A 115,343-nucleotide genomic window follows, 5' to 3' on the forward strand; every position below is an offset into this window, starting at 1 on the left:
GGCCAAGACCTTCTTCCAGCACGCCGCGCTGGTGGGTTACGGCGTGGTGATCGCGTTGGCCACCGCCATCTGCTTCACCCTGGCCGAGCCGATCGCGCGTTTCCTGGGGCAGACCGGCATCAACGTGATGACGCGGTTGATGGGCCTGATCCTGGCGGCCCTCTCCGTTGAGGTGATGGCCACGGGGCTGGTGAAGCTGTTCCCGGCCTTATTGGGCTGACGGGTACAAACCCAGCGTCTGCGCCTGCAGACGCGAGAGGCCCAGCAGCGCGTCGGTGAAGGGCGTGGCCACGCCGGTGATCTGGCCAAGTTCGCGCACCACGGTGACCAGCGCGTCGAGCTCCACCGGCTTCTTCGCCTGCACGTCCTGCAGCATCGAGGTCTTGAACGCGCCCAGCTTGAGCGTGACGGCGTGGCGGTCTTCGGGGCGCTGGTCGATCGGGATGCCGATCCTTGCACCAATCTCTTTGGCTTCGAGCATCACGCTGCTGATGAAACCCCGCACGAGCTCGTCGCCCAGAATGCGGTCGGTGGTGGCCCCCGTGAGCGCGCTCACCGGGTTCACCGTCATGTTGCCCCAGAGCTTGTACCAAACGTCTTTCTGGATCTGCGGCGACACCGTGGCGTTGAGCCCGGCGCGCTGCAACAGCGCGGCCAGCGCGGCCACCCTTTCGCTGGCCTCGCCCGAGGGCTCGCCGATGATCAGGCCGTTGCCGAAGTGGTGGCGGATGACACCGGGCGCATCCACCGAACAACTGGCGTGCACCACACCGCCCATGACGTTGCGCGCGGGAATGGTGCGGTCAATGGCGCCGCCGGGGTCGACCGACTGAAGCCGGGCGCCGGCGCGCTCGCCGCCGAAGCCGTTGAAGAACCACCAGGGCACGCCGTTCATGGCGGTGAGCACCACCGTGTGGCGACCGATCAGGGGTGCGATGCTGCGCGCCACCTCGGCCAGTGCGGGCGCTTTCACGGCCACGATCACGAGGTCCTGCACGCCCAGGGCGACCGCGCTGCTGGACGCCTTCACCGGTGCGCCGATGAGGCGCCCGTTCTCGTGCAGTTGAAGGCCATCGCGTTGGAGAGCCGCGAGCGTGTCGCCGCGGGCCAGCGCACTGACCGTGCAGCCAGCGTGCGAGAGCAGCACACCCAGCCAGCCGCCGATGGCGCCAGCGCCGACGATGGCCACGTTCTGGAAATCCGGTTGTGTCAATCGATCACTCCAGGTAGCTGCTGTCCAGGCGGTTCACCCGCCGCACCAGCGCATCGAACACGTCACGGCCTGCGCCGTGGTCGGGGCTGAACTGCAGCGCGTCGCGTGTGCATTGGGCCGCGATCGACTCGGGCACGGGAATGGCGGCAGCGGCACCGCCCATGGAGAAGGTCGCCAGCTGGATTTCACAGGCGCGCTGCAGCGTCCACAGGATGGCAAAGGTCTGCGGCACCGTGGCACCCCAGGCCAGCAGGCCATGGTTGCGCAGGATCACGGCCGGTTTGTCACCGATGCTCTTGAGCAGGCGCGGCGCTTCTTCGGCGTGAATGGTGATGCCCTCGAAGTCGTGGTAGGCCACCATGCCATGCAGCTGCGCGGTGTAGAAGTTGGTCTGCTGCAAGCCGTCCTTCAGGCAGGCCACGGCCACGCCGGCGGTTGTGTGGGTGTGCATCACGCAGTGCGCGCCGGGCAGGCTGTCGTGGATGGCCGCGTGCACGGTGAAACCGGCCGGATTGACGCGGTGGGTCGAGCCGTCGAGCACGTCACCCTTCAGATTGATCTTCACGAGGTTGCTCGCAGTCACTTCGCTGTAATGCAAGCCAAAGGGATTGATCAAAAACTGCTTTTCACTTCCAGCCACCGAATCGGGCAAGCGCAGCGTGATGTGGTTGTAGATCATCTCGGTCCAGCCCAGCATGGCGAAGACGCGGTAGCAGGCGGCGAGCTCCAGGCGCGCGGCCCATTCATCGGGGTGCATGCCGGAGGGCAGCACGGTCGTGGATCGCAGCGTGGCGTTCATGGTGGTCTCCTGTCGGTGTTGTCGGCTCAGTACACGCTGCCTTTGGTGGGTGCGGGCATGGCGGGCGCGTCGGCCTTGAAGCGCGCGGCCAGCGCACTGGTCTGGCGCGCGAGGATCTGGGTGTCCAGTCCCACGGCCACGAACACCGCGCCAAGCGCGAGGTAGTGGCGCGCCTGGGCTTCGTCCGCGGTGAGGATGCCGGGCGCCTTGCCGGCGCGCAGGATGCCGCGGATGGCGTGTTCGATGGCCGCCTGCACCTCGGGGTGGCCCGGGTTGCCCACATGGCCGAGCGAGGCGGAGAGGTCGGCCGGTCCGATGAACACACCGTCCACCCCCGGCGTGGCGGCGATCGCATCGAGCTGGGCCAAGGCCTCGCGCGTCTCGGCCTGCACCAGCAGGCAGACCTGGGCGTTGGCCTCTTTGGCGTAGTTCGGGTAGCGACCCCAGCGCGAGGCGCGTGCGCCGGCCATGCCGCGCACACCACCCTGGCCGCTCACGTCATCGGCCTGCGGATAGCGGCAGGCGCGCACGAGCTGGGCCGCCTGTTCGGGCGTGTCGACCATGGGCACCAGCAGGGTCTGCAGGCCGATGTCGAGGTACTGCTTGATGAGCGCCGCGTCGCCCACCGGCACGCGTGCAATGGCGTGCGAGCCTGGGTAGGCCGCGATGGCCTGGGCCTGGGCCAGCAGGTCTTTCAGGCTGTTGGGCGAGTGTTCACCATCGATCAGCAGCCAGTCGAAGTCGGCGCCGGCGCAGATTTCCGCGCTGTAGGGGTTGGCCAGGCCGAGCCAGAGGCCGATCTGCACACGGCGCGCGGCAAGGGCTTGTTTGAAGGCGTTGGTGGGTGTTTGCATGGTGAGAGGAAATTCAGACGAATTGGAATGTCAGGCAACCCAGCGGGCCGTAGTCGGCCTCGAACAGGTCGCCCACCTTCGCAGCCACCGGCCGCGTGAAAGAACCAGCCAGCACGATCTGGCCAGCCCGCAGCGATTCGCCCCAGGGCGCGAGCTTGTGCGCCAACCAGGCGATGCCCACGGCGGGGTGGCCCTGCACGCCAGCGGCCAGGCCCGTTTCTTCCACCACGCCGTTCTGCTTGAGTACGGCGCCGCACCAGGGCAGGTTGGTGGTGAGCGCGTCGGCGCGGTAACGCTCGTCGCCTGCACCGAGCACGATGCCGGCGTTGGCCGCGTTGTCGCTGATGGTGTCGAACACCTTGCGCATGGTTTTGGTGTGGCGATCGAACTGCTCGATGCGCGCGTCGATGATCTCGATGGCGGGGGTCACGTACTCGGTCGCGGCCAGCACGTCGGCCACCGTCACGTCCGTGCCTTTGAGCGGGGCCTTGAGCACGAAGGCGAGCTCCACCTCCACACGCGGTGCGATGAAGCGGCTGGCGGGAATCTCCAACACCTGACCGGCCTGCGCGGTGAACAACATGCTCTGCAGCAGGGTGCCGAAGTCGGGCTCGTCAATCTGGCTGGCCATCTGCATGGCGCGGCTGGTCAGGCCAATCTTGTGGCCGATGACCTTGTTGCCGCCGGCGATCTGCTGCGCGACCCAGGTGCGGCCGATGCGATAACCGTCCTCGATGGTCATGCCGGGGAAACGCTTGGAGAAGTGTTCCAGTGGCACGCGGGCCTTCTCCGCCTGCTCGAGCTCGGCGGCCAGTTGCTGGATGAGGGTGTCGTCGAGCATGGGATCAGGTCCGATTGAACAGGGGGTGGATGGAACTGTTTTTGGCGTCGAACACCTCGTGTCCCTCGTCCACCTGCACGGTGATTCCGATCGGGCGGGCGGCGAGTTGCGCAGCGAAGTTCTTCTTGACGCAGGCCTGCAACGCGTCGCCCACGCGCTGGTGCGTGTTGGTGCTGCGGCCCTTTGCCATGCGAACGTTCATGTAGACGAAGGCGTAGTCGCTGCCGAGGCCTGCGGCAACGCCCGCCGCACCACCGTCGGCCACCGCGCTGTGCGCGGCGGGGTAGGCGAGCACGCGCGTGCCGCCGGTGGGGAAGACCTGCTGGCCGGCCTCGTCGCGCACCGCGAGCATGGCGTCGCACAGGGTGCGGCACAGCCGGCTCATGTCGATGCCGCCTTGTGCTTCGGGTTGGTCGAGATTGGGGGTGTAGAGGATGACGAGGTGGGGCATGTTGGTCAGAGTCTGGAGACAGTTTGAAAACCCTGGGCGGCCGAGGCCTGCGCGGCGGGAATGGCGCTCCCGATCTGCGGCGTGACGGGGAAGATGGCGTTGATCTGGCCGGTGCCGGAGGCGCCGAAGTAGGGTGTGACGACCTCGGCCAGGCCGGTGTAGTCGCTCCAGCCGAGCGCGCCGAGCATCATGGCGGTGTCGTGCATGAAGCCTTCACCGTGGCCTTTGGCGGCGTACTCGGGCAGCATCTCGCAGAAGGCCTTCCACTCGCCCTGTTCCCACATCTGCACCACGCGGCGGTCCAGCGTTTCGAGGAAGGGGCTCCAGATCTTGAAGGCGTAGTCGGGCGCAAGCCCGTTTTGCGCGAAACGGTGGCTCAAGCTGCCGCTGGCCAGGAAGGCGACGGTGCCGTCGTAGTGGTCTTCCACGGCCTTGCGCATGGCCCAGCCCAGGCGCGCGCTGTCGTTGAGGTAGTGGGCCTGGCACAGCGCAGAGACCGAGATGGCCTTGAAGTGCTGGTCGGCGTTCATGTAGCGCATGGGCACCAGCGTGCCGTACTCCGGGCCGAGGGTGGTGGCATCGTGAGCCAGGGTTTCGACGCCGTGCTCGTTGCACACCTGGGCCAGCAGTTGTCCGAGTGCGGGGTTGCCCGGGATCTCGAACGGCATGTTGCTGATGAAGTGCGGCAGTTCGTTGCTGGTGTAGCGGCCTTCAAAGTGCGGTGCGCAGTTGAGGTGATAACTTGCGTTGACGAGCCAGTGGGTGTCGAAGACAACGATGGTGTCCACGCCGAGTTCGCGGCAGCGGCGGCTGATTTCCTTGTGACCGTCGATGGCGTCCTGTCTCGTTCCTTTTCTGGGGCCGTCCAGTTCGCTGAGGTACATCGAGGGGACGTGGGTGACTTTGGCGACCAGTGCTAGTTTTCCCATGTCTTGCTCCTCTGTTGGTTGTTGTTTGCTCCGTGGCATGCGAACGGACGAGCGCCAACGTGCCACTTCAGATCGAGAAGGTCGGGCGCTCTGCGCAGCGAAATCAAGGAGGAGGGCCGGGCGTAGCCCGGACCGGGGGACATTCGCGGAGCAGAGCGCCCGGCCTTCTCGATCCCGCCAACCCGGCAAAGCGAAGGCATTTCAAACACCCCAATGCGGAATGTGATGCGACCCCAGAGACACCGCCACGTTCTTCGGCTCCAGGAACACCTCATAACTCCAGGTCCCACCCTCACGCCCGGTGCCACTCGCTTTGGTGCCGCCAAACGGTTGACGAAGGTCCCGCACGTTCTGCGAGTTGACGAAACACATCCCCGCCTCCACAGCAGCCGCCACCCGGTGCGCACGCCCGAGATTCTCCGTCCACACATAGCTGGAGAGACCGTACTGAATGTCGTTGGCCAGCTCGATCGCATGCGCCTCGTCGCGAAACGGAATGAGACAGGCCACCGGTCCGAAGATTTCCTCTTGTGCAATCCGCATGCGGTTGTCCACATCGGCGAACACGGTGGGCCACACGTAGTTGCCTTTGGCCACGCGCGATGACAGCTCCGAAGCGTACGAGGGCCGGTCCAACCCGCCACACAACATCGTCGCGCCTTCTTTGGGGCCGAGCTCGATGTAGCCGCGCACCTTCGCCAGATGCGCCTGGCTGATCATCGGACCGACGATGGTTTTTTCATCCAGCGGGTCGCCCACGGTAATGCGCTTGGCGCGTTCGACAAACTTCTGCGCGAAGTCGGCGTAGATGCTTTGCTCCACCAGGATGCGGCTGCCCGCCGTGCAGCGCTCGCCGTTGTTGCTGAAGATCATGAACACCGCGGCGTCCAGCGCGCGGTCCAGGTCGGCGTCATCGAAGATCACGAACGGGCTCTTGCCACCGAGCTCCATGCTGAACTTCTTCAGGCCCGCGCTCTGCACGATGCGGTTGCCCGTGGCAGTCGACCCGGTGAAGGAAATCGCGCGCACGTCCGGGTGTGCGCACAGCGGCTCGCCCGCTTCCTTGCCATAGCCATGCACCACGTTCAAGACGCCGGGCGGAATGCCGGCTTCCAGCGCCAACTCGCCCAGGCGCGCGGCCGTGAGGGGACTGAGCTCGCTCATCTTCAGCACCGCCGTGTTGCCGAAGGCGAGACACGGTGCGACCTTCCAGGTGGCGGTCATGAAAGGCACGTTCCACGGGCTGATGAGCGCGCACACGCCGACCGGGTGGAACAGCGTGTAGTTCAGGTGCGTGGGCGTGGGGTAGGTGTGACCGTCCACGCGCGTGCACATCTCGGCGAAGTAGTGGAAGTTGTCCGCCGCGCGCGGAATCAGTTGTTTGCCGGTTTGCGAAATCACCTGCCCGCTGTCGTTGGTCTCGGTTTGCGCAATCTCGGGCACATGCGCTGCGATGAGTTCGCCCAGCTTGCGCATGAGCTTCGCGCGCTCAGTGGCGGGCAACCCAGCCCACGTCGGGAACGCGTCTTTGGCCGCCTGCACCGCCGCGTTGATCTCGTCTGCGCCACCAGCGCTGACCTCGGCAAGCACCTCCTGGGTGGCGGGGTTGATCGTCTCGAAAGTGGTGCCGCTGGCCACGGACTGGCCGTTGATGAGGTGCTGGATCGTCGTCATGCGGACTCAAGGGGTGAGGTGATGGTGTTGACCAGGTCGCCGATGCCTTCGATGGACGTGACGATCACGTCGCCGGGCTGGCAGTCGACCACGCCGTCGGGCGTGCCGGTGAGGATCAGGTCGCCGGGTTGCAGGGTCATGAAGGCGCTGAAGTACTCGATCAGCGTGGGCACATCGAAGATCATGTCGCGCGTGTTGCCTTGCTGCGTGACCTGGCCATTGACAGTGGTCTGCAGCGCGAGGTTCATGGGGTCGGGAACATCGGTCGCATCCACCAGCCAGGGGCCGATGGGCGTGCAGGTGTCGCGGTTCTTCACGCGCAGGTTGGGGCGGTACCAGTTCTCCAGGTAGTCGCGGATCGCGTAGTCGTTGGCCACGGTGTAACCGGCCACGAAATCCAGCGCGTCGGCTTTTTTCACGCGCCTGGCCGTGCGCCCGATCACCACCGCGAGTTCGCATTCGTAATGCATGTGCTGCACGCCCGCCGGGCGCAGCGTGAAGCCGCGGTGGCCGGTGAGGCCGGCTTCGCCCTTCAAGAAGGCCAATGGTTCTTCCGGCGCCTTGAACGCGAGTTCTTTCGCGTGGTCGGCGTAGTTCAGACCCAGCGCGAGGATGGTGCGTGGACGGGTGGGCGGATTGGGTGTGAGCGGCGGCAACCACACCACCTCGTCGAAGGCCACGCGGCAGCCTTTCAACGCGGGGGTGAGCAGCTCCAGCTGGCCGTCGACCTCCACGGCGTTATGGACCGCGCCGGCCCAGGCGATGCGGGCGTGTTTCATGCCTTCACCTCCGCCTGGAAACTGTGCACGGCTGGCTTGAAGCCGGTGGCACTGATCTCCACCGTGTCACCTGCGTGCACCAGCGGGCGCGTGCCGTCCGGCAGGCAGTCGCTGCCCAGCATCAACACGTCACCAGCGCGCAGCGACATGAATTCGTCCACGTCGGCCAGCAGCGTGGCGGCGTCGCGCACCAGCTCGGCCAGCGCCGTGGTCTGGCGGTGCACGCCGTTGATGCGCAGCTCGAGTTGCAGGGTTGACAGGCCATCGAGTCCGCCCAGGCGCTGCAGCGGCACGCATTCGGGGCCGACACCGAGGAAGCCGTCCACGCACTGAAACTTCACTGGCGGGCGGTAGTAGCTCTCAAACGCGATCGCCACGTCGTTGAACAACACGGCGCCGGCCACGCCCGCGTCGCCCATCACCAGCCCGAGCGCCGCGGCCACCACCACCGGTGCGCCAGCGGGCAGAAAGACGCTGTGGCCCGAGGCGGTGAAGGTGTTGGCGGTCTTGATGTAGAGCACCGGCGCGGTCGGTGCGGCCTTGTACGGCGGCTCGGCCATGCGCGGTGCCCACAGGGCGTGCTCGCGCTGGAAGTTGAGCAGCGTGCCGTAAACCGTGCCCTCGGGCATCCAGTGGGTGTTCATTCGACGTCCTCCTCCAGTGTCTCGACCTCGCCCGGCTGCTCCAGGGCAATCACCTCGTCGAGCAGGGCATACAGCTGCGCCAGCCGCGCCTTGCCCAGGCGCTCCTCCATCCACGCGTAGTGCGACTCGATGGTGCTCGATAGGCGCTTGACCAGCTTGAGCCCGGCGGGCGTGGCGCGCACCACCGTGCGGCGGGCATCCTGCGGACAGCGGCTGCGCGCGATCAGGCCGTCGCGCTCCATGCGGGTGAGCACACCGGTGAGGCTCGGGCCGAGCAGAAAGGCCTCGCGCGCCACACGGCCAGTTTCCACGCCACCCGGGAGGCGGGCGTGTTCACCCAGCACGCGCAACACGCGCCATTGCTGGTCGCTCAAGCCATGCTCCCGCAGGCTGGGCCGGGTGTGCAGCATCACCGCCTCGCGGGCCTCGAGCAGCAGGCGCGGCAGGTTGCGGTGGATGAAGGGGGTGGACTCGTTCATTTAGTTAACATGTTAAATGAATGCGCCTGTTACACGTTTGAGGGTTTACCCGGCCGTGGGCCGCGCGGAGAATGCGCGCATGAACGCACTCACCTCGCTGCTTGAAACCGACGTCCCCCTGATCCAGGCGCCCATGGCCGGCGTGCAGGGGGCTGCACTCGCCGTGGCGGTGAGCAATGCCGGCGCTCTGGGCTCGCTGCCCTGCGCCATGCTCACGCCCGAGGCGCTGGAGCGCGAGCTGACCGCGCTGGCCGCCGGCACCACGCGCCCCTACAACGTCAACTTCTTCTGCCACACCCCGCCGGTGGCCGACGAGGCGCGCGAAGCGGCTTGGCGCGCCTGGCTCGCGACCTACTACCGCGAGGCCGGGCTGGACATCGACGCCGTGCCGGCCGGCCCGGGGCGCGTGCCCTTCAACCGCGCGGCGGCCGACCTGCTGGAGCGCTTCAAACCCAAGGTGGTGAGTTTCCATTTCGGCCTGCCCGATCTGGACCTGCTGGACCGCGTGAAAAGCTGGGGCAGCGTGGTGTTGTCGTCCGCCACCACGGTGGAGGAGGCGCGCTGGCTGGAGGCCTTTGGCGCCGACGCCATCATTGCCCAGGGGGTGGAGGCCGGCGGGCACCGCGGCATGTTCCTCACCGACGACCTCACCACGCAGGTCGGCACCTTCGCGCTGCTGCCGCAGATCGTGGCCGCGGTGAACGTGCCGGTGATTGCCGCCGGTGGCATCGCCGACGCCGCCGGCGTGGCCGCGGCCATGGCGCTGGGCGCCTCGGGCGTGCAGGTGGGCACGGCCTTCCTGTGCTGCACGGAGGCCACCACCAGTGCGCTGCACCGAGCCGCACTGCAAAGCGAAGCGGCGCATCACACGGCCTTGACCCACCTCTTCACCGGCCGCCCGGCGCGCGGCATCGTCAACCGCGTGATGCGCGAACTCGGACCGATGAACCCGGTGGCGCCGGCCTTCCCGCTGGCCGGCGCGGCCATGGCGCCGCTGCGTGCGCACTGGGAGGCCAAGGGCAGCGGTGATTTTTCACCACTGTGGTCGGGGCAGAACGCGAGCGGCTGCCGCGAACTGCCGGCGGCCGAGATCACGCGAGCGCTGATCGAGGGCTTCAAGCGCCCTTGAAAGGTCTCCCGCAACGCAGCCGCAGCCTCATGCCGGGCGACTCCCTGCGAAATTGGCATCGGATCGGTCGACTAAGATCACGCTCCTGGAGAATTGCCAGGTTTGCTAGTGGAAGAACAGCGTTTGCGATGAACAGCACCTACGAATCGAAAAAAATCGACAGCCTGTTGCTTCTTCTTGTCGCCATCTCCAGTGTTGCAACACTGGCATGGATGCTGAATTACAGCCGATATGGAATAGATTTCACGGACGAAGGCCTCTATCTCATCTGGGCAGCCAACCCGCACCAGTACGACGCTTCAGTCACCCAATTCGGGTTCATCCACCATCCCCTCTACCTTTTCCTGAACGGCAACATTGCCCACATGAGGCAGTTCAATGTCGGCATCACGTTTGGACTGGCATTCCTGCTGTGCCTCGCGGTGTTCGAGGTCACCCGCAGCGGCAACATTCCGCGATTTTCAAGCGTGGTGTCATCACTCGGGCTGGCCACCGCGTCGCTGGTGGTATTCAGCCTTTGGTTGGTGACGCCCAGCTACAACAGCCTCAATCTTCACGCCTTGCTGATTTCCGCCGTAGGTATCGTCTGGAGTTCCTCCTCCACGTCCCGCTTGCGATTCGCTGGGCTGATCGTTCTGGGCATCGGCGGATGGCTCAGCTTCATGGCGAAACCCAGCACGGCGATGGCCCTGGGCATGCTAGTTGTCATCTACTGGGCTACGAACGGAAAGCTACGCCTCAAGGATCTGGTCCTACCCATTGCCGTGGCGGGCGCCTTGCTTCTGTTGACTGCGTGGGTCATTGATGGCTCAGTACTGAAGTTCAAGGATCGCATTTCAACAGGCCTTGAAGTCGCAAGGCTACTGGGCGGGGGCCACTCCATCGAAAAACTATTCCGCTTGGACGAGTTTTCTCTCAATGACTTTGAACATCATTTGTTCGCGGTGGCGGCGGTCATGCCGTTGACCGTTGCGCTGGCCTTGGGCTCGGCCAAAACGCCGCTCAGACTGATGGGCATCTTCGCGTGCACATTGCCAGTTTTCTACGTTGGCGTCGTCATTTCGGAAACAGGTTCGCACGCATCGCCGCTTGGGTCGAATCCGGGGCTTCTCTTTCTTTCGCTCTCCATTGCTTCGGCGCTCTACGTGGCCTTTGCTGCACTCGCCCGACAGCACACCTTTCGGCTCTCCCCGGACCGACTGGCTCTTGCACTGCTGCTTCTCACCCTGCCCTACTGCTATGCATTCGGAACCAATGGAAACTATTGGTGGTCCGGAGCCTTCGCCGGCTTCTTCTGGCTCCTTCCGGGTCTGGTCCTGGTCAATTCTCTCGAAGTCGGACACGATCCATCCCGTTTTGTCGCCTTGCTGGCGATCACCACTACGGCACTCACGATGCTGATTCTGGACATGGGCATGCAGACGCCCTACAGGCAACCACAGCCCCTGACGCTGAATGACCAGGTCGTCGAGGTGGGTCAACGGGGCTCCAACCTGGTGCTTTCGGAGTCATATGTGAACTACCTCCAGGCGGCCAAGGGGTCGGCCGGGACGGCGGGCCTGGCTCCCGGCACGCCCATGATCGACCTGAGCGGCCAGTCGCCGGGAATCCTGTATGCGCTGGGCGCCGAGAGCCTGGGGCAGGCCTGGATGATCGGAGGCTATCCCGGCAGCGCAAACCTGGCCAGCTTCGTGCTGAAGGCCGTGCCATGCGAGAAGCTCGGTGCCGCGTGGATTCTGGCTGAGCCCGACGGGCCACGCAGTTTGCCGGGTGCGGTCCTGGCCACGTTTGGCGCATCGTTGGCAACGGACTATGTGCAGGTAGGCTCCTGGGCCACCGCAGCGGGTGCCGGCGGCTACACCCAACCCAGGGAGCAGACACTGTGGAAGCCAGCGCGCGACAAAGGCCTGGCCGCCGCAGCCTGCCGCGCCGCTCGCACGGGAACGGCGCAATGAAGAAGGTCGCCATTCTCCAGTCCAACTACATCCCTTGGAAAGGCTACTTCGATCTGATCGCGTCGGTAGATGAGTTCATCCTGTACGACGATATGCAGTACACGCGACGTGACTGGCGCAACCGCAACCAGATCAAGACGCCACAGGGCTTGCAATGGCTCACCGTGCCCGTCAAGGTCAAGGGCAAGTACCACCAGAAGATTCGCGAAACAGAGATCGACGGAACCGATTGGGCCCAGGAGCACTGGAAATCGCTGGCGCAGAACTACCGCCGTGCGCCCCACTTCGAGGCCATCGCCGACTGGCTGGAGCCCGTGTACCTCGACCCGGACAACCACCTTTCCCAATTGAACAGGCGGTTGATCGAGGCCATCTGCGGCTATCTGGGCATCAGAACCACCTTGCACAATTCGTGGGACTACGAACTGGTCGAAGGGAAGACCGAGCGCCTGGCAAGCCTGTGCAAGCAGGCACAGGGACAGGAATATGTATCGGGCCCTTCGGCGAAGGACTACATTGACGAACAGGTGTTTGAGGATCTGGGCATCCGGGTGACCTGGTTCGAGTACGCCGGTTATGCCGAATACCCTCAACTCTGGGGACCTTTCTCCCACCACGTAACCATTCTCGATTTGCTCTTCAACTGCGGCAGGGACGCGCATCGCTACATGAGGTACGTCAAGGCATGAAGCTTTCCATCGTTGCGACCCTCTACAAGTCGGCGCCGCACCTGGCGGAATTTCACGCCCGCGCCGCGGAATCGGCCATGCGCCTCGTGGGCGAGGACTACGAAATCGTGTTGGTCAACGACGGTTCGCCTGACGACAGCCTGGAGCTCGCGATCGAGCTGACACGAACCGACGCCCGCGTCACCGTGGTGGACCTCTCGCGCAACTTCGGGCATCACAAAGCGATGATGACTGGCTTGGCGCACTCCAAGGGTGAGCGAATTTTCTTGATCGACAGTGACCTTGAAGAAGAGCCAGAGTGGCTTAACGCATTCACGCAGCAGATGGAGGAAGAGAACTGTGACGTGGTGCAAGGAATTCAGGAGCGCAGAAAAGGGAACTGGTTCGAACGTTGGAGCGGCCAGTGGTTCTATCGCCTCTTCAAGGCGCTTACTGGCCTTGCGTTGCCCGAAAATATTGTCACCGCGCGCCTGATGAGCCGACGATATGTGGATGCGTTATTGCGCCATCAAGAGCGCGAAGTGTTCATGGCGGGCTTGTGGCACATCACTGGATTTGATCAGCGGCATCACATTATTAAGAAACACTGCACCAGTGAGACCACATACACACTGCGCAGAAAAATGTCTCTGCTCGTCAACTCGGTGACTTCATTTAGCAACGCACCATTAGTAGGCATTTTCTACATAGGCGTTTCGATCTCGTTGTTCGCTTTGGCCTATATCGCTTACCTAGTCACGCACTGGCTCTTTCTTACAAAGCCGATGAGCGGATGGACTTCAGTCATGGCTTCTATTTGGCTGCTTGGTGGAATGGTCATCTCATTTATTGGCGTGGTGGGCATATACCTATCCAAGATATTCTCGGAAACTAAGCAGCGCCCCTATACCATCGTGAGGCAAATTTATGGACAACAGCAAGACTAAGCTGCTTGATGAGGTTGCGACCTACTACGCTGAAAAACTTGCGAAGCATGGGGATACACCGCGCGGGGTGGACTGGAATGGCGAAGAAAGCCAGATGGTCAGGTTTGAACAGTTATGCAAAATCATTGACTTGAAAACCCCTAACTTTTCCCTGAATGACTTGGGTTGCGGCTACGGCGCGCTATTTGATTTTCTATCTGACAAGTACCCCTTATGCTCATACTTGGGGGTTGACGTGTCAGTGGAGATGACCCTGGCCGCCCAGTTACGCAACGCGACATCTCACAAGGCACGATTCATTACAGCGTCAAGACCTGACGTTATCAGTGACTATGGAGTAGCAAGCGGTATTTTCAATGTACGGCTCAAGAGAACTAACGCCGAGTGGCACGACTATCTGCAGGCCACATTGGACGAAATTGACAGAACCAGCCGTCTAGGATTTTCGTTCAACTGTCTAACGTCGTATTCTGACGCCGACAAGAAACGCGACTATCTCTACTACGCCGATCCCTGCCAGTTATTCGACCTTTGTAAGCGTCGCTATTCTCGCCAAGTAGCTTTGCTTCATGACTACGGACTATACGAATTTACTATTCTGGTTAGGAAAGCGACATGAGCAAATCAGTCGTGATATTTGGTTCTGGTGATATTGCACAATTGGCGTATCATTATTTCAGTACTGACTCAGCATATGAAGTCGTAGCTTTCACTGTCGATGCAAGCTACATCAAGGAGCTCGAATTTTGTGGATTACCTGTTGTTGCCTTTGAAGATGTCCTCAATCGATATCCAGCCGAGAGCTATGATTTTTTTGTTGCACTAAGTTATACAAAGCTCAATGCCGTCCGCAAAGAGAAATTCCTTGCTGCGAAAGAAAAAGGCTATAAGCTAGTAAGCTTTATAAGCTCTCGTGCATCAGTACTCAATGACGGACAAATTGGAGAAAACTGCTTTATTTTTGAAAACAATACTATTCAGCCATTCGTCAAAATCGGAAATAACGTGACACTGTGGAGTGGAAACCACATCGGCCACCACTCAGTGATCCACGATCATACCTTCATTGCGTCGCATGTAGTTGTCTCCGGTGGCGTTGAAATTGGAGAGCAATGTTTTATCGGGGTGAACGCTACATTGCGCGACCACATCAAAGTCGGAGACCGGTGCGTTGTAGGTGCTGGGGCGCTATTGCTGGCAGACGCAGCGCCCGAAGGTGTTTACATCGGTGCTGCAACCGACCGCTCAAAAGTCCCCAGCACAAGGCTACGAAGCTTATGAAAATGAAAACTATGAAATGGCGGAAGCTGGGTTTAATTTTTTCTGCAAACGGCCAAGAGTCATGGATGAGCAGCCATGCTGCAGTGCCATTCGCGGAGCATATTTTTGATGATTTGTATCGCATCTTTTTTACAACTCGCGACTCAAAGCAGCGATCGCATCTGGGATATATAGATATTAATCTCAGGTCTCCGCTAAATATTATTAATATTTCATCTGAACCCGTAATAAAACCAGGCTCCATGGGGGAATTTGATGACAGCGGAGCTATGGGCTGTTGGATAACGAAGAATGGAAGAGATCGGTATCTATACTATCAAGGTTGGAATTTGGGAGTCACTATCCCTTTCCGCAACTCGATTGGACTTGCGATTAGCCATGACGGGGAAGATTTTGCTCGATATTGTCCAGGACCGATTCTCGACAGGACTATGTTCGAACCACAATTTTGTGCGACGCCTTGCGTTCTTATTGACGAAGGAGTTTGGAAGATGTGGTACCTGTCTTGCACCAAATGGATTTTGGAGGACAACAAGCCTAAACACAAGTATCACCTAAAGTATGCCGAATCGACGGATGGGATAGTCTGGCGTCGTAATGGGCATGTTGCGATTGATTATTCGAGCCCCGAAGAGTACGCAATATCTCGCCCATCAGTCATTAAGGATATTGATTGCTGGAGAATGTGGTACTCCTATCGTGGCGACCGCTACCGGATTGGATATGCAGAATCTCAAGATGGGAAAAACTGGATTCGTATGGATAGCTTATCCGGTATCGATTTTTCAACGGAAGGTTGGGATTCAGAGATGATTGAGTATCCTTTTGTGTTTGATCACTCTGGCCACCGTTACATGCTCTACAACGGTAACGAGTACGGCAAAACGGGTTTTGGCTTGGCGGTGCTCGATGAATCTTGAGTCTTTTCGTTTACCTTCCGGAAAAGCTTTAAGGCAGCTTCTCAGTTATGCATTGATTGGCATTATAATCAATTCAATTGGTTATTCAGCTTATCTTTTGCTGACCCATTTGTGGGGCGCTCCGAAGCTAACGATGACGCTTCTTTATTTTATAGGGGCGGCAATTGGATTTCTTTCTAATCGACGATTTACCTTTAGACATGACGGTCATATCGGCGCTGCAGGCGTCCGGTACGTCGCCGTACAACTTTCAGGTTACCTGCTGAACTTGGCACTTCTACTTCTGATTGTGGACTGGTTAGGACTTGCTCACCAGATTGCTCAAGCAATAGCAATTGTTGTGGTAGCTGCCTTTTTGTTCGTAGTGTTGCGAATTTTCGTATTTGCACCGCACTTATGTCGCAATGGCGTAACAGATCCAAGAAGGCACGCCTGATGTGCGAGCACGTTTTTCTTCAATTTCGTCTCCCCAACCGGCTTTATCTGTCCTGAATCCATGATCCTAGAAACCGCAGTTGCCCGTGCTGATTTCCACTTAGATGCCCATGAACATTGAACATTTTGGCCACGACGAAGCGCGCCTCATGGGCAACAGTGCTACAGACCCGATTGAGCCGCCTGGAAGCGCTCTGCCTACGTTGCTCATCCTAGCCAACGCAGCCCGTGACAGCCCACTCGGGCCTGTCCAACTGCGGTTTCTGGGATGATCGTTTGCCCCTCTTGCGGTGCCGAGAGCATCCATGCCGAAAAGGGCTGCGCCCAATGCGGCTTCGTGCCGACGCGGGTCGACGGCTTCCTGGCCTGGGCACCCGACCTGGCCAAACACAACGACGGGTTCCACACGGAAAGCTTTGAAGGCCTGGCGCGGGTAGAGGCAGGCAACTTCTGGTTCAGAGCCAGAAACGCCATCATCATCTGGGCGCTTCGCAAGTACTTCCCGGCGTTTCGTTCGCTGCTAGAAGTGGGTTGTGGCACGGGCTTTGTGTTGTCGGGCATTGCACAGGCGTTTCCTGGAAAAAGGATCGCTGGCAGCGAGATATACACGGCGGGGCTGGCCTTTGCCACACAGCGACTACCCACCGTTGAACTGGTCCAGATGGATGCCCGCAAGCTCCCTTATGTGACAGAGTTCGATGTGGTTGCCGCCTTCGACGTGATCGAGCACATCCTCGAAGACGAACTCGTGCTGCAGAACTTCCACCGCGCCATCAAGCCCGGTGGAGGCTGCCTGATCACGGTGCCGCAACATCAATGGCTGTGGAGCCCTGTCGACGAGGAGGCTTGCCACCGGCGCCGGTATTCGGCCAGGGAGTTGCATGCGAAGGTGCAGGCAGCGGGCTTCCGGATCGTCCGAAGCACGTCGTTTGTCACCCTGCTTCTGCCTCTGATGCTGGCTTCCAGGCTCGCGGCTCGCCGCTCGGGCACGTCCGGCGGCAGCGAAGCACTGCAACTCAACCCCGTCGTCGATCGCGTGCTGGACGCCATCATGCGCATGGAACACCTGGTCATCAAGACAGGTGTTTCTCTGCCGGTTGGCGGCTCTCGGCTCGTGGTGCTGCAAAAAATCCCAGCCGCATGAAAAAAACAACCACCAACATGATCCCCTTCAACCGGCCCCACATGACCGGCAAGGAGCTGTACAACATCGCCGAGGCCCATTTCAATGGGCGCTTGGCCGGCGACGGCCCTTTCACCAAACGCTGTCACGCGTGGATCGAGAGGCGCACAGGTTGCCACAAGGCATTGCTGACACATTCTTGCACTGCTGCCCTGGAAATGGCCGCGCTGATGCTCGACATTCAGCCGGGAGACGAGGTGATCATGCCCGCCTTCACCTTCGTGTCCACTGCCAATGCTTTTGTGCTGCGCGGCGGCGTCCCCGTGTTCGTTGACATCCGAGAAGACACCTTGAATCTCGATGAGCGTCTCATCGAGGCTGCCATCACGTCACGCACGCGCGCGATCGCTCCCGTTCACTATGCTGGCGTCGCCTGTGAGATGGACACCGTGATGGACATCGCCATCCGGCACGGATTGAAGGTGGTGGAGGATGCCGCGCAGGGTGTGATGTCCGCCTACAAAGGCCGTGCGCTCGGGAGCATCGGGGACTTTGGAGCCTTCAGCTTCCACGAGACCAAAAACGTAATCTCTGGTGAGGGCGGAGCGCTGCTGGTGAACGATCCGACACAAGCGCTGCGGGCGGAGATCATTCGCGAAAAAGGGACGGACCGCACCCGATTCTTTCGCGGCGAGTTGGACAAGTACACGTGGCAGGAGGTGGGATCATCGTTTCTGCCAGGTGAACTGATCGCAGCGTTTCTGTGGGCACAATTGGAAGAGGCCCAGTCCATTACCGACGACCGGATGGCGAGTTGGAACCGGTACCACGCTGCCCTGGGCCCCCTGGAAGCCCAGGGCAGGCTCCGCAGGCCGGTGGTGCCGGAAACCTGTCAGCACAACGCCCACATGTACTACGTCCTGCTGTCTCCGGAGATTGATCGGCAGGCGGTGTTGACGGCGTTGAAAGAAAACGACATTTCATCGGTGTTCCACTACGTGCCCCTCCACTCGTCGCCCGCCGGGCTGCGGTACGGGCGGGTACACGGTTCGATGGAGTTCACCGATACCCAGTCGGCTCGACTGATCCGTCTGCCGCTCTGGGTAGGCCTAACAGCGGAACAACAAGATCGAATCGTGAAGGTGCTGACAAGCGTCGTTACCTGAGTCGCCCACCCGCCCAAAGCGCACTTTGCGTCGATCCTTCACGTCTGCTCCCGCTGCGCGTTGAGCCAGCGCTTGACCCGCACCCCGTTGCCCACCTGCTCCAGGTCGTGCTCGATGCCGGCGAGTTCGGCCTCCAGGGCACGCGCGTGATCGATCCGGTTCTGCAGCAGCGTGTTGGCGTTGGGTGAGAGTCCATCGGGCAGATCGAACTCGTCGGCCAGCGCGTTCTGGCGGCCGGCTCGCTCGCGCTCCAGCTCGGCCACCTGGGCTTTCAGGAGCAGCGTGAGTGAAGCCAGGCGCTCGTCGGAGAGTTTGTGCACCGCTGCGGGGTCGGCCAGTTCGACGCGGCTCTGGATCTGCAACAAGGTGACGAGGTCTCGCTTTTCATAGGCTGCATTGGCCTCGCTCATCAGCGCCGTCTTGCGCAGGCGGGCCTGCGGGTCGGTTTCGCGGTCGGGGTGCAGGGCGCTGGCCAGCTGGCGGAACAGACGGCGCAGCAGCGTGTCGGCGTCATGCTGCTCGGTCTGACGCAGCGCAGCACCGGGTTTTTTGCGCTCGCGCTTGGCCTGCGCGGCCTCGCGCTTTTTGTCTTGGACTTCTTCCTGCGAGCGGCGCAGGCGCGCCATGCCGGCGCGCAGCAGTTGTTCGGCGCTGAGGTCCTGGCCTTCGTCGTCCAGCGGTTCGCCCAGCACCGACTCCAAGCGCGCACGCAGCGCATCGGCCGCCTCCCGCTTGAGCTGAGCGAGCGTGCGCGGGCTGTGGCGGTCGTGCAGTTCGCGCATGCCCTCGCTTCCCGGCCCACCGGCTTCGGCCAACGTGCGCGCGAGCTGGCATAGCACGGCGCGGGCCGTGTCGCATTGGCCTTGGCTGAGTTCCTTGCCTTGCAGGAAACCCTCCAACGCCAGCGCCACTTCACGCTGACCCCGCGCCAGTTGGCGGCGCAGCGGGTCGATGGCGCCATGCAGCTCCTGGCGGTGCAGCTGGCCCAGGGCGTCGAGCTCGGCGAGCTGGCTCTTCAGTTTGTCGATGCGGGTGAGCTGCAGGTTGTAGGCGCGGGCCGCAGCGGACAGGGGTTGTTCGCTGGGCGGCAGCACGAGCAGGGAGGCTGCAACGGGGGTCTTGGTCATGGACTCTCGACTATATTGCCCTGCACCATGGCCAAAGACAAAACCCAATACACCTGCAACGAATGCGGCGGCTCCAGCCCCAAGTGGCTGGGCAAATGCCCGCACTGCAACGCCTGGAACACGTTGGTGGAATCGGTGGCCGAATCCACCGCGCCGTCGAAAAACCGCTTTGCCTCGCTCGCGAAGACCGCCGAGGTCACCACCCTGGCCGACATCGACGCCACCGACGTGCAACGCACGCCCACGGGCCAAGACGAACTCGACCGCGTGCTGGGTGGCGGCATCGTGGAAGGCGGTGTGGTGCTGATCGGTGGCGACCCCGGCATCGGCAAGTCGACCCTGCTGCTGCAGGCGCTGGACTCGCTGCAGCGCGCAGGCCTGAAGACGCTCTACGTGACGGGCGAAGAGAGCGGCGCGCAGGTGGCGCTGCGCTCGCGCCGACTCGGGCTCGATGGCTCGCAGGTGAGCGTGCTGGCCGAAATCCAGTTGGAGAAAATCCTGGCCACGCTGGACCATGTGAGGCCAGGCATCGCCGTGATCGATTCGATCCAGACCGTGTACTCCGAACAGCTCACCTCGGCGCCCGGTTCGGTGGCGCAGGTGCGCGAGTGCGCGGCGCACCTGACACGCGCGGCCAAGGCCAGCGGCACGGCGATCGTGCTGGTCGGCCACGTGACCAAAGAAGGCGCGCTGGCCGGGCCGCGCGTGCTGGAGCACATGGTGGACACGGTGCTGTACTTTGAAGGCGACACGCACAGCAGCTTCCGCCTGATCCGCGCGATCAAGAACCGCTTTGGCGCGGTCAACGAGATCGGCGTGTTCGCCATGACCGAGAAAGGCCTGAAGGGTGTGAGCAACCCGAGCGCGATTTTTCTCTCGCAACACAGCGAGCCTGTGCCGGGCAGTTGCGTGATGGTGACGCTGGAAGGCACGCGGCCCATGTTGGTGGAAATCCAGGCGCTGGTGGACAGCGGCGGGCCTTCTCCCCGGCGTTTGAGCGTGGGCCTGGACCGCGACCGCCTCGCCATGCTGCTCGCGGTGCTGCACCGCCACGCCGGCGTGGCCTGCATGGACCAGGACGTGTTCGTCAACGCCGTGGGCGGCGTGCGCATCAGCGAACCGGCGGCCGATCTGGCGGTGATGCTGGCCATCACCTCCAGCCTGCGCGGCCGGCCGCTGCCCAAGGGCTTCATCGCCTTTGGAGAAGTCGGCCTGGCCGGCGAAGTCCGCCCGGCCCCGCGCGGCCAGGAGCGACTGAAGGAAGCGGCCAAGCTGGGCTTCAGTGTGGCGGTGGTGCCCAAGGCCAACTTGCCGAAGAAAAACGACAAGGCGTTTGAGGGCCTCACGGTGCACGGCGTGGACCGCATCGAAGAGGCCATGGAGCTGGCCCGCAGCCTCGCCTGAACCCGCGCGGCCTGCGTACAAACCGCAGCGGCGCGCCCGCCGCGTCGAAGGACAATCGCCCCATGCAATTCAAGAAATTCCTCGTTCCCCTGGGCTGTGCGGCCCTGTTGGTGGTGGCGCACCGCGCCTCCGGCTGGCCCGGCGTGGCCGCCGTCGGCGGTGGCCTGCTCATGTGGCTGCTGCTGCACGTCACCCGCCTCATGACGGTGCTCAAGCGCGCCGCCCACCGCCCGATCGGCCACGTGGACAGCGCGGTGATGCTCAACGCCAAGCTCAAACCCGGCGTCACGCTGATGCACGTCATCGCCATGACGCGCGCGCTGGGTGAGCGCATCTCGGATGAAGGCGCCGAGCCCGAGGTGTACCGCTGGACCGACGCCGGCCTGTCGACGGTGCAAGCCGAGTTCAACAACGGCAAGCTGGTGCGCTGGCAACTGACACGGCCCGACCCCGAGGCGTCACCCCCGGCACCCAACCCGACCAGCCCGGCGCCGTAAAATCGCCGGTTTGGCGGCCATTCCTGTCGGTTGGGCGCCCCTCACGAACAACCCAAAGGACCCCATGAACCCCATCGTTCCCTCGATGTCCGACCGCGACGGCAAGATCTGGATGGACGGCCAGATGGTGGACTGGCGCGACGCCAAGATCCATGTGCTGACCCACACGCTGCACTACGGCTGTGGCGCTTTCGAGGGGGTGCGGGCTTACAACGCGGTCGGCGGCACGGCGATCTTCCGCCTGGAAGAGCACACCGAGCGTCTGTTCAACAGCGCCAAGATCCTGCGCATGAAGCTGCCCTTCACCATGGAAGAAGCCATGGAAGCGCAAAAAGCCGTGGTGCGCGAGAACAAGCTGGAGAGCTGCTACATCCGCCCGCTGACCTGGATCGGGGACAAGAAGCTGGGCGTGTCCCCCAAGGGCAACACCATCCACCTGATGGTGGCGGCGTGGGCCTGGGGCGCGTACCTGGGCGAAGAAGGCCTGAAGCGCGGCATCCGCGTGAAGACCAGCAGCTACACCCGCCACCACGTCAACATCACCATGACGCAGGCCAAGGCGGTGAGCAACTACACCAACAGCATCCTGGCCAACATGGAAGTCACCGACGAGGGCTACGACGAAGCGCTGCTGCTTGACGCCTCCGGCTTCGTGAGCGAAGGCGCCGGCGAGAACATCTTCGTCGTCAAGAACGGCGTGATCTACACGCCCGACCTCTCGGCCGGCGCGCTCAACGGCATCACACGCAACACGGTGTTCCACATCGCCAAGGACCTGGGCCTGGAGATCATCCAGAAGCGCATCACCCGCGACGAGGTCTACATCGCCGACGAGGCTTTCTTCACCGGCACCGCCGCTGAGGTGACCCCCATCCGCGAACTCGACCGCATCGAACTGGGCAAAGGCGACTACGTGGGCAGCCGCGGCCCGATCACCGAAAAGATCCAGAGCGCGTTCTTCGACATCGTCAACGGCCGCAACCCCAAGTACGCCCACTGGCTCACCAAGGTCTGACCCCATGAGCTCCCCCAAGATCATCTCGGCCGTCGAACTCAAGGCCACCGACCTCAATGCCCAGGGCGGCGTGTTCTGCCCGAACAAGCTGGCCGACATGAAGCTCTGGAACAGCCACCCCAGGGTGTATCTGGATGTGAGTCACACCGGCGAGGCAAAATGTCCTTATTGCGGAACGGTGTACCGCCTCAAATCCGGCGAGACGGTTTCACACGGACACTGATCCGGAACGGGATTCCGCCGAAAGTGGCGGTTTGGTGAAGATAATGCGTGGTTCACGGCGGCCTCCGGGCTGCCCCAAGATAGCCACCTATAGGGAAGTTTCATGATTCTGGTCACTGGCGGCGCCGGCTTCATTGGCGGCAATTTCGTGCTCGACTGGCTGGCCCAGATGGCCGAGCCCGTTGTCAATCTCGACAAGCTCACCTACGCTGGTAACATGGAAAACTTGGCCAGCCTGCAGGGCGACGTGCGCCATGTGTTCGTACAGGGCGACATCGGCGATGGCGCCCTGGTGGCCCGGCTGCTGGCCGAGCACCGGCCCCGCGCGGTGATCAACTTCGCCGCCGAGAGCCACGTTGACCGCTCCATTCACGGCGCCGAAGACTTCATCCAGACCAACATCGTCGGCACCTTCCGCCTGCTCGAAGCGGTGCGCGCGCACTGGTCGGCTCTGCCGGCTGAAGAAAAATCTGCCTTCCGCATGCTGCACGTGAGTACCGACGAGGTCTACGGCAGCCTGGCGCCCGACGCGCCGGCCTTCACCGAAACGCACGGCTTCGAGCCCAACAGCCCTTACTCGGCCAGCAAGGCAGCCAGCGACCACTTGGTGCGCGCCTGGCACCACACCCACGGCCTGCCGGTGCTCACCACCAACTGCAGCAACAACTACGGCCCGTTCCATTTCCCTGAGAAACTCATCCCGCTGATGATCGTCAACGCACTCGCCGGCAAGCCCCTGCCGGTGTACGGCGACGGCATGCAGGTGCGCGACTGGCTCTATGTGAAAGACCACTGCAGCGCGATCCGCCGCGTGCTGGAAGGCGGGCTGGTGGGCGAGACCTACAACGTCGGCGGCTGGAACGAAAAGCCCAACCTGGACATCGTGCGCACCGTCTGCGCCCTGCTCGACGAGCTGCGCCCGCGCACCGACGGCCAGCCCTACGCCAGCCAGATCAGCTATGTGAAAGACCGCCCCGGCCACGACCGTCGCTACGCCATCGACGCGCGCAAGATCGAACGCGAACTGGGCTGGAAGCCTGCTGAGACCTTCGAGAGCGGCATCCGCAAGACCGTGCAGTGGTACCTGGACCACCCCGAGTGGGTGGCGAACGTGCAGAGCGGTTCTTATCGGCAGTGGGTGCAGGCGCAGTACGAGGCCGCGATCACCGCCTGAACCACGTTGCCGCTACCGCACTGTGCGGGCCCCTAGGCATTCGCCGTATAGAGAAAAACTTCATATCCATGGACCAACACAGCCCCGCACGCGCAGACGAATTCGAAGACTCCATCGATCTTTTCGATGTTGTACTGACCTTGGCTGAGAACATCAAGCTCCTGTTGCTGGGACCTTTGATTGCAGGAGCGCTGGTGTACGGTCTGACATTCCTTCTACCGCAGAAGTTTCAGAGTACCGCAGTATTGCGATCGGAAGCAGAAGTCGCCTCCTACATGACCACCGCCGCGGTTCTTGACGCGTCACTGGCCAATCTTGGCTTTTTGAAGGATCTGTCTGAGGAAGAAGCGGAGGAAGCCCGCATTGACTTGACCCAGCGCATCACAACCCAAGTAGGTCGCAACGACAAACTTGTGACCCTCCATGTGATCGCAGACTCACCGGGAGTGGCCCAAAGTATCGCCAACGAAATACTCAAAAATACCTTCGCCGGTCTCAGACCGAAAGGTGCCGAGTTGAAGCGATTGGAAACTCAAAAGACCGCACTGGAGCAGCAAATCAGCGAACTCTTGACAACAAGCAAGAAGGCGCAAAAGCTTTTGGACGAATCCTCCCCCGCGGGCGACAACGGTCTTTTGGCTGAATCCATATCCAGCCTTTCTGAAGGTGGGATCCGAATGCAGGAAACGTTGCTTAAGGTAGAAAAAAAGATCGAGGGTTTGACCACTGAGGACTTGCTGCAGTCCCCGACCTTGCCCAAAAGACCTGCGGCACCAAGGAAGGGCCTGACCGCAATTCTTAGCGCGGTCGGGATAGGATTCCTCTTACTGGTGTTCGTTCTCGTGAGGCATTTCTGGATAACTGCCAACACGTTGGAGCCGCAGCGGCACCGTCTGGATGCCTTGAAGCGCACGTACGGACTTGGTCGATGAGTCTCATCCTGCTCTTGGGGCGAAATGGGCAGCTCGGTTGGGAGCTCCAGCGAAGTTTGGCGCCGCTGGGTGAACTGGTCGCGTTGGACCGGCGCAGCACAGGGAGTGACGGTGGCTGCGGTGATCTCAACAATCTGGAGGGTTTGCGCGAAACCGTGCTGCGACTGCGCCCCGACGTGATCGTGAACGCGGCGGCCCACACCGCCGTGGACAAGGCCGAGAGCGAGCCTGAGCAAGCGCGCGCCGCCAATGCACTGGCGCCGGGCGCGCTGGCACAAGCCGCCAGCGAAGTGGGTGCCCTGCTGGTGCACTACTCCACCGACTACGTGTTTGACGGCAGCGGCACCGCGCCATGGAGCGAAGATGCAGTCACCGGTCCTTTAAGCGTGTACGGGCAGACCAAACTGGAAGGCGAGCAGCTGATCGCTGCGGCCGATGCGCGCCACCTGATCTTTCGCACCAGCTGGGTCTACGCCGCGCGTGGCGGCAACTTCGCCAAGACCATGCTGCGGCTGGCGCAGGAACGCGACAGCCTCACCGTGATTGACGACCAGTTCGGCGCGCCGACCGGCGCCGAATTGATCGCCGACGTGACGGCCCACGCCATTCACCAAACCCTGCGCGAGGAAGCGCACTGCGGCACCTACCACCTTGCGGCAGCAGGCGAAACCACCTGGAACGGCTACGCCCGCTTCGTGCTTGAGGCGGCTCGCGCCCTCAAGCCAGACCTCGCGATCAAGGCCCGGGAAGTGGCGCCAGTGCCCACCAGCGCCTTCCCCACACCGGCACGCCGACCCCTGAATTCGCGCCTGGACACGACCCGCCTGCGCGACAATTTTGGCCTCACGCTGCCCGACTGGCAGCACGGCGTGCGGCGTATGCTCGCCGAAATTCTTTGAGACAAAACGCATGACACAACGCAAAGGCATCATCCTGGCCGGCGGCTCCGGTACCCGCCTGCACCCGGCCACACTGGCGATCAGCAAACAGCTGCTGCCGGTGTATGACAAGCCGATGATTTACTACCCACTGACAACCCTGATGCTTGCTGGTATCCGCGACGTGCTCATCATCAGCACGCCGCAGGACACGCCACGCTTCCAGCAATTGCTGGGCGACGGCAGTGCGTGGGGCATGAACCTGCAGTACGCGGTGCAACCCAGCCCCGACGGTCTGGCACAGGCCTTCATCATCGGCGCCAACTTTGTGGGCAACAGCCCCAGCGCCCTGGTGCTCGGCGACAACATCTACTACGGCCACGACTTCACCACGCTGCTGGCCGACGCCGACACAAAGGCGAGCGGCGCCACCGTGTTCGCCTACCACGTGAACGACCCCGAGCGCTACGGCGTGGTGGCCTTCGACGCGCAAGGCAAGGCCCGCAGCATCGAAGAAAAGCCTGCCAAGCCCCAGAGCAACTACGCCGTCACCGGCCTGTACTTCTACGACCAGCAGGTGGTGGACATTGCGAAAGCGGTGAAGCCCAGCGCGCGCGGCGAGCTGGAAATCACCGCTGTGAACCAAAGCTATTTGGACATTGGCCAGCTCAACGTGCAGATCTTGGAGCGAGGTTACGCGTGGCTGGACACCGGCACTCACGACAGCCTGCTCGAAGCCAGCCAGTTCATCGCCACACTGGAGCACCGCCAAGGCCTGAAGATCGCCTGCCCTGAAGAAATTTCATGGCGGCACGGCTGGATCGACAGCGCCCAACTGGAGGTCCTCGCGCAACCCATGCTCAAGAACGGCTACGGCCAGTATCTCGTGCGTCTCCTCAAGGACCCGGTGCTCCGATGAAAGTCACACCCACCACCATCCCCAATGTGCTGATCATCGAACCCAAGGTGTTTGGCGACGAACGCGGATTTTTCTTCGAGAGCTTCAACCAGACGGCCTTCAATGAGGCGACTGGTCTGGATGTGAACTTCGTGCAGGACAACCACAGCCGCAGCGCCCAGGGGGTGTTGCGGGGGCTGCACTACCAAGTGCCGCCGCATGCGCAGGGAAAGCTGGTTCGGGTGGTGCGCGGAAGCGTGTTTGATGTGGCGGTGGATATTCGCCAGGGATCACCAACCTTTGGCCAGTGGGTGGGGATGGAACTCTCTGAGGAGAATCACAAGCAACTTTGGATACCTCCAGGCTTTGCCCACGGCTTTTTGGTGCTGAGCACGTCTGCCGACTTTCTGTACAAGACCACGGACTACTACGCACCGCAACACGAGCGCTGCATCGCCTGGAATGATCCCACCATCAAGGTGCACTGGCCCGAAGACTTCGTACCACTGTTGTCGGCCAAGGATCAATTGGGCATGCCGTTTCGCGAAGCCGATCTCTGAGTTTTTTATCCTCTCGTACATGAACCTGAACCAGAAAACCATCGCCATCATCGGGCTGGGCTACGTGGGCCTGCCTCTGGCGGTCGAGTTTGGCAAGCACCGTCAGGTGCTGGGCTTCGACATCGATGTACACCGTGTGGACGAACTTCGGCAGGGCCGGGACCACACCCTGGAATGCAGCCCGCAAGAACTGGCACTGGCCAAACACCTCAGCTTCAGTTGCGAAGTTGACGACCTGCAGGGTGCCCAGGTGTTCATCGTCACCGTGCCAACGCCGGTGGACAAAGCGAACCGACCTGACATGACGCCGCTCATCAAGGCAAGCGAGACGGTGGGGGGCGCCCTCAAGGCTGGGGATGTGGTGATTTACGAATCCACCGTCTACCCGGGTGCCACCGAGGAAGTGTGCGTGCCGGTGCTTGAACAAGTCAGCGGTCTGGTGTTCAACCAGGACTTCTTCTGCGGCTACAGCCCCGAGCGCATCAACCCGGGCGACAAGGTCAACACGCTCACCACCATCCGCAAGATCGTCAGCGGCAGCACCCCCGAGGTGGCTGATGGGGTGGATGCCCTGTACCAACAGATCATCAAGGCAGGCACCTGGAGAGCGAGCAGCCTGAAGGTGGCTGAAGCCGCCAAAGTGATCGAGAACAGTCAGCGAGACCTCAATATTGCGTTCGTCAACGAGCTCTCGGTCATCTTCGATCGTATCGGCATCGACACGCTGGAAGTGCTGGAAGCTGCAGGCAGCAAGTGGAACTTCCTGCCTTTCCGGCCCGGCATGGTCGGCGGCCATTGCATCGGCGTGGACCCTTACTACCTTACGCACAAAGCCGAAGAGCTGGGCTACCACCCGCAGGTGATCCTGGCCGGCCGCCGCATCAATGACAACATGGCGCGCTACGCTGCGCGCAGCATCATCCGGCGCATGCTGCGCAACGGCATTGACGTGGCCCGCAGCAAGGTGGGCGTGATGGGCATCACCTTCAAGGAAAACTGTCCGGACATACGCAACAGCAAGGTGGTGGACCTCGTGCGCGAGTTGCAAGGCTGGAACGTGAATGTGGTTGTGGCCGATCCGTGGGCAGACCCGGCAGAAGTCGAGCGGGAATACGGCATCCAGCTCGAACTTCTTGACAGCAAACACCCGGTGGACAGCCTGATCGTGGCGGTGGGCCACAAACAGTTCCGCGAACTTGCACCTGAAACCTTGCGGTCGATCTGCACGCGGCACGATCTGCCCGTCATCGGCGATCTCAAAAGCCTCTATGACCGCCACGCCCTTGCAGCCCAAGGGTTCGACGTTTTCCGTTTCTGATCCATCCCATGAAGAACTTTGCCCTCATCGGTGCCGCCGGCTACATCGCTCCACGCCACATGCGCGCCATCAAGGACACGGGCCACCACCTGGCCGTGGCTTACGACAACAACGACTCCGTCGGAATCATCGACAGCATCTCGCCCCAAAGCGAGTTCTTCACTGAGTTCGAGCGTTTCCTGGAATTTGCACACCAGCTCAAGCGCCAACCGCAGACCGCACTGGACTACGTGGCCATCTGCTCCCCCAACTACCTGCACCATGCCCACATCGCAGCCGGCCTGCGGCTGGGCTGTGACGTGATCTGCGAAAAGCCCTTGGTACCCACGCCAGAGCTGATTGACGAACTGGAGCTGGTGGAGCGCGAGACAGGGCGCAAGGTGTTCAACATCTTGCAGTTGCGCCACCACGACGCGATCCTCAAGCTTCGGGACAAGGTGTCAGCTGCTCCAGCGGACACCAAGTTCGACGTGGAACTCACCTACATCACCTCGCGCGGAAAGTGGTACGCCGAAAGCTGGAAGGGTGACCCACGAAAGGCGTTCGGCGTGGCGACCAACATCGGCGTGCACTTCTTCGACATGCTGCACTTCATCTTCGGCAAGCTGCAACGCAACGTGGTGCACCACAGCGGCGAGGCCAAAGCGGCAGGTTACCTGGAGTACGAACGCGCTCGCGTGCGCTGGTTCTTGTCGATCGACGCCAATGACCTGCCTGATGACGTCAAAGGCAAAAAGACCACGTACCGCAACATCGACATCAGTGGCGAGCAGTTGGAGTTCTCGGAGGGCTTCACCGATCTTCACACCACCAGCTACCGCGAGATTCTGGCGGGAAGAGGCTACGGCCTGAACGATGCACGGCACTGCATCGAAACCGTCAACGTGATCCGAAACGCGGCTGTTGCACCCGCCGGGCCAGATGCTCATCCCCACGTTGCGCTGCTCCAGAGATGAGCTTCACCGCCCACCCAAGCGCAATCGTCGACGAAGGCGCAGTCATTGGTGAGGGTTCTCGCGTCTGGCACTTCGTGCATGTGTGCGCTGGTGCCCGCATTGGGGCTGGGGTGTCATTGGGCCAGAACGTGTTCGTGGGCAACAAGGTCTCCATTGGTGACCGTTGCAAGGTTCAGAACAATGTGAGCGTCTACGACAACGTGACACTCGAAGAAGGGGTGTTCTGCGGGCCTAGCATGGTGTTCACTAACGTGTACAACCCGCGCGCCTTGATCGAACGCAAGAGCGAGTACCGCGACACACTTGTCCGGCGTGGGGCCACCTTAGGCGCGAACTGCACCATCGTCTGCGGCGTCACCATCGGCGAGTTCGCCCTCGTTGGTGCCGGAGCCGTCGTCAACAAGGACGTGCCCGCTTACGCGTTGGTGGTTGGCGTGCCCGCTCGCCAACTGGGCTGGTGCAGCCAGTATGGCGAGCAACTGGACCTCCCATTGAGCGGCAACGCCAGTGCCAGCTGCCCGCACACCGGCCAGCGCTACCTGCTGGTGGACGGCGTCTGCCAGTTGGCCTCTTGATTTTCTCTTCGAAGCCGCCTATGGAATTCATCGACCTGAAGACCCAGTACCAGCACCTCAAGACGGAAATTGATGCAGGTATCCAGCGCGTGCTGGACCATGGGCAATACATCCTGGGACCTGAAGTGGCCGAGCTGGAGGAGAAACTAGCCGCCTACACCGGGTCGAAGCACTGCATAACCGTGGCCAACGGAACAGATGCGCTGCAAATTGCGCAGATGGCGCTGGGCATCGGGTCGGGCGACGAAGTGATCACGCCCGGCTTCACCTACATTGCCACCGCCGAGACCGTAGCTCTGTTAAGGGCCACGCCGGTGTATGTGGACGTCGACCCCTACACCTGCAACCTGGACCCCGCATTGCTCGAAGCTGCCATCACGCCCCGCACCAAGGCCATCATTCCGGTGAGCCTTTACGGTCAGTGCGCGGACTTCGACGCGATCAACGCCATAGCCGCGACGCACGGCATCCCGGTGATTGAAGACGCTGCGCAAAGCTTTGGCGCCACTTACAAGGGTCGCAAGAGCTGCAACCTCACCACCATCGCCTGCGCCAGCTTTTTCCCCAGCAAACCGCTGGGGTGTTACGGCGATGGTGGTGCCTTGTTCACCAACGATGACGAACTGGCCCGCGTGATGCGACAGATCGCCCGCCATGGCCAGGACCGCCGTTACCACCACATCCGCGTAGGTGTGAACAGTCGGCTGGACACCTTGCAGGCCGCAGTGTTGCTGCCCAAGCTGGCGGTGCTGGACGAAGAGATCCGCTTGCGCCAGATCGTGGCCAAACGATATGGCCGCCTGCTGGCACCGTTTGACGCGGTCACCACGCCGACAGTTGACGAGCACAACCAGAGCGCCTGGGCGCAGTACACCGTTCAGGTTCAAGGCAGGGATGCGCGGCAAGCGTTGATGAAGCAACGGAACGTCCCCACGACGGTGCACTACCCCTTGCCACTCAACCAGCAACCCGCGGTGGCCGATGCGAATGCTCGGCTGCCTGTGGGCGACCGGCTGGCCACTCTAGTGCTGAGCCTACCCATGAGCCCCACACTGACCGAACAAGATCAGCAGGCCGTCGTCGAGGCTCTTTGCCGCGCTCCGGGTTGAAGACTGTGCTCACGTGAAGCGTCCACCATGGCTTGAACGCCTAACCACGCGGGGAGGCTTGATGCGCTCTGTGGCGGTGCTTGTGGGAGGTACCGCCTTCGCGCACGCTATCACGGCGCTGGCGTTGCCGATTCTTACCCGGCTGTACAGCCCGACCGACTTCAGCGTTCTCGCCGTTTTCGCCAGCGTGTTGGCGGTTATTTCCGTGGCTGCCTGCCTGCGTCTGGACGTGGCAATTGCTCTACCAGCATCCGACCATCAAGCCTTCGATCTGCTGGTGCTAGCATTGGCCTGCACTGCGGGTGTGGCCACGATGTGTGGCGCCATTGTGCTGTTCGCTCCCGAGTGGTTCGCGTCCACCATCGGGCGCTCGGACATCGAGCCCTACCTCTGGATGATTCCCATCGGGGTGCTGCTGGCGGGCACCTACAGCGCCTTGCAAAACTGGTTCGTGCGCGAGAAGCAGTTCAGCCTGATTGCTAGGAGCAGGGTGGTGCAATCTGGCGCCAGTGCGGGCACGCAGATTGGCATGTCTGGGCTGGCAAGCGCCCCCATCGGCCTGTTGGTCGGCTACCTGCTGAACACAGGCTCTGCCTGTATCGGTCTGGGCTTCCAACTGGTGCGGCAACAGCGAACGCGACGCAACGGAGAAGGTATGAACGTGGCCCGGCTTAAGCAGGCCTGGAAAGACCACGACCGCTTTCCCAAATACTCCACCTGGGAAGCACTGTGCAACAGCGCTGCCATACAGGTGCCCGTGATCATGATTGCGGCCCTTGCAGCAGGGCCCGAGGCTGGCTACTTGCTGCTGGCCATGTCCGTCATCCAAGCGCCCATGTCCCTGTTTGGTACAGCCATCGGGCAGGTGTATCTTTCACGGGCGCCGCAAGCCTATCGCGACGGGCAACTTGCCAGCTTCACAAAACAAGTCCTGGGCGGACTCATCAAGGCGGGCGTCGGTCCATTGCTTCTGATGGGCGCACTCGCGCCATTCCTTTTTGGTCTAGTGTTTGGCGAGGAGTGGGAGAGGGCCGGCGTGCTGGTGGCCTGGATGACGCCTTGGTTTGTGATGCAGTTTCTCGCATCACCTATTTCTATGGCTATGTACATCACGGGAAGGCAACAATCAGTCTTTCTCCTCCAAGTCTCAGGATTAGCCTTCAGAATAATGGCCGTATGGTTCGCTTCAATCTTACCCAACGCCCCTATGGCGGAAGCTTATGCCGTCTCGGGCATGATTTTTTATATAGTGTATCTCTGGTTTATTTTGCAATCTGTCAGAGATGAAATTCCACATTCTCTAGATGTGACACCAAACAAAGAAACATTCTGACTCAAACAATAAGTTTCCAATCCATGCAAACACACCAAAGTGGGACCAACGCTCAGGGTAAGAGATGGAAGCCTTTCGAGTCAAGGATCGTTCTTTTTGGATGGAGCTTGCTGTATGCACTATCATTAAACTATTGCTTATCGGCATACGCCAGTGTCTGGTGGTCGGAATATGGGTTCACCAGTTCTGATTTCGACCTCTGGAAATGGTTCGCAGCGAGTCTTTCCATCCTGCTCTGGACTTCGGTCCTTCCAAAACGAATTAAGAATGCGTCATCGTTGTTCCTGATTACAATTTACCACTTCGTTGGTATTCCTGCACTGGTTGCAATCACCAGTTTGGAGAACATGTACGGAGTCGATCGAAGTAGCCTGCTTCCTTCCTTGACACTTGGCTTCTTCCTATCTTGCATAATACAAAAACGAAGCCTTTCAGTCAGTTTGAATCGGGCATTTCCTTCATGGTTTCCTGTGACCCTGACCATTGTTTGGCTTCTTTGCGCAATCTTTCTAATTAAAAGTTTCGCTGGAGTCATGCAGTTTGAAGGACTTGACAACATATACGCTCAGCGAGAAGCCGGGAAAGCGGAAGGACTCATTCAAGGTTATGCACAAACCTATTTTGGTTATGTGCTTTCTCCTGCACTCTTGGCATTCGGTCTTTATCAACGCCGTCCTCTGTTTATTCTTGTTGGAATTGTGGGTGCGTTGATTCTTTATGCGATTACTGCAGAAAAAGCGGTGATAATGTATCCATTGTTTATCAGTGCTATGTTTGTACTGATGCGACGACTCTCAAAGCATACTGTTTCCGCTATATCCATCACAGCATCGTTTTCGTTTTTGTTAACCATCGCTGTTACCTTCTATCAACATTCAACTGTGGCCGAATTTATATCGTGGTATCTTGGAAGCCGAACGCTACTTATGCCAGGAATTTTTGTTGTTCACTACTGGGATCAATTCTCCATCGACGGAAATACTCTATGGAGTCAACTTAAGGGGTTTAATTTGTTGATTCAAACCCCTCCTCAATACCTTGGGGATGAGAGGTGGCCTTCTCTAGGACTTATTGTTGGAGAGCTGCACTTGGGCGTGCCTACATTCAATGTAAATGCCAGCTTTATCGCCTCTGATGGAATTGCAAGCTTTGGCGCGATAGGCATATTAATTGCTTTCTTGGTATTTTCACTATTTCTATCCATCTTGGATTACGTATCCAGCGGCTTCGATCCGATCTTGCTTGTTCCTTTACTAGTACCTCTAAGTCTAAACTTGACAAACGGGTCTCTCTTTACTGCACTAACCTCCTTCGGAGGGTTATTTTGGATCATATGCTTCGTTTTTTTCACTAGAAGAAAAGTTGGGGCTGACAACTTCTTATCTCATACTCGAACTCTACCGAAATCATGAACACAGAAGTTATTTTCTCAAATCGTGAGGCGATTAATTGCCCCTGCTGTGGTACGAGTGCTAACACGCCCTGGAGCAATGAGCTTGGCTTCACTGTGGTTCGATGCATGCAGTGTCGTCTGCTGTACGTTAATCCAATATTGAAACCAAGCTACATAGATGCTGCTGTCAGGGAGGGAGCGCATTCAATCGAAGGAAGAAAGCTCGACGTCCGAAGTAGACGCATACCTAGGAAAATTCACCGTTACCAAACCGAGCTGAAAGGTATGTTTTCAGATTTGTGGCAATCTGGGAAAGCAATTTGTTGGGTGGATGTGGGCGCTGGTTATGGCGAAACACTAGAAGCGGTGCGGGGATTGGCCCCACTTGGTAGCTCAATTGTGGGTGTGGAGCCAATGCAATACAAAGCAGAAATGGCCCGCAAACAAGGTCTTGAAGTTCAGAATTCGTATCTTGAACCAAATATATTCAAGGCAGATGTCATATCGATGGTCGACATATTCAGTCACATTCCGAATTTTCATTCGTTTCTTCAGATCGTGATTAAGAACCTCAAGCCTGGGGGCGAGATTTTTCTCGAGACCGGAAATCTGGCAGATCTTTCCCTTCGCAGAGAATTCCCGAACGAACTTGGATTGCCCGACCATCTTGTATTTGCAGGGGAGTCTCAATTGAGACGGTACTTGATCGAGGCGGGATTTGATGTTATTCAAATCAAAAAGCAACGCATTGACGGATTTTTGTCATCTTTCAAATCCATTGTCAAGAAGTTACTTGGTCGGCCCGTAGTTTTAGGAGTTCCGTATTCCTCTCATTACAGACAATTATTGATCAGGGCCCGATTGCGCTCGTGAGCTCCATCAGTTTCACGAACTGCATTTGAAGAATACTCGCCCAAATACGCCGATGAATATATTGCATGTCTGTCTTTCCAATTATTATATTGACCGATTTTCATATCAAGAAAATGAGATCGTCCACCAAAATGTGATAGATGGACACAACGTCAAGATAGTGGCTTCGACAGAAACCTTTGGTGAAAATCGCGAATTAGTTTATGTGCGTCCTTCCAAATATATCGGAAGCGATGGAGCGGAAGTCGTTAGATTGCCATACCTTCGTTTACTTCCTCATTTCATCATGCGCAAACTGCGCATTCACCCTGGGTTCAAGGAACAGCTTGAGGCATTCCAGCCAGAGGTCATTCTCTTTCATGGGACTTGCGGCTGGGAGCTGAACACGGTTGCTAATTACAAGAGGCAAAATCCAAGCATCAAACTGTATGTCGACAGTCATGAGGATTTCAATAATAGCGCACGCACATGGATTTCAAAGTGGGTGCTTCATTTTCTGTATTACCGCACCATCTTGCGGCATAATCTGAAGTGGATTGATCGGATTCTGTGCGTCAACGTATCAGCCATGGAATTTCTCGAGAACTTCTATGGAATTCCATCGAACCAATTGGAGTTTTTTCCCCTTGGCGGAAAGGTTCTGAAGGATGCCGAGTACCTTGCTCGTCGTAAGGCGACTCGAAGTCTTCACCAACTGGAGGCCGATCACATCCTCTTTGTTCAGTCTGGAAAGATGGATAGCAGCAAGAAATTTCTTGAATCGCTGCGGGCCTTCTCCAGGATCAAGAACCCTCATTTTCGCTTCATCGCGGTCGGTCATATTCACGATGACATTGCATCGGAAGCTGAGCAATTAATCAAAGGCGATCCGCGCATAACTTTCGATGGATGGAAGTCGCCAGAGGAGTTAAGAGACCTGCTTTGTGCTGCTGACGTGTACGTCCAACCGGGAACTCAATCAGTCACCATGCAGATGAGCCTTTGCTGCCGATGCGCGGTGATGATCGCTGATGTCTCAAGTCACCAACCATACATCAATGCCAACGGTTGGTTGATCGGAACAAACTGCAAGCTAGATCAGGCCTTCCAGGAAGCCGCTGAGCAACCGCATGAACTGCAATCTATGGCAGAAAATTCCCACGCCATCGCCTCCCGCCTCCTGGACTACCGTTCTCTGGCCGCAAGGTTGTATCGGTAAACTCCGCTCTTCGCCTCTACAACGACCGCCAGCTTCCCATGACCTCAGCCAGTACCCGCCCGTATCAAATATGCCGCAAATGCACCATGGATACGAGCGACCCACACATTGCATTCGATGACGATGGCGTCTGTGAGTACTGCAACAACTTCCAGACGGAGATCCTGCCCAACTGGCACACGGGTCAGCGCGGTGAAAAAGAGCTAGCTGCGTTGGCCGACAAGATCCGGGCACAAGGCCGGGGCAAAGACTTCGACTGCATCATCGGTCTGAGCGGCGGGCTGGACAGCTCCTACGCCACTTATGTGGCCAAGGAAAAAATGGGGTTGCGACCCCTGCTTTTCCACGTGGACGCTGGCTGGAATACTGACCAAGCCGCGGGCAACATCGAGAAGCTGGTGGACGGGCTAGGGCTCGACCTCTACACGGAAGTCATCAACTGGCAGGAGATGAAAGACTTGCAAGTGGCTTTTCTCCGGGCCGGGATCGCAGACCAGGATCTGCCTCAAGATGGCGCGTTCTTTTCGGCGTTGTACAAGTTCGCCAGAAAGCACCGCATCAAGTATGTGTTGACCGGCTCCAATTTCTCCACGGAATGCTGCCGCGAACCAGAAGAATGGGGCGGCTACCCGGGTATCGACACCGTGCTTTTCAAGGATATTCACCGCCGCTTCGGCCAGCGTGAATTGAAGACCTTCCCGCTGGTGGACATCCTGATCTACAAGTTGCTCTACCAGAAGGTGCTGGGGATGGAGGTGGTCAAGCCCTTGAACCTCGTGCCCTACATCAAGAAGGATGCAGAAGCCGAACTGGAGCGCAAATTCGGCTGGCAGCGGTTTCAGCACAAGCACCACGAGTCTCGCTTCACGCGTTTCTACGAGGATTACTGGATGCCGCGCAAGTTCGGATACCACAAGCGCCGCGCACATTTCTCCAGCCTCATCCTTACAGGTCAGATGACGCGCGAGGCGGCGCTGGAGCGGTTGTCGCGACCCGAGATGGACGAACACTTCCTGAAACAGGAGTTCGAGTACGTGGCCCACAAACTGGGGCTGTCCGTGGACGAGCTTCAAGCGATCTTTGACGGCGAGAACAAGACGTACCGCGACTACAAGAACAAGCGTTGGGCCATTGGCATCGGCGCGAGCGCCATGCGGATGCTGGGCCTGGAAAGAAGGTTGTTCCGGTGATCCACATCGTCGACTATGGTGTGGGAAACGTTCAGGCATTCGTCAACATGTACAAGCGCCTTGGCATAAACGCCAAGCGGGCGGTCAGCGCCCACGATTTGCTGTCTGCCAAGAAGGTGATCCTGCCTGGCGTGGGTGCATTCGATCACGCCATGGAACTGCTCAATGCTTCGGGCATGCGCGAGCCACTGGACCGCCTCGTGCTCGAGCAGGGCGCGCCGGTGCTCGGCATCTGTGTCGGCATGCAGATGCTGGCCGACGGCAGCGACGAAGGCTCGGAGACCGGCCTGGGGTGGGTGAAGGGACGCGTGCGCAGCTTTGCCAGCCAAGCTGCCTCTGCGGCGTTGCCGATGCCCCACATGGGTTGGAACGACGTCATCCCGGTTGCAGATTCACCCAGTGCGCTCTTCAAGGGCTTGGAGAGTGAGGCCCGCTTCTATTTCCTGCATTCTTACTATTTCGAGGCAGCGGAAGCTGCCGACGCCGTGGCGCTGTCCGACTATGGTTTTGAATTCGCCTGTGCGGTTCAGCGTGGTCATGTCGCAGGCGTGCAGTTCCATCCCGAGAAGAGCCACCACTGGGGTGCGGCGCTTCTGAAGAATTTCGCGGAGCTCTGACATGCTGCGCCCACGCATCACGCCCTGTCTGTTGGTCCACCAGGGTGGCCTGGTGAAAACCGTTGAGTTCCGCGACGCCAAGTACGTCGGAGACCCGATCAACGCCGTCAAGATCTTCAACGAGAAAGAAGCCGACGAATTGGTGGTGCTCGACATTGACGCCACGGTGAACGGCGCTGAACCTGACTACAGCATGATCGCCCACCTGGCTGCTGAATGCCGCACGCCCCTGTGTTACGGCGGTGGCGTGCGAACACCGGAACAGGCGCGCAAGATCATCGGGCTGGGCGTCGAAAAAGTGGCCGTGAGCGCGGCGGCGGTGGAAGACGCCACATTGCTGACCCGCATGGCCGAGGCGGTGGGCAGACAAAGCGTGGTTGCGGTGCTGGATGTGCGAAAGAAGTCCGGGCTATTTGCCAAAGGCTACGAAGTGGTCACGCGCAACGCCACTCAAGTGCACAAGCGAGACCCGTTCGAACTGGCACAACAGCTCCAGGCTGCGGGTGCGGGCGAGATCGTGATCAACTCGGTGGACCGCGATGGTCAAATGAAGGGTTATGACCTCACGCTCGCTGTGAAAATGCGCCAGACCCTGCAGATTCCTCTGACGTTTCTGGGCGGCGCAGGTTCGCACCAAGATATCGAGGCATTGTTTCAGGCCTGCGGCGTGGTGGGCGCCTCGGCCGGCAGCCTCTTCGTTTTCAAGGGCCCTTACCGTGCGGTCCTGATCAACTACCCCCATCCCGCCCAGCGTGAAGGCATCTATCGCGCTGGCTTGGCGACACACACAACCAAGTGACTGCCCTCCGATGTTCAAAGACAAAACGCTACTGATCACTGGCGGCACCGGCAGCTTTGGCAATGCCGTGCTGCGCCGGTTCCTCAACTCCGATCTGCGCGAGATCCGTATTTTCAGCCGTGATGAGAAAAAGCAGGACGACATGCGCAAGCATTTCAGTCATCCTAAGCTGAAGTTCTATATTGGCGATGTACGGGATGGGCGCAGTGTTGCGACGGCCATGCGCGGGGTCGACCATGTGTTCCATGCGGCTGCTCTCAAACAGGTGCCCTCGTGTGAGTTCCATCCGATGGAAGCCGTTCGCACCAACGTGATGGGCACGGAAAACGTGCTTGAGGCGGCCATAGCGGCCGGTGTGCATCGTGTGATCTGCCTGAGCACCGACAAGGCGGTGTATCCGATCAACGCGATGGGCATCAGCAAGGCCATGATGGAGAAGGTGATGGTCGCCGCCAGCCGCAATCTCGAAGGTACGGACACGGTAATTTGCGGTACACGCTATGGCAACGTGATGGCATCGCGTGGTTCGGTCATCCCGCTGTTCATAGACCAGGTGCGCAGCGGCAAACCCATTACGGTGACCGATCCGGCCATGACACGCTTCATGATGACGCTCGCGGATGCCGTAGACCTCGTGATGTACGCCTTCGAGCATGGCAACAACGGCGACATCTTTGTACAGAAAGCCCCTGCAGCCACGGTCGAAGTTTTGACGCAAGCGCTGCTTCAACTCATGGGCACACCAAATCACCCGGTTCGCGTGATGGGCAGTCGACATGGCGAAAAGCTTTATGAGGCTCTGCTCAGTCGTGAAGAGATGGCTTGTGCAGAGGATCTTGGCGACTATTTCCGCGTACCTCCTGACGGACGCGACCTCGACTACGCCAAGTACGTGGACGAAGGCGAGGAGCGTTTGACCCAGGCGCTGCATGCGGACGAATACCACTCGCACAACACCACGCGCCTCGACGTAGAAGGCATGAAAGCACTCTTGCTGAAGCTTGACTTCATGCAGCGCATTTCGCGTGGCGACGTCGCCGTGGCCGAGGAGTGAGTTCATGAAGGTGTTGATCACTGGAGCGCAGGGCTTCATCGGAAAAAACCTTTGCCTGCATCTGACCGAGCGCAAGGACGTGGAGGTGGTAGCGTTCACGCGCGACCAGCAGACTGCGGATCTGCCGCGCTTGCTGGACGGCGTGGATTTTGTGTTTCACCTCGCCGGCATCAACCGCCCGCAGGATCCTCAGGAGTTCATCAGTGGCAATGCAGACCTGACACAGGCGCTGTGTATGGCGATCGCGGAAAGCGCGAGCGCTGGAATGATTCAGGTCGTTTACGCCTCGTCCATCCAGGCAGGAAACGACAATCCATATGGACGAAGCAAGCTGGCGGCGGAGAGCGCGCTGTTCGATTTGCAGCGGCAGCGTGGCACTGCAGTGCATGTTTTTCGTCTGCCGAACGTGTTCGGAAAATGGTGCCGACCTAACTACAACTCAGCCGTCGCGACCTTCTGTCACAACATTGCTCGCGAACTGCCCATTCAGATCAACGATCCCGCCGCTCCCCTGACGTTGGCCTATGTCGACGATGTCATCGCTCGCTTCATGCAGTTGCTGGATGGCGCTGCCCCCGCGGTGGATGCTCATGGGTTTGCCACGCTCACTCCGCAATACCTCACCACCGTTGGCGAGGTGGCCAGCAAAATCGCGGCCTTCAAGGCCAGTCGAGTCAGCTTGGTCACGGATCGCGTGGGCACTGGGCTGACCCGGGCATTGCACTCAACCTACGTGAGCAACTTACCTCCCGAGGCGTTTTCATACACCTTGCCTCGGCATGCGGATCCGCGCGGCGTTTTTGTCGAGATGCTCAAGACACCGGATTGCGGTCAGTTCTCGTACTTCACCGCGTTACCGGGGGTGACGCGGGGTGGTCACTACCACCACAGCAAAACCGAAAAGTTCCTGGTGATCGAAGGCCAAGCGCGCTTTCGCTTCCGGCACATGCTCACAGGCGCAACCCACGAATTGCAAACCAGCGCCGACGTGCCGCAAGTCGTTGAGACTGTGCCGGGCTGGACGCATGACATCACCAACACGGGGGAGAAGGACATGGTGGTGATGCTCTGGGCCAACGAAATCTTCGACCGCGAGCAGCCGGACACGTTTGCGTCACCGGTATGAATGGAACCGTCATGAAAAAACTCAAGGTGATGACGGTCGTAGGCACAAGGCCTGAAATCATTCGCCTCTCGCGCGTTTTGGCGCGGCTGGACGACTACTGTGATCACGTGCTCGTGCACACAGGTCAGAACTACGACTACGAACTGAACCAGATCTTTTTTGACGATCTGGGCATTCGCAAACCAGACCACTTTCTTGATGCGGCATGCGGTAGTGCAGCGGAAACCATTGGCACCATCATTGCGAAGGTTGACACGGTCATTGCAACGGAAACACCCGACGCAATGCTCGTGCTGGGCGACACTAATAGCTGCCTTTCGGTCATCCCCGCCAAGCGCCGCAAAGTGCCCATCTTCCACATGGAGGCCGGCAATCGTTGCTTCGACATGCGGGTTCCTGAGGAGATCAACCGCCGAATCGTCGACCACACGGCCGACATCAACCTGACCTACAGCAGCATCGCGCGTGAATATCTTCTGCGCGAAGGCTTGCCGCCCGACATGGTGATCAAGACTGGAAGCCCGATGGCCGAAGTGTTGGGGCATTACAAGCAACGCATTGACGCGTCGACCGTACTGACCAAGTTGGGTTTGCAGCGTGAGGGCTATTTTCTGGTGAGCGCACACCGAGAGGAGAATGTGGATTCAGACGTGCGGTTTGCCAAGTTGGTGGAGGTGCTCAACCAAGTGGCCGAGCAGCATGGTCTGCCCGTGATTGTTTCCACCCATCCCCGTACAAAAAAGCGGGTGGACAGCCAGGGCGCAACATTCCATCCGCTCGTTCAACTGCTCAAGCCCTTGGGCTTCACCGACTATAACCAACTGCAGATTCACGCTCGTGCAGTGCTATCGGACAGTGGAACGATCAACGAAGAGTCTTCCATCCTGAACTTTCCGGCACTCAACCTGCGCGAAGCGCACGAGCGCCCCGAAGGCATGGAAGAGGCTGCAGTGATGATGGTTGGCCTGGACCCTTTGCGCGTCATGCAGGGTCTGGCCATCCTGAAAGATCAGCCACGGGGAGGAGAGCGCCTGTTGAGGCAAGTTGCGGACTACAGCATGCCCAATGTCTCTGACAAGGTCGTGCGCATTATTCATAGCTACACGGACTACATCAACCGCGTGGTCTGGAAAAAGTAGGCACGGGCATCCTTTGCACATACTGGTGATCAGCCAATACTTTTGGCCTGAAAATTTTCGAATCAACGACCTTGTCCAGGAATGGACGAGGCGGGGTCATGCCGTCACGATACTGACCGGCAAGCCCAACTATCCGTCGGGTCGGGTCTTTCCCGAATACGAGCAAAACCCAGAGCGGTTTGGCGCGTACCACGGGGCACGCGTGCTTCGAGTCCCCCTGCTCGCACGTGCGCAAGGCTCGGTCCGCCTGCTCCTCAACTATGTCAGCTATGTGATCAGCGCCAGCGCCTTGGGACCTTGGCACTTGCGCGGCAATGGGTTCGACGTTGTTTTCGTCTTCGAACCGTCGCCGGTCACTGTCGGCATTCCGGCGCTTGTCATGGGCAGACTCAAGCGGGCACCCGTGGTGTTCTGGGTACTCGATCTCTGGCCGGAGACCCTATCTGCCATCGGAGTGGTGCGCTCTCGGCGTGTGCTTGGTTGGGTCGGGCGTCTGGTGTCATTCATCTACAACCGATGCACCCTCGTGCTTGGACAGTCGCGGGGGTTTCAAACCAGCATCCTGCAATACTGCCGCGATGCCAGCAAGGTCCGCTACTTCCCCAGTTGGTCAGAAGACGTGTTCGCCCAGTCCGATGCAACTCCAGCACCTGAAATCACTTCGAAGCTTGGTGTGTTCAATGTCCTTTTCGCCGGAAACATCGGCGAAGCGCAAGATCTACCTGCCGTGTTGGAAGCTGCGACCCTGCTGAAAGACAACCCCGGTGTCCGGTGGTTGATCGTGGGTGACGGGCGCAAATCGGAATGGCTTCAAGACGAAGTGAGCCACCGGGGCTTGGCACAACAGGTCATGCTACTGGGTCGCCACCCGGTGGAACGCATGCCGTCCTTCTATTCCCATGCCAACGCGCTGCTGGTGTCGTTGAAAAAGGATCCGGTGTTCAGCCTGACCATTCCGGGCAAAGTTCAGTCATACCTGATGTCGGGCATCCCCATCTTGGGCATGCTCGACGGCGAAGGCGCTGATGTCATCCAAAGAGCGCGGGCAGGTATGGTGTGTGGTGCGGGTGATGCTCGCGGTCTGGCAGACGCCGTTCTGGACCTGGCTGCCATGGATAGCAATGCGCGCAGGGCACTCGGCGAGAACGGTCGGCGATTCGCAAAACAGGAATTCGACCGAGAGACGCTGATGGACAGGCTTGAGCAGTGGCTGACAGAGGCCGTGGACACCCAGCGAGAGCGAGGGAGAGATCGATGACAGTGTTGGTCACGGGAGCCAGTGGTTTCGTGGGGCGCGCGTTGTGTCGGCGGGCGCTCGCCGCCGGCCTGAACGTGCGGGCCGCAATGCGAAACCCCGGGGAAACCGTCACGCATTTGGCCGCCATTGAAGTGCCCTCCCTGGACCACCAGACCGACTGGGCACTGGCGCTCGTGGATTGCCGCGCTGTGGTTCACACTGCTGCCAGGGTTCACGTCATGGATGAGGCGGCAATGGACCCTCTGACTGAGTTTCGTCGGGTCAATGTCGAGGGAACACTGCACTTGGCACACCAGGCTGCGGCAGCCGGCGTGCGGCGCTTCGTCTTCGTCAGCTCGGTCAAGGTCAACGGCGAAGGCAGCGTGGCCGGTCATCCCTTTACCGTCGCGGACGCGCCCTCCCCGCAAGACCCCTACGGCATCTCCAAAATGGAAGCCGAACAGGGCTTGCGCCAGATCGCGTCAGAAACAGGCATGGAAGTCGTCATCGTCCGCCCGCCGCTTGTGTACGGGTCTGGCGTCAAGGCCAATTTCGCATCGCTCATGCGCGCGGTGCAACGTGGTATTCCCCTGCCACTGGCAAGCGTCACCAACAACCGCCGCAGCTTCGTCGCCCTCGACAACCTCGTCGATTTGCTCATCACCTGCCTTGCCCATCCCGCCGCAGCCAATCAGACCTTTCTGGTGAGCGACGGTGAAGACCTCTCCACCGCCGATCTGCTGCTGCGTCTCGGGCGAGCCATGGGCAAGCAGGCGCCGCTGTTCCCGGTACCACCTTCGTTGCTTCAGCTCGGCGCCAGCATCATCAGCAAAGGGGACATGGCGCAGCGTTTGCTCGGAAACCTACAGGTCGACATCGGCCACACCTGCAACACGCTGAACTGGACTCCCCCCATTTCGGTGGACGAAGGCCTGCGGCGTGCGACGGCAGGACTCACACAGTGATCAAGCGCCTGTTCGACCTGACCCTGGCCATTCCCGCGGCGCTGCTGCTGCTATTGCCCGTGGCGAGCATTGCGCTGACCGTTCGACTCACGTCACCCGGGCCCGCCTTGTATTGGAGCGACCGTGTCGGTCGCCACAACCGGATCTTCAAGATGCCCAAGTTCCGCAGCATGCGGATCGACACACCTGCCGTGGCCACCCATCTGTTGACCGACCCGGCGAAGTACCTCACGCCGATCGGCTCCTTCCTGCGCAAGAGCAGCCTGGACGAACTGCCCCAACTGTGGAGCATCATCAAGGGCGACATGAGCTTCGTGGGACCCCGGCCTGCGCTGTTCAACCAGCACGATCTGATAGCACTGCGCACAGAGCAAGGGGTGCACGAACTGGTGCCGGGTTTGACGGGCTGGGCGCAAGTGAACGGCCGGGATGAATTGCCGATTCCGCAGAAGGTGGCGCTGGACGCCGAGTACCTGCGGCGTCACACTTTGGTGTTGGACTTGCGCATTCTGTGGATGACGTTTGTAAAGGTGTTGCGCCGTGACGGCGTGACCCACTGAAAACAATGAACAGCAGGGATTCAGAAACTTCCGCGGCGACGGTCCTGCTGGACCTGCCACGCTTGGCCAAACGGTTGGTGGCGCTCGCGGTGGACGTGTCGCTCTGCGTACTCAGCGTGTGGATTGCCCTGTGTCTGCGGCTGGAGCACTGGGTGCGGCTCGAACCGGTGCACGGATGGGCGATGTTGGGAGCGGTGCTCTTGGCCCTGCCGCTTTTCGTCAGGTTTGGCCTGTACCGAGCCATATTCCGGTATGCAGGCTGGAACGCCATGATCAGCCTGGTTCAGGCCATGGCCTTATACAGCCTGTTCTACGCCATGTTGTTTACCGTCATCAGCGTGCCGGGCATTCCGCGAACGATCGGTGTCATCCAGCCGATGTTGCTGATGGTCTTCGTAGGATCCAGCCGGGTCTTGGCGCGCTATTGGCTCGGCGGTTTGTACCGGTCTGTCTTGCACCGCAAAGAACTGCCCGGCGTTCTGATCTACGGCGCCGGCGCGGCCGGCCGCCAACTCGCGGCAGCACTTGCCCGCGGGACCGAACACCGGCTGCTGGGCTTTCTGGACGATGATGACCGCCTGCACGGCAACAGCCTGGATGGGCGCACGGTATTCCCGCCGGCTTCGTTGCCCGAACTGATTCCCGAACTGGGCGTGACCGATCTGTTGCTGGCACTGCCTTCGATCACCCACCAGCGACGCCTGCAGGTGCTGGACTCGTTGCGCCATCTGCCCGTGCACGTGCGAACCATGCCCGGTATGTCGGATCTGGCCGCAGGCCGCGTGAGTCTGAACGACGTGCGCGAACTGGAGATCGAAGACCTGCTGGGTCGCGAACCGGTGACGCCCGATGCCTCGCTGTTGCTGCGGCTGGTGCACGACAAGGTGGTGCTCATCACGGGCGCCGGGGGCAGCATCGGCAGTGAGCTCTGTCGGCAGATCGCCGCCTGCCGGCCTCGCACCCTGCTTCTGGTGGAAAACTCCGAGTTCGCGCTCTACCAGATCCACCATGAACTCACCGCCCTGGTGGGCAGCCAGACCGATCCGCTGGATCTCGAAGAAGGTGATGTGGATGCACCCATGGCGGTCACGTTGGTGCCGCTGCTGGCCTCGGTGCAGGACGAAGAGCGCATGGCTCAGATCATGCAGACGTGGCGGCCGCACGCGGTGTACCACGCCGCCGCCTACAAGCACGTGCCGCTGGTGGAGCACAACCCGGCTCAGGGGCTGCGCAACAACGTGTGGGGGACCTTGGTCTGTGCGCGCAGTGCGCAAGCCGCTGGCGTGAGCCACTTCGTGCTGATCAGCACCGACAAGGCCGTGCGGCCCACCAACATCATGGGCGCGAGCAAGCGCATGGCCGAGCTGGTGCTGCAGGCTCTGGCGGCGGAGCCGGGCGCCACCACGTTTTCCATGGTGCGCTTCGGCAATGTGCTGGGCTCCAGCGGCTCGGTGGTGCCCTTGTTCCGGCAGCAGATCAAGGACGGCGGACCGATCACGCTCACCCACCCGGACATCACCCGCTACTTCATGACCATTCCCGAGGCGGCCCAGTTGGTGATCCAGGCCGGCGCCATGGCGCAAGGCGGCGACGTGTTCGTGCTGGACATGGGTCAGCCGGTGCGCATCATGGATCTGGCGCAACGCATGGTGGAGCTCTCCGGTCTGCAGGTGAAGACGGCCATCAACCCCACCGGCGACATCGAAATCCAGACCACGGGGTTGCGCCCGGGCGAAAAGTTGTACGAGGAACTGCTGATCGGCGACAACCCCCAGCCCACACAACATCCGCGCATCCTGCGCGCCCGCGAAGACTTCCAACCCTGGCGGGAATTTCAGCAAACCTTGCATGCGCTGGACGCCGCGCTCGCGGCCCAGGACATTCCAACGGCACGGGCATTGTTGCAGCGGTGCGTGCAGGGTTACCTGCCCACCGGCGAGGTGGTGGACTGGGTGCACATTTCGGCCATGCGCGACGCCGAACAATCGATCAAGCAACTCCAGCACTGAGCGCGGGCAAAAAAAAGCCACCTTGCGGTGGCTTTTGAAAGTCCTTGAAGGGACGTCGTTGGGAGACCAGTTTCAAACGCGCTGAGCGACGTGTGGGATTTGCCGGGTCTGATTTTTTTGAGATGTTGTGACAGCAACGGGGTCTATTGTGCGTTGCAGCGGGCGGCTCGACCATCCCCAACATGGGGGAGTTGTCCGTTTTTTGAATACAAAAGACGCAATGTTTTCAGGTAATTTTCACCAACTGAATAAGTTCGGACATTTGGCCTGCCAAGCTCTGCGAATTCACAACACAAACCACACCGATGCCCGCACCTCAGAGCGGCAGCCGCACAACAAACCGGGCACCTCCGCCAGGCCGATCTTCGCAGTGCACACGTCCGCCATGCTGTTCGACGATGGTCTTGACCAGCGACAGGCCCAGGCCCACGCCGCCTTCGCGTTCGCTCGCGCCGGGCAAGCGGTAGAAGGCCTCGAAGATGCGGGCGCGCAACTCGGCCGGCACGCCCGGGCCTCTGTCCTCAACCCACAGCACCGCGGCACGCTGACCCCCCTCCTGATCGATCGAGAGCCTCAAGCGCACCTCGGGTTCGGCCCCATCCAAAGCGGAGAGCGCCGTGCTCTGCCCGTAGCGGCGCGCGTTCTCCAACAAGTTGCGCAGCACACGCCTGAGCAGTTTGGTGTGGCCCTGCACGAGCGCGGGTGACGCCCCAGGGGCAATGTCCAGGTCGGCGCCCGTGCGGGCGCACTCCTCGGCAGCCAGCCCCACCAGATCCACTTCTTCGGTTGACCCCAGCGCCGACACGTCGCTGGCGTCGCGCAGATCCAGCCGGCTGGCCAGCAGAATTTCGTCGATCAGTTGATCCAGCTCGTCGATGCTGCGCGCCATTTCGCGGCGCTGCTGAGCGCTCACGCTCTCGTGCCCCAGCAGTTCCAGGCCCATGCGGATGCGCGCCAGCGGAGACCTCAGTTCGTGCGACGCATTGGCCAGCAGGGACTTGTGTGACTTCACCAGGATCTGCACTCGCTCGGCGGCTGCGTTGAAGCGCTCGGCCAGGAAGGCCACCTCGTCCTGCCCTTGCACCGGCAGGCGGGTAGAGAGATCACCGTTGCCCCAACGCTCCACGCCCTTCTGCAGGATTTCCAATCGTTTGGTGAGGCGCCGAACGATCGGGTAGGCGCCGGCCGCCACGGCCAGAGCCACGAAACCCAGCAGCCAGGCAAAACCGGTGGGTGTCTGCAACCACGCGGGCGCGCGGCGGCCCGGGTTGTTCGAGCCCTCGGGACGGTTGGGACGTGGCAACAGCACGAACAGCTTCTGCCCGTCTTTCATGTTCACTTCGAATTCCCAGCCGCCTCCCGGGATGCGCACGGCACGCGCCGGAGACTCACCAATGACCTCGCGGGTCGCATCACGAACCACGATCGTGCGGGTCACCCGCGCGTCGCGCTCGGCGCGATCATCGTCCAACGCCTGTTGCCACAACCAGCCAACGACCAGAGTGAGCACCGTCACGGCGGCCACCACCGCGAGCCAGATGCGCAGGTAGAGCTTGGAGCCGAAGAATGCCTTCATGGCGTTTCGCCGCCGGGCCGCCCCAAGGCGAAACAGCCCCCTTGGGGGCCAGCGACCCGCGCAGCGGTGGAGCGTGGGGGCCTCATGCTCAATCTTGCTGCTTCGCGAAAACGTATCCAACCCCGCGCACCGTGAGGATGCGTTTGGGGTCCTTGCTGTCGACTTCGATCGCATTGCGGATACGGCCGATGTGAACGTCGATCGAGCGGTCAAAGGCCTCGAGCTCGCGCCCGCGCACCGCTTCCATGATCTGGTCGCGCGTGAGCACGCGCCCGGCCCGTTCGGCCATGGCCACGAGCAGGTCGAACTGGTACGAGGTGAGCTCGCACGCCTGACCCGACACCACCACCGTGCGCGCGTCGCGGTCGATGTCCAGCGAACCGAAGCGCATCACGGGCGTGCTGCGCGACACGCTGGCGCTGCCCGTCTCGCCGCGGCGGCGCAAGACGGCACGCACGCGGGCCAGCAACTCGCGCGGCTCGAAGGGCTTGGGCAGGTAGTCGTCCGCGCCGAGCTCCAGGCCGATGATGCGGTCCATCGGGTCACCCTTGGCGGTGAGCATGAGCACGGGCACGCGCGCCACGTCGCCTTGAAGCGCGCGGATGCGCCGGCAGACTTCCAGTCCATCAATGCCCGGCATCATCAGGTCGAGGATGACCAGTTCGGGCTGGATGAGTTGCAGCTGCTCCAGTCCCGCTTCGCCGTCGGCGGCATGGGTCACCTCAAAGCCGGACTGGCCGAGGTACTCGACGACCATCTTGGCCAGACGGGCGTCGTCTTCAATCATCAACAGCTGGGATGTCATGGGTTTTTGTGGTGACTTGGGTCGTTAACCCCACAGGGTGGGGGCCAGGTGTGAACACGGGTTGTGGAAGGCGTAAAGAAACGTGAATGTCGCGCCCGCTCAGGGTCGGTTGCCCACCGGAGCCACGCGAGAGGCCAGCCAGACCAGCAACAGCACCGGCACGCCAAGGCAGGCCGTCGCGGTAAAAAAGGTGGCGTAGTCGTATGTGTCAACGAACGCACCCGAATAGCCCGCGAGCCACTTGGGCGCGAGCAGCATCATGGAGCTGAACAGCGCGTACTGCGTGGCGGAGTAACTCACGTTGGTCAAGCCCGACAGGTAGGCAATGAACGCGGCGGAGGCCACGCCGGCGCTCAGGTTGTCGGCTGAAATCACAAACACCAGCGCGGTCACGTCGTGGCCATGCCCGGCCAACCACGCAAAGAGCAGGTTGCTCGCCGCCGAGAGCACAGCCCCCAGCATGAGCACGCGCATCACGCCCAGCTTGAGCGAGAGCGCGCCGCCGATGAAAGCACCCACCAGGGTCATGATCACGCCGAACACCTTGGTGACCGCCGCCACCTCGTCCTTGGTGTAGCCCATGTCCACATAAAACGGATTGGCCATGATGCCCATGACCACGTCGCTGATGCGGTAGACCCCGATGAGCGCGAGGATCAGCACCGCTTGCTTGCCGTAGCGCTTGAGGAAGTCGGCGAATGGTTCGACAAGAGCGCTGCGCAGCCATTCGGCGGCGTTCTTTGACGGCGGCAGCGCCACCCGGACCGGTTCACGCGAAAACAGCACGGTGAACACGCCCACCAGCATGCTCGCCGCCATCACCAGATAGGCCGTGGTCCAAGCCGCCTGCTGATACAACACACCGGGCACAGCGCCCGCTACGGCAGCCACCGGGGCCACCTCGGCACGCGCGGCGATCCACAACACACCGGCACCGGCCCAGATCATCGCCAGGCGGTAGCCGGTCTGGTAGGTCGCGGCCAGAGCACCCTGGTGGCGCACGTCGGCCGACTCGATGCGAAATGCATCCAGCGCAATGTCTTGCGTGGCTGAAGCGAATGCCACGGCGAGCGCGCACCACACCACCGTGGTCAGCCCCGTGCGCGGGTCGGACAATGCCATGCCGACCAGCGAGGCCATGATGAGGAATTGCGACAGCAGCAACCAGCTGCGCCGCCGCCCGAGCCAGTGGGTCAGAAACGGCAGCGGCAACCGGTCCACCAACGGCGCCCAGCACCATTTGAACGCGTAGGCCAGCCCCACCCAGCTCAAGTAGCCGATGGTCGTTCGGTCCAGGCCGGCTTCGCGCAGGCGAAAGCTCAGGGTACCCAGCACCAGCAGCAGCGGCAGGCCGGCGGAAAACCCCAACGCGAACATGCGCAGGCTGGCCGGCTCCAGATACACGCGCAGGGTTTCGCCCCAGGTCGGGCTGGGCTGCGGCGTCGGCTCGGCGGCCGACGGGCTTGTCACGGAAGTGGGTGGGGACATCGGCAGGCCGTTGAGAGGGTAGGGTTCGCTGGGGTGGGCACACCCCCTGGGCTTTGACTATTATTCACGCATGTGTTTCATCTGCGACCTCAAGTCTGACCCATCCCCCGCACCACGGCCCGATCACGTCTGGTCGGCCCGTCGCGGCTTCCTGCTCGCGGGCACCGCAGCTGCTGCCGGCAGTGTGCTGCCAGCGGCCGCACAGGTGGATGTGGGCCAGGCATCGGCCCTGCGCAACCTGGTGCCGGCGGAAGAACTCGAAGGCGCTGCGAACCAGCAATACGCCCAGATGATGAGCGAGGCCAACACCAAGAAACTCCTGTTGCCGACCAGCCACCCAGAAGTGCAGCGGCTGCGCAATATCGCGCGCCGCATCATTCCGCATTCCCCGCAATGGAACAAGCGAGCCAGCAACTGGAAGTGGGAGGTCAACCTGATCCGCAGCGATCAGGTGAACGCGTTCTGCATGCCGGGCGGCAAGATCGCCTTCTACACCGGGATCCTGGAGAAGTTGCAGCTCAACGACGACGAGACCGCCATGATCATGGGCCACGAAATGGCCCACGCACTGCGCGAACACGCACGTGCCCGCGTGGCCAAGAGCAGCGCGACGAGCATCGGTCTGTCCATTGCGGCGCAGCTGTTCGGACTCGGCCAGCTCGGTGATGTGGCGGCCAACCTCGGCACGCAGCTGCTCACACTCAGGTTCAGCCGGGAAGACGAAACCGAAGCCGACCTGGTGGGTCTGGAGCTCGCGGCTCGTGCCGCCTATCAGCCACGGGCCAGTGTGAGTTTGTGGCAAAAAATGACGTCGGCCGGCGGCGGTGCCAGCCCGGGGTTCCTCTCCACCCACCCCAGCGGCCCCAACCGCATCCGCGAGCTTGAAGCCAATGTGCCGCGCGTGCAGGGCCTGTACGAACAGGCCCGAAAGGGTTGAACGGCCTCAGTTGAGCAGGCGTTCGGGATTGGCGTCGAGCTTGGAGAGCGCGTCGCGCGTGGCGCGCACGGTGAGCGCTTCTTCCTCGCTCGGCACCAGCAACCCCGCCTGCAGATACGAAGCAACGCGGGTTGCCTGGATCAGGAAACAACGACCACCGTTGGTGACGAACAAATACAGTTGACCCCGCTGGCTGCGCCAGGCGAGCTGCACGCTGTTGAGTTTGCCGTTGTGGTCCAGGCCAAACCACGAGCCGATCTGCAGTTCGATCGCCCACGAGCGCATGGCCTCGTTCGGCTGACTGCCGCCCTGGTTGATCACCTCGATGTTGCTGGCGTCCACGCCGGTGATCATCTCGATGCTCTCGTTGTTCAGGTCCAGATCACCCAGGCCATCGGCCGGCAGGTAGTCTTCCAGGTTGGCCAGTCGCTCAGACAGGTTGTCCAGCTGCTCCTGCGAAATGGCTTCGGTGCGAGACATGAAGGCATCGGCCAGCGTGTCGCTCACCGTCTTGATGTGCTGATCCTGCATGCCAGTGGTGAACCCCAGCAGCCCCATGCCTTGGCGCAGGCGCTGCAGCAGCGCTGGCAGTTGCTGGATCACGCGGGCGCGGTCGTCGCGGTTGGGCTTGGCGCTGGCCGCCCACAGCAGATCGGATGCCACCTGCTTGAGTGCGCCGGTTTCCTCGTGGCGCAGGCCGTACTTCACGCTGGACACGGCGAGCACGTCCACCCACACCTTGAACAGAAAGTCGCGCACCTCGTCGCGCACCGGCACGTCGTCCAGCAGCTTGCGCAATTCGATCGTGTACTGCACCGACAGCGTTTCCTTCTGCTCGACCTGCTGGGCCACGCTGACGAAGCGGCTCGCGCTGCCCTGCTCGCTCAGGTAGGTCGACAGAAACTTCTGGAACTCGTCAAAGACCAGCTGAAATACGCGACGGCCCGTCTCCGGATACTGCTCGATCACCTGCACCACGCGCTTGATTTCGGCCTCCAGCGCGGCCGAACTCACGTTGGACTCGAAACCCATCACGCACGACCCCATGCGGTCGATCAGGCGGCGGGCGGGGTGCTGCAGCGCGCTGAAGAACTCCGGTTCGGCCAGCGCCACGCGCAGCACGGGAATCTGCAAACGGGCGAACCACACGCGCACGCTGGGTGGAATGCGCTCTTCGGCGAGGATGCTTTGAAACATCAGCGCCACCACCTCGATGGTGGCCTTCTCGGTCGGGGTGCTGGCGGCCTGCTTGAGTTCGGCCGTGCGCTGACGCAAACTGGTGGCCGCCCTCTCCACGTGGGTGGCGTCCATGTAGACAGCCCCGGGTCGGCTGTTGCCCGAGACGTAGAACCCCGCGCCTGCACTGTCGCCGGGCATCACCCTTTGCATGGCCTGCTGCAGGCCGGGTGAAGGGGGCAGTATCTGGGTGGCTTCGAAGTCGCCACCCACCTTGTCGATCAGCATGCGCCGCAGTCGACCCACGACGCCCTGTGCACGCATGCGGGCGCGCGCCAAAGGCGACGCATTGGTCATCATGCGGGTCTCGTCCTGCACGCCCATGCCTGAAGAGCCTGTGGCACCCGAACGGGCCCCGGCGCCACCGGTGGTCCCCGCTTCACCCGGGTCTGCGCTGGAACCGCGGCCCTGGCTCGAATCCAGGCCCGTGCGGGCAGGGCGGAAAGCGCCCCCACCCCTCGATCCCGGGTCTGCGCCCGAGGCAGGAACACGGGCGCCCACCGGAAGGGACTGCGGCGGCGCAGCGGGCGGGCCGTCCGTGCGGGCTCCGGGTGTGCGCCTGACGAGCGCCTGCAGATCGATCTCTTTCATCACGCCACTGGCCACGAGAAACTCGTTGGCGGCCTTGTAGGCGCCGTGCAACTTGTCGGTCATCACCGGCGCCAGTGCGTCCTGCACCAGGAGCCAGGCATCGCGGGTCATCTGTGTGTCAAGCCACTGGTCCACCAAAATGCGCGCGGTCACATCGGGCAACAGCACGTCTCCGCGAGGCATCTCCTGGCGCTGCTCGAGATGCTGAATGCGCAAGCGCAGTTCGTTGAGCTCGGTGGACGATTTTTCCAGCACCTTCATGGCCAGGCGTGACGCCATGATCTGGTCGTCGATGGCACCTTCGGCCACCAGTTCAAGCGCGCCTGACATGCTCACCAACTGACCCGAGCTGGACACACGGGGGAGCAGGGTGCGCTGCAAGGCCTTGCGGCTCTGGTTGAGCCAGGTGGTCTGGTGTTTCTGAAAGGCGGTCCAGGCGTCGCGTCGGGCCTGGCTCTCTCGAGTCGGGCCGGCCTGGTCGAGGATGGAGGTCAGGCGGGTGTCACAGGCCTTGACCATTTCGGGAAGGGCACGGCCCACGTGAACCACGAAGAGTTCACGTGCCTGTTTGGCCAGGGAAGAGACGTGCTTATCGGGTGACGACACAATACTTTCAGTATGACATGAAAGGAATTAGCAACCCGAGGCGAAACAGCTCTGCAAGGGCATGCTCGTGCCGGTGTTCGCGCTTAAACCACAGCGCCTGCATTCGGATCGTCGGGATCGCCTTCGTTCTTGCCGGTGGACTTGATCAAGTCCTCGCGCTTGATGCCCAGCCACATGGCAATAGCCGCCGCCACGAACACCGATGAATAGATGCCGAAGCAGATGCCGATGGTCAGGGCCAGCGCGAAATAGAACAGTGTCGGACCACCGAACAGCAGCATGGACAGCACCATGATCTGGGTGGAGCCGTGGGTGATGATGGTGCGGCTGATGGTGGACGTGATCGCGTGATCGATCACCTGCTGCGGTGCCATCTTGCGCTGCTTGCGGAAGGTCTCGCGGATGCGGTCGAATATCACCACCGATTCGTTGACCGAGTAGCCGAGCACGGCCAACACGGCGGCCAGCACGGCCAGCGAGAATTCCCACTGGAAAAATGCAAAGAAGCCCAGGATGATGACCACGTCGTGCAGGTTGGCGATGATGGCCGAGACCGCGTATTTCCACTCGAAGCGGAAAGCAAGGTAGATCATGATGCCCACGATCACCAGACCGAGGGCCTTGAGACCGTTGGCGACCAACTCCTGCCCCACCTGAGGTCCCACGAACTCGGTGCGGCGCAGCGCCACGGTCGGGTTCTGTGCCTTCAAGGCGGCCAGCACGGTCTCGCTCTGCTGACCGGATGACTGCCCGGCCTGCACGGGCAAGCGCAACAGCACGTCGCGCGAGGTGCCGAAGTTCTGCACCGGCACGTCTGCGTAGCCCAACGACTCGATCACCTTGCGCACCGACTCCAGGTCGGCGGGTTGCTCGTAGGCGACCTCCATCACCGTGCCACCGGTGAACTCGACCGACAGGTGCAGACCGCGGGTGGTCAGGAAAAAGACGGCGAGCAGGAAGGTGATGGCCGAGATGGCGTTCAGCACGATCGCGTGCCTCATGAACGGGATGTCTTTGCGGATGCGGAAGAGTTCCATGCTGCGATTCCTCGTTCAGTCGGCCTTGACGGCGGGGGTCTGGTCGTCGGGACGCCAGACGGTGCCGATCGACACGGTCTTGAGTTTTTTCTGTCGGCCGTACCAGAGGTTGACCAGGCCACGCGAGAAGAACACCGAGGAGAACATGCTGGTCACGATGCCCAGGCAGTGCACCACGGCGAACCCGCGCACCGGACCGGAGCCGAAGATCAACAGCGCCAGGCCCGCGATCAGCGAGGTCACGTTGGAGTCGAGAATGGTGCCCCAGGCGTGGTCATAGCCGGTGTTGATCGCCACCTGCGGCGAGGCGCCACGGCGCAATTCTTCGCGCACACGCTCGTTGATCAGCACGTTGGAGTCGATCGCCATGCCCAGCGCCAGCGCCATGGCGGCGATGCCAGGTAGGGTCAACGTGGCTTGCAGCATGGACAGCAGGGACACCAGCAACAAAAGATTGAAGCCAAGCGCGATGCTGGAGAACATGCCGAAGAGGGCGTAGTAGACGCACATGAAGAACACGATGACCGCGAAGCCCCACATCACGCTGTTGAAGCCCTTGGCGATGTTCTCCGCGCCCAGGCTCGGGCCGATGGTGCGCTCTTCGACAATTTCCATGGGCGCGGCCAGCGAACCCGCGCGCAGCAGCAGGGCGGTGTCGTTGGCCTCGACCGTGGTCATGGCGCCCGAGATCTGCACGCGGCCGCCCCCGATTTCACCGCGGATCACCGGCGCGGTGACCACTTCCCCACGGCCTTTTTCAAACAGGATGATGGCCATGCGCTTGCCCACGTTCTCACGTGTGACATCGCGGAAGATGCGCGCGCCCTTGGCATCCAGCGTGAGGTGCACAGCGGCTTCCTGGGTCTGGCTGTCGAAGCCGGCCTGGGCATCGGTGAGGTTTTCACCGGTCAAGAGCACGTCGCGTTTGACGACAACGCTTCGACCACCGCGCTCGGGGTAGCGCTCCGAGCCGAAGGGCACCGCACCGGTGCCGCGCTCGGCCGCCTGGCCGTCGGTGGACTCGTCCACCATGCGCACTTCCAGCGTGGCGGTGCGGCCCAGGATGTCCTTGGCCTTGGCGGTGTCCTGCACGCCGGGCAGTTGCACCACGATGCGGTCGGCGCCCTGTTGCTGGATCACCGGTTCGGCCACGCCGAGTTCGTTGATGCGGTTGTGCAGGGTGGTGATGTTCTGCTTGAGCGCCTGCTCCTGCACAAGGCGCGCGGCCTCGGGTCGCAGGGTGGCGATCAGGCGGAAGTCGGGTGTGTCGGTGAGGACGAGATCAGGAAATTGGGCTCGAATCAGGTCACTGGCCGCGCCCAGGGTCTGGGCATCCCCGGCACGCAACTCCATGGTCTGCCCGTTGCGGCTGATGCCGCCGTGGCGCACGCCCTTTTCGCGCAGCAGGGTGCGCAGGTCGGCCACCAACACGTCAGCCCGGCGCTGCAAGGCGGCGCCCATGTCGACCTGCAACATGAAATGCACACCACCGCGCAAGTCCAGGCCGAGGTACATGGGCGAGGCGCCCAGCGCAGCCAGCCAGGCAGGCGTGCGTGGCAACAAGTTGAGGGCGACCACGTGGCCGGCGTCCGCCGGATCGGGGTTGAACGCCTTCTCCAGCGCGTCGCGTGCCTTGAGTTGGTCGTCGGTGCTGTTGAACCGGGCCTTGACCGAGTTGGCGTCAAGCTGGATCAGCGCAGCTTCAACACCTTGCGCCGTCAGCGCCTGCTCCACCCGGGTAACGGTGCCGCTGTCGATACGCACCGTGGAACGCGCTGCCGACACCTGCACGGCGGGCGATTCGCCGAACAGATTGGGCAGCGCATAGATCGCACTGATCAGCAGAGCGATCAGGATGATCGCGTACTTCCACAGCGGGTAACGGTTCATGGTGTGCCGGCCCTGGAGGCCGCAGGTGTGTCAGCGAGGTCGGGGGTGGAAGCCAGAAGCAGAAACGGGGAGAGAGGCCGCCCCGTCGCAGGAATTCAGACGTTTTTCAGCGTGCCTTTGGGCAGCACCTGAACCACCGCGGTGCGTTGCATCTGGACCTCCATGCCGTCGGCAAGTTCCACGCCGACATAGATCTCACCGATCTTGGAGACCTTGCCGAGAAAGCCACCAGCGGTGACGACTTCGTCGCCTTTGGCCAGGGCTTCAACCATGGCCTTGTGCTCTTTCTGGCGCTTCATCTGGGGACGGATCATCACGAAATACAGCACCACGAACATCAAAACCAGCGGCAGCATGCCCAGGATGGTGGATTGGGTGTCGCCACCGGTGGCGGCTTGGGCGTAAGCGGAGGAAATGAACACGGGCGGTCTCCAACAGGTTCGGGGTCAAGAAAAGGCCGAGCGCCCGGTCCGCTGCAAGCGGCGCCCGGGCGCTGGAGCACAACCCGGGATTGTATGCCGGGGGGTGTTGGAGAGCGACGTGCAGGGCGACCGCTCAGGCTGCCTTGGCCAGACTGGCCTCCCCGGCTGGCTGACGCCATTGGGCCTGCAGCCCATCGCGGCGCGAGCGGGCAGCGGCCAGGTTGCGTTCCTTCACGTGCCCGAAGCCCTTGATGTGCTCCGGAATGCGGGCGATCTCTGCCGCCAGGTCCAGTTTGGCGCTGTTGAGCTCGGGCAGCAGCGCCTCGATGTCGGCGCGGTATTCGCCGATCAGCGCGCGCTCGGTGCGGCGTTCTTCGGTGCGGCCGAAGATGTCCAGCGCGGTGCCGCGCAGGCCCTTGAAGCGGGCCAGCCATTTGAATGCAGTGAACATATAGGGGCCAAACGGCCGCTTGACCAGTTCGCCACGCGCGTTCTTCTTCGCGATCAGCGGTGGCGCCAGGTGCACATGGAGCTTGAAATCACCCTCGAACTGGCTGGCCAGACGAGCGTGGAAGGCCGGGTCGCTGTGCAGGCGGGCCACCTCGTACTCGTCCTTGTAGGCCATGAGCTTGAAGAGATTGCGCACCACGGCCTCCGTCAAGGTGGACTTCCCCAACGGCGCCTCGGCCGCGCGCACGCGGAGCACGAAGCGCTGGTAGTCGGCGGCATACGCCGCGTTCTGGTAGCCGGTGAGGAACTCGACCCGGCGTGCAATCAGGTCGTCGAGCGAATCGCGCTTCTTGAACTGGATCACCTGCTCACCGGAGCCGGCCTTCTGCCACAACGCGGCCACGGCCTGCGGGTTGTGCGCGGCGCGGCGGCCCCATTCGAACGCCGCCTTGTTCTTGTCGACCTGCACCGCATTGAGTTCCATGGCGCGCATCAGCGCGTCCAGGCCCAGCGGCAACCAGCCCTTTTGCCACGCGTAGCCCAGCATCATGGGGTTGGTGTACAGGCTGTCGCCCATCAGGCGCGTGGCCGCGGTTTCGGCGTCGAACGCCCCGACGGCTTCCGCGCCCAGGTTGTGCACCAGCGCGTCCACACAGGCCTGCGCCGGGTTCTGCCAGTCGGGGTTTTTCACAAAAGCCGCCGTGGGCGTCGCGCTCACGTTCAAGGCCACGTGGGTGCGGCCGGCACGCAGGCGCTGCCAGGTTTCCTTGTTGGCGCTCACGATCGGGTCACAACCGATGATCAGGTCGGCCGAGGCGGCCGAGACACGCGTGGTTCGGATGTCGTCCTGCTGCGCGCCAATGAGCACGTGGCTCCAGGTCGCGCCGCCCTTTTGCGCCAGGCCCGCCGCGTCCTGCGTGACGATGCCTTTGCCCTCCAGGTGCGCGGCCACGCCGAGCAACTGGCCGATGGTGATGACGCCGGTGCCGCCAACGCCAGCCACGATCACGCCCCAGGCTTCCGAGCCCAGCACTGGCAGCACCGGCGCGGGAACAGCACCACCGGTCCATTCGGACGCGGCGCCCTTCTTGTCCTTCTTGCGCAGCTGGCCACCCTCGACCGTGATGAAGCTTGGGCAGAAGCCCTTCACACACGAGTAGTCCTTGTTGCAGCTGCTCTGGTTGATGGTGCGCTTGCGGCCGAACTCGGTCTCCAGCGGCTCCACCGACAGGCAGTTGGACTGCACGCCGCAGTCGCCGCAGCCCTCGCACACCAGCTCGTTGATGACCACGCGTTTGGCCGGGTCCACCAGGGTACCCCGCTTGCGGCGGCGGCGCTTCTCGGTGGCGCAGGTCTGGTCGTAAATGATGACCGTGGTGCCCTGGATCTCGCGGAACTCCTTCTGCACCGCGTCGAGCAGGTCTCGGTGCTGGATCGCGATGCCTTCGGGCAGGCCCTTCACGCCGTCGTACTTCTCCGGCTCGTCGGTGACGATGGTGATCTTCACCGCGCCCTCGGCGCGCATGCTCTGCGCGATCTGCACCACGCTGTGGCCCTCAGGCCGCTCGCCCACCTGCTGGCCGCCGGTCATGGCCACCGCGTCGTTGTAGAGGATCTTGTAGGTGATGTTCACGCCGGCCGCGATGCTCTGGCGCACCGCCAGCAGGCCGCTGTGGAAGTAGGTGCCGTCGCCCAGGTTGGCGAACATGTGCTGGTCGTGGCTGAACGGCTGCTGGCCGACCCATGGCACGCCTTCGCCGCCCATCTGGGTGAAGCCCACGGTGGCGCGGTCCATCCAGATCGTCATGAAGTGGCAGCCGATGCCGGCCATGGCGCGCGAACCCTCGGGCACGCGGGTGCTGGTGTTGTGCGGGCAGCCCGAGCAGAACCAGGGCTGGCGCTCGGCACCGGCCACGCCCTGCGTGAGCAGCGTCTGCATCGACTGTTCCTGCGCGGTCAGGATGGCCAGTTGCGCGTCGATGCGCGCCATCACGTCCTCGGGCACCTGGCCCATCTTCTTCAGGCGCTTGGCAATGGCGCGCGCGATGATCGCGGGCGACAGGTCGGCGTTGGCGCGCAGCAGGGTGCGCTCGCTGGGATTGGGCATCGACCACTCGCCGCCACTGAAATCGCCCTCGACCTCTTCAAACTTGCCCAGCACGTTGGGCCGCACGTCGGGGCGCCAGTTGTAGAGCTCTTCCTTCAACTGGTATTCGATGACCTGGCGCTTCTCTTCCACCACCAGAATCTCGCGCAGGCCCGTCGCGAACTCCCGCGTGGTCTGCGCCTCCAGGGGCCAGACCACCGCCACTTTGTGCAGGCGCAGGCCAATGCGCCGACACGTGTCGTCGTCCAGGCCCAGGTCCAGCAAAGCCTGGCGCGTGTCGTTGTACGCCTTGCCGCTGGCGATCAGGCCGAAGCGGTCGTTCGGCCCGGCGATCACGTTGTGGTTGAGCTTGTTGGCACGGATGTAGGCCAGCGCGGCGTACCACTTGAAGTCGAACAGGCGCGCTTCCTGGTCCAGCGCGTGGTCGGGCCAGCGGATGTGCAGCCCCCCGGGCGGCATGACGAACTCGGGCACCACGATGTTCACACGGTCCGGATCGATGGTGGCGGTGGCGCTCGATTCCACGATCTCCTGGATCGTCTTCATGCCGGCCCAGACGCCGCTGAAGCGGCTCATGGCGATGGCGTGCAGGCCCAGGTCGAGGATGTCCTGCACCGAGGTGGGGAAAAACACCGGCAGGCCGCAGGCCTTGAAGATGTGGTCGCTCTGGTGCGCGGCGGTCGAGCTCTTGGCCACGTGGTCGTCGCCGGCCACCGCGATCACGCCGCCCCAGGGCGTGGTGCCGGCCATGTTGGCGTGCTTGAACACGTCAGAGCAGCGGTCCACGCCCGGGCCCTTGCCGTACCAGATGCCGAACACGCCGTCGAACTTGTTGGTGCCGGGCGGCGCGAAGCCCAGCTGCTGCGTGCCCCAGAGAGCGGTGGCGGCCAGCTCCTCGTTCACCCCGGGCTGAAACACGATGTTCTGCGCCTTGAGGTAGGGCGCGGCCTTCTGCAAGGCCTGGTCGTAACCCCCCAGCGGCGAGCCGCGGTAACCGCTGATGAAGCCCGCGGTGTTCTTGCCGACCAAGGCATCGCGCTGGCGCTGCAACATCGGCAGCTTCACCAGCGCCTGCACGCCACTCATGAAGGCGCGCCCCTGGTCGAGCGCGTATTTGTCGTCCAGCGTCACGGTTTCCAGGGCGCGGCGGATGTGTTCGGGCAGGGGGGCGTTCATCGTTGTGTCTCCGTGTGGGCGGGTCGCCTCATGGGCGTTTCGTGGGCAAGCGGCACGCCGGTAGGTGCACCGCTCCAGCGTGGCGCACAGTGTATGCCCCGTTGCGCGATAAGTGTTTGCGTTTCATGCCCGTTTTATCGATGATCGAGCAATATTCTTTCTAACATTGGGTCATCATGGAAACACTCGACAAGTTCGACATCACCATCCTGCAAGAACTGCAAAGTGACGGCCGCCTCACCAATGCCGAGCTCGCCCAGCGCGTGGGCTTGTCGGCCGCGCCCTGCTGGCGGCGCGTGCGCGCTCTGGAAGAGGCGGGGTTCATCCGGGGCTACCGCGCCGAAATCGACCGCGAAAAGATCGGCCTGGGCGTGCTCGCCTTCGTGCGCCTGGACGCCGACCGCAACAGCGGCGACGTCACACGCAGCCTGGAGAACGCGATTCGCGGCATCCCCGAGGTGGTGTCCTGCCACTACATCAGCGGCTCTGGCACCTTCGAACTGCAGGTGGTCAGCCGCGATCTCAACCATTTCAGCCAGTTCGCCCGCGAAGTGCTGATCAATTTGCCCAACGTGAAAGACCTGCACACCAGCTTTTCGCTCGGAGAAGTGAAATCGGGCAGTGCACTTCCGTTGTCGCACCTGTTGGCCAAAAGTACGAGCACGGCAAAGAAGCCAGGAACTTGAACATTTTTGCAACCATTCATCTAATCTTTTCGGCCGTTGGGTAACAAAGTCGCCGTAAGTTGTTGAGATATGTGAATTTTTTCCGATTCTTTTCTTGCCATCATTCGTGTCGTTTCGTAACATTGGGCCATCAACCCCCGTGGAGCAGGTACCTGAAAGTGCTCAGCCCACACTTCTCACTTCCATTTGAAGGAAACGTCGTGAATAAAGCCCTGCTGCTCAAAACCACCTTGGCCCTGGCTCTGGCAACCCCGTTGCTGGCCTCGGCCGAGTCGCAGCTCATCGTCGGCGGCACCGCCAGCGCGGTCGCACGCCTGGATTTCCGCGTCGTCGTTCCCCGGGTGCTGTTCCTCGGCGTGGGTGCCGGTGCCGGCAGCCTCGCCGACAACGCCACGATCGACACGGTGACGTTCGACTACACCACCAACCCCGCTGCCGTAGGCACCGGTGCAGCCGCTGGCGCCATCACCGGCAACGTCGTGCCGGTGCGCGTCGTGGGCAACAACGGTCAGGTGAGCCTGGCTGCTTCCACCACGGGCGCATTGACCAACCTTGCTGGCGATACCATCCCCTGGTCCGAGATCACAGCGACCACCAGCCTGGCCGCACTGCCCAGTCCCATCATCCCCAACACGGGCGCGGGCACGGCCCGCGACGTGACGCTCTCTTCGGGCACCAAGGTCACCGACCGTGCAGCCAATTGGACCTTCAGCTACGCCAACACGGCGGTGGTGGCTCCGGGCACCTACGGCACGACCAATGGTCGCGTGACCTACACCGCCGCCATGCCCTGAGGTCGCAAGGGAGACCTTGAGATGGCGGAACACCCGCCGTCGGCCTCACGGAGGGTTTGCAACGGGCAACCCTCCGTCGCCATTTAAGGCCCCTGCCTTGCACCTCGACACCGGCCTCCCGGGGGGCCTTTTCTGGACAGCCGCAGCGACACTGACATCATGAAGCGCAAGCCCCGCTCCAGCACGGCACACACTGCAGTGAACCTCTGCGTGGCGTTGCTGTGCGTGGCGGAGATGGCCTCTGCCCGCGCCTGGTCGTTGAACATCACTTCAGGCAGCCGGCGCCTGTTTCTCCATGTCGGCAACGGCGCGCTCAGTGGCTCCAGTGGCACGCTGAATGGGACTGCGGGCACCAGCGGCGCCATCAACCTGGTGCAGGTCTCGGTGCCGGTGGCGCTGTTGGGCAACGGAACAGCCTTGGCCATGACCAGCAACAGCACCCAATCCACCAGCCTGTATGGCGACGGCAACAACACCTGCCCGACCCCCGCCAACGCGCTGATGATCGGTGCCGGGTACCGCCGCAACAACGGCTCGGCCAACGCCACGTTGACCGTCAATTCCAGCACCAGCTTGACCAACGGCAGTGACACCATTCCGTTCACCGAAATCAGCTGGACAGTCTCAGCTCCGGGCAGCGGTGTACCCAACGTGATCCCCGCTGGCACCTTCAACGGCGGCACGCAGACCCTGGCCACGGTGCCAGGCAACACCTACCTCGAAAACTGCCACACCTACAGCTACGCCAACAGCGCGGTGCGCCCGGCGGGCACCTACAACGGCCGAGTGACCTACACCCTCAGCAGCCCATGATCCTGCTCAAACACCTCGTCACGATGGTGGTCTGCACATTCATGACTGCCACAGCCTGGGCCAACCCACATCGGCTGGACGATTCGCTGAGCCACACCGTGCCTCCCAATGTGCAGATGCAATGGCTGCCGTTGACGCCGGGTCAGTCTTTCGCGGGCGGCATGGAAGCCTGGCTGCGCGTCAACATCCGCCTAGATACCCGCGACTGGGCCGGGCGCAGGGGGCGCATCTACATGGTGCTCTCGCGCGACCAGAGCTCCAACGTCGAAGCCGTCTGGACCACCCAAGGGCGCCTGCAGCCCGGGCGCCTTGTCTCGGGTGAACGCTCCCTGGTCTTCGCCGGCACGATCCCCGGCGCCACCCTGGACGACCAGATGCAGGTGCGCCTTCGTTCTAATGCCGACTGGCAGTCCAACAGCCGGCGCCTGAATTTCCACTTCGAACTGGATGTCGACTGAATCCGCCATGCCACATGCGCACCTGAGAGCATTCTTCGCCCTGCGCCATGCATTGCCGGGATGGGTGTGCACCGGTGCCCTCGCTGTCTTGCCGACCAGCATCCAGGCGCAGGGCTTCGCCGCCTACATCACGCCGCCGCGATTCGAGGTGCAGGCCACGCCCGGCCAATCACTGCGCCAAGTGCTGGAGATCCAGCACGTGGGGTCGCAGAAGGGCAACTACCGCATCTACACCAGCGACTGGACACTGCAGTCCGACAACTCCGTCACCTTCAGCGACGAGCTCGCTGCGGACAGCTGCCGGCCCTGGGTGGCGATCGAGCGGCGTGAACTCACGATCGAGCCCGGCGCGCGCTACCGCTACCGCTTCGAGATCACGCCTCCGCCCGGCACGCCGGCGCGCGAGTGCCGCTTTGCGATCATGGTGGAGGGACTGGACCCCGCTCGGGTTCAGGGCAGCTTCAACTTTCCAGTCGGTGGCCGTATCGGCGTCATCGTGTACGCCACCATCGGCGACGCAGCGCCGCAACTGGACATTGCGGCCACGCGCGTGACCACCGTCAATGGCAAGCGGGCCGCCATGATCGACGTTCGCAATCGCGGTAACGCCCACGGCCGACTCGAGGGTTTCGTCAACGCGATCGACGCCACGGGTGCACGCTTCGAGATGGCCCCTGCCGATTTGCCGATCATGCCGGGCGAAACGCGCGGCATCGCGATCAGCCCTGTGGTCGAAGACGGCAAACCAGCCCCCGAGATCCGCTTTCCGCTGACCGTGAAGGGCTCCTTCGAATGGGGCAAGAACCGCCTGCCGCTGGACGCCAGCTTCACTCCATGACGGGAGGGGTGACGCGCCCTTCCCGCTGCCTTCTGGTCTTCCTGGGTCTTGCGACCCCGCTGATCGGTGTATGGGCACAAGGTGCGTCCGGGCAGGCCCCTGCAAACGCACCCGCCGCCTATGTGGACCGGGTGATCGAAAACCTGCCCCCCGAACCGGTGGACGACGGTGAAGCGTATGCCTACAACCGGGAAGGCTTGCCGCGTTTTCTTCGACTGGAGACCCGACTGGGCTCCCAACCGTTTGACCAGGCCCAGAGCACCCGCATTGGCTACGGCATCTACGGCCTGCTGGAAACACCCAACCACGGCACGCTGTCGATCGACGGCACCTATGCCCCGCGCGACAGCAGTGGCACCCTCACCCTGCGCCAGCGCGCCATGCCGCTCGATGGGGGCTGGCTCGTCAGCAATGAGCTCGGTGTGATCAACGCGCCCTCTCCGGATGTCACGCGCCTGCCTTCTCGCGTGTACGTGCCCTCGGCCATCATGCAAGGCCTGAGCACCGAGTGGCAAAACCCGGGCCAGGGCATGCAGCTGCAGGCTTCCACCGGACAACCAGGACGGCTGGACTTCCTGCCCGCCAGCGGATTTCGGCGATTGCAGGGCCAACGCACCACGCTGGGTGGCCAGTGGCGACTCAACGCCGTCGGGGCGGATTCGCTGTCACACCAAGGGTGGGCCGTCGCACTGCGCCACGAGGATGCGCGCAATGTGTCGAATCTGGACACCCCGGTGCTGCCCAGCGACATCGTCGATGCGAACTCCACCTTGCTGGTGCTCAGGCACGAAAGTGGTGAACACCGAATCCAGGGCCAGCTGGTGAGCACCCAGGCCAGCAACGTGAGCGGCTCCCGCAGCGGTTTCTGGGTCGACAGCGAATGGGACGACGGGCCTCGCAGGCACGGCGCGGGCGTGTACCGCCTTGAGCCCGACCTGAGCTGGGCCCAGTTGCCCTTGGCCAACGACATCATGGGCGCCTATGTGCGGTCGAGCTGGCGCACACGCCAGTGGTCGGCCGAGGGCTCGGTGGACTGGCTGGATTCGGTCACCGGACGCTACAGCAGCGGCTTTTACGCCAACGGCTCGGCGCGCTGGCGCCTCAATCGGGACCACTCGCTGGGGGTGGGCGGCACGGTTCGGCGTTTCAACGGCGACGCCTGGAGCACCTACGCTGACTGGCGTTTTCAGAACAGTTGGGGCAACAGCGGCCTGCGCCTCGAGTTCGCTGGAGGTGGCGACCAACCGAGCTCACGCGGCCTGAACTGGGACCAGGAATGGATGGTGCCGCAAGGCTGGGCGCTGTCCACCAGTCTGGGCACCAATGCGTACAGCGCCACCCCGAGCCTGCCCGCCGAATCGACATGGAATGCAGCGCTCAGCGTGTCGGCTCCGTTGACCAGCAAGGCGGGTCTGCGTGGCAACCTCAGCACCGAGCGCAACAACAATGGACAGTCGCATCACAGCATGAATCTGGGCGCGAACTGGCGCATCGACCCCCGCTGGAGCATGGAGGGCTACTACAACCGCTCCACCGGCCGCAGCCGCTTCAACCCTTCGCTGGACCCGTTGGCGCCGTTGCCGGTTTTTGTACCGGATTCGGACCGCTCGTTCTATGCCGTGCTGCGCTACGAGTTCGACGCGGGCAGCCGCAACGTGCCGCTGGGCGGCAAGGCGGCCGACGGCGGGGGCCGCATCGAAGGCACGGTTTACTTCGACGCCAACCGCAGCGGCACTCAGGAGGCCAGTGAAACCGGCGTACCCAACGTCACTGTGTTCCTGGACAACCGCTACGCCGTGCGCACCGACAGCCAGGGCCGTTTCGAATTTCCCTTTGTCGCGAGCGGACCGCGCACGGTCAGCGTTCGCCCCGACACCCTGCCATTGCCGTGGAACGTGGTGGATCAGGGGCAGGTGAAACTGGATGTCCGTCTGCGCGAGAGCGTCTCGCTGACCATCCCTGTTCAACGCAGCGAATAGGCTGGGCGGGGATTGTCCGAGCCCGGGCAGGCGGGTCTCAAGTTCTCGAACAGAGTCGATGGGAGCGCTGCTGCAGCACCGCTTTGACCCAGCCATGCAGCGCCAACGCCCTCAATTGGCAGCCGCAAACCGATAGCTTTTCCACACGAGCCCTTTCGGCGTGGTGTCTCATCCACGAAATCGCGTTTCGGGATGTAAGAACAGCGCTCGCGCCCATGCACCCGTTACACGGGCCTACGGGTGTGATGCGCCAGCTTTTTCTGCACTTATCGCCCAGCGCGCCAGCGCGGACTTGGCGCGGGTGACTTGAGCGGTGTCCGAATCGCTGACAGTCCAGTTGAACGGTTTGGGGGACCTGTTGAGATGTTCGACGTACTGCGCGATGGCTTGCTGAAGATCGGCCACGCCGGTGAAGCTATCGCGCCGGATGCCATGCTCGGAGATATCGCAAAAGAAGCGCTTGACCATGTTCAACCACGTGCCGTTGGCAGGGGTCGAGTGCACGACAAAGCGCGGGTGTTGGGCCAGCCAGGCCTGGACCTTGGGGCGCTTGTGCGTTGCCTGGTTTTCAACGATCAAGTGCAACTGCAGATGCTTGGGCGTCTTGCGATCGATCAAGCGCAAAAATTTGAGCCAATCCTCGTGGCGATGCCGGTCTTGGCACATCGAGATCACGGTACTTTCCAGCTTCTTGAGCCCCGCAAACAGCGCTGCCGTGCCATTGCGCCAATGGTCGTGGTGCATGGTGCCGGCGCGTTGCGAACTGGTGCGGTTGAGCTTCGGAATCTGGCTCTTTTCGGCACAGCTGAGGACCAGCGCACGCTCGCGCGGGTTCATGTACAAGCCCGCGACGTCGACCAGCGCGTCCTCGAAGCGAGAAAGAGGATCCTGTGACACCTTGGAAGTGCCCTGCGAGTGCGGCTTGATTCCGTGGCGCAGCCACACCCGGCGAATGGTCGAGGCGCTCAAGCCCAGGTACGACGCCAACGTGCGTGTGCTCCAGTGCGTGCCCGCAGCCGGTTGCTCGTACAGCGTCGTGCTCAGGATGTGCGACTCAACCGTGGAGGTCACGCTCGGTGTGCGCCCCGAACGCGAGGCGTCCAGCAGCAGTGCCTGGACGCCCCCTTCAATGAAACGCCGTCGCCACAACGCCACCTGACGCCGGTCGAGCTTGACCTCGTCGGCGATGTCCTTGTTCTGCCAGCCTTGCGCCGCCAACAAGATGACGCGGGCGCGTTGCTGCACGCGAGCCTCAACCCGCCTGCCTTTGGACAGCCTGCGCAGCTCAGCTTCGGTTTTCTCATCCGGCTCGATCGCCTCGGCAACACGCATCGCCTCGACCTCCTGGAGCAGGGGGATCTGCCAAAAATCATAAGTTCCAACAACTCGGGCGCATGCCATCAGCCACCCGTTGTCAGGGTATCCAAGCAAGGTTCGATCCAACGCACTCCTCGTCGCCTAACTCAGATTTCGTTACATGTCACCCCCGTACAAGCCCTAAGAATAAAAAGCACAAGTGCAGGGCCGAGTGCCCCGCTCAAAAGCAACGAACTCAGGGTGTCCACGTATGTCGCGCTTCAACCACCAGACGTCTCCGCGCGCCATGCGAGTGCATTGCATGCACCCGCATGGGGCCAGTCCCGTGACCAATCCCATCCGAAGTGGGCATTGACATGGCTCGCGCACGCGCCCGTCCCGTTGAGAGGCCCCCGCCCGCCGAAGGCGCCTCGGGAACCGTCGTCCCGCTCTACAACGAGCATGACCTCGCACGCAGCCTCGCCCCGTGGGCCAACCTCACCCGGCACCAGCAGACGGTCAAAGCCTGGCTGCTGATCACCGATCTGAGCGTGCTCTGGCTCTGCTTCATCGCCGGGCGCCTGCCCGCGTGGCTTCGCGACGAAATGAGCCTCTCCCAGGCCATGAACGTCTGGTGGGCCGCCAATGGTCACCTGCGCATCACGCTCTTCGCAGCCATTGCCCTGACCATGGTGAGCTGGATGTGGACCGTGCAAGGCCACTACTCCGCCCACCGCCGAAAACCCTGGTGGGACGAAACCCGCCAGTTGATCCAGGTCATCGTGCTTGCGGCACTGCTCGACGCCATGGTCATCTACCTCGCCAAGTGGCCGCTCTCTCGCTTGTGGACCGGCGCGACATGGGGCCTCGTGCTGGTCTGCTTGCCACTGGCCCGCCTGGCCATCCGCACCTGGTTGCTGCGCGCCGGCCTGCTCACCCAGCCCTACGTGCTCATCGGCCACCCCGACGACGTTGAAAAAGCCGCTTCCGCCCTGGCCAGCGAGCCGCTGCTGGGCTACACGCCCGTGGCCGTCGTCTGCCCCGACCCCGGCGCTCGACTGGTCAAGCTCGGTGGTGAGCAGGTGGCCGCGCCCACCGCGCTCAGCGCCGGCGTGCGCGAGTTCCTGGCCCGGCCCGGGCCCTACCAGTTGGTGGGCGTGCTCGGCATTCGGGACAACAACTGGCTGCGTGAACTCGCGCAAGACCTCATGCTCACCCGCGACGACCTGGTCATGGTGCCCGCGCTCGGCGGTCTGCCCATCTACGGCATGGAGGTCTCGCACTTTTTCAGCCACGACGTGTTGCTTCTGCGCGCCCGCAACAACCTCAACCGCCGCGGCCCGCAAGTGCTCAAACGCGCGCTCGACATCGCGGGTGCCGTGGCCCTGCTGGTGCTGCTGGCACCGCTGTTTTCCTGGGTTGCGTGGCGCATCAAGCGTGACGACGCAGGCCCCGTCTTCTTCGTGCAGAAGCGTGTGGGTGTGGACGGCCAGCTTTTCGACTTCATCAAGTTCCGCAGCATGGTGATGGATGCCGACGGCGCCCTGGAGCGCTGGAAAACCGAAAACGAAAAGCTCTACGTGCAATACCTGGCCAGCAATTTCAAGCTCGCCAAAGACCCCCGCGTCACGAAGATCGGCCGCCTCATCCGCCGCACCAGCATCGACGAATTGCCCCAACTCTTCAACGTGCTGCGCGGCGACATGAGCCTGGTGGGCCCGCGCCCGCTGCTGGCCCGTGAGCTTGGCGAATACGGCAAAAGCATCGCCGCCTACGGCAAGGCCCGACCCGGCATCACCGGCCTGTGGCAGATCAGCGGCCGCAGTGCCAGCACATTCCAACACCGCATCAACATGGACCTCTGGTACGTGCGCAACTGGTCACTCTGGTACGACCTCGTGATCATGCTGCGCACCGTGCGAGTGGTGCTTAAACAAGAAGGAGCTTGCTGATGTCCCCCGACCTTGCCCCTCACCGATTTATCCCCATGAACACCCCTGAAACCATCTACGTCGCAGGCCACCGCGGCATGGTCGGCTCGGCCATCGTGCGCCAGCTGCTCGCCGCCGGCCATCCCGCCAGCCACATCGTCACCCGAACCCACGCCGAACTCAACCTGACCGATCAGGCCGCCGTTCGCGCCTTCTTCGCGCAGGCCAGGCCGCAACAGGTGTACCTCGCCGCGGCCAAGGTGGGCGGCATCCACGCCAACAACGTGTTCCCCGCCGATTTCATCTACCAGAACCTCATGATCGAGGCCAACGTGATCGAAGCCGCCTTCTGCAATGGCGTGCAAAAGCTGCTGTTCCTCGGCTCCAGCTGCATCTACCCCAAGCTCGCTCCGCAGCCCATGAGCGAACAAGCCCTGCTCACCGGGCTGCTCGAAGCCACCAACGAGCCCTACGCCGTGGCCAAGATCGCCGGCATCAAGCTCTGCGAAAGCTACAACCGTCAGTTCGGCGCCAGCCACGGCGTGGACTACCGCAGCGTCATGCCCACCAACCTCTATGGCCCGGGCGACAACTACCACCCTGAAAACAGCCACGTCATCCCCGCGCTGATCCGCCGGTTCCACGAGGCCAAGCTGTCTGGCGCGCCCAAGGTCGCCATCTGGGGCAGCGGCACACCCCTGCGTGAGTTTCTGTATGTCGACGACATGGCCGCCGCCAGCGTGCACGTGATGAACCTGCCCAAGGCCCGCTACGAGCAACACACCCAGCCCATGCTCAGCCACATCAACGTGGGTTACGGGTCAGACATCACCATCGCCGAACTCGCCCACAGCATCGCCCGCGCCATCGGCTTCGAAGGCCAGCTCAGCTTTGATGCCAGCAGACCCGACGGCACCCCCCGCAAGCTTCTGGACAGCAGCCGCATGCACCGCCTGGGCTGGCAAGCCAAGGTCGATCTGTCGGCCGGACTGGCCCTGACGTACCAGGACTTCCTGAAGCAATTTCCTCCTCGCACCCTGTCCCGCCAGAGGGTAAGGGCCGGAGCCATGGTCTCAGCACTCCCATCCACTTGACGAGCCACAAAGATGACCAAAAATCCACCACCCAACGCCAAGCCCAAAGTCGCCCTCATCACCGGCGTCACCGGGCAAGACGGCTCCTACCTCGCCGAATTGCTGCTCGAAAAAGGCTACATCGTGCACGGCATCAAGCGCCGCAGCAGCCAGTTCAACACCCAGCGTGTGGACCACATCTACCAGGACCCGCACATTGACGACGCGCGCTTCCACCTGCACTACGGTGACCTGAGCGACACCAGCAACCTGATCCGCATCGTGCAGGAAACCCAGCCCGACGAGATCTACAACCTCGGCGCGCAAAGCCATGTGGCCGTGAGCTTCGAAAGCCCCGAATACACCGCCGATGTGGACGGCATGGGCACGCTGCGCCTGCTCGAAGCCATTCGCATCCTCGGGCTGGAGAAGAAGACCCGCTTCTACCAGGCCAGCACCTCCGAGCTCTACGGCCTGGTGCAGGAAATTCCGCAGAAGGAAACAACGCCGTTCTATCCGCGCAGCCCCTACGCCGTGGCCAAGCTCTACGCGTACTGGATCGTGGTGAACTACCGCGAGGCCTATGGCATGTACGCCTGCAACGGCATCCTGTTCAACCACGAATCCCCTCGCCGCGGCGAAACCTTCGTCACCCGCAAGATCACGCGCGGCCTGGCCAACATTGGCCAGGGACTGGAAAACTGCCTCTACATGGGCAACATGGATTCGCTGCGCGACTGGGGTCACGCCAAAGACTATGTGCGCATGCAATGGATGATGCTGCAGCAGGAGCAGCCCGAAGACTTCGTCATCGCCACCGGCGTGCAGTACAGCGTGCGCCAGTTCATTCACATGACCGCCAGGGAACTGGGCGTCACCCTGCGCTTTGAGGGCGAAGGCGTGAACGAGCAGGCCATCGTGCAGGCCATCGAGGGCGACAAAGCCCCGGCGCTCAAACCGGGCGACGTGATCGTGAAGGTGGACCCGCGCTACTTCCGCCCCACCGAAGTGGAAACCCTGCTGGGCGACCCCACCAAAGCCAAAGCCACGCTGGGCTGGGTACCGCAGATCACGCTGCAGGACATGGTGACGGAGATGGTGATCTCCGATCTGGCCGATGCACAGCGCCACGCCCTGCTCAAGACCCACGGCTACGCCGTTGCAGTGTCCAGCGAACACTGATCACCACCTCCACCCCCATGTCTGTCCCACACCCCTTGCGCACGCCGACCCTCGGTCTCTCGTCCATCGCCCGGCGCATCGCCTCTGGCGCGGGCGCGTACGGCTATGCGCAGGCGGTCAGCATCGGCACGCAGCTGGTGTCGCTGCCGCTGTTTCTGTACCACTGGGACATGGCCACCTACGGCTACTGGCTGGCACTGACGGCACTGCCCTTCTACCTGTCGCTGGCCGACGCCGGCATCTCCACCGCCTCGAACAATCAGATGATCGGCCTGATCGCACAGGGCCAGAAGGCGCGTGCCGCCGAGGTGTTTCAGAGCGCGGTGGCTTTTCTGATGTCCGTCTCGCTGCTGATCCTGTTCGTCGTCGGCGTCACGCTGGTGCTGCTGCCCGCCACCACACTGGCCGCTCCGCAATGGAAAACGGTGCTCATGCTGCTGTCCATCAGCGTGGTGCTCGGCCTGTTCTGCAGCCTGGCCGAAGTGGTCTACAAGGCCACCGGTGGCTACGCCGCGGGCACCTACCTGGTCACCACGGGCCGGCTGGTCGAATGGGCTGGCGGCCTGACTGGCCTGGTGCTCACACAGAGCTTCATCGGGGTCGCCGCCTCGGCGCTGCTGGCGCGTCTGGGCTACACGCTGCTCTGCATCTGGTTGAGCCAGCGGCGCACCGACTTTCTGCGCTGGGGCGTGCGGCGCGCCAGCCTGGCCGACATCAGGCAGGCCGCAGCGCCCGGCGCGCTGTTCTTCTCGCTCTCGCTGACCAACGCGCTGAGCCTGCAAGGCTTCACCGTGCTGGTGGCGGCCACCCTGGGCCCGGCCGCCACCGCCGTGTTCAACACCTACCGCACCATCGCCAGGATCGTGGTGCAGGTCACCAACGCCCTGAGCAATCCGCTCTGGCCAGAGCTCACAGCTCTCAAGGGGCAAAAGGACGACGGCGCTTTCTGGAAGCTCTACCGCCGAGCCAACCGCCTGGGCCTGCTCATCGCCGCCGCGGGTGCGCTGCTGGTGTACCTGGTCTCGCCCTGGCTGCTGGACGTCTGGACCCACGGCCATGTTCCCTTCACCGCCACCAGCATGGCGCTATTCCTGCTCTATGCGGCCGTGTGTTCCGCCACCCAGGTCCCGCGCGTCGTGCTCATGGCCATCAACCGCCATGCCGGTCTGGCCTGGCAGAGTCTGGTGGCCGCCGTGGTCTCGCTCATGGTGGCGTGGCTGGCCTGGCGCAACGCCGGCATGACGGGTGTGGTGGGCGCCATGTTGCTGGGCGAAGCGCTGGTCTGGCTCACCGCCACGCTCGGCGTGCGCCGTCTGCACACAACGAAGGCCGCCGCATGATCGTCGACCTCAACCACAGCTCGCCACCCGACACCGCGCATGACGTCGTCATCGTCGGCGGTGGCACGGTGGCCCTGCTGCTGGCCGTGCTGCTGGAACGCCAGGGCCAGCGCGTGCTGGTGCTGGAAACCGGTGGCGGCAGCTTCGAAGCCCCGGCACAAGAACTCAACCACGCCACCGTCACCGGCCGGGCCCACACCGGCATTTCCATGGCCCGGGGACGCGCCCTGGGGGGCACCTCCAACCTCTGGGGTGGTCAGCTCACCGGCTTTGTGCCATCCGACTTCGAGGCCCGCGAAGGCGTCTCCGATGCGCCTTGGCCCATCACCTACCAGGACCTGCTGCCCTGGTACGAGGCTGTGGCCAAAGAACTGCGTCTGGCCGATGCGCTCGACGAAAACACGCCCCAGGCGCGCAAACTCTTCGGCGACCGGTACCCCGACATTCCCGGGTTCACCTTGTTCCTCACGCGCTGGCTCAAAGAGCCCGCCATGGCCCGGTACTTCAGAGAGCGCCTGCAGAACGCGCCGAACCTCACCGTCTTGCTGCATGCCCACGTCACGGGGTTGGACCTGGCGGCTGATGGCGAGCGCGTCACCTCGGTTCGGGTGGCGCGGGCCGACGGCACATCCACCGCCATCCAAGGGGAGCGTTTCGTGCTGGCCAACGGCACCATCGAAATCGCCCGCCTGCTGCTCGCCAGCGCGGCAGAACAGCCCCATGCCCCCTGGGCCGGCAACGCATGGGTGGGCGCAGGCTTCCAGGACCACCTCGAAATGCGGGGGGGCCGGGTGCACCTGCTGGACAAACCCCGCTTCCTGCGCACCTTCCAGAACATCGTGCTGGGCGGCCACAAGTACCAGCCCAAGCTGCGGCTGAACACCGAAGCGACCACCGCCGGCGCTGACGCGACGCTCAACGTCACCGGCTACTTCGCGTTCGAGTCCAGCATCTCCGAGCACCTGCAGCACCTCAAAGTGATGGTCAAGTCGCTGCGGCGCGGCGGGCTGTCGCACCAGGGTCTGGGCGACATGCTGCGCCACCTCCGGGGCATGGGCAGCGCCTGGGTGCCGATGATCGTCCAGTACCTGCGGCATCACCGCATCTACAACCCGGCGGACCGGGGTGTCTGGCTCGTCATGCACGCCGAGCAGTTGCCGCGTCATGACAGCCGCATCACGCTCGATCACCAACGCAGAGACCGCTTCGGCATGCCCCTGGCCGTGCTGGACTGGCGCATTGGCGGCCAGCCCGAGGTGCGCGCGATGGCCGCCTTCGTGCGCCGCGTCGGTGACAGCCTGCAGGCGGCCGGGTTGGCCCGTGTGGAGATCGACGCGCTGCTCGACGCCGAAGATGCGCGCGTGCTGGAGCACGCCACCGACACCTATCACCAGTGTGGCGGCGCACGCATGGGCCACCACCCGCGCGACGGCGTGGTCGACAGCGAGCTGCGTGTGTTTGGCACCAGCAACCTGTTTGTGGCAGGTGCCGCCGTGTTCCGCACCTCCAGCTACGCCAACCCCACGTTCACCGCCATGGCACTCACGGCCCGGCTGGCCGAACAACTGCACCGCGAACCGGTGACCGCATGAAGATGGACAGGCACACCGACCTCATCTCCCAACGGCTGGGCTTTGGCTGCGGCCGGCTCAAGGGTGGCCATGAGAAGGCCAACGCACTGCGGCTCGTGCATGCCGCGCTGGACTTGGGGTTGCGCCACTTCGACACCGCACCACCCTACGGACTGGGCACGTCCGAATCCGTTCTGGGCGAAGCCCTCAAGGGTCGGCAAGAGCCCGTCACCGTGTTCACCAAAGCGGGACTGGCCCGCCCCGCATCGCCCGGCCTCATGCAAACGGCGCGGGCCATCGTCAAGCCCCTGGCCAACCACATCCCCGGGCTGCGCAAAGCCGTGCTCAAAGGCATGGCCCACCGCGCCGCGCCCGCCAACTTCAACCCGGACTTCATCGCCCAGTCCTTCGAAACCAGCTTGCGCCTGCTGCAACGCGAGCAGGTGGACGGCCTGCTGCTGCACGAGGCGCAAGCGCACGACACGCTGGCACCCTTGAAGCCGCTGTTCGACCGCTACGTCGCCCAAGGCCAGCTGGTGGCCTATGGCAGCTCCACCGGGGAACCATTCGACCAACTCGTGCGCTTCGGCACGGTGCTGCAATACCGCTGCCCCGTGCCCGGCACCGACGAGGTGCCTTCCGAGTTCAGCGACGAGGTGCCCCCCGCGTCCACCGACATCCTGCACGGCGCGTTCCGTTTCATTGCACCGGCCATCTCGGAGCAGATGGCCCGTGACAGCCAGCTCAAAGACCAGTTGGCCAGCTTGCTGCCAGCGGGAACAGACCCGGCCGCAGCGACCGGCGCACTCGCCCTGGCCTACGCCCTGGCCCAGTGCCACAACCGCCTGCTGTTCTCGACCAACCAGCCGCAACGCCTGGCCACCACGCTTCAACACGTCCGGCACGTCACGGGCTCGGCCCAATGGCGGCCTGCGATGCAAACCCTTCACGCGGCCTTCGCGCAGACAGGTGCCCTATGCGCGGCTTGAACACACAGTTGTCGCGCTGGTTTCTGGGCGGCTCCATCTACCTGACAGGGTGGTACTACGAAGGTCCGGCGCTGCAGGCTTCCCAGATGGGGGCCATCAGCCTCCTGCTCATGGCGGGCTTCTTTTCTGCGCTGTCCGGCGACACCCTGCGCATTCGGCCCAGCCCCGTCGAATGGCTGTTCGGGATCGCATTCCTGTTTGCCATGCTGGTGGGCTGGATGACGGGCAACGTGTTGTCGACGATGTACGGTGCCATGTTGCTGCTGGTGCTGCTGGCCATTGCGTTTCTGGTCCGGCACAGCCGTGCGGCCGATTTGATCGCCGTGTTCCGGTGGGCCTATGTGGCGCTCGTCGGCACGCTGCTCCTGCTGGAACACCAGGCACTGTTTGCATCCCTCTCGGGCAGTGTGGAGTACGGCCTCGGACTGGTTCGCTACCAACCGTTGGGCATGAACCCCAACCTGAGTGGTCTGGTGTACGGCGGTGGTGCCCTGCTGTTCTTTCAGCGCTATCTGGCCGCGCAGAAAGGGTCGCAAAAAGCTTTTGCGCTGGCCATGGTGGTGCTGTGTCTTTTCGTGTTGCTGGCCGCGTCGGCTCGCGCCGGCATGCTGGCGCTGGGCGTCGCCGGATCGACAGGTATCAGCTTGATTGCCTTGCGCGGCTCCCGCCGTTCGCGCATGAGCCTGGTGTTCGCTGCGTTCATCGGCCTGATGGTCGTTGTCTTCAAGTGGGCGGACATCAAGGAGTACATGTCGCTCATCCTGGACCTCGACTCGCCCACCCGCGGTGTGGAGTCTGGCGCCACCGGGCGCACCGATATCTGGCGAGCGGGCATTGAACTGGTGTTCTCGGACGGCACGCTGCTGTTCACGGGCCGGGGCATCCGCTCGGCCTTGCCAGAAATCATTGGATTCCCGGTCGAAAGTTCCTACATCAACCTGGCGCTGGAACACGGCTTGTTCTTCGGCTCACTCATCACGCTGGCGTTCGTCATCACCGCCTGCCGCGCGCTCCAGCAGGGGCTCAAACCGGGCCACTCCCGGTACCAACTGTTCATGGTGGGGCTGATGTTTGTCTTCATGCTGGCCCAGTCCTTCTTCAACCGGTACCTGATTGGCGTTGGCAATCCCTATTCGCTGTGGATCCTCGTGTTGATCCTGCAAGTGAATCTGAAATCGATTTCTCCCGCGCCCATCGGGCGGGAAACATTCTTCCCACTGAATACCCATCGGACAGCACGGATCGGATCCTGATATGGCACGCAGACAAACAGACACCACCCTGATGCTGTTCATGGCAACGGTATTGATCACCTTGTCGCATCTCGACGCCTTCGTGCCGGACAAACGAATTGCGACCGGTGGCGCCATTGGCAACTCGCTGTTTTTCTTCCTTTCAGGTTATGGCCTGGCCATGAGCTTGAATGCCGCCAGCAGGGACGCATCCATGCCGTCGCTGCTGGACTACATCAGGAAGCGTGTCCTGCGCCTGTACCCCGCCGTCCTCATCGTCGCCTGCGCCATGCTCGCGATCGGCATGATCCGCATCACAGGCATCGCCGACCTCGTCCAGGTCTTTGTCTGGCCCACGCCGTTCTGGTTCATCTCGGCGGTGATGGTGTTCTACGTGCCTGTCTTCTACCTGGCGCGCCTCAAGCCCGCCGGCATCGCCACGGCCATGGTCCTGCTGCTCATTCCGTACGCGTTCTTCTACAGCCAGCTGGACTTGTCGACGTTCGTCGTGGAAGGCGACGACTACTTCAAGTGGATCAACTACTTCGGCATCACCCTGCTGGGCTGCCTGGTCGCGCGGCTGCAGCTGCCCCCCACATTCAACCTCTTCACCATCGCCTCTCTGCTGATCTCGTTGCTGTTGTTCCTGGTCACCAAGCTCACGGTGTTCCGCTACGACATGGGCCCTCTGCAGTTCGTGTTCCATCTCCTGCTGTACCCCATCGTCTACTTCAGCTTTCATCTCTTTGCATCCGAAACGGTGCTCAGACCCCTGCGGGCCACACCCCTGTTCCCCACCGTCGCGCTCCTGGGCGGATTGACCCTTGAGATCTACCTGACGCAAACCGCGTGGATCCATTGGCTGGAAGCGCAGAACTACCCCTTCGGCCATGCCGTTCTCCTGACCATGGCCCTGGTTCCCCTGCTGGTGTTCTCGTTGCTGACCCGATGGCTGTCCAACCGGATGACGGCAGGCGCATCGCGCCTGTTCCACCCGCAACGGCTTGATCAACCAAAACCGTTGGACCTGACATGAATTTCGTCTTCTGGCATTCCTACCTGATGTTCCACCAGGCTGCGTACATCCGCGCGCTGGCGAACATTCCCGGCAACACGGTGCACTGGTGCGTGGAAGAAGCGTTGCCGCGCCGCTACCGCGAGCGCGGCTACCCGGTGCCCGACACCGGCAAGGTGCAGGTGCACATCGCACCCACCCCGGAACAGATCGCCGAACTGGCCACGCTGCCCGACTCGGTGCAGGTGTTTTTCGGGCTGCGGGGTTTCGCCCTGCCGCTGACCGCTTTCAAGGCCAGCCTGGGCGCCCCGGTGCACCGCTTCCTGATGACGGAAAACCGCTACGAGCCGGGCGCACAGTTGCTGCCCCGCTGGCTGGTCTACACCTGGGACGCGCTGCGCTACCGACGCCATTTGAGCGGTGTGTTCTGCATCGGTCATTCAGGCCGTTACGGCGGCGCGCGGTTTTTCTCGGCCTGCGGTTACCCCATGGAGCGCATCGTGCCCTTCGTGCACGTGGTGGACAGCACGCCGGTGCAACACACGCCGGTGCACCGCGACCACAAGGAAATCCTGTATGTGGGCCAGTTGATCGCGCGCAAGCGGATCGATCTGCTGCTGCAGGCTTTCAGCCAGCTTGCCGTGCCCTCGGCCCGCCTTCGCATCATTGGCAAAGGCAAAGAGGAGCAAGGCCTCCGACAGCTGGCCGGCCAGCTCGGCATTGCCGAGCGGGTGAGTTTCTCGCAAGGCATGCCCAACGCCGAGACCGTCGCGGCCATGGCCGCTGCCGACGTGCTGGTGCTGCCCAGCCGGTTTGACGGCTGGGGTGCGGTGGTCAATGAAGCCTTGATGGTGGGCACCCCGGTGATCTGCAGCAACCGCTGCGGGGCCAGCGACGTGATCGAGAACGGGCGCAATGGCTACGTGTTCGAGGCCGGCAACGCGCCCGCATTGCTGGAGCGCCTGCGCAGCTTCTGCGAGGACTTCCACTGGGACCGTGCCGAACTCGCAAGGGCCGAGTCCACCCACTTGGGCGGGCCAGCGGTAGCCGCCCGCTTTCAGCAACAGCTCACACGTCTGCTGGCACCGCCTCGGACGGCCCGGCGGCCCGCCGTGCAAGGCACGGCATCCACGGTGGTTAAGCGATGAACGTCGGTATTCTTACTTTTCATTTCAGCGACAACTACGGTGCCGCGCTGCAAGCCTATGCCTTGCGCCGCTGGTTGACGGAGCAAGGTCATCACGCCAGCTTCATCGACTACCGGCCCGCGCACATCGAACACGGTGGCAGGCTTTGCCTGCCCACGTCGCCCGCCAGGCTCAAGGCCAATCTGAAGGTGGTCTATCTGGCGGTGTCTTCGTTCCTCAACGAGCACTTCGGGAACCGGAGCCAGAAAGAAAAGTTCGTCCGTTTCAGGGAGCAGTTCCTGGATATCAGGAGCGATGTCGCCCCCACGGACAACGGTGCATCGCTCGCCGCGGCGCAGGCATACGACCTGATCGTGGCGGGCAGCGACCAGATATGGAGCCCTTCCCAGCATTTCGGTTTTGATCCGAACTACTTTCTGGCCTTCGCCAAGTCGTTCCGAGCCAGAAAGATCTCGTATGCCGCCAGTTTCGGCAGAGACCGGGTGTCCTCGTCGGAAGCAGCGCAGTTGCCACCGTTGCTGCACAACTTCGATGCCATTTCTGTTCGTGAAGCCTCCGGTGTCACGCTGGTCGAGCGGGCCACCGGACACAGGCCGGCCAACGTGCCGGACCCGACCTTGCTGCACAGCAACTATGCGGAACTGACCGATCGGGCGTCGTCCGACCACGACGATCCGTACATCTTCTGCTACGGGCTGCGCTCGCCAGACAACATCCGTCAAACGGCCGATCTCGCTTCAAAGCAGTTGAACTGCCCCGTCCTCTCGCCGCACAACCCCCACCGGCGGTGGGTCGAGATCGGCGACACGGTCTATCCCGATCCAGGCGAGTGGGTCTCCTTGATCAAGAACGCACGGTTTGTCGTGACCAATTCTTTCCACGGAACCGTTTTCTCGTTGCTGTTCAAAAAGCCCTTCATCGTGGCTGGACTGACAGGAGAGAGAGCCTCCGCCAATGCCCGAGCCATCCACCTTCTGCGGGCTGTCGGTCTGGAAAGCCGTTTTGCGCCCTCGTTCTCGGAGCAGAACACCAAGGCACTGATGACCAAAGAAATCGATTGGACAGCCGTCGACCAGCGACTGGCGGACCTGCGGCAGGCCGGCAACGCGTTTCTGAGCACGCAACTGAAGGCGGTGGCCCCATGAGCGATGCCCGGCCGTTCCGAAGGCGCTCAGCCCCGCAGTGCGCAGCACGGAGGGTGGCCTCATGAGCGATGCCATGAGCGACTTCCGTTCACTGCGGTACCGCAGCGACTTCACCACCGCGGCCAAGTTGCGGCGATTCGCGTGGGAAGTGGTCTGGCTGCTGGCCTTCAGACCAACCCCGCGCTGGGCGTTGCATGGATGGCGGCGCTTCTTGCTGCGGTCGTTCGGGGCCCAGGTGGGCGCCGGATGCCGGATCGCGCCGACGTGTCGCGTCTGGGCACCATGGAATCTCGCCATGGGCGAGTTCTCGGCCCTCGGTGACGGCGTGGACTGCTACAGCATGGACCGGATCACCATCGGCTCCAAGGTCACCGTCAGTCAGCGCTCCTTTCTGTGTACCGGCTCGCATGACACCCGTTCGTTGTCCAGACCCCTGGTCACCGGCCCCATCGTGATCGAAGACCACGTGTGGATCGCTGCAGAGAGCTTTGTCCATTCGAACGCGGTGATCCGGGAGGGTGCCGTCATTGGTGCGCGCTCGGTGGTGTTCAAGGACATGCCTGCCTGGTCCGTCTGTGCCGGAAACCCTTGTCGAAAGATCAAGGACCGTGTGCTGAGGGACGGCCATGTTTGACAAGCTCTTCAAGGTAGCCGGCATCTTCAGCGAGGCCCTGCGCGACGCCGTCCTGTTCCTGCGGTTCAACTCGTATTCACCGTGGGTGGACAAGTCCAGGCGCGCGTTCTACAAAATCATCATCGAGGCCCACACGATCGAGAAGGGCCTGTCCCTGCCGAACCCGAAGCTGATGTTCGGCAAGGACAAGATCCGTTTCGTGATGAGCGCGCTGTCGCGTTACGACATCCAGCACTCACCCGTGCCTGCCCACATGTCGCTGGGCGCCCTGGAAGCCTATGTGAACTTCCATGCGAGGGCGGGCGCGTCCGACCCCTTGCTCGACGAGATCTCCCGCTACTTGAAAGCGTGGGAAGCCAAGCTGCCCAAGCCCTGGAAGGGTGGCACGCGGGACTATTCGTTCAATGGCCAGCCACCCAGCAACCTGCAGCACCTGATGGCCAGCCGGTCGAGCATCAGGACGCTCCAGTCCGAGCCGCTGAAACCCGAGCTCATCTTTGAAGCGATCTCGCTCGCGCAGCTGGCACCCTCGCAGTGCAACCGCCAGTCCTCTCGGGTCCATGCCTATCAGGACCCCAGCCGCATCCAGGAACTGCTCGCGTTGCAGGGAGGCTCCCGTGGCTTTGCGGAATCGGTCGGCAATCTGTTCGTGGTGAGCTCGGAGATCTGCGCCTGGGGGGGACCCGGACAACGCAATCAGGCGTATGTCGACGGTGCGCTGTTCGCCATGTGCCTGATGTTTGCCTGCCGATCGATGGGCTGGGGAGCCTGCCCACTCAACCTGGCCATCAATCACAAAACCGAGGCAGCGATCCGCCGCGCTGGAGGCATTCCGGCGGGCGAACGGCTGATCATGATGATCGCCTTCGGTGAGCCCATCGCACCGGAAACCCGGGTGGCTTTCTCGCCGAGAAGGCCTGCGGCCGAAATCGTCACCCTTCATGCATGAGGAAAAACCGATGAGCATCACCGCGATCATCCTGACCCACAACGAATCCCTTCACATCGAACGCGCCATCCGGTCCATCCAGGCGTTCACCGACCAGATCTGCGTGGTCGACTCCGGCTCCACCGACGCCACCACCAGCATCGCGAAACGACTCGGGGCCGAGATTTACACGCACCGTTTTGTCAACCAGGCCAAGCAGTTTCAATGGGCCCTCGACACCATCGATGTCCATGGCGAATGGGTTCTCCGTCTGGACGCCGACGAAATCATCGAGCCCGACCTCGCCCGCGAGATCGCCGAGAAGCTGCCCCAGCTGCCGGCCGACGTGGTGGGCGTCAACCTCAAGCGCAAGCACATCTTCATGAACCGCTGGGTGCGCCACGGCGGGCGCTACCCCCTCATGATGCTGCGTCTCTGGCGCCATGGAAAAGGCCGGGTTGAAGACCGCTGGATGGACGAACACGTGGTGGTCTGGGGCGGGCGCACAGTCACTTTTGACGGTGGCTTTGCGGACCACAACCTCAACGACCTGACCTACTTCATCGACAAGCACAACAAGTACGCCACGCGCGAAGCCATCGAAGTGCTGAACCAGCGACTGGGGCTGTTCGCTCGGGATGACGCACTCAACGCCCGCAGTGCCTCGTTCCAGGCCTCGTTCAAACGCTGGGCCAAGGAGCGCATCTACAACCGCATTCCCTTCACCATCAGCGCCGCCTTGTATTTCTTGTGGCGCTACATCTTCCAACTGGGTTTTCTGGATGGCCGCAGCGGGCTGGTCTACCACTTCCTGCAGGGCTACTGGTATCGCTTTCTGGTGGGCGCCGAGCTCATGGAGCTGGAGCGGGCCGTGGCCCATCTCGATGACAAGGCAGCCATCTGCGCCGAATTGAGCCGGCTGACCGGGCACAAGCTGGTGGCACGCAGCGAGCCATTGGCGACCTCGGACGTCAACGAAAGCCAGCTGGCGCCCCGACTTTGACCACTGGACCTCCATGCGTACCAACCCTCCATTCCCTGTGCCCCCGTGGTTTCTTGCAGTCCTGTGCCTGGCGTGGCCGGCATGGGCCCACGCCACTGTCCCGTTGATCTGCAAGGACGCCGCGACGCCGGATGGCGCCACCCAGGTGGGGGCTCTTCAACCGCTGTTCCGCGATTGCCCCCGGATCGCTGACGTGGACTTCACGGGACGGGCCGACGGGAGCAAGTACTACGCCGGGTTCTATTCCATCAAGCCCAAGGACAGCAGCTTCTACGAGCAGGCGGACGATGGCGTGGTCATCAAGCGCGGGGGCCTGCTCACCACCGTGAAGATGACCTCCTACCCCGGACTGTTTCCGTTGCTGAGCGGCGCGCGACCGTTTTACATCGAAGCCCAGGTCGCGACGTCCTCCAATCACCAGGACAATTTTCCGGCGGTCTGGCTCATGCCGATCGAACACAACCTCCGGATGGAAGACGTGTACGAAGGCGATCCGAAAAGCTTCGAGCGCTGGTTCGAGCTGGACATCGACGAAGGCGGCTTCGGACCCGGTGGACACCACACCGCCATTTCATGGACCGGCATCTGGCCCAACTACAAAAAGCTCCAGAACCCCAACCCGACCTCGCAGATCCCGCTGGACAGAACGCAAGCCAACGTCTTCGGCGTGTCGTACTCCCCCGACACCCTGACCGTGCGGTGGTGGCTGAACGGCAAGCAGGTGCTGGAAGCGACCCACCCCTACGTCCCCGAGATTGCCCGGCGGCAGAACTTCTACCTGATCGTGTCGGCGCAAAGCCACAAGAACATCAGCCAATACCAGATGAAGCTCATGGGCATTCGCGCATTCGTGGGAGACGCGGTACAGACAAGCGGCGGTGCTGCAACGCCCGCGGCTTTACCCAAAGCAAAGGGCCCCCCGTGAAGCTCCTCTTCTACGGCATCAACTTCGCGCCCGAGCTCACCGGCATCGGCAAATACACCGGCGAGATGGCGCAGTGGTTGGCCCACGCGGGGCACGAGGTGCGCGTCATCACGGCGCCACCCTACTACCCGGCCTGGAAGGTGAGCGCCGGCCACAGCGCCAGCCATTACCGCACCGAGTCATGGCATGGCGTCGAAGTGATGCGAGCGCCGCTGTGGGTGCCGAAGCAGCCGGGCGGCTTCAAGCGTCTGCTGCACCTGGCCAGCTTCGCGCTCAGCAGCCTGCCGGTGCTGTGGGCCCAATGGCGCTGGAAGCCCGATGTGGTGTGGGTGGTGGAGCCGCCCTTGATGTGTGCGCCAGCGGCGCTGGCGTTTGCCTCCTTGCGGGGTGCCAAAAGCTGGTTGCACATTCAGGATTACGAGGTGGACGCCGCGTTTGATCTGGGTCTGATCAAGGGCAACACGCTGCGCCGCTGGGTACAGGGGGCCGAGCGCTGGCTGATGCGCCGGTTCGACCGTGTGTCCACCATTTCCGGCCGCATGGTGGACCGCGCGTTGGCCAAGGGCGTGCCGGCTGAACGGGTGCTGCACTTTCCCAACTGGGTGGACATCGGCGGCATCACCCCGCTGACCGCGCCCAGCGCCTACCGGGCCAAGCTGGGCCTGGCGCCCGACGCGATGGTGGCCCTGTATTCCGGCAACATGGGCAACAAGCAGGGGCTCGAGATCCTCGCCGACGTGGCTCGCCTGCTGCAGGACGACCCGCGCATCCAGTTCGTGCTGGGTGGCAACGGCTCGGGGCGGGCCGATTTGCAGGCGCGCTGCGCGGGTCTGAGCAACGTGCGCTTTCTGGACCTGCAGCCGCTGGAGCGGCTGAACGACTGGCTGGGCCTGGCCGATGTGCACCTGCTGCCTCAACGGGCCGATGCGGCGGATCTGGTGATGCCCTCCAAACTCACCGGCATGCTGGCCAGCGGCCGCGCCGTGCTGGCCACCGCGTTGCCCAACACCGAGTTGTGCCGGGTGGTGGTGCAGGACGCCGCCTGCGGCCTGGTGGTGCCGCCCGAGAACCCGGCCGCCATGGCCGACATGCTGCTTGCGCTGGCGGCCGACCCGGCCCGCCGCGCCGAGATGGGCGCCAACGGCCGCCGCCATGCCGAGGCCGAGCTGAGCCTCAGCGCCATCCTGCGCCGGTTCGAAATGCAATTGCTGGCCTTGGGCCAGAAAGGGGAAGTGACATGCGCCAGCAGCTCTTCATGACAAGCAACCCCCGGGCCTCTGCGGCCTTTTGGGTCATCGGGGTGGTGGCCGTCGCAGCGGCTTTGCCGTTGCAGGCCCAGACACCCGTGTCGGCGAACGCCGCGACCGCGCACGCCGTGCCGGCCAGCGCGCCACTGGACGCCAACGGGGCCGACTCCGCACCGACCCGATCGCCCGCGCAAGGCGTGGATGCGAACTACCGCATTTCGCCCAACGATCTGATGGAGTTCGACGTGTTCGGCGTGCCCGACATGAAGCGCGATGTGCGCGTGAACGCCTCGGGCGAGGTGTCGCTGCCGCTCATTGGCCAGGTGCCGGTGGCCGGGCTCACGGCGCAGGCAGCGGCGCGCTTGATCGCTGACCGGTACAAGGAGAAGTACCTGCAGGACCCTCAGGTGTCGCTCTTCATCAAGGAGTTCACGACGCAACGCATCGCCATCGAAGGCGCGGTGCTCAAGCCCGGCGTCTACCCCATGACAGGCCAGCTCACGCTGTTGCGCGCCCTGGCCTTGTCGGGCGGCTTCGCCCCCTACGCCGACATCAACAAGATCGTCGTCTACCGCCACGGCGCCGGCGGCGCGCGCGAACAGTTCACCTACGACCTCGACAAAGTGCGCGCGGGCCAGGAGGTGGACCCGAACATCCGCGCCGACGACGTGATCGTGATCCAGCGCAACGCCCGGCGGACGGCCCTGAGGGATTCGCTCTTCAGCGACATCCTGAACACGCTCAACCCGTTCAACTGACAGAGGTGCACACCATGGCTACCAGAGACCAACATCCACTCCCCGCCGCTCCCGGCGCCAGGGGCGCGCTGGCCCTGCGCCACGAGCACGCCCTGTCCGAGCAGATGGTGGCCCGAGGCGAACCCGAGGCATTGGCGAATGACCGCATCGACCTCAAGACCCTCTGGCGCGCGGTGGTCAAACACAAATGGACCATCGTGGGCATCACCGCCATGTGCACGCTGGCGGCCGGGCTGTACACGCTGCGCATCACGCCGCAGTACCAGAGCGCGGCCCTGCTGCAGATCGACCGCGTGGCGCAAAAGGTGGTGGGCTTCAACGCCGAGGTCGAGTTGGACGAAGGCCCTGCATCCGATCAACTGCAGCTGCGCACGCAAATCGAACTGCTGAAAAGCCGCAGCCTGGCTGAGCGGGTGATCGATGAACTGGGCCTGTACAAACCCGGCGCACCCCCCACCTTGCCGGGTAGTGCAGGCGAAGGCGAAAGCGAGGGCAATGCGGTGGTCTCCAGCGGCAACGAGCTGGTTGATCAGGCCATGAGCCTCGCCTACAGATTGTGGGTCGACCTGCGCACGCGGTTCACCCTGGCGCCAGCGGACACTGGCGCGCTCAGCCGAACGGCTGCCGTGGCGCAATTCAAACAAGCGGTCACCGTGGAACCCATTCGCAATTCGCGCCTGGTCGAGATCAGGGTGCTCAACGCCGACCCGGAACTGGCCGCCCACATTGCCAACACCATGGCCAGGGCCTTCATCGCCACCAACATCGAGCGCAAGTTGCACTCGTCGATCTACGCGCGGCAGTTTCTGGAGGAGCAGATCCGCCAGACCAAGGCCAAGCTGGAAGAAAGCGAGCGCGTCATCAACAAGTACGCGAAGAAAAACGAGATCCTCAACCTGGGCGACAAGGGCAGCGCTGCCACCCAGACCTTTGTGGACTTTTCCGCTGCGCTGGCCAAGGCGGAGCAAGACCGCATCAAGGCCGAGACCCAGTACAACCAGGTGAGGCTCAACCCCGAAAGCGCGCCCCAGGCTGTGGTCAACGAAGCCATTCGCGCCTACAAGGAGCAGCGCGCCCGGCTGGAGGCCGAATACGCCAAGAACCAGTCTGTTTTCAAGCCGGACTACCCCGCCATGGTGGCGGCACGGGCCCAGATCGCCGAGCTGGACGCGCGCATCAAGACCGAGGTGAACAACATCCTGTCCAGCATCCAGGGCCAGTACATGGCCGCGAAGAAGGCGGAAGATTTGCTGAGGAGCAAGGTGTCCAGCAGCCGCAGCGAGGTGCTCAACGTGCAGGACCGCAGCGTGGACATGAACTTGCTGAGCCGCGAGCTGGACACCAACCGGCAGGTGTATGACAGCCTGCTGCAGCGACTGAAAGAGGTGAGCGTGACAGCGGGCATCACGACCAACAACGTGAGCATCGTGGACGAGGCGTCGGTGCCGCTGTTCCCGGCCAATCCCGATCTGAAAATCAATGTCGGCCTGGGCATGATGCTGGGCCTGTTCCTGGGCATGTTGGCGGCCTTGCTGCGCGAGCAGCTGGACGATTCCGTGAAGAACGTCAACGACATTGAAGCCCAGTTCCACCTGCCTCTGCTGGGCCTGGTTCCGTTCACCAAACCCGACAAGGGCTACAACGAACCCGTGGCCCTGTTGGCACACCGCCAGCCGCGCAGCACCTTTGCCGAGTCGTACCGATCCACGCGCACGGCGCTGCAGTTCAGCACGGCCGATGGCGCACCCCAGCGCTTCATGGTGACGAGTTGCGGCAAGGGCGAGGGCAAGACCACCACGGCGCTCGCGCTGGCCATCAACTTCGCCCAGCTGGGTCAGAAGGTCTTGCTGATCGATGCCGACATGCGCAAGGGCGGGTTGCACAAGATGCTCAAGGTGTCCAATGAGCGCGGCTTGTCCAACGTGCTGAGCGGGGACCGCAACATCGACGGCCTGATTCAGAAAACAGAGGTGACCAACCTGGCCGTGATCACAGCGGGCCCGGTGCCGCCCGATCCGGTGGAACTCCTGATGGGCCCCAGCCTGGGCGAATTGCTGGAAAAGGCGCAGACCATGGGCTACCACCAGATCGTGATCGACGGGCCGCCGTTGCTGGGCATCGCGGATGCGATCGTGCTGGGCAATCAGATCCAGAACATCGTGTTTGCCGTGAAGGCGAGCGGCACACGCAAGGACAGCATCAAGGACGCCCTGCGCCGCCTGCGCAACGCCGGCCTGGCACCCATGGGCATGGTGCTCACGCACGCTCGCAACGAGCACACCAGCGACTACGCCTACGCGGCTTACTACGGCGATGGCTACAGCGACCGGCACACGCCACGCGCCGCCAGGCCGAATCCGGTGCCGGGCACGATGCCGCCCGTCCCGCTGACGGCAAACACCCGCATCGAGCCGACGCTGGATGCATCTTCCGCGTGAACGAACCCGCCCCGCGCTGCCCCATCACATGAGCATGACCCCGACCGACTGGAGCCGCCTGCTGCGCGCGCTGCTGGACTTTGAACGCACGCCCGGTCGTTTCCCTGTGGCGTTGCGCGAGCCGCGCCCGCTGTTCGAGCACATCGGCAGCGTGATGCTGCTCGCCACCGGGCGCCCGGTGGAGGGCTTGCCTGCTGCACCCGTGAGCGGGCTTGATCTGCGCCGCGCGGCGCGCTTCTTTGTGCGCACGGTGATGCTGCGCCCGGGCTCGGATCCCTTCACCCTGCTGGGCCTGAAGACGGACTTCGAGCCGGCACAGCTGCGCGCGCACTACCGGCTGATGATCCGCCTGACGCACCCGGACTTCGAGGTCGCGGATGAACGCTGGCCCGCCGACGCCGCCACGCGAATCAACCTGGCCCACGACCTGCTCTCGTCGCCGCTGAAGCGGGTGGGCGGCGGTGCGCCGATGCAACCGCGGCCCCTGCTGCCCAGGCCCGCACCGGCACGCGAGAAGGCGCGCACGGGGAGCTGGTCCGCCCGCGCCCGGCTGGCGCTGACCGGCACGGGCGCCTTGTTCATGGCAGGCGCGTTCCTGCTCATGGGTCCGAGGGGCCATGAGGGCTCCTTGTCGGTGCGCCGGGTGCCGTCGGACGGCAGGCCTGCGTCGACCCCGCCCAGGTCTGAGGCGCCGGAGCAGGAGGGGCCGCCGCCATGATCGATCTGCACTGCCACATCCTGCCGGGCATCGACGACGGGGCGAAGACGATGGACGAGTCGCTGGCGATGGCGCGCATTGCCGTGGCCGACGGCATCCACACCCTGGCCTGCACGCCGCACATCTACCCCGGCATGTACATGAACGATGGCCCGGGCATCGCACACGCGTGCCGTCGGCTGCAGACGGAGCTGGACCGCCATGGCATTGCGTTGAAGCTGGTGGTGGGCGCGGATGTGCACCTGGTGCCGGGCCTGATCGATGGGCTGAAGAGCGGGCGGGTGCCGACGCTGCACGGCTCGCGCTACTTTTTGCTGGAGCCTTCGCACACCACGCCTCCGCCGCGCCTGGAAGCGTCGGTGTTCAACCTGATCGCTGCGGGCTACACGCCCATCATCACGCACCCGGAGCGGCTGAGCTGGGTGGAGAGCCACTACGCGGTGTTCCAGCAGTTGATCGTGCAAGGTGCCTGGATGCAGGTGACGGCGGGGGCGCTGACGGGCGTCTTCGGCAAACGCGCTCAGTACTGGGGCGAGCGCTTCCTGGGCGAAGGCCACACCCACCTCCTGGCGACCGACGCGCACTCCACCGGCCGGCGCTTGCCAAGACTGACCGAAGGACTTGAGGTGGCACGCCGCCTGGTGGGCGACAGGGAAGCCAGCCGTCTGGTGACCGAGCGGCCGACCGCGGTGTTGAAAAACCTCTCACCGGAGGGCTTTGAACTGACCCAGAAGGAAGCGGATCGCCCCTCGATGATCGGCAGGTGGTTTTCAAAACGGCGCCCGGCGCCCTGAAACCCCATCCCGGCACGCCGGCCTCAAGTTCGCGCACAGGGGGTCGATAGTGGGACATGTCCCGCTCTTTGCGCCCCCTTCTTGCCGGCCTGACCTCCAGCGCTTTGCTGTTGGTTCCAGCGCCCAGCATGGGCGAGAGCACCATGGTGATCCAGGGCAATGCAGGCGCATCGCTGGACTTCCGCATCATCATTCCGCCCATCATGCGGGTGTTGGAAAACAGCCACCCCACACAAATGGACCCGCTCGTCGGCGGTGACTGGCGTGCCGAGCAGCGGCTGGTGATCGTGTCCAACATGAAGCGCGGCTTCTGCGTGACCCTGCGCATGAGTTCCCCCGAGGTCGACGCCTGGCGTCTGCAGACCGAACAGTCCGGCGGCATCACACTCAGCCCGGTGAACGACGGCTATCGGCTGTGCACGCCACGCGCCGGGCGCTACACACTGCTGCTGCAGCACGACTTCGAAGCCGCCCGCAACACCCTCCCCACCGCATCCCTGCGCTGGCCGGTGCAGACCGACATCACGGCGCTTTGAAGCGCGTGACGTGCGATCGCACCGAACCGTCCAACCACCTAATCAGAGCTGGCAGCTGAAGCTGGCGGCACTGTCCAGGCTGCCACTGCCGCTGTAACGCGCCACCCTCGGCCAAGGGCAGAGTGGTCGCGTGCGGTTCGCCGCCCAGCCAACGGGTACTTCAGCGTTCACGCCACCGAGGTTGCCGGCACCGCGCGCCGACGCGGTGACGCTGTCGGGTGTCACACCGCGCTCCACCCAGTCGACCAGCGAAGCCAGCATGTCGAACTGGTCGGTGGCCGGGCCGCCCGAGCAATGGCCCATGCCCGGCACGAGGTACAGGCGTGCGAAGGCGGTGGCGTCCGCGTGGTTGGCGGCGACACCCCGTGCCCAGCTGGCGCTGTCGTCGGCCGAGAAGATCGGGTCGCTCACGCCGTGGTAGACCATGATCTTGGCGCCACGGTTGCGCACGGCGGAGAGTTGCGTCGGGTTGGGCGGCGTCATGAAGCTCATGGCCGACTCGGTGTAGGTCGCGTTGGTGGCGCTGATGGACGCGAACATGCTGTCGACGTTGCCGGTGAGGGCAAAGGCCGGCCCGTCGAAGGGGAGCGTGGCCGGCGGCACGGCGAAGATCACGCCGACAGCGCCCGAGTCCAGGTTCACCGGTGCAACGAACTCCCAGAATGGAATACCACCCGCGCCCAGACCGGCGTCGTACGGAAAGCTCGCGTAGATCGGCGCACCAGTGCTGGTGGTGGCGCCGCTGAAGATGGGTGCGATCGCGGTCTTCTGCGCACCGCTCAGGCACGTGCCGTCGCGCGCTCCAGGACAGGTCGGCACATCCAGCGCCAGCGAGAAGTTGCTGCGACAGGCTTCCACGTCCTGGATCAGGCCATCGGTGGCACCATCCAGCGCGTCACACTTGCCGAGCACCGCAGCCGCCACCGTGGCGCGCTCGGCGTTGGTGAAACCGGTCGAGATGTCGGCCGGGTCGGTGGCCACGCTCGCGTAGCGCTGACCGCCGAAGATGTTGGCGACCGCGGCCTTGGGCAGGTTGTAGCCCGGTGCACCGGCGAGGTAACCGTCGTACTGGTCGGGCATGCGGGCAAACGCGTTGAACACGTGGCGCCCACCATTGCTGCAACCACCGAAGTAGGAGCGGTCGGGCGCCTTTCCGTACGCACCGGCCAGCAGGCTTTTCGCCATCGGCGTGAGCTTGGCGGCGGCCTGGTAGCCATAGTCGAGCCGGGCCTGGGGATCGATGCCGAAGAACGGACCCAATGCGCCGGCATGGCCGGCATCCGAGCTCAGCACCGCGAAGCCCTTGTGCAGAGCATGGGTGAGCGGGCCTCCGCCCCCGGCCCCCGTGGCAGTGGACACGCTGCCATCGATACCGCCATTGCCCTGGTGGAAAAAGCGACCGTTCCAGGCCAGCGGCAAGCGGATTTCGAAGGAGATCGCATAGGCGTTGCCGTCAACGGTGCTGGTGCGCTCGAACATCTTGCCGGTGACGCGGCAATGGGCCGGCACGGGCTGGCCGCCCACGGTCAACACACCGGCGGCGACGTCGGTGCTCGCAGTGAGGCTGGTGTTCGCAAGACCGGCGAGCCGCGCAGTGAGGTCGGTGCAGTTGCCCACCAGGGCGCCGGAGGTGGCCTGGCTCAGCTGCGGAATCGCTGGCGGTGCGGCCGGCGGCGCGGGAGGCGGTGGGCCGTCCGAGCCGCCACCGCAGGCGACCAGACCGATCGCCGCGAGCAGCGGCAGGCGCGAGATGAGAGCGTGCATGGGAAATGTCTCCTTGTTGTGGTGATGCCAGATAGTTAAGTTACTTATCTATCTATCTCGCCACATCCGTACATACCCGGGGACGGCGTTGCGGGACAATCCGCCCATGCCGCAACGACCCGCACCCGACGAGACCCCGGCCGGACACCTGTCCGAAGCCGGCCTGCAAGGCATCCTGGGCTACCAGATCGCCCAGGCCCAACTCAGCACGCTCGACATCTATCAGCAACGCATCGGCAAGCCGCACGACCTGCGGCCGGTGGAGTTCACCATCCTGGCGCTGGTGCACCACAACCCGGGCGTGAGTGCGCGCCAGCTCGCGCGCGCGCTGGCCGTCACGCCACCGAACCTCACCAACTGGCTGGAGCGCCTGGAGCGGCGCGGACTGGTCTCACGCGAGCGCAGCGACACCGACCGCCGGACACAACACGTGAGCACCACCCCGAAGGGGGCGAAGATCGCGCGCGCGGCAGCCGACAGCGTGATCGAAGGAGAACGCGTGACCTACGACCACCTGAGCGCCGCCGAGCGCGCCATGTTGTTGGAGTTGTTGCACAAGGTGGCGTCGCGCCGTCCTCGCTGAGGGCTCGCGCCCTGGGCCTTAACGAGGCACCAGCACCCACATCTGCAGCGGTTGCTTGAGCGCTGCCGCAGTGATGTAGGCCTCGTCGCTCCAGCCGCCCCAGCCCGTGAACAGGTCGGCACGCACCGCGCCCACGATGGCGCCGCCCGTGTCCTGCGCCATCACCAGCTTCTGCACGTTGAGCGTGGGGCCCGTTGATGCGAGCCACACGGGTGTGCCGTAGGGAATGCTCTGCGGATCCACCGCGATGGAGCGGCCGGGCGTGAGCGGAACGCCTTGTGCGCCGCGCGGGCCAAACCGGGCGTCAAATTCCGACAGCGCCTCCTCGCGGAAAAACACCGTGCGCGGGTTGCTCCACAGCATCTCGTTCAGGCGCTGCGGGTTCTGCGCTGCCCAGGCCTTGATGGCCGCCCAGGAGGCTTCGCGGATCGCGCCTTGATCAAGCAACCAGCGGCCCACGCTTTGATACGGCTGCCCGTTGTGCGCGGCGAACGCCACGCGCACCTGGCGCGCGCGGCCGTCGGCCTCCACCACGTTGAGTCGACCCGAACCCTGGATCTGCAGGATCAGCGCGTCGATCGGGTCGGCCAGCCAGGCCACGGCGCGGCCCTGCAACGCGGCCTGCGCGGCGGGCAGGGTGTCGATCTCCTGGCGGCTGTACCAGGCTTGCCCGCTGCGCAGCCCGGCGGGCGGCGCATAGAGCGGCGTGCGGTGCGTGGCAGTGGGCACGCGGCTGGCCGCCATGATGGGTTCGTAGTAGCCGGTGAGCAGTCCGTCGGGCGTGCCGCCGTCGGGCTCGGTCACCCGGTAGGGCACGAAGCGGCGCATCACCCAGGCCTGCTGCTCGGCGGCGGTGGCGATGGAGAGCTGGCGCAGTTCCGCGCACGGGCCGGCCTGACCCGGGGCCGGGCGTTCGCAGCCGCGAACCCAGGCGTTCCAGGCTTCGTGCAGGCTGTCTTGTCCCCAGCCCGGCAGCTCGTTCCAGCGTGCGGGCGTCCAGCGGCTTTTGCCGCGCTGGATCGCGGGGGGCAGAGCGCCCGCATCGCCCGGCACGCCGACCACTGGTGGGCTGGGCAACGTGACGGGCGCTGGAGTTTGCACCGGGCCGACCGCGCAGGACACCAGGCTTCCTACAATGACCAGACCCGCCCACACCTTCATGACTGCCCGAGAAACCTGACCGAAACGATCCATGACCTTGTTGTTGCTTGAAGCGCTTGGCGCGCTGGTGTTGCTGGTGTTCATCGTGTGGTGGACCATGTTTTCAGGGCGCAAAGGAGGCGAGCTGCCGGAGGAGGTGGAGCGCCAGAAGCGCGAGCAGCGCCAGGGCGGCGACCAGCCCGAAGACCGCTGAGGCACCGCGGGCCGTCAAGGCCGCAGGGCATTGGCCAGCTCCACGGCCGACTTCACGCCCATCTTGTCGAACACGCGCGAGCGGTGAACCTCCACCGTGCGCACGCTGATGTTGAGTTGATCGGCCACCAGCTTGTTGGGCAGGCCGGCGACCACGAGATCCATCACGTCACGCTCGCGGTCGGTGAGGCTGCTCAGGCGATGCTGCAACTCGCGCTGCACGCGCCGGCGGGCCAGCACCTGCGCCGACTGGTCCAGCGCACGCTCCACCCGATCGACCAGCGCGTTGTCGGAAAACGGTTTCTCGCAAAAATCGAAGGCGCCGCGCTTGACCGCGTCCACCGCCGTGGCCACATCGGCATGGCCCGACAGGAAGATCACCGGCATGACCTCTTGCCAGGGCAAGGCCTGCAAACGCTCGAACAGGGCCAGCCCGCTCATGCCGGGCATGCGCACATCGAGCAGCACACAACACGGCGTGGTGGGCTCGTTGTGCCACGCATGGGCGTCGCCCAGAAACGCCTCGGCGCTGTCGTACCCGTCGCTCACCAGCCGGCGCGTGCGCAGCAGCCAGGCCAACGCATCGCGCACGCCCGCGTCGTCATCGACGAGGTAGATCTTGGCGTCGAGGTGTTGGGTCATGGCCGGATGATAAATGTGGAACGAAGCGAACACGCCGGCGCGTTGGGACCCATCAATCTGACTTGGGCAGCGTGAAGCGAAACACGGTTCCCCTGGGCTGGTTCGGCTCGTAGGTCAAAGCCCCGCCGTGCTGCTCGATCACCGTGCGGCACAGGCTCAATCCCAGCCCCATGCCTTCGGCGCGGGTGGTGAAGAAGGGGGTGAAGAGTTTCTCCTGCACCTCGGTGCTCAGCCCTTGGCCCAGGTCGCTCACTTCGAAGGTGATCCATTCCTTGTGCTGCTCGCCACCCGGACGCCGGCCCGAATGCAGCCGTGTCTGGTGCACCGCAATCCTGAGCACGCGCAGACCGGTGTCCAGCGACCGATTGTCCAGGGCCATGGCCTGCATGCCGTTGCGCGCCAGATTGAGCAACACCTGCTCGACCATGGTCCGATCGCACTGCACCGGCGGGCAACCAGCTGCGATGTCGATCTGCAACTGGATGCCCTGCTTCTTGGCCTGCAACACCAGCAAGGGCTGGATCGCATCGATCAGCGTGCGCGGGGACACCGCTTCGCGCACCTGCTCGCGACGCCTCACGAAATCGGTCACGCTCTTGATCACGCGGCCCGCGCGTTCGGCCTGCTCGCTGATGCGGCGCATGGCCTGCGAGAGATCGGCCTGCGGCAGCGCTCCCTCGGGTTGGTCCAGCAAATTGATCGCACCGCTGGCGTAGCTGGAAATCGCCGCCAGTGGCTGGTTGAGCTCGTGACTCAGCAGCGAGGCCATCTCGCCCACCGTGGCCAGGCGCGCAGTGGCCTGCAGGCGCTCTTGCGAAGTGCGGTTGAGGTCTTCCACGCGGCGCTGCTCGGTGAGGTCCAGGATCGCGCTCATGAAGCCGGTCTGTTTGCCCTGGGCGTCGATCAGCGGGGCTTCGATGATCAGCACCGGAAAGCGCGTGCCGTCGGAGCGCTGGAACACCGACTCGTAGCCTTCACGCGGCAACGTCTGTCCGGCCAGACGAACCAGCTGGCGCTTCTGGTATTCGTCCACCAGCTCGGGCGGCCACCAGGGCGCGGGCAGGCCGGTGCCGATCAGCTGTTCGGCGCTCAGCCCCACCATTTCGCAGAACGCCGGGTTGACGTAGGTGATGCGCCCGGTCATGTCGCGCGCGCGCAGGCCGGTCACCAGCGAATCTTCCATGGCCTTGCGAAACGCCAGCGCGTCGCCCACCTCCAGCTCGGCGCGCTGGCGCAGGCGTGTGTCGCGCGCCAGCAGGGCCAGCACGGCCAGCAGGGCGAGCGACAGCGCGCTCACCACGGCGGTGAGCACGTTGGGGAACAGGCCACCCACCAGACGCGGGCTTTGCAGCTGCAGGATCAGTGTGTGGCCCGGGAGTTCGAGCACCGCGTTGGCGCTGAGGGTGCGGCGCGTGCCGGGCACCATGCGGTGCAGCGCCAGCCGCGTGCCATCGGCGTCGTTGAACGACAGGCCCCGGCCGCGCAACTCCTCACTTTTGGTGAACTCCGACAGCACGCCGGGCAACGAATAGGTGGCCACCAGAAACCCGTTGGCCACACCCGAGCGCACCACGGGCAGGCACATCTCCATGAGCTCCATGCCCAGACCGTCGCGCATGGGCCAGAAGTAACTGGACGAGTACGCCGGGCCCGACAGGCGCTGCGCGTTGTCGCAAGCCAGCTTCACGTCGGCCACGGCGCGCGTGCGATCCAGGTAGGCGAACACATCGCTCAGGTACGGCGTGTCGCGGTGGCTGATCAGCCGCTGCGCGGTGTCGCGCCATTCCAGCCGCACCAGCTCGCGGTGCTGCGACAGCAACTCGGCGGCGGGCGCATTCCAGCTGTCGGCGGTGGGCGCCACGCTGTTGAGCGATTGCAGGGTCTGCACATTGCGCACGAGCGCGTTGCGGATGTCGCTGACCACCGCTGCGGCTTCCTGCTCCAGCGCCTGCTGGTCGCGTCCTTCCTCGTACTCGCGGGCCAGGAACACCAGCACCACCAACAAGACGAGCACCAGCAGCACCAGGGCGGCCCACAGGGCCCAGCGGCGCGAGCCGGGGTCGCTGTGTTCGTGCGACAGGCCCTCGACGCTCACTGGACTACCTTCCGTGCTGCGCACTGCGGGGCTGAGCGCCTTCGGAACGGCCGGGCGGCGCATGCGCTTCAGAGGCGCCGGTGCTGCAGCGAAGGGAGCTGTTCGCGCACGCTGCGCAGCTGCTCGAAGTCCAGCTCGGCCATCACCACACCCGGACCTTCGGCCTGCAGGGCCATGACACCGCCCCACGGGTCGATGACCATGGTGTGGCCCCAGGTGCGTCGGCCGTTTTCGTGCAGGCCACCCTGCGCGCTGGCGATCACGAAGGCCTGGTTCTCGATCGCACGCGCGCGCAGCAGCACTTCCCAGTGCGCCTGACCGGTGGTGTGGGTGAAGGCCGAGGGCACCAGCAGCACATCGGCCGCCAGCATGCGGTAGAGCTCACCGAAGCGCAGGTCGTAGCACACGCTCTGGCCCACGCGCCAGTGCTGCCCGCTGGCGTCGCGGCAGTCGAACACGGTGGGTGTTTCACCAGCGCGCAACACCGACGCCTCGTCGTAGTGTTCGCGCCCGTTGTCGTATCGGAACAGGTGGATCTTGTCGTAGCGGCTGGCGCATTCACCGCGTGGGTTGTAGGCCAGCGACGCGTTGGCTGCGTGCGTGGGATCGTCGGTGGCCATGGGCAGGGTCCCGCCCACGATCCACATCTTCAGGTCGCGCGCGCAGTCCGACAGGAAGTCCTGCACCGTGCCCAGACCGGGGGTTTCGGCCAGCACCAGCTTGTCTTCGTCCCTGGCGCCCATGAAACAGAAATACTCGGGCAGCACGGCGAGCTCGGCGCCGGCATTCGCGGCCTGGCGCAGCAGCCGCAGGGCATCGCTGAGGTTGGCGTCCAGGCTGATGCCGGAGACCATCTGGATCGCGGCGACCTTCATGCGGCCTGGCGCCGTGGGTTGGTGAAGCTGTGTCATGGCGTGTCTTTCGGTGGGCCGCAATGCGCGACCGGAGCGCGCGGGGAGATCAGCTTACTGCAGTGGGCGGGGTGGCGCGGTGGGCGGGTCACGTTCGACCTTGGCCACCTGCGGATCGGCCCAGCTGCCGGTGATGTGGAACTGCTGCGTGCCGGCGCTTTGCAGCGGCTGGCGCAAGAGAAACTGCGCGAGGAAGCTGCCCAGGCCGATGGCGGGGTTGATGGCGGTGGCGATCAACGATGCGGTGCCTGCGTTGATCTCGGGCACCACCACCACCTTGAGGTCTTGCTGTTCGCGCGCCAGATCGGCCGTGCCTTCCATCAGCACGGCGGCATTCACGCCTTTCATCTGCAGGTTGTTGGTGAAGAGAACGCCCTGCTCGATGCGCGCGTCACCGCGCACGAAGTCGAACGCGAAGCCATCGGAGAACACGTCGCGGAAATCCAGCGCCAGGCGACGCGGCAGCGCCTGCAGGCTGAGCACGCCGAGCAGGCGGCCCGCGCCAGGCTCGACCTTGAGGAACTGGCCGCGCTCGAAGTCGGCTTGCAGTTGGCCCGAGAGCGTGGGGTAGTCCAGCGCCAGTGGCGAGCCGATCCAGCCGATGCTGCCCTCGATGCGGCCCTTGCCACCGCGCACCAGGCCCGGGCGGTTGAAGCGCGTGAGCAGCGCGCCGGAATCGTCCACATCGAGCCGGAAGCTCAACGCCGTGCGGCGCTGCTCCTGCGGGAGGCTTGCCGCCGACAGCGGCGCCCAGTTGCCGGTGGCACTCAGCCGGGCTTCGGGCACCGCGAGTTTGAGCTTGGTCAGACGCCATTCGCCCGCGCGGGTCGGCCCCCCGCGGTTGACGGCTTCCACCTCGACACGTCCCAGGCGGCGCCCGGCGATCTCCAGGTCTTCGACCGCGATATCGAGCGCGGGCACGCTCGTGGGCTGGCGCAGCAGCTGTTCCACGTCGGTGGCCACGGTGGGCTCCAGCTTGAGGCGGGCCAGCCGGGCAAAGACGCTGCCTGCGGTGTTGGGTCCAGCCTGGCGCACTTCCACGTAACCGTTGAGCTCGTCGGCGGTCACGTTGGCCCGCCACTGCGCGCCCTCGCGCGAGCCGCCCACCACCACGCGGTTGAAGGTGCGGCCCTCCAGCGTCAAGCGGTTGGCGCGCAGCGCCAGGGTGGTGGGCAGGTAGGCCAGCTCGGCGTCCTGGTCGATCGCGCTGGGCGCGGTGGGCGGGGGCACGCGCACGCCCGCACTGCTGGCCAGCTGGGACCACGCGTCAACGTCCAGCTGGTCGAAGCGCAGATTGCCCGCCACGCCCGCGGCGGGCATCGGGGCCACGTCACCGCCCTCCAGCCCCAGCGCCACACTGCCGCGCAACACGCGGGGCGCCGGGCCGGAAAGGTCGCGTTCGTACCGCAGCGCCACCAGCGGCGCCAGCGCCGAGCCCAGTTCCAGCCCGACGCGGTCGGTGCGGGCCACACCGTCGGCCACCGTCAGCACTGCGCTGTCCAGCCGCAGCGGCAGGCTGGCCTCGGCCGTCTTGCCCAGGGGCGCGGGCAGGCTCAAGACCATGCCCTGCAGATTGCTGCTCACCTCCAGCTCGGGCACGCCGCCGCGAAACCCGAGCTGCGCCGTGTAGGCCGCGGTGCCCGACGCGTTCTGGAACAGGCGCGAGACAGCACCCAGATCGCCGTCGCGCAAGCCCTCCGCACTGGCCACGCCCTGGCCATGAAACTGCACACGCGCCGCGCCTTGCGGGTTGGTGCGCAGGCCGCCCTCGAATTTGAGATCACCACCGAGGAGGCGCGTATTGCCTCCCAGCACGACGAACCCCTGCTCGGTGAAAGCCAGCGTGCCGCGCGTGCGCGCCAGCAGCGGCGCGGCCGGGCTCATCTTCAGGTCGTTGCCCTCGAACTGAACCGTGCCCGCCACCGTCGAGGCCTCCAGTTTGAACAAGGGCAGCTTGAGGGCCAGACCCACCTGGGCGGTGCCCCCCACCTTGGCCTGGGCCAGGACGGCGTCCGTCATCGCGTTCAGCGGCGAGGTCTGCACGAAACCCAGCATGTCGCTGGCCAGGCCTTGCGCCTTGGCCTTGACGGTGAGCGTGGTGTTGCCGGCCAGATTGTCCAGCTCCACCACGCCTTCGCTCAGACGCACGCCACTGGCGCCCGCCAAGCCCGAGGTGCCCCCCGTCACTCTCAAGGCCAGGTGGTCCAGCACCAACTGGCCCGAGAAGCCCCGCAGACCCGCCCAGGGTGCGGAGCCGCTGGGCTGGAAACTCGCAGGCAGGTAGTCAAAATCAACATCGCTCAACTCGGCCGAGATGCGGAATTCGCTCGGCACGGTCGCACTCTTGAAGGGCATGCCGTCCATGTCGCCCTGCATGCGAAACGCCACCTGAGCGGCACGGCCTGCACGCACCGCCTCGCGCACATAGCGCCGTGCTTCGGCATTGACGGTCAGCGGCAGGTAGCGGTACACCCGGGTGCCTTCGCCGCGGGTGAGGTTGGCCGTGAGATCGAGCACGCCGGGGAAGCGCGACTTCGACGGGCTGGTGGCGGGGTCGCTGGTGTGCCACTTCACCTGGCCCGTGCCCTCGGTGTCGGCATTGGCCATCTTCAGGTTGTCCAGCTGGGCCTCGATGCGGTCCCCCTGAATCCGCCACGACGCGTCGGCCTCCAGGCTCTGCAGCGGGATGCGTGGCTCCTCGAACACGTCGGGCAGCTCGACCGAGCCGTCGGCCACGGTGACGCGCGCGCGCCCACCGTCCTGGGTGAGCTCGAAATCCACCGTGGCGCCGGTGATGCCGGGCCGCCCGGGCAGCGGGTAGTTGCCACGGCTGGACATCTGCCCGCTGGGCTCGCCCGTCAGTGCCAGACCCTGCACGCGACCGCGCGCCTCGTAGGTGCCCTGCGCCCAATCGATGGTGGCGTCGGGGTTCTCGTTGATCGCCGTGGCCAGCCCCTGCCAGCGCGCTGTGAATCCGTCCATCTGGCCCGCAGGCTTGAGGCGCTGCAGCAGGCCGCGCGTGGCGTCGGGCAGCGGCAGGCGCTCGGCAATGGCCGCCAGCACCGCCAGATCGAGCTGCTCCGCGCTGAGCGCCACGCTGCTCGCCCGCTTGGCCTGCGCCGCGGTGTACTGCAACTGCAGGCGCCCACCCGGCCAGGTCTCACCCTCGCGGGTGCGAAAGTGCAGGTTCTCGGAGGTCACGCCAAAGCCGTCGGCACCCCACTGCGCGGCCAGCCGGCCTTGCACGTTCTCCAGCGCCAGCGGCGGCAAACGGGGGCCGAGTCGGGCCTCCACGTTCTGCAGCGCCAGATCGGCCGTGACACCGGCCACCTGCCCCTGGTTCACCTGGGCCCAGGCGCGCAGCGCACCCTGCCCGGCGCGCACGTCCACACCCCAGTCGGACAGGTCCACGTAGCTGCGCAAGCGCGCCACGTCCACGTGGGTGAAATCGGCAAACAGCTCGCCGCTCCAGTCGTGCCACACAGGCTGCTCGGGCGGGCGCTGGCCCAGGCTGATCAGCCGTTCGCGCATCTGGCCGCGCAGGCTGATGCGCTCGCCCCATTCCGGCGGCGGCGTCGCGTCGACGCGCCAGAGGTGGGTGCGCGCGGTGTTGCGCGCCACAAAATCGAGATCGCTCAAAGCCAGCGCAGGCTGCTGGCGCAGGTCATCGGTCCAGCGCACCGTGCCGTGCCGGATCACGAACTCGCTCTGCGAGAAAAACCAGTCGACCGCGGCGCTGTCACCCGGTTTCGGTCCGGACATGTCCAGCCCCGCCACCTCGATGCGCCCTTGCGCAGTGCGGCGCACATCGAGCACCGGCGCCTCGATCACGACCTGCTCGAAGCCGCCCCGCCAGAGCGATCGCACCGACACCGCCGTGCGCACCAGGGGCAGCTGCAGCGCCACGCGGCCTTGCGCATCGATGAGCTGCACGTCGCGCAACTCGAAGGAGGGCACCAGGGCCGGTAGAAAACCCATGGCGCTGCTACCCGATTCGGCGCGGATCTCACCGATGCGAACCGGGACTCCGACCGCCCTGGTCGCCCACCTTTCCAGGTCGGGGCGCCATTCGCCGATTCGGGGCACAATCGCGCCATTCAAACCGGCCCAGGTCAGTGCGAAGAGCCCCCAGACTCCCAGCAGCAACCACAGCAACAGACGGCTGGCCACAGCGAGTGTCTTGAGGGTTCTCGAGGCTCTTGCGTGTGACGCAGAGGAAGCATTGGGCGCCGGGATTTGATGGTTCATGTCCAACGCAAATTATGACGGTCAGTCATCTCACGGGTTCCACCACAGGCGTTTCCGCTTTGTCATCAAATGTGAATGCATTGCCTGGGTTGACGCTGGCTGATCGCCGGGCGGACCACTCGCGTTTCGTGCAACGCGTGCGCCGACGCTACCCCGACGAACTCGTCTGCCTGCCCGACGGTGTGCCGGACCGCGCGTCCATGCAGGCTGGCCTGGCCACCTTGGTCCAGCGTGGACTGCCCATGCCGGCAGCGCTGCGGGTGCTGCGCCAGTTGGTGCTGGAGCGGCTGGTGGTGCTGGACTGCGAGCAAGGCGCGCCCTTGGAGGCGGTCACGCGGGCCGTGACCGAGCTGGCCGAGATCGCGCTCGATGTGGCGTGCGGCCTGGCCTTTCACGAACTCGACGACCTGTTTGGCGCACCCCGGCACACCGACGCCCAGGGACAAACCGTGCGCGCCCAGCTGTGGGTGGTGGGCATGGGCAAGCTCGGCGCGCGCGAACTCAATGTGTCGAGCGACATCGACCTGATCTACGTGTACGACCACGACGGTGAGACCGCCGGCAACGCCCAGGGCCGCAACCGCATCAGCAACCACGAGTATTTCGGCAAGGCGGTCAAGCACATCTACAACACCGTGGGTGAAACCACCGAACACGGCAACGTGTTCCGTGTCGACCTCGCGCTGCGGCCCAACGGCAACTCGGGGCCGAGCGCGGTGTCGCTCGGCGCGCTGGAAGAATATTTCCTGGTGCAGGGCCGCGAGTGGGAGCGTTTCGCCTGGCTCAAGAGCCGTGTGATCGCACCAGCGGCCTGCGTGGCGGCCGGTGGCGCCAACGCCCTGCGCGGCTCGGTGCTGCCCTTCGTGTTCCGCCGTTACCTCGACTACGGCGTGTTCGAGGCGCTGCGCACGCTGCACCGACAGATCCGCGAGCACGCGTCCAAGCGCGCCGCCGGCAACCCGGGCCGGGCCAACGACGTGAAGCTCTCGCGCGGCGGCATCCGCGAGGTGGAGTTCACCGTGCAGTTGCTGCAGGTGGTGCGCGGTGGCCAGTTCCCCGAGCTGCGCACCCGGCCCACGCTGGACGCGCTGCCCCGCCTGAGCCGCGCCGGCCTCATGCCGCAGGCCTCGGCCGACGCGCTGGACGAGGCCTACCGCTTTCTGCGCCGGGTCGAGCACCGCATCCAGTACCTGGACGACCAGCAAACCCATGTGATGCCCACGCGCGACGACGACCTCGCCTGGCTCGCCGCCACCATGGGTTGCGCCAATGTGTGCGAGTTCCTGCATGCGCTCGATGCCCACCGCGAGCTGGTGGCTCAAGAATTCGACACGCTGCTGGGCGGCCCCACCAACGGGGGCTGCAACGGCAAGGGTTGCAACGGCAAGAACGGCGTCACGCCGCGCAACTCGGTGGACGACCTGCAGAGCGTGCTCGCCCAGTTGCCGGTGGCGTTTGCCGCCAAGGTGGCGCAGTGGTGCGAACACCCGCGCGTGCTGGCTCTCAAGGAAGACAGCCGCATGCGACTGGTGCGGCTGGTGCAGCGCACCGGCGCATGGCTCGAAGAAGGTCGGGTGAGCGAAGAGGCCGCGCTGCGCATGGCCGACTGGATCGAGCCGCTGCTGCGCCGCGACAGCTACCTGGCCCTGCTGCAGGAGCGGCCCTCGGTGCACGAGCGCCTGCTGCGCCTGCTGGGTGCGGCCAAGTGGCCCGCGCGCTACCTGCTGCAACACCCTGGCGTGATCGACGAGCTGGCCAGCCAGCAATTGCTCACCGACCGTTTCGATGCGGCCCAGTTCGAGGCCGAGCTCGAATCGCGCCGCGCCGCGCTGCACTCCACCGGCGAAGACGACGACGAAGCACTGCTCAACCTGCTGCGTCGCGCCCACCACGCCGAGGTGTTCCGCACGCTCGCGCGGGACCTGGAAAAGGTGCTCACGGTCGAGCAGGTGGCCGACGACCTCTCGGCCCTGGCCGATTCGGTGCTGCGCCTGACCGCGCGCTGGTGCTGGGCGCGACTGAAGAACCGCCACCGCGACGAGCCCGCCTTCGCCATCATTGGCTACGGCAAGCTCGGGGGCAAGGAGCTGGGCTACGGCAGCGACCTGGACATCGTGTTCGTCTACGAGGACGAGCACGAGAACGCCGGCGAGATCTACGCCGCCTTCGTGCGCAAGATGATCAACTGGCTCACGGTGAAAACCGGTGAGGGCGACCTGTTCGAGATCGACACCGCGCTGCGGCCCAACGGCAACTCGGGCCTGCTGGTCACCAGCTTTCAGGCCTACACCAACTACCAGCAGCAGCGCGGCAGCAACACCGCCTGGACCTGGGAACACCAGGCCATGACGCGAGCGCGTTTCGTGCTCGGCGGCGTGTCGCTGGCCGGGCGCTTCGATGCGGTGCGCGAAGACGTGATCACCGCGCTGCGCGACGGCGATTCGCTGGCGCGCGAGATCGTGGCCATGCGCGAGAAGGTGCGCCAGGCGCATCCGGTGCGCGGCACCCGTTTCGATGTGAAGCACAGCCCCGGTGGCATGGTGGACGTGGAGTTTGCCGTGCAGTACCTGGTGCTGCTGCACTCTCGCACCCACCCCGAGCTGCGCTTCAACACCGGCAACATCAACCTGCTGCGCCGCGCCGAGGCCACCGGTCTGCTCACGCCCGGCATGGGCGAAGCTGCGGCCAAGGCTTACCGAGAGCTGCGCCATATCCAGCACCGCGCGCGGCTGGACGAAGCCCCCACGCAGGTGGATGCGGCGCTGGTGGCCGAGTCCGCTGCCGCCGTGCGCGCGCTGTGGCACCACGTGCTGGGCCCGGTTACGAACGCCTGACCAGCCCGCCGGGGCCCAGCAAAAAGCCCGCCTTGAAGGCGGGCTTTTTGCTGGAGCGCAGTGCCCTCAGACGGGTGCAACGACAGCGGCCGGCGTCAGCGACTTGCGAAAGCGGTTGAGCTCCTGCACCGTCTTGAAGCTCTGCTCCATGAGCAGGCTCATGTTGTGCAGGATGCGATCCACCACGCGGTTCTCCCACACGGCATCAAAGTTGATCTGCTTGTCCAGCCAGTGCTCCAGCCACTCCGGGTTGGGCAGGCGGCTCTGGATCGTGTCGTTGGGGAACAAATCTTTGTTCACGTGCAGGTTGGTCGGGTGCAGCGCCTGTGCGGTGCGGCGGGCACTGGCCATCAACACACCCACCTTGGCGAACGCCACGCGCGCCTCGTCGCCGAACTTGCCGATGGCGCGCTTCATGTAACGCAGGTAAGCGCCGCCGTGGCGGGCCTCGTCCTGGCTGAGCGTGGCGTAGATCTTCTTGATGACGGGCTCCGAATGCCATTCGCTGGCGCGGCGGTACCAGTGGTTGAGGCGGATCTCACCGCAGAAATGCAGCATGAGCGTTTCCAGCGGGGGGGCCGGGTCGAACTCGAAGCGGATGTCGTGCAGCTCTTTTTCGGTGGGCACCAGTTCGGGCCGGAAGCGGCGCAGGTACTCCATGAGCACCAGCGAGTGTTTCTGTTCTTCGAAGAACCAGATCGACATGAAGGCCGAGAAGTCGGAATCGTCGCGGTTGTCGCGCAGGAACATCTCGGTGGCCGGCAGCGCCGCCCATTCCGTGATCGCGTTCATCTTGATCGTCTGCGCCTGTTCGTCGGTCAGCGCGCTGGCGTCGAACTGGTCCCAGGGGATGTCCTTGTCCATGTCCCAGCGCACGGATTCGAGTTGTTTGAAGAGTTCGGGGTAGAGCATGGTGGCCTTTCGGTACGGCCGCATTCTATGCGGCAGGGGTGCAACTCCGCTTACAGATCGCTGAGTCGGGCAAGGGTTGAAACGGCCTGATCGCGGATCGCCTGCCTCTCGGTGGCGTCCATGCGCTGCAGGTTTTTTACCATCAGTGCGGTTCGAGGATTCGCTGCGAGTTCGGTCTCGTGGCGGTCAAGAAAGTTCCAGTAGAGCGTCGTCACGGGACAAGCCTGTGGGCCGACGCGCAGCGCGGGCTGGTAGCGGCACGCCTTGCAATGATCGCTCATGCGGTCGATGTACTGCCCGCTGGCCACATACGGCTTGCTGGTGAAGCGCCCGCCATTGGCAAACAGCGCCATGCCGGCCACGTTGGGCAGTTCGACCCACTCGATCGCGTCCACGTAGACCGCGAGGTACCAGTCGGCCACCTGTTGCGGGTTCACTTCGGCAAGCAGGGCGAACTGCCCCGTGAGCATGAGGCGCTGGATGTGGTGCGCATAGCCGTGTTCGAGTGTCTGGCCCACAGCATCCTTCATGCAGGCCATGTGGGTCTGTGCGTTCCAATACCAAGCCGGCAGATCGCGGCGGTGACCGAAGTGGTTGGCGGTCTTCATGCCCGGCATGTCCAGCCAGTACACGCCCCGGATGAACTCGCGCCACCCCAGCACCTGGCGGATGAAGCCCTCCACGCTGGCCAGCGGCAGGCCGCGATCGCGGTGGGCCGACTCGGCCGCGGCCACCACCTCGCGCGGGTCGATCAGGTGCAGGTTGAGCGCCACCGACAGCAACGAGTGCCAGCCGAACGGGGTCCTGGTCCACATCGCGTCCTGGTAGGTGCCAAACATCTCCAGCCGCTCAGCCACAAAATGACGCAACGCTTCGCGCGCCTGCTCGGGCGTGACGGGCCAGGCAAAGCTCTTGAGCTCACCCGGGTGGTCGGCAAAGCGTGTCTGCACGAGGTCGATCACCTCGCGCGTGAGGGCATCGGGCTCGAAGCGCGCGGGTGGCGTGATCAGCCCGGGGCCCTGCTTGGGGTAGCTCTTGCGGTTGTCGGCGTCGAAGTTCCACTGGCCGCCCACGGGTTGCCCACCCTCCATGAGCACGCCATGCTCGCGGCGCATCTCGCGGTAGAAGTGCTCCATGCGCCATTCCTGGCGGCCGTTGGCCCAGCGCGCGAAGCGCTGGCGGCTGCAAAAGAAATGGGTGTCGTCGAACCAGCGCAACGGCACCTGCGCGGCCTTGGCCGTGGCTTCGATGTCCTGCTGCAGCCGCCATTCGCCGCTCTCGCACACCCACAGCGCCTGCGGTTTGAGTTCGGCCAGCACGCGTTGCAGGCGCGCGGGCAAGCTGGCGCAGTCGGGGCGGTCCAGCTCGGCGTCGTCCAGAGACACATATCGAAGCGGCAAACCCTTGCGCTGCAGGGTCTGCTGGAAATGGCGCATGGCCGACAGAAACAGCGCAATGCGCGCCTTGTGGCTCCACACATGGCTGGCCTCACCGGGCGCTTCAATCATGAGCACCGCGTCCTGCGCGGGGTCGAAGGCCGCCAGCGCCGGGTTCCGCAGCCAGAGCTGGTCACCCAGCACCAGCACCAGCCGGCGCAGGGGGCTGGGCAGCGGGAGTGGCGCGCTCATGCGGCAGCCGCGTGGGCGGCAAGCGCCCGCCAGCGGCTCACACCTTGCTGGATGTCTTGCAGCCGCTCCATGGGAAAGTACACGGGGCCTGCGCCGGCGGGCCGGCCACGCTGTGGTTTGTAGAGGGCCGGGCACTGCCCTCCCGCCCAGATTTCCACCTGCGGCGGCAAACGCTCGCGCAGCTGATCAAGCGCGGCGCGCACCTCGCGCGGGTTCTGCGACGCGGTGAAGCCCAGTGCCACGATGTCCGCGCCGCTCCGGCTGACGGCGGTCACGATGTCGGGCAGCGGCGTCTGCACGCCCAGCGGGATCGTGTGGCAACCCTCCTGCACCATGAAACATTCGGCCATGAGCAAGCCCAGACCGTGCGCCTCGCCGGGCAGCGTGGTGAGCAGGATGCGTGGCGGCAGCGGTGCGCGGGCCTGCGCCAGCTGGGCCAGCGCCTGGCGCATCACCGACTGCACGATCTCGGTGTAGAGATGCTCCTCATACACCGCCAGCCGGCCTTCAAGCCACGCCTGGCCCACCAGCACGTTCATGGGCGCCACGCACTCGGTGATCAGGCGCGCCAGCCCGCGCTCCATCTGCACCTGGGCCAGGGCCTGGCGCAGGCCGTGTGCGTCCTGGCTGCGCAGCACCTGCATCCAGCGCTCCAGGGCCTCGTCGCAGGCAGCGGGTGCCGCGGGGACACCCGAACGGCTGCCCGCGGATTGAATCCGCTCGGCCCGCAACTGCGTATCCAGTCCAACGAGTTCTTCCAGCGACAGCGCCACCACCCGCCCGGGCCGGTGCCCGGCATCGATGAGCCGGCGGATGTGGCGAAGGCGGATCAGTTGGTCGTTGTCGTATTGGCGTTCGCCGAGGGCATCACGCGCCGGCAGGGGAAAACCATAGCGCCGCTCCCACACCCGCAGGGTGTCCTTGGACAGACCGGTATCGCGTTCGACGTCCGCGATCCCGTGCCAGCCAGGGGTTTCGGAGCTTGATGTTGTCATGGACAAATGATCCAGTTGTTCGCCAGATTATGGAGTTGTTGGGATGAATTCTTCGCTTGTCCATGGCAATGACCGGTGCATCGTTCGACAACAAAAGCCCTCCACGGCCCAAGGCCATTGAACGATTTCTATCGGCCAAATTGTGACCATACAGTCACAATAAAACCATTCAGTCTAATTTAATCAATCCCACCGCCATGTCCGCCCCAGCTTCCGACTCGAAAAGCCCACAGAAAAGAACCGCCCGGAACTTTTCAGGCCCCGCTTTTCTCTCAGTTTCGAAGCCGGTCCACGGACTGACCACCGAATTCCGTTTTGCACTGCGAAGCCTGCCGGGTCCCCGCGATCCGGCTGAAATCCCGAGGCGCTTCTCCTCCTCCTCCCTCCCTCCCTTGTTCGTTTCGGGGCGCTTCGCAGGCTTTTGTATCCCCACCAGCGCCGCTGGCGTGCGCTGAGGTCCGATGATGTACACGGACCACCACAGCGCCCCTGCCGGCCACACACCCGCCAGCCCCCGCCCGCCACACCCACCCCGCGTGGCCATCGTCGGCTCCGGCATCTCCGGGCTGGCAGCGGCACACACCCTGCGCGGGCTGGCCGACATCACGCTCTTTGAAGCGGGCGACTATTTCGGCGGACACACCCACACGGTCGACATGACCCTGCCCAATGTGCATGGCGTGACCACCACATTCGGCGTGGACACCGGCTTTCTGGTGCTCAACGAGCGCACTTACCCCAACCTGCTGGCGCTGTTCGCGCAGCTGGGCGTGCCCATTGCCAAGTCCGACATGTCGTTTTCGGTGCAGGCGCCGGGTGCTGCACCGGGTGGTGGTCCGCTGGAGTGGAGTGGCTGCAGCCTCTCCACGGTGTTTGCCCAGCGCCGCAACCTGCTCAATCCGCGCTTCCTGCGCATGCTGGCCGACATCGTGCGCTTCAACCGCATCACGACCCGGCTGGCCGAGCAGGGCGCAGACCTGCGCGACAACAGCCCGCTGCTGCAACCGCTGGGCGACTTCCTGCGCGCGCAAGGTTTCTCAAACGAATTTCGCGACTGGTACTTCCTGCCCATGATGGGCTGCATCTGGAGCTGCCCGACCGACCAGATGCTGGCCTTCCCTGTGGCCACCATGGTGCGCTTCTGCCACAACCACGGTCTCATCCAGGTGACCAACCGCCCGCAGTGGTACACGGTGGAGGGCGGCGCGCGGCAGTACGTGCAGAAGATCACCGCCAACATCGCCGACAAGCGCTTGAGCACGCCGGTGCAGCAGGTGCTGCGTGACGGCCGAGGCGTGCGCGTGGTCACCGAAGGGCACGTCGAGCGGTTCGACGCCATCGTGCTGGCCTGTCACAGCGATCAGGCCTTGCGTCTGCTCGGCGGTGAAGCGTCGGCCAACGAACGTGAAGTGCTGGGCGCCATCCGTTACCAGCCCAACCGCGCTGTGCTGCACACCGACCGCTCGGTGCTGCCGAAGAGCGAGCGCGCCTGGGCCGCCTGGAACTACGAGCGCTCGGCGAGCACCAGCGTGGAGTCCGCGCAGGTCTGCCTGCACTACCTGCTCAACCGCCTGCAGCCGTTGCCGGTGATGCAGCCGGTGGTGGTCTCGCTCAACCCGCAGCGCGAGATCGCAGCGAGGCACGTGGTGGGCGAGTACGCCTACGACCATCCGGTGTTCGACCTGGCCGCCATCCGCGCGCAGGCCCGCGTGCCGGCCCTGCAAGGGCAGCTCAACACCTACTTCGCGGGCGCCTGGACCGGCTATGGTTTCCACGAGGACGGCCTGAAGTCGGGCCTGCACGCCGCGCGCGCCCTGATCGATGCGCATCGGTTGGCGCCCACGGCCCAATGCACGGCTGCACTGCCTGGGGTGTTCGCTTGAACGCGGTCGCGCAGATCGGTTTTGGTCAGGTGCGCCACACGCGCCACCGTCCGCAGCGCAATGCGTTTGCCTACGCCACCTATTTCCTGATGCTGCCCATGCGCAGTCTGCGCAGCCAGGGCCCCGGCGCGTTGGCGCGCAACCGAAGCGCAGCGCTCAGTTTTCACGACGCCGATCATGGCGACGGCCGCACCGACAGTCTGCAGTGGCTCGACGAGGTGTTGCACCAACACGGCATCGACGACGCACACGGCGAGGTCTGGCTGCACACCTACCCGCGCGTGTTCGGCTACACCTTCAAACCGGTGAGCTTCTGGTACTGCCACCGGGCTGACGGCACGTTGCGCGCCGTGCTGGCCGAGGTGAACAACACCTTTGGCGAGCGCCACTGTTACCTGCTCGATGCGCCGCGCTACGGCCAGCCCTGTGAAGCCACCAAGGTGTTCCACGTTTCGCCGTTCTGCCCGGTGCGCGGGCGCTACCGATTCGTCTTCATGCGCAGCGATCACCCGCGCCAGCGCACCGTGGCACGCATCGACTACTTCGACGATGTCAGCGACGACGCCAGCGAACAGCCCCTGCTCAACACCAGCGTGAGCGGTGAGTTGCGGCCGCTGGATGCGCGAAGCCTTCGCCGCGCCCTGTGGTCGTACCCCGCCATGACATTCGGCGTCATGGCCCGCATCCACTGGCAGGCCGCGCGCCTGTGGATCAAACGCGCGCCCTTTTTCCGCCAACCGCCCGCCCCGGGCGAATTCGTCAGCGCCGCTCCCTTGCCCGCGACTCCCGTGAACGCCGAACACAGCCACCCATGAACAGCTCCACCGCTTCCACCAGCCCCGCCGGTTTTTCGCTGCCGCGCAACGCACCGGCCGCCGCGCGCACCACGCTGCAACTGCTGCAACGGCTGGTGCACGGCAGCCTCACGCTGCAGTTGCCCGACGGCTCGGTGCAACGCTTCGGCCAGGTCGACGGCCCGCACGCGAGCATGAAGCTCAACAACTGGAACGTGTGCTCAGCCGCGCTGAAGTCGGGCGACATCGGTTTTGCCGAAACCTACATTGCCGGCGACTGGACGACATCGAACCTGCCCGCGCTGCTCTCGTTGCTGGTGGCCAACCGCCGCGAGGTGGAGGATGTGATCTACGGCTCGTGGCTGGGTCGCTTCGCCTACCGCATCAAGCACCTGCTCAACCGCAACAGCAAGACCAACAGCCGCAAGAACATCCACGCCCACTACGACCTGGGCAACGCGTTCTACCGTCTGTGGCTCGACGACACGATGAACTACTCGTCGGCCTGGTTCGAGAGCCCCGAGCAGACGATGGAGTCCGCGCAGCATGCCAAGGTGCGCCGCGCACTGCGCATGACCGATGTGAAGCCCGGCGACCGCGTGCTGGAAATCGGCTGCGGCTGGGGTGCGCTGGCCGAGAAGGCCACCACCGAGTTCGACGCCCACATCACCGGCGTGACGCTGTCCACCGAGCAGCTCGAGTTTGCCCACGAGCGCATGCGGCGCATCGGCCGTGAAGACCGGGCCGATTTGCGGCTGCAGGATTACCGCGACATCAACGACGCGCCGTTCGACGCGATCTGCTCGATCGAAATGGTGGAGGCCGTGGGCCGTGAGTACTGGCCCACCTACTTCCAGACCGTCGCGCGCCTGCTCAAGCCGGGTGGCAAGGCTTGCGTGCAGAGCATCGTGATCGACGACGCGCACTTCGAGCGTTACATCAAGGGCACCGACTTCATCCAGCAGTACGTGTTCCCCGGCGGCTGCCTGCCGTGCCCGAGCGAGTTCCGCGCGCAGGCGGCCAAGGCCGGCTTGGAGGTGGTGGACGAATTCGCTTTCGGGCTGGACTACGCACGCACGCTGGCCATCTGGCGCGAACGTTTTCTGCACGAGCAGGAACGCGTGCTGCAGCTCGGCTTCGACCAGCGCTTCCTGCGCATCTGGGAGTTTTACCTGGCGTACTGCGAAGCCGCGTTCGAGCAGGGCAACACCGACGTGGTCCAGTACATCTTGCGCAAGCCCACCTGAGACCGACGCCGTGAAACGCCCTGTCCTGTGCACCCTCCCTGCGGTTTTCGCACTGGCATTCTCCAGTTGGGTGTGGTTGCCAGCGCGCGCACAAACAACACCGCCCGAACCCACGCTGAGTGCGGCCTTGCAGGACAAGACGTCGGTGGGCAAGGCACGCCTGCGCTACTGGGGCTTCGACGTGTACGACGCGAGCCTCTGGGCGCTGCCGGGTTTTGACGCCCGCCAGTTCGAGAACCAGCGCTTCGGCCTGGAGCTGGCCTACCTGCGCGACTTCAAAGGGGCCGACATTGCCGAGCGCTCGATCGACGAGATGCAAGGCCTGGCCCCCATCGAGCCAGCCCAGGCCACGCGCTGGACGCAGGCCATGAGCAGCCTGTTTCCCGACGTGAAGCGCGGGGACCGCATCACCGGTGTGCACGTGCCCGGCAGCGGCGCGCGCTTCTACTTGAACGGCAAACTGCTCGGTGAGGTGGCGGACGACGCCTTCTCGCGGCTTTTCTTCGGCATCTGGCTCTCGCCCAAGACCTCGCAGCCGCGCATGCGAGAGACGCTGATCCAGGGCACGGGCGGAACACCTCGATGAGTCTTGCTTCAGCCTCGTCCCAGGAACCGGCAGCGCGCTTCATGGGCGCCGGCGCCTGGCGCCGAGGCCTGGGCTACGGCCTGCTCGGCCTGCCGCTGGCGTTCGTGGCGCTGCCGCTCTATGTGATCCTGCCCAACCACTACGCCCGCGAGTTCGGGGCACCGCTGGCGCTGCTCGGGCTGGTGCTGCTGGCTGCCAGGCTGGTGGACGCGGTGCTCGACCCCATCATCGGCCGCTGGTGCGACCGCCTGTTCGCGCGCTCGATTGGCGCCGTGCTCGGCGCATCGGCCGCGTCTGCCGTGGTGCTCGCACTCGGCCTGTGGGGCTTGCTGTTTCCGCCCACCGCCGTGATCGCCGCCGGTACCTCCGTGCTGCTGGCCTGGGCCGGACTGTTGATGGCCATCACCTACACCGCCTACAGCGTGGTGGCGGTGGCGCACCAGTCGTGGGGCGCGCGCCTGGGTGGCAACGAGGCGCAGCGAAGCCGCGTGGTTGCCTGGCGCGAGGGCTTGTCGCTGCTGGGCGTGTTGATTGCCGCCGTGCTGCCGGCCACGCTGGGCCTGGGCGCGACCGTGTCCACCTTCGCCGTGCTGCTCACACTCGGCTGGTGGACCTGGAGTCGGTCGGCCACACCCATTGCCCTCAAGGCCACGGGGCCGACCCAGCACCTCGGGGCCTCGCCCCTGCGCCAGCCCGCCTTCCTCCGGCTGCTCGCGGTGTTCGTGATCAACGGCACCGCCAGCGCCGTGCCCGCCACGCTGGTGCTGTTCTTCGTGCAGGACCGCCTGCAGGCATCCGCCTCGGTGGAACCCGCTTTCCTCGCCACCTACTTTCTGTGCGCGGCGCTGTCCATCCCGCTGTGGGTGCGGCTGGTGGGCCGCATCGGGCTGGCGCGCACCTGGCTGGTCGGCATGGGACTGGCCGTGGCGGTGTTCATCTGGGCCGCCACCCTGGGCGCGGGCGACGTGGTGCCCTTTCTCATCGTGTGCGCGCTCTCGGGTATCGCCCTGGGCACCGACCTCACGCTGCCCGGCGCCATGCTCGCGGGCCTCATCGGCCAGTTGGGCGAACGTGGTCAACGCGAAGGTGCTTACTTCGGCTGGTGGAGCTTTGCCACCAAGCTCAACCTGGCCCTGGCCGCAGGTCTCGCCTTGCCCCTGCTCGCGCTGTTCGGCTACGAGCCCGGCGCGCGCGACTCGGGCGCTCTCCAGACATTGACCATTGCCTATTGCCTGCTGCCTTGCGCGCTCAAGCTGCTGGCGGGCGGCGCGCTCTATGCGCTCGTGATCCGGCCCGAACGCGCCGGCCTCGTGCCGCAGACCTCCCTTCCTTCCTGAGACCACCCCATGCAAAGACGATTGCTGCTCGCCGCCGGCATCACCTCCGCCGCTGCTCTCGCGGGCTGTGCCGGCCCTCAGGTTGGCCAATACGCCAGCGAAAAACCGCTGTTCGACCTGCGCACCTATTTCAACGGCACGCTCGACGCTTACGGCGTGTTCACCGACCGCTCCGGCGCGGTGGTCAAGCGCTTCACCGTGGTGATGGTGTGCACCTGGGACGGTGACGACGGCGTGCTGGACGAGACCTTCAACTACAGCGACGGCACCAGCGGCAAACGCATCTGGCGCATGAAACACCTGGGCAACGGCCAATTCAGCGGGCGGGCCGACGACGTGGTGGGCGAGGCGCGCGGCGAACAGAAGGGCAATGCGTTCCGCTGGGCCTACACGCTGTTGCTGCCGGTGGATGGCAAGACCTATGAAGTGCAGTTCGACGACTGGATGTATCTGATGGATTCGCGCGTGATGCTCAACAAGGCCGAGATGAGCAAGTTCGGCGTGCGCCTGGGCGAGGTCACGCTGTCGTTCGTGAAACGCGCGCCATGAGCGCAGCGCCGGGCCGCCCCAAGCCAGCTCGCACCGCAGTGCGCAGCACGAAGGTTGACCAATGAGCACGTCGGGCGGCTTCTCGCTCTTCAAGCCCATGAACCCGCCCATCACCGACTGGCGCGGCCTGCGCGTGTGGCTGGTGGGTGCCTCCAGCGGCATCGGCGAAGCGACCGCATCGGCCCTGCATGCGCGCGGCGCGCAGGTGCTGGTGTCGGCGCGCAGCCAGGTGGCTTTGGGCCGTTTTGTGCAGAACCATCCACCGCAACACGGCGTGAGCGCGCAAGCCTGGCCTCTGGACGTGACCGACGCCGCTGCGGTGTCGGCCACGGCCCGCGAAATCCTGGCGCAAGGGCCGCTGGATCTGGTGGTGTACTGCGCCGGCCACTACCGCGAGATGCGCGTCACCGAGATGGACATGGCCGACCTCAAGCGGCACATGGACATCAACTACCTGGGTGCGCTGCACGTGATCGACGCCATCGTGCCGGCCATGGGCGCGCGGGGCCGCGGCCACATCAGCCTCATCAGCAGCGTCGCGGGTTTCCGCGGCCTGCCCAAGAGCCTGGCCTATGGCCCGACCAAGGCCGCGCTGACCAACCTGGCCGAGAACCTCTACCTGGATCTGGCGCCCCTGGGCGTGGGCGTAAGCGTGGTGCACCCGGGCTTCGTGCAGACGCCCCTGACCGCGCAGAACGACTTCACCATGCCCGCGCTGATCACACCGCCGCAAGCCGCGCTGGCC

The 115,343-nt window shown here is 63.7% G+C and carries 104 protein-coding genes (1 of these 104 running past the window's edge); 75 read left to right on the forward strand and 29 right to left on the reverse strand.

Annotated elements, in window-relative coordinates:
• Positions 1-220, forward strand: a 220-nt coding sequence (locus IV113_RS06730; RefSeq protein ID WP_291082039.1) for a MarC family protein, incomplete at its 5' end; no start/stop codon positions are given.
• On the opposite strand, the gene IV113_RS06735 is transcribed toward IV113_RS06730, so the two are convergent.
• The 10 genes from IV113_RS06735 to hpaR form a co-directional block, all read right to left on the reverse strand.
• The gene (locus IV113_RS06735; protein WP_291082041.1) at positions 209-1,213 is read right to left on the reverse strand and encodes a 2-dehydropantoate 2-reductase; all 1,005 of its coding nucleotides are present in this window, start codon (positions 1,211-1,213) and stop codon (positions 209-211) included. The two genes, IV113_RS06730 and IV113_RS06735, sit on opposite strands and share 12 nt — an antisense overlap.
• A 4-nt stretch (positions 1,214-1,217) precedes the next feature.
• Complete coding sequence (locus IV113_RS06740; RefSeq protein WP_291082043.1) at positions 1,218-2,012, reverse strand: class II aldolase/adducin family protein; 795 nt, start codon at positions 2,010-2,012, stop codon at positions 1,218-1,220.
• 26 nt (positions 2,013-2,038) lie between these two features.
• Positions 2,039-2,866: an HpcH/HpaI aldolase/citrate lyase family protein gene (locus IV113_RS06745; RefSeq protein WP_291082045.1), complete on the reverse strand. Its 828-nt coding sequence runs from the start codon at positions 2,864-2,866 to the stop codon at positions 2,039-2,041.
• A gap of 13 nt (positions 2,867-2,879) precedes the next feature.
• Complete coding sequence (gene hpaH / locus IV113_RS06750; RefSeq protein WP_291082047.1) at positions 2,880-3,707, reverse strand: 2-oxo-hept-4-ene-1,7-dioate hydratase; 828 nt, start codon at positions 3,705-3,707, stop codon at positions 2,880-2,882.
• 4 nt (positions 3,708-3,711) lie between these two features.
• Positions 3,712-4,158 (reverse strand): 5-carboxymethyl-2-hydroxymuconate isomerase, encoded by a 447-nt coding sequence (locus IV113_RS06755; RefSeq protein ID WP_291082049.1) that lies wholly within the window; start codon positions 4,156-4,158, stop codon positions 3,712-3,714.
• 5 nt (positions 4,159-4,163) lie between these two features.
• The gene (hpaD, locus tag IV113_RS06760; RefSeq protein WP_291082051.1) at positions 4,164-5,087 is read right to left on the reverse strand and encodes a 3,4-dihydroxyphenylacetate 2,3-dioxygenase; all 924 of its coding nucleotides are present in this window, start codon (positions 5,085-5,087) and stop codon (positions 4,164-4,166) included.
• A gap of 201 nt (positions 5,088-5,288) precedes the next feature.
• Positions 5,289-6,761 carry a 5-carboxymethyl-2-hydroxymuconate semialdehyde dehydrogenase gene (gene hpaE, locus IV113_RS06765; RefSeq protein WP_291082053.1) on the reverse strand — a complete coding sequence of 491 codons (1,473 nt, stop codon included), beginning with the start codon at positions 6,759-6,761 and terminating at the stop codon, positions 5,289-5,291.
• On the reverse strand, positions 6,758-7,540 hold the full coding sequence (locus IV113_RS06770) for a fumarylacetoacetate hydrolase family protein (RefSeq protein WP_291082055.1): 783 nt from the start codon (positions 7,538-7,540) through the stop codon (positions 6,758-6,760). The genes hpaE and IV113_RS06770 overlap by 4 nt, the downstream gene beginning before the upstream one ends.
• Complete coding sequence (locus tag IV113_RS06775) at positions 7,537-8,184, reverse strand: fumarylacetoacetate hydrolase family protein (protein WP_291082057.1); 648 nt, start codon at positions 8,182-8,184, stop codon at positions 7,537-7,539. Before IV113_RS06775 ends, IV113_RS06770 begins: the two co-directional genes overlap by 4 nt.
• Complete coding sequence (hpaR, locus tag IV113_RS06780) at positions 8,181-8,663, reverse strand: homoprotocatechuate degradation operon regulator HpaR (protein ID WP_291082059.1); 483 nt, start codon at positions 8,661-8,663, stop codon at positions 8,181-8,183. Before hpaR ends, IV113_RS06775 begins: the two co-directional genes overlap by 4 nt.
• Positions 8,664-8,742: 79 nt before the next feature.
• On the opposite strand from hpaR, the gene IV113_RS06785 reads away from it, so the two are divergent.
• The 10 genes from IV113_RS06785 (at position 8,743) to rffA (ending at position 18,287) form a co-directional block, all read left to right on the forward strand.
• Positions 8,743-9,792, forward strand: a complete 1,050-nt coding sequence (locus IV113_RS06785) for a nitronate monooxygenase (RefSeq protein ID WP_291082061.1) — start codon at positions 8,743-8,745, stop codon at positions 9,790-9,792.
• A 128-nt stretch (positions 9,793-9,920) separates the two neighbouring features.
• Positions 9,921-11,747 carry a hypothetical protein gene (locus IV113_RS06790; protein ID WP_291082062.1) on the forward strand — a complete coding sequence of 609 codons (1,827 nt, stop codon included), beginning with the start codon at positions 9,921-9,923 and terminating at the stop codon, positions 11,745-11,747.
• The gene (locus IV113_RS06795; protein WP_291082064.1) at positions 11,744-12,436 is read left to right on the forward strand and encodes a WbqC family protein; all 693 of its coding nucleotides are present in this window, start codon (positions 11,744-11,746) and stop codon (positions 12,434-12,436) included. The genes IV113_RS06790 and IV113_RS06795 overlap by 4 nt, the downstream gene beginning before the upstream one ends.
• Positions 12,433-13,362 (forward strand): glycosyltransferase family 2 protein, encoded by a 930-nt coding sequence (locus IV113_RS06800; protein ID WP_291082068.1) that lies wholly within the window; start codon positions 12,433-12,435, stop codon positions 13,360-13,362. Before IV113_RS06795 ends, IV113_RS06800 begins: the two co-directional genes overlap by 4 nt.
• Positions 13,343-13,981, forward strand: coding sequence for a class I SAM-dependent methyltransferase (locus IV113_RS06805; RefSeq protein WP_291082070.1), 639 nt, complete (start codon positions 13,343-13,345; stop codon positions 13,979-13,981). Before IV113_RS06800 ends, IV113_RS06805 begins: the two co-directional genes overlap by 20 nt.
• The gene (locus IV113_RS06810) at positions 13,978-14,643 is read left to right on the forward strand and encodes an acetyltransferase (RefSeq protein ID WP_291082072.1); all 666 of its coding nucleotides are present in this window, start codon (positions 13,978-13,980) and stop codon (positions 14,641-14,643) included. Before IV113_RS06805 ends, IV113_RS06810 begins: the two co-directional genes overlap by 4 nt.
• Positions 14,644-14,645: 2 nt before the next feature.
• Positions 14,646-15,563 carry a hypothetical protein gene (locus tag IV113_RS06815; RefSeq protein ID WP_291082074.1) on the forward strand — a complete coding sequence of 306 codons (918 nt, stop codon included), beginning with the start codon at positions 14,646-14,648 and terminating at the stop codon, positions 15,561-15,563.
• Entirely contained in the window at positions 15,553-15,999 is a 447-nt protein-coding gene (locus IV113_RS06820) for a GtrA family protein (protein WP_291082076.1), read from the forward strand. The genes IV113_RS06815 and IV113_RS06820 overlap by 11 nt, the downstream gene beginning before the upstream one ends.
• 267 nt (positions 16,000-16,266) lie before the next feature.
• Positions 16,267-17,142 (forward strand): class I SAM-dependent methyltransferase, encoded by an 876-nt coding sequence (locus tag IV113_RS06825; protein ID WP_291082078.1) that lies wholly within the window; start codon positions 16,267-16,269, stop codon positions 17,140-17,142.
• Positions 17,139-18,287, forward strand: coding sequence for a dTDP-4-amino-4,6-dideoxygalactose transaminase (rffA, locus tag IV113_RS06830; protein ID WP_291082080.1), 1,149 nt, complete (start codon positions 17,139-17,141; stop codon positions 18,285-18,287). Before IV113_RS06825 ends, rffA begins: the two co-directional genes overlap by 4 nt.
• A gap of 38 nt (positions 18,288-18,325) precedes the next feature.
• Here the strand turns inward: rffA and IV113_RS06835 are convergent, their stop codons facing one another.
• A complete protein-coding gene (locus IV113_RS06835; protein WP_291082082.1) occupies positions 18,326-19,414 on the reverse strand; it encodes a hypothetical protein in 1,089 nt (362 codons plus the stop codon).
• 27 nt (positions 19,415-19,441) lie between these two features.
• On the opposite strand from IV113_RS06835, the gene radA reads away from it, so the two are divergent.
• From radA to IV113_RS06970, 27 genes are all read left to right on the forward strand, one after another.
• Positions 19,442-20,818, forward strand: a complete 1,377-nt coding sequence (gene radA, locus IV113_RS06840) for a DNA repair protein RadA (RefSeq protein WP_291082084.1) — start codon at positions 19,442-19,444, stop codon at positions 20,816-20,818.
• A gap of 62 nt (positions 20,819-20,880) precedes the next feature.
• Entirely contained in the window at positions 20,881-21,315 is a 435-nt protein-coding gene (locus IV113_RS06845; protein WP_291082086.1) for a glycerate kinase, read from the forward strand.
• 64 nt (positions 21,316-21,379) lie between these two features.
• Positions 21,380-22,330, forward strand: coding sequence for a branched-chain amino acid transaminase (locus IV113_RS06850; protein WP_291082088.1), 951 nt, complete (start codon positions 21,380-21,382; stop codon positions 22,328-22,330).
• A gap of 4 nt (positions 22,331-22,334) precedes the next feature.
• The gene (locus IV113_RS06855; RefSeq protein ID WP_291082090.1) at positions 22,335-22,553 is read left to right on the forward strand and encodes a zinc-finger domain-containing protein; all 219 of its coding nucleotides are present in this window, start codon (positions 22,335-22,337) and stop codon (positions 22,551-22,553) included.
• Between the two features lie 102 nt (positions 22,554-22,655).
• Positions 22,656-23,726, forward strand: coding sequence for a dTDP-glucose 4,6-dehydratase (gene rfbB, locus IV113_RS06860; protein ID WP_291082092.1), 1,071 nt, complete (start codon positions 22,656-22,658; stop codon positions 23,724-23,726).
• A 68-nt stretch (positions 23,727-23,794) separates the two neighbouring features.
• A complete protein-coding gene (locus tag IV113_RS06865; protein ID WP_291082094.1) occupies positions 23,795-24,658 on the forward strand; it encodes a Wzz/FepE/Etk N-terminal domain-containing protein in 864 nt (287 codons plus the stop codon).
• On the forward strand, positions 24,655-25,557 hold the full coding sequence (gene rfbD / locus IV113_RS06870; RefSeq protein ID WP_291082096.1) for a dTDP-4-dehydrorhamnose reductase: 903 nt from the start codon (positions 24,655-24,657) through the stop codon (positions 25,555-25,557). The genes IV113_RS06865 and rfbD overlap by 4 nt, the downstream gene beginning before the upstream one ends.
• Before the next feature lie 10 nt (positions 25,558-25,567).
• Complete coding sequence (rfbA, locus tag IV113_RS06875; RefSeq protein ID WP_291082098.1) at positions 25,568-26,455, forward strand: glucose-1-phosphate thymidylyltransferase RfbA; 888 nt, start codon at positions 25,568-25,570, stop codon at positions 26,453-26,455.
• A complete protein-coding gene (rfbC, locus tag IV113_RS06880; protein ID WP_291082100.1) occupies positions 26,452-26,994 on the forward strand; it encodes a dTDP-4-dehydrorhamnose 3,5-epimerase in 543 nt (180 codons plus the stop codon). Before rfbA ends, rfbC begins: the two co-directional genes overlap by 4 nt.
• Before the next feature lie 19 nt (positions 26,995-27,013).
• Positions 27,014-28,312 carry a nucleotide sugar dehydrogenase gene (locus tag IV113_RS06885; RefSeq protein ID WP_291082102.1) on the forward strand — a complete coding sequence of 433 codons (1,299 nt, stop codon included), beginning with the start codon at positions 27,014-27,016 and terminating at the stop codon, positions 28,310-28,312.
• A gap of 8 nt (positions 28,313-28,320) precedes the next feature.
• Positions 28,321-29,268, forward strand: a complete 948-nt coding sequence (locus tag IV113_RS06890; protein WP_291082104.1) for a Gfo/Idh/MocA family oxidoreductase — start codon at positions 28,321-28,323, stop codon at positions 29,266-29,268.
• Positions 29,265-29,843 carry an acyltransferase gene (locus IV113_RS06895; RefSeq protein ID WP_291082106.1) on the forward strand — a complete coding sequence of 193 codons (579 nt, stop codon included), beginning with the start codon at positions 29,265-29,267 and terminating at the stop codon, positions 29,841-29,843. The genes IV113_RS06890 and IV113_RS06895 overlap by 4 nt, the downstream gene beginning before the upstream one ends.
• A 20-nt stretch (positions 29,844-29,863) precedes the next feature.
• The gene (locus IV113_RS06900) at positions 29,864-30,952 is read left to right on the forward strand and encodes a DegT/DnrJ/EryC1/StrS family aminotransferase (protein ID WP_291082108.1); all 1,089 of its coding nucleotides are present in this window, start codon (positions 29,864-29,866) and stop codon (positions 30,950-30,952) included.
• 61 nt (positions 30,953-31,013) lie between these two features.
• The gene (locus IV113_RS06905; protein ID WP_291082110.1) at positions 31,014-32,285 is read left to right on the forward strand and encodes an oligosaccharide flippase family protein; all 1,272 of its coding nucleotides are present in this window, start codon (positions 31,014-31,016) and stop codon (positions 32,283-32,285) included.
• 23 nt (positions 32,286-32,308) lie between these two features.
• Positions 32,309-33,697: a hypothetical protein gene (locus IV113_RS06910; RefSeq protein ID WP_291082112.1), complete on the forward strand. Its 1,389-nt coding sequence runs from the start codon at positions 32,309-32,311 to the stop codon at positions 33,695-33,697.
• Positions 33,694-34,551: a class I SAM-dependent methyltransferase gene (locus IV113_RS06915; protein ID WP_291082114.1), complete on the forward strand. Its 858-nt coding sequence runs from the start codon at positions 33,694-33,696 to the stop codon at positions 34,549-34,551. The genes IV113_RS06910 and IV113_RS06915 overlap by 4 nt, the downstream gene beginning before the upstream one ends.
• Before the next feature lie 52 nt (positions 34,552-34,603).
• Positions 34,604-35,749, forward strand: coding sequence for a glycosyltransferase family 4 protein (locus IV113_RS06920; RefSeq protein WP_291082115.1), 1,146 nt, complete (start codon positions 34,604-34,606; stop codon positions 35,747-35,749).
• Between the two features lie 38 nt (positions 35,750-35,787).
• Positions 35,788-36,939 (forward strand): N-acetyl sugar amidotransferase, encoded by a 1,152-nt coding sequence (locus tag IV113_RS06925; protein WP_291082117.1) that lies wholly within the window; start codon positions 35,788-35,790, stop codon positions 36,937-36,939.
• Complete coding sequence (gene hisH, locus IV113_RS06930; RefSeq protein WP_291082119.1) at positions 36,936-37,556, forward strand: imidazole glycerol phosphate synthase subunit HisH; 621 nt, start codon at positions 36,936-36,938, stop codon at positions 37,554-37,556. The genes IV113_RS06925 and hisH overlap by 4 nt, the downstream gene beginning before the upstream one ends.
• A 1-nt stretch (position 37,557) precedes the next feature.
• Positions 37,558-38,355 (forward strand): AglZ/HisF2 family acetamidino modification protein, encoded by a 798-nt coding sequence (locus IV113_RS06935; protein WP_291082121.1) that lies wholly within the window; start codon positions 37,558-37,560, stop codon positions 38,353-38,355.
• 10 nt (positions 38,356-38,365) lie between these two features.
• Complete coding sequence (locus IV113_RS06940) at positions 38,366-39,409, forward strand: polysaccharide biosynthesis protein (RefSeq protein WP_291082123.1); 1,044 nt, start codon at positions 38,366-38,368, stop codon at positions 39,407-39,409.
• A 4-nt stretch (positions 39,410-39,413) separates the two neighbouring features.
• The gene (locus tag IV113_RS06945) at positions 39,414-40,535 is read left to right on the forward strand and encodes an NAD-dependent epimerase/dehydratase family protein (protein ID WP_291082125.1); all 1,122 of its coding nucleotides are present in this window, start codon (positions 39,414-39,416) and stop codon (positions 40,533-40,535) included.
• An 11-nt stretch (positions 40,536-40,546) separates the two neighbouring features.
• On the forward strand, positions 40,547-41,674 hold the full coding sequence (gene wecB / locus IV113_RS06950; protein ID WP_291082127.1) for a UDP-N-acetylglucosamine 2-epimerase (non-hydrolyzing): 1,128 nt from the start codon (positions 40,547-40,549) through the stop codon (positions 41,672-41,674).
• A gap of 25 nt (positions 41,675-41,699) precedes the next feature.
• Positions 41,700-42,932, forward strand: coding sequence for a glycosyltransferase family 4 protein (locus IV113_RS06955; RefSeq protein ID WP_291082129.1), 1,233 nt, complete (start codon positions 41,700-41,702; stop codon positions 42,930-42,932).
• Complete coding sequence (locus tag IV113_RS06960; RefSeq protein WP_291082131.1) at positions 42,929-43,876, forward strand: SDR family oxidoreductase; 948 nt, start codon at positions 42,929-42,931, stop codon at positions 43,874-43,876. Before IV113_RS06955 ends, IV113_RS06960 begins: the two co-directional genes overlap by 4 nt.
• The gene (locus IV113_RS06965) at positions 43,876-44,436 is read left to right on the forward strand and encodes a sugar transferase (protein ID WP_291082324.1); all 561 of its coding nucleotides are present in this window, start codon (positions 43,876-43,878) and stop codon (positions 44,434-44,436) included. Before IV113_RS06960 ends, IV113_RS06965 begins: the two co-directional genes overlap by 1 nt.
• 5 nt (positions 44,437-44,441) lie before the next feature.
• Positions 44,442-46,445, forward strand: coding sequence for a nucleoside-diphosphate sugar epimerase/dehydratase (locus IV113_RS06970; RefSeq protein WP_291082133.1), 2,004 nt, complete (start codon positions 44,442-44,444; stop codon positions 46,443-46,445).
• Positions 46,446-46,761: 316 nt separating this feature from the next.
• On the opposite strand, the gene IV113_RS06975 is transcribed toward IV113_RS06970, so the two are convergent.
• From IV113_RS06975 to IV113_RS06985, 3 genes are all read right to left on the reverse strand, one after another.
• A complete protein-coding gene (locus IV113_RS06975) occupies positions 46,762-48,021 on the reverse strand; it encodes a HAMP domain-containing sensor histidine kinase (RefSeq protein WP_291082134.1) in 1,260 nt (419 codons plus the stop codon).
• An 88-nt stretch (positions 48,022-48,109) separates the two neighbouring features.
• Positions 48,110-48,826, reverse strand: coding sequence for a response regulator transcription factor (locus tag IV113_RS06980; protein WP_291082136.1), 717 nt, complete (start codon positions 48,824-48,826; stop codon positions 48,110-48,112).
• Between the two features lie 99 nt (positions 48,827-48,925).
• A complete protein-coding gene (locus IV113_RS06985; protein ID WP_291082138.1) occupies positions 48,926-50,314 on the reverse strand; it encodes an AmpG family muropeptide MFS transporter in 1,389 nt (462 codons plus the stop codon).
• Positions 50,315-50,384: 70 nt separating this feature from the next.
• Here IV113_RS06985 and IV113_RS06990 point away from each other — a divergent pair, with 70 nt between their 5' ends.
• Positions 50,385-51,251, forward strand: a complete 867-nt coding sequence (locus IV113_RS06990; protein ID WP_291082140.1) for a M48 family metallopeptidase — start codon at positions 50,385-50,387, stop codon at positions 51,249-51,251.
• 6 nt (positions 51,252-51,257) lie between these two features.
• Here the strand turns inward: IV113_RS06990 and IV113_RS06995 are convergent, their stop codons facing one another.
• The 5 genes from IV113_RS06995 to IV113_RS07015 form a co-directional block, all read right to left on the reverse strand.
• Positions 51,258-53,684, reverse strand: a complete 2,427-nt coding sequence (locus tag IV113_RS06995) for a DUF1631 family protein (RefSeq protein ID WP_291082142.1) — start codon at positions 53,682-53,684, stop codon at positions 51,258-51,260.
• Positions 53,685-53,767: 83 nt separating this feature from the next.
• Positions 53,768-54,721 (reverse strand): protein translocase subunit SecF, encoded by a 954-nt coding sequence (gene secF / locus IV113_RS07000; protein WP_291082143.1) that lies wholly within the window; start codon positions 54,719-54,721, stop codon positions 53,768-53,770.
• A gap of 15 nt (positions 54,722-54,736) precedes the next feature.
• Positions 54,737-56,611: a protein translocase subunit SecD gene (gene secD / locus IV113_RS07005; RefSeq protein WP_291082145.1), complete on the reverse strand. Its 1,875-nt coding sequence runs from the start codon at positions 56,609-56,611 to the stop codon at positions 54,737-54,739.
• Between the two features lie 95 nt (positions 56,612-56,706).
• On the reverse strand, positions 56,707-57,033 hold the full coding sequence (yajC, locus tag IV113_RS07010; RefSeq protein WP_291082148.1) for a preprotein translocase subunit YajC: 327 nt from the start codon (positions 57,031-57,033) through the stop codon (positions 56,707-56,709).
• A gap of 133 nt (positions 57,034-57,166) precedes the next feature.
• Positions 57,167-60,766: an indolepyruvate ferredoxin oxidoreductase family protein gene (locus IV113_RS07015; RefSeq protein WP_291082151.1), complete on the reverse strand. Its 3,600-nt coding sequence runs from the start codon at positions 60,764-60,766 to the stop codon at positions 57,167-57,169.
• 176 nt (positions 60,767-60,942) lie between these two features.
• Between IV113_RS07015 and IV113_RS07020 the strand changes: the two genes are divergently transcribed.
• The 6 genes from IV113_RS07020 (at position 60,943) to IV113_RS07045 (ending at position 66,334) form a co-directional block, all read left to right on the forward strand.
• The gene (locus IV113_RS07020) at positions 60,943-61,452 is read left to right on the forward strand and encodes an Lrp/AsnC family transcriptional regulator (protein WP_291082154.1); all 510 of its coding nucleotides are present in this window, start codon (positions 60,943-60,945) and stop codon (positions 61,450-61,452) included.
• Positions 61,453-61,652: 200 nt separating this feature from the next.
• The gene (locus tag IV113_RS07025; protein ID WP_291082157.1) at positions 61,653-62,246 is read left to right on the forward strand and encodes a hypothetical protein; all 594 of its coding nucleotides are present in this window, start codon (positions 61,653-61,655) and stop codon (positions 62,244-62,246) included.
• Positions 62,247-62,405: 159 nt separating this feature from the next.
• Complete coding sequence (locus IV113_RS07030; RefSeq protein ID WP_291082160.1) at positions 62,406-63,059, forward strand: hypothetical protein; 654 nt, start codon at positions 62,406-62,408, stop codon at positions 63,057-63,059.
• Entirely contained in the window at positions 63,056-63,517 is a 462-nt protein-coding gene (locus IV113_RS07035) for a hypothetical protein (protein ID WP_291082163.1), read from the forward strand. The genes IV113_RS07030 and IV113_RS07035 overlap by 4 nt, the downstream gene beginning before the upstream one ends.
• Entirely contained in the window at positions 63,507-64,355 is an 849-nt protein-coding gene (locus IV113_RS07040; RefSeq protein ID WP_291082166.1) for a hypothetical protein, read from the forward strand. The genes IV113_RS07035 and IV113_RS07040 overlap by 11 nt, the downstream gene beginning before the upstream one ends.
• A gap of 8 nt (positions 64,356-64,363) precedes the next feature.
• Positions 64,364-66,334 (forward strand): SdrD B-like domain-containing protein, encoded by a 1,971-nt coding sequence (locus tag IV113_RS07045; protein WP_291082169.1) that lies wholly within the window; start codon positions 64,364-64,366, stop codon positions 66,332-66,334.
• 234 nt (positions 66,335-66,568) lie between these two features.
• Here the strand turns inward: IV113_RS07045 and IV113_RS07050 are convergent, their stop codons facing one another.
• Positions 66,569-67,777 (reverse strand): IS630 family transposase, encoded by a 1,209-nt coding sequence (locus IV113_RS07050; RefSeq protein WP_291082172.1) that lies wholly within the window; start codon positions 67,775-67,777, stop codon positions 66,569-66,571.
• Between the two features lie 230 nt (positions 67,778-68,007).
• Here IV113_RS07050 and wbaP point away from each other — a divergent pair, with 230 nt between their 5' ends.
• From wbaP to IV113_RS07150, 20 genes are all read left to right on the forward strand, one after another.
• Positions 68,008-69,582, forward strand: a complete 1,575-nt coding sequence (gene wbaP, locus IV113_RS07055; RefSeq protein ID WP_291082175.1) for an undecaprenyl-phosphate galactose phosphotransferase WbaP — start codon at positions 68,008-68,010, stop codon at positions 69,580-69,582.
• A gap of 35 nt (positions 69,583-69,617) precedes the next feature.
• Positions 69,618-70,655: a GDP-L-fucose synthase gene (locus IV113_RS07060; RefSeq protein ID WP_291082178.1), complete on the forward strand. Its 1,038-nt coding sequence runs from the start codon at positions 69,618-69,620 to the stop codon at positions 70,653-70,655.
• Positions 70,656-70,667: 12 nt separating this feature from the next.
• Positions 70,668-71,816: a GDP-mannose 4,6-dehydratase gene (gmd, locus tag IV113_RS07065; RefSeq protein WP_291082186.1), complete on the forward strand. Its 1,149-nt coding sequence runs from the start codon at positions 70,668-70,670 to the stop codon at positions 71,814-71,816.
• A gap of 17 nt (positions 71,817-71,833) precedes the next feature.
• Positions 71,834-73,156, forward strand: coding sequence for a lipopolysaccharide biosynthesis protein (locus IV113_RS07070; RefSeq protein ID WP_291082189.1), 1,323 nt, complete (start codon positions 71,834-71,836; stop codon positions 73,154-73,156).
• Positions 73,153-74,748 (forward strand): GMC family oxidoreductase, encoded by a 1,596-nt coding sequence (locus IV113_RS07075; RefSeq protein ID WP_291082192.1) that lies wholly within the window; start codon positions 73,153-73,155, stop codon positions 74,746-74,748. Before IV113_RS07070 ends, IV113_RS07075 begins: the two co-directional genes overlap by 4 nt.
• Entirely contained in the window at positions 74,745-75,716 is a 972-nt protein-coding gene (locus IV113_RS07080) for an aldo/keto reductase (protein WP_291082195.1), read from the forward strand. The genes IV113_RS07075 and IV113_RS07080 overlap by 4 nt, the downstream gene beginning before the upstream one ends.
• Positions 75,713-76,969, forward strand: a complete 1,257-nt coding sequence (locus tag IV113_RS07085; RefSeq protein WP_291082198.1) for an O-antigen ligase family protein — start codon at positions 75,713-75,715, stop codon at positions 76,967-76,969. Before IV113_RS07080 ends, IV113_RS07085 begins: the two co-directional genes overlap by 4 nt.
• A gap of 1 nt (position 76,970) precedes the next feature.
• Positions 76,971-77,984, forward strand: a complete 1,014-nt coding sequence (locus IV113_RS07090) for an acyltransferase (RefSeq protein WP_291082202.1) — start codon at positions 76,971-76,973, stop codon at positions 77,982-77,984.
• Entirely contained in the window at positions 77,981-79,111 is a 1,131-nt protein-coding gene (locus IV113_RS07095) for a glycosyltransferase (protein WP_291082205.1), read from the forward strand. The genes IV113_RS07090 and IV113_RS07095 overlap by 4 nt, the downstream gene beginning before the upstream one ends.
• Entirely contained in the window at positions 79,108-80,256 is a 1,149-nt protein-coding gene (locus IV113_RS07100) for a polysaccharide pyruvyl transferase family protein (RefSeq protein ID WP_291082208.1), read from the forward strand. Before IV113_RS07095 ends, IV113_RS07100 begins: the two co-directional genes overlap by 4 nt.
• 61 nt (positions 80,257-80,317) lie before the next feature.
• Positions 80,318-80,890 (forward strand): putative colanic acid biosynthesis acetyltransferase, encoded by a 573-nt coding sequence (locus IV113_RS07105; protein WP_291082211.1) that lies wholly within the window; start codon positions 80,318-80,320, stop codon positions 80,888-80,890.
• Positions 80,883-81,839 (forward strand): nitroreductase family protein, encoded by a 957-nt coding sequence (locus IV113_RS07110; protein ID WP_291082214.1) that lies wholly within the window; start codon positions 80,883-80,885, stop codon positions 81,837-81,839. The genes IV113_RS07105 and IV113_RS07110 overlap by 8 nt, the downstream gene beginning before the upstream one ends.
• Positions 81,840-81,849: 10 nt before the next feature.
• Positions 81,850-82,821 (forward strand): glycosyltransferase family 2 protein, encoded by a 972-nt coding sequence (locus tag IV113_RS07115; RefSeq protein WP_291082217.1) that lies wholly within the window; start codon positions 81,850-81,852, stop codon positions 82,819-82,821.
• 193 nt (positions 82,822-83,014) lie between these two features.
• The gene (locus IV113_RS07120; RefSeq protein ID WP_291082220.1) at positions 83,015-83,746 is read left to right on the forward strand and encodes a hypothetical protein; all 732 of its coding nucleotides are present in this window, start codon (positions 83,015-83,017) and stop codon (positions 83,744-83,746) included.
• Positions 83,743-85,005 carry a glycosyltransferase WbuB gene (locus tag IV113_RS07125; RefSeq protein WP_291082223.1) on the forward strand — a complete coding sequence of 421 codons (1,263 nt, stop codon included), beginning with the start codon at positions 83,743-83,745 and terminating at the stop codon, positions 85,003-85,005. Before IV113_RS07120 ends, IV113_RS07125 begins: the two co-directional genes overlap by 4 nt.
• Positions 85,002-85,751, forward strand: a complete 750-nt coding sequence (locus IV113_RS07130; protein ID WP_291082226.1) for a polysaccharide biosynthesis/export family protein — start codon at positions 85,002-85,004, stop codon at positions 85,749-85,751. Before IV113_RS07125 ends, IV113_RS07130 begins: the two co-directional genes overlap by 4 nt.
• Before the next feature lie 14 nt (positions 85,752-85,765).
• Entirely contained in the window at positions 85,766-88,189 is a 2,424-nt protein-coding gene (locus IV113_RS07135) for a polysaccharide biosynthesis tyrosine autokinase (protein WP_291082229.1), read from the forward strand.
• Positions 88,190-88,217: 28 nt separating this feature from the next.
• Positions 88,218-88,907 (forward strand): J domain-containing protein, encoded by a 690-nt coding sequence (locus tag IV113_RS07140; RefSeq protein WP_291082232.1) that lies wholly within the window; start codon positions 88,218-88,220, stop codon positions 88,905-88,907.
• Entirely contained in the window at positions 88,904-89,701 is a 798-nt protein-coding gene (locus IV113_RS07145; protein WP_291082235.1) for a CpsB/CapC family capsule biosynthesis tyrosine phosphatase, read from the forward strand. Before IV113_RS07140 ends, IV113_RS07145 begins: the two co-directional genes overlap by 4 nt.
• Before the next feature lie 56 nt (positions 89,702-89,757).
• Complete coding sequence (locus IV113_RS07150; protein WP_291082238.1) at positions 89,758-90,237, forward strand: hypothetical protein; 480 nt, start codon at positions 89,758-89,760, stop codon at positions 90,235-90,237.
• Between the two features lie 42 nt (positions 90,238-90,279).
• Here IV113_RS07150 and IV113_RS07155 read toward each other — a convergent pair whose 3' ends face one another.
• A complete protein-coding gene (locus IV113_RS07155) occupies positions 90,280-92,001 on the reverse strand; it encodes a tannase/feruloyl esterase family alpha/beta hydrolase (RefSeq protein WP_291082241.1) in 1,722 nt (573 codons plus the stop codon).
• Positions 92,002-92,107: 106 nt separating this feature from the next.
• On the opposite strand from IV113_RS07155, the gene IV113_RS07160 reads away from it, so the two are divergent.
• The gene (locus tag IV113_RS07160; protein ID WP_291082244.1) at positions 92,108-92,584 is read left to right on the forward strand and encodes a MarR family transcriptional regulator; all 477 of its coding nucleotides are present in this window, start codon (positions 92,108-92,110) and stop codon (positions 92,582-92,584) included.
• Positions 92,585-92,602: 18 nt separating this feature from the next.
• Here the strand turns inward: IV113_RS07160 and IV113_RS07165 are convergent, their stop codons facing one another.
• Positions 92,603-93,844 carry an MltA domain-containing protein gene (locus tag IV113_RS07165; RefSeq protein ID WP_291082247.1) on the reverse strand — a complete coding sequence of 414 codons (1,242 nt, stop codon included), beginning with the start codon at positions 93,842-93,844 and terminating at the stop codon, positions 92,603-92,605.
• Between IV113_RS07165 and IV113_RS07170 the strand changes: the two genes are divergently transcribed.
• Complete coding sequence (locus IV113_RS07170) at positions 93,777-93,938, forward strand: hypothetical protein (protein ID WP_291082251.1); 162 nt, start codon at positions 93,777-93,779, stop codon at positions 93,936-93,938. The genes IV113_RS07165 and IV113_RS07170 overlap by 68 nt on opposite strands.
• Before the next feature lie 14 nt (positions 93,939-93,952).
• On the opposite strand, the gene IV113_RS07175 is transcribed toward IV113_RS07170, so the two are convergent.
• The 4 genes from IV113_RS07175 to IV113_RS07190 form a co-directional block, all read right to left on the reverse strand.
• Positions 93,953-94,579: a response regulator gene (locus tag IV113_RS07175; RefSeq protein WP_291082254.1), complete on the reverse strand. Its 627-nt coding sequence runs from the start codon at positions 94,577-94,579 to the stop codon at positions 93,953-93,955.
• Between the two features lie 52 nt (positions 94,580-94,631).
• On the reverse strand, positions 94,632-96,674 hold the full coding sequence (locus tag IV113_RS07180) for a PAS domain S-box protein (RefSeq protein ID WP_291082256.1): 2,043 nt from the start codon (positions 96,672-96,674) through the stop codon (positions 94,632-94,634).
• Positions 96,675-96,742: 68 nt separating this feature from the next.
• Positions 96,743-97,549 (reverse strand): carbon-nitrogen hydrolase family protein, encoded by an 807-nt coding sequence (locus tag IV113_RS07185; protein ID WP_291082327.1) that lies wholly within the window; start codon positions 97,547-97,549, stop codon positions 96,743-96,745.
• A 90-nt stretch (positions 97,550-97,639) separates the two neighbouring features.
• Positions 97,640-101,833, reverse strand: coding sequence for a YhdP family protein (locus IV113_RS07190; protein ID WP_291082259.1), 4,194 nt, complete (start codon positions 101,831-101,833; stop codon positions 97,640-97,642).
• A 71-nt stretch (positions 101,834-101,904) separates the two neighbouring features.
• Here IV113_RS07190 and glnE point away from each other — a divergent pair, with 71 nt between their 5' ends.
• Positions 101,905-104,667: a bifunctional [glutamate--ammonia ligase]-adenylyl-L-tyrosine phosphorylase/[glutamate--ammonia-ligase] adenylyltransferase gene (glnE, locus tag IV113_RS07195; RefSeq protein WP_291082262.1), complete on the forward strand. Its 2,763-nt coding sequence runs from the start codon at positions 101,905-101,907 to the stop codon at positions 104,665-104,667.
• Between the two features lie 66 nt (positions 104,668-104,733).
• On the opposite strand, the gene IV113_RS07200 is transcribed toward glnE, so the two are convergent.
• The 3 genes from IV113_RS07200 to IV113_RS07210 are packed head-to-tail and all read right to left on the reverse strand — an operon-like array spanning position 104,734 to position 108,202.
• Positions 104,734-105,579, reverse strand: coding sequence for a ferritin-like domain-containing protein (locus tag IV113_RS07200; RefSeq protein WP_291082265.1), 846 nt, complete (start codon positions 105,577-105,579; stop codon positions 104,734-104,736).
• A gap of 50 nt (positions 105,580-105,629) precedes the next feature.
• Positions 105,630-107,207 carry a cryptochrome/photolyase family protein gene (locus tag IV113_RS07205; RefSeq protein WP_291082268.1) on the reverse strand — a complete coding sequence of 526 codons (1,578 nt, stop codon included), beginning with the start codon at positions 107,205-107,207 and terminating at the stop codon, positions 105,630-105,632.
• Entirely contained in the window at positions 107,204-108,202 is a 999-nt protein-coding gene (locus tag IV113_RS07210) for a MerR family transcriptional regulator (RefSeq protein WP_291082271.1), read from the reverse strand. The genes IV113_RS07205 and IV113_RS07210 overlap by 4 nt, the downstream gene beginning before the upstream one ends.
• A 464-nt stretch (positions 108,203-108,666) precedes the next feature.
• On the opposite strand from IV113_RS07210, the gene IV113_RS07215 reads away from it, so the two are divergent.
• The 7 genes from IV113_RS07215 to IV113_RS07245 all read left to right on the forward strand — a co-directional run.
• The gene (locus IV113_RS07215) at positions 108,667-110,085 is read left to right on the forward strand and encodes an FAD-dependent oxidoreductase (RefSeq protein ID WP_291082274.1); all 1,419 of its coding nucleotides are present in this window, start codon (positions 108,667-108,669) and stop codon (positions 110,083-110,085) included.
• The gene (locus tag IV113_RS07220) at positions 110,082-110,900 is read left to right on the forward strand and encodes a DUF1365 domain-containing protein (protein WP_291082276.1); all 819 of its coding nucleotides are present in this window, start codon (positions 110,082-110,084) and stop codon (positions 110,898-110,900) included. The genes IV113_RS07215 and IV113_RS07220 overlap by 4 nt, the downstream gene beginning before the upstream one ends.
• Positions 110,897-112,126, forward strand: a complete 1,230-nt coding sequence (locus tag IV113_RS07225; RefSeq protein WP_291082279.1) for a cyclopropane-fatty-acyl-phospholipid synthase family protein — start codon at positions 110,897-110,899, stop codon at positions 112,124-112,126. Before IV113_RS07220 ends, IV113_RS07225 begins: the two co-directional genes overlap by 4 nt.
• A 10-nt stretch (positions 112,127-112,136) precedes the next feature.
• Entirely contained in the window at positions 112,137-112,712 is a 576-nt protein-coding gene (locus tag IV113_RS07230) for a chalcone isomerase family protein (RefSeq protein WP_291082281.1), read from the forward strand.
• 41 nt (positions 112,713-112,753) lie between these two features.
• Positions 112,754-114,049, forward strand: coding sequence for an MFS transporter (locus tag IV113_RS07235; protein ID WP_291082328.1), 1,296 nt, complete (start codon positions 112,754-112,756; stop codon positions 114,047-114,049).
• 9 nt (positions 114,050-114,058) lie between these two features.
• Complete coding sequence (locus tag IV113_RS07240) at positions 114,059-114,598, forward strand: DUF3833 domain-containing protein (RefSeq protein ID WP_291082285.1); 540 nt, start codon at positions 114,059-114,061, stop codon at positions 114,596-114,598.
• Between the two features lie 61 nt (positions 114,599-114,659).
• Positions 114,660-115,343 carry the 5' portion of an SDR family NAD(P)-dependent oxidoreductase gene (locus IV113_RS07245; protein ID WP_291082290.1) on the forward strand. The gene runs 132 nt beyond the window's last position, so only the first 684 of its 816 coding nucleotides appear in the window; the start codon lies at positions 114,660-114,662; the stop codon falls past the right edge of the window.

The sequence above is a fragment of the Hydrogenophaga sp. genome (genome assembly GCF_018780385.1).
Taxonomy (GTDB): domain Bacteria; phylum Pseudomonadota; class Gammaproteobacteria; order Burkholderiales; family Burkholderiaceae_C; genus Hydrogenophaga.

Excerpts from the sequence above, each read along its gene's own strand:
- IV113_RS06740 (WP_291082043.1), bottom strand. The coding sequence starts at position 2,012 with ATGAACGCCACGCTGCGATCCACGACCGTGCTGCCCTCCGGCATGCAC.
- IV113_RS06745 (WP_291082045.1), bottom strand. The coding sequence starts at position 2,866 with ATGCAAACACCCACCAACGCCTTCAAACAAGCCCTTGCCGCGCGCCGT.
- hpaH (WP_291082047.1), bottom strand. The coding sequence starts at position 3,707 with ATGCTCGACGACACCCTCATCCAGCAACTGGCCGCCGAGCTCGAGCAG.
- IV113_RS06755 (WP_291082049.1), bottom strand. The coding sequence starts at position 4,158 with ATGCCCCACCTCGTCATCCTCTACACCCCCAATCTCGACCAACCCGAA.
- hpaD (WP_291082051.1), bottom strand. The coding sequence starts at position 5,087 with ATGGGAAAACTAGCACTGGTCGCCAAAGTCACCCACGTCCCCTCGATG.
- hpaE (WP_291082053.1), bottom strand. The coding sequence starts at position 6,761 with ATGACGACGATCCAGCACCTCATCAACGGCCAGTCCGTGGCCAGCGGC.
- IV113_RS06770 (WP_291082055.1), bottom strand. The coding sequence starts at position 7,540 with ATGAAACACGCCCGCATCGCCTGGGCCGGCGCGGTCCATAACGCCGTG.
- IV113_RS06775 (WP_291082057.1), bottom strand. The coding sequence starts at position 8,184 with ATGAACACCCACTGGATGCCCGAGGGCACGGTTTACGGCACGCTGCTC.
- hpaR (WP_291082059.1), bottom strand. The coding sequence starts at position 8,663 with ATGAACGAGTCCACCCCCTTCATCCACCGCAACCTGCCGCGCCTGCTG.
- IV113_RS06785 (WP_291082061.1), top strand. The coding sequence starts at position 8,743 with ATGAACGCACTCACCTCGCTGCTTGAAACCGACGTCCCCCTGATCCAG.
- IV113_RS06790 (WP_291082062.1), top strand. The coding sequence starts at position 9,921 with ATGAACAGCACCTACGAATCGAAAAAAATCGACAGCCTGTTGCTTCTT.
- IV113_RS06795 (WP_291082064.1), top strand. The coding sequence starts at position 11,744 with ATGAAGAAGGTCGCCATTCTCCAGTCCAACTACATCCCTTGGAAAGGC.
- IV113_RS06800 (WP_291082068.1), top strand. The coding sequence starts at position 12,433 with ATGAAGCTTTCCATCGTTGCGACCCTCTACAAGTCGGCGCCGCACCTG.
- IV113_RS06805 (WP_291082070.1), top strand. The coding sequence starts at position 13,343 with ATGGACAACAGCAAGACTAAGCTGCTTGATGAGGTTGCGACCTACTAC.
- IV113_RS06810 (WP_291082072.1), top strand. The coding sequence starts at position 13,978 with ATGAGCAAATCAGTCGTGATATTTGGTTCTGGTGATATTGCACAATTG.
- IV113_RS06815 (WP_291082074.1), top strand. The coding sequence starts at position 14,646 with ATGAAAACTATGAAATGGCGGAAGCTGGGTTTAATTTTTTCTGCAAAC.
- IV113_RS06820 (WP_291082076.1), top strand. The coding sequence starts at position 15,553 with ATGAATCTTGAGTCTTTTCGTTTACCTTCCGGAAAAGCTTTAAGGCAG.
- IV113_RS06825 (WP_291082078.1), top strand. The coding sequence starts at position 16,267 with ATGATCGTTTGCCCCTCTTGCGGTGCCGAGAGCATCCATGCCGAAAAG.
- rffA (WP_291082080.1), top strand. The coding sequence starts at position 17,139 with ATGAAAAAAACAACCACCAACATGATCCCCTTCAACCGGCCCCACATG.
- IV113_RS06835 (WP_291082082.1), bottom strand. The coding sequence starts at position 19,414 with ATGACCAAGACCCCCGTTGCAGCCTCCCTGCTCGTGCTGCCGCCCAGC.
- radA (WP_291082084.1), top strand. The coding sequence starts at position 19,442 with ATGGCCAAAGACAAAACCCAATACACCTGCAACGAATGCGGCGGCTCC.
- IV113_RS06845 (WP_291082086.1), top strand. The coding sequence starts at position 20,881 with ATGCAATTCAAGAAATTCCTCGTTCCCCTGGGCTGTGCGGCCCTGTTG.
- IV113_RS06850 (WP_291082088.1), top strand. The coding sequence starts at position 21,380 with ATGAACCCCATCGTTCCCTCGATGTCCGACCGCGACGGCAAGATCTGG.
- IV113_RS06855 (WP_291082090.1), top strand. The coding sequence starts at position 22,335 with ATGAGCTCCCCCAAGATCATCTCGGCCGTCGAACTCAAGGCCACCGAC.
- rfbB (WP_291082092.1), top strand. The coding sequence starts at position 22,656 with ATGATTCTGGTCACTGGCGGCGCCGGCTTCATTGGCGGCAATTTCGTG.
- IV113_RS06865 (WP_291082094.1), top strand. The coding sequence starts at position 23,795 with ATGGACCAACACAGCCCCGCACGCGCAGACGAATTCGAAGACTCCATC.
- rfbD (WP_291082096.1), top strand. The coding sequence starts at position 24,655 with ATGAGTCTCATCCTGCTCTTGGGGCGAAATGGGCAGCTCGGTTGGGAG.
- rfbA (WP_291082098.1), top strand. The coding sequence starts at position 25,568 with ATGACACAACGCAAAGGCATCATCCTGGCCGGCGGCTCCGGTACCCGC.
- rfbC (WP_291082100.1), top strand. The coding sequence starts at position 26,452 with ATGAAAGTCACACCCACCACCATCCCCAATGTGCTGATCATCGAACCC.
- IV113_RS06885 (WP_291082102.1), top strand. The coding sequence starts at position 27,014 with ATGAACCTGAACCAGAAAACCATCGCCATCATCGGGCTGGGCTACGTG.
- IV113_RS06890 (WP_291082104.1), top strand. The coding sequence starts at position 28,321 with ATGAAGAACTTTGCCCTCATCGGTGCCGCCGGCTACATCGCTCCACGC.
- IV113_RS06895 (WP_291082106.1), top strand. The coding sequence starts at position 29,265 with ATGAGCTTCACCGCCCACCCAAGCGCAATCGTCGACGAAGGCGCAGTC.
- IV113_RS06900 (WP_291082108.1), top strand. The coding sequence starts at position 29,864 with ATGGAATTCATCGACCTGAAGACCCAGTACCAGCACCTCAAGACGGAA.
- IV113_RS06905 (WP_291082110.1), top strand. The coding sequence starts at position 31,014 with ATGCGCTCTGTGGCGGTGCTTGTGGGAGGTACCGCCTTCGCGCACGCT.
- IV113_RS06910 (WP_291082112.1), top strand. The coding sequence starts at position 32,309 with ATGCAAACACACCAAAGTGGGACCAACGCTCAGGGTAAGAGATGGAAG.
- IV113_RS06915 (WP_291082114.1), top strand. The coding sequence starts at position 33,694 with ATGAACACAGAAGTTATTTTCTCAAATCGTGAGGCGATTAATTGCCCC.
- IV113_RS06920 (WP_291082115.1), top strand. The coding sequence starts at position 34,604 with ATGAATATATTGCATGTCTGTCTTTCCAATTATTATATTGACCGATTT.
- IV113_RS06925 (WP_291082117.1), top strand. The coding sequence starts at position 35,788 with ATGACCTCAGCCAGTACCCGCCCGTATCAAATATGCCGCAAATGCACC.
- IV113_RS06935 (WP_291082121.1), top strand. The coding sequence starts at position 37,558 with ATGCTGCGCCCACGCATCACGCCCTGTCTGTTGGTCCACCAGGGTGGC.
- IV113_RS06940 (WP_291082123.1), top strand. The coding sequence starts at position 38,366 with ATGTTCAAAGACAAAACGCTACTGATCACTGGCGGCACCGGCAGCTTT.
- IV113_RS06945 (WP_291082125.1), top strand. The coding sequence starts at position 39,414 with ATGAAGGTGTTGATCACTGGAGCGCAGGGCTTCATCGGAAAAAACCTT.
- wecB (WP_291082127.1), top strand. The coding sequence starts at position 40,547 with ATGAAAAAACTCAAGGTGATGACGGTCGTAGGCACAAGGCCTGAAATC.
- IV113_RS06960 (WP_291082131.1), top strand. The coding sequence starts at position 42,929 with ATGACAGTGTTGGTCACGGGAGCCAGTGGTTTCGTGGGGCGCGCGTTG.
- IV113_RS06970 (WP_291082133.1), top strand. The coding sequence starts at position 44,442 with ATGAACAGCAGGGATTCAGAAACTTCCGCGGCGACGGTCCTGCTGGAC.
- IV113_RS06975 (WP_291082134.1), bottom strand. The coding sequence starts at position 48,021 with ATGAAGGCATTCTTCGGCTCCAAGCTCTACCTGCGCATCTGGCTCGCG.
- IV113_RS06980 (WP_291082136.1), bottom strand. The coding sequence starts at position 48,826 with ATGACATCCCAGCTGTTGATGATTGAAGACGACGCCCGTCTGGCCAAG.
- IV113_RS06985 (WP_291082138.1), bottom strand. The coding sequence starts at position 50,314 with ATGTCCCCACCCACTTCCGTGACAAGCCCGTCGGCCGCCGAGCCGACG.
- IV113_RS06990 (WP_291082140.1), top strand. The coding sequence starts at position 50,385 with ATGTGTTTCATCTGCGACCTCAAGTCTGACCCATCCCCCGCACCACGG.
- secF (WP_291082143.1), bottom strand. The coding sequence starts at position 54,721 with ATGGAACTCTTCCGCATCCGCAAAGACATCCCGTTCATGAGGCACGCG.
- secD (WP_291082145.1), bottom strand. The coding sequence starts at position 56,611 with ATGAACCGTTACCCGCTGTGGAAGTACGCGATCATCCTGATCGCTCTG.
- IV113_RS07015 (WP_291082151.1), bottom strand. The coding sequence starts at position 60,766 with ATGAACGCCCCCCTGCCCGAACACATCCGCCGCGCCCTGGAAACCGTG.
- IV113_RS07020 (WP_291082154.1), top strand. The coding sequence starts at position 60,943 with ATGGAAACACTCGACAAGTTCGACATCACCATCCTGCAAGAACTGCAA.
- IV113_RS07030 (WP_291082160.1), top strand. The coding sequence starts at position 62,406 with ATGAAGCGCAAGCCCCGCTCCAGCACGGCACACACTGCAGTGAACCTC.
- IV113_RS07035 (WP_291082163.1), top strand. The coding sequence starts at position 63,056 with ATGATCCTGCTCAAACACCTCGTCACGATGGTGGTCTGCACATTCATG.
- IV113_RS07040 (WP_291082166.1), top strand. The coding sequence starts at position 63,507 with ATGTCGACTGAATCCGCCATGCCACATGCGCACCTGAGAGCATTCTTC.
- wbaP (WP_291082175.1), top strand. The coding sequence starts at position 68,008 with ATGGCTCGCGCACGCGCCCGTCCCGTTGAGAGGCCCCCGCCCGCCGAA.
- IV113_RS07060 (WP_291082178.1), top strand. The coding sequence starts at position 69,618 with ATGAACACCCCTGAAACCATCTACGTCGCAGGCCACCGCGGCATGGTC.
- gmd (WP_291082186.1), top strand. The coding sequence starts at position 70,668 with ATGACCAAAAATCCACCACCCAACGCCAAGCCCAAAGTCGCCCTCATC.
- IV113_RS07070 (WP_291082189.1), top strand. The coding sequence starts at position 71,834 with ATGTCTGTCCCACACCCCTTGCGCACGCCGACCCTCGGTCTCTCGTCC.
- IV113_RS07075 (WP_291082192.1), top strand. The coding sequence starts at position 73,153 with ATGATCGTCGACCTCAACCACAGCTCGCCACCCGACACCGCGCATGAC.
- IV113_RS07080 (WP_291082195.1), top strand. The coding sequence starts at position 74,745 with ATGAAGATGGACAGGCACACCGACCTCATCTCCCAACGGCTGGGCTTT.
- IV113_RS07090 (WP_291082202.1), top strand. The coding sequence starts at position 76,971 with ATGGCACGCAGACAAACAGACACCACCCTGATGCTGTTCATGGCAACG.
- IV113_RS07095 (WP_291082205.1), top strand. The coding sequence starts at position 77,981 with ATGAATTTCGTCTTCTGGCATTCCTACCTGATGTTCCACCAGGCTGCG.
- IV113_RS07100 (WP_291082208.1), top strand. The coding sequence starts at position 79,108 with ATGAACGTCGGTATTCTTACTTTTCATTTCAGCGACAACTACGGTGCC.
- IV113_RS07105 (WP_291082211.1), top strand. The coding sequence starts at position 80,318 with ATGAGCGATGCCATGAGCGACTTCCGTTCACTGCGGTACCGCAGCGAC.
- IV113_RS07110 (WP_291082214.1), top strand. The coding sequence starts at position 80,883 with ATGTTTGACAAGCTCTTCAAGGTAGCCGGCATCTTCAGCGAGGCCCTG.
- IV113_RS07115 (WP_291082217.1), top strand. The coding sequence starts at position 81,850 with ATGAGCATCACCGCGATCATCCTGACCCACAACGAATCCCTTCACATC.
- IV113_RS07130 (WP_291082226.1), top strand. The coding sequence starts at position 85,002 with ATGACAAGCAACCCCCGGGCCTCTGCGGCCTTTTGGGTCATCGGGGTG.
- IV113_RS07135 (WP_291082229.1), top strand. The coding sequence starts at position 85,766 with ATGGCTACCAGAGACCAACATCCACTCCCCGCCGCTCCCGGCGCCAGG.
- IV113_RS07140 (WP_291082232.1), top strand. The coding sequence starts at position 88,218 with ATGAGCATGACCCCGACCGACTGGAGCCGCCTGCTGCGCGCGCTGCTG.
- IV113_RS07145 (WP_291082235.1), top strand. The coding sequence starts at position 88,904 with ATGATCGATCTGCACTGCCACATCCTGCCGGGCATCGACGACGGGGCG.
- IV113_RS07150 (WP_291082238.1), top strand. The coding sequence starts at position 89,758 with ATGTCCCGCTCTTTGCGCCCCCTTCTTGCCGGCCTGACCTCCAGCGCT.
- IV113_RS07155 (WP_291082241.1), bottom strand. The coding sequence starts at position 92,001 with ATGCACGCTCTCATCTCGCGCCTGCCGCTGCTCGCGGCGATCGGTCTG.
- IV113_RS07160 (WP_291082244.1), top strand. The coding sequence starts at position 92,108 with ATGCCGCAACGACCCGCACCCGACGAGACCCCGGCCGGACACCTGTCC.
- IV113_RS07170 (WP_291082251.1), top strand. The coding sequence starts at position 93,777 with ATGACCTTGTTGTTGCTTGAAGCGCTTGGCGCGCTGGTGTTGCTGGTG.
- IV113_RS07165 (WP_291082247.1), bottom strand. The coding sequence starts at position 93,844 with ATGGTCCACCACACGATGAACACCAGCAACACCAGCGCGCCAAGCGCT.
- IV113_RS07175 (WP_291082254.1), bottom strand. The coding sequence starts at position 94,579 with ATGACCCAACACCTCGACGCCAAGATCTACCTCGTCGATGACGACGCG.
- IV113_RS07185 (WP_291082327.1), bottom strand. The coding sequence starts at position 97,549 with ATGAAGGTCGCCGCGATCCAGATGGTCTCCGGCATCAGCCTGGACGCC.
- IV113_RS07190 (WP_291082259.1), bottom strand. The coding sequence starts at position 101,833 with ATGAACCATCAAATCCCGGCGCCCAATGCTTCCTCTGCGTCACACGCA.
- IV113_RS07200 (WP_291082265.1), bottom strand. The coding sequence starts at position 105,579 with ATGCTCTACCCCGAACTCTTCAAACAACTCGAATCCGTGCGCTGGGAC.
- IV113_RS07205 (WP_291082268.1), bottom strand. The coding sequence starts at position 107,207 with ATGAGCGCGCCACTCCCGCTGCCCAGCCCCCTGCGCCGGCTGGTGCTG.
- IV113_RS07210 (WP_291082271.1), bottom strand. The coding sequence starts at position 108,202 with ATGACAACATCAAGCTCCGAAACCCCTGGCTGGCACGGGATCGCGGAC.
- IV113_RS07215 (WP_291082274.1), top strand. The coding sequence starts at position 108,667 with ATGTACACGGACCACCACAGCGCCCCTGCCGGCCACACACCCGCCAGC.
- IV113_RS07225 (WP_291082279.1), top strand. The coding sequence starts at position 110,897 with ATGAACAGCTCCACCGCTTCCACCAGCCCCGCCGGTTTTTCGCTGCCG.
- IV113_RS07235 (WP_291082328.1), top strand. The coding sequence starts at position 112,754 with ATGGGCGCCGGCGCCTGGCGCCGAGGCCTGGGCTACGGCCTGCTCGGC.
- IV113_RS07240 (WP_291082285.1), top strand. The coding sequence starts at position 114,059 with ATGCAAAGACGATTGCTGCTCGCCGCCGGCATCACCTCCGCCGCTGCT.